Source organism: Aliiruegeria lutimaris, from assembly GCF_900099935.1.
GTDB lineage: Bacteria > Pseudomonadota > Alphaproteobacteria > Rhodobacterales > Rhodobacteraceae > Tropicimonas > Tropicimonas lutimaris.
In genome coordinates this window covers 1-86039 of record NZ_FNEK01000021.1, presented here as the reverse complement: position 1 = coordinate 86039, position 86039 = coordinate 1, and the positions used below count along the sequence as shown (strand labels likewise).

Here is an 86039-nt window from a genome sequence, read left to right as displayed (position 1 = left end):
CCTGCCGGACCGCATTCGCGCCCACGCGATGATCTGCTTCCTGGCACTCATCCTCTACCGCGTCATGCGCATGCGCCTGAAAGCCAAAGGGCAATCCGCCAGTCCCCGAACCGCCCTAGACCTGCTTGCGAGGATCCAGCGGCACACCACGCACATCGGAACCAAAACCTTCACCGGAACCTCAAGGAGCCAGCCCGAACAGCTCAATCTTTTCGAAGCACTCAACATCCCAAAACCCGCCTGAAAGACGCCTGTTGTGGCAATTCCCGCCAGCTCACGTAAACGATATCAATTGCTTATCAGCTTTACTGTCGAACTTGAGATTCCCGACTGGATGGCATCTGCGGGCGTGCCGACACCATCGAGAAAGTAACGTGCCATATCGAGCAGCGCCCAGGCGTTCTCGGTCTGGGCAGCCCGCTGCATGAAGTCAATTGCGGCCTCCGGAAAGCAAGCTCACGGAAGGTTGATCTGCTTCACGCGGATCCAGCGGACTGAGTTCACCCAAGTCTCTCGGATCCGATCGCTGCCGGAGCCTGTTTGGTCCATCCTGTTGAGAAACGAGAGCGGCAATTCTCAGGGGAGGAAAGGGGTAGCCAACGTCAACCGCGCGCTCCCAGATCTTTGCCAAGTCTCCATCTGACACGACATTCGATCGAGGTTCGGAACGGAATGACAGCGGTGGGAGCGGAGAACCATCAACATAGCCGCGATTCACGCACCAATTCATCATGATGCGTAAGGCCACAAAGGCATGTTGTTGTTCCGACGGTGTGTCGGCTAGTTTCTCAACCGAATCCATGACGTCGGCACGGGTGAGCGCGTCGAGGTCTTTGTCAAAGTTGAAGTGGCGATACAGGAGTCGATGATACCCTTGGTGGGTACGTTCCTTGTTGCGTCTCCTGCTGTCGGCCAGGAATTTGTTTCGAGCCGTCTCGAAGGTTACCGGCTCAGGGAGTGGAGCGTCGGAGCTTTCGGCATCCGCCTCTACCTGAACGCGTTTGGCGGCTTTACGCGCATCAGCCAATTTCATCGCCGGGTAGCGACCGATCGTTCGTAGTCGTCGTTTCTCACCAAGCATCACCACAAAGGATTTTGTCCCGCCTTGCGAAACACGCACGCCAAAGCCAGGCAGCGCAGCGTCAAAGTAGGTCTTCTGACCACTTTCTGGGACACGCAGATTTTTTATCCGAATGTCCGTTAGTCTCATCTTAGTCACATAAATCTCGTGAATAGGGGTGTTTCGGTATGTTCCGGTATGGTGAAATTATACCAATAATTTCAATATTTTGAAATAAAATTGTGATGCCACGTTCCGCCCTGAAAACCCTAGAAATTAGAATCATAATCCGCGTGTCGGGGGTTCAAGTCCCTCCTCCGCTACCAAGTATTTCAATCGAAGTCAGTTTTTGTCACCGTCGCCTGAAACCAAGCGATGTGTCCCTCTGACCGAAGATGTCAGAACAGTTCGATCAGACCGGCTGCGCCCTGTCCGCCTCCGACACACATCGAGACAACACCCCAACGCACCGCGCGACGCCGGCCCTCAAGGAGCAGATGCCCTGCCATGCGCGCGCCGGACATGCCGTAGGGATGGCCGATGGCGATTGCGCCGCCGTTGACATTGAGCCGCTCGGTGGGGATCTCAAGCCGATCGCGGCAATAGACGAGTTGGGCGGCGAACGCCTCGTTGATCTCCCAGAGGCCGATATCCTCCATGCCGAGCCCCGTCCGTTCAAGCAGGCGCGGCACCGCCACCACCGGGCCGATCCCCATTTCTTCCGGGGCAACGCCGGCGACCGTGAAGCCGCGCAGCGCGCCCAATGGCTCCAGCCCACGCCGGGCGGCCTCGGCGGACTCCATCACCACCAGTGCCGCCGCGCCATCGGAAAGCTGGCTGGCATTGCCGGCGGTCACGGTCTTGTCCTCGCCCATGACGGGCGCGAGGCGCGCGAGCCCCTCCGCCGTGGTCGCGGCCCGATTGCACTCGTCGGCTTCCAGCCGCACCGCCTCTTCCCGCGTCTCGCCGGTCTTCTTGTCGGTCACCAGTTTCACCGCATCCACCGGCACGATTTCTTCTGAGAAAATACCGGCTGCCTGAGCCCGTGCGGTGCGCAGTTGGCTCTCAAGCGCATAGGCATCCTGCGCCGCGCGGCTCACGCCGTAGCGGTCGGCCACGACCTCGGCGGTCTCCAGCATCGACATGTAGTAGCCGTCGCGCACTGCCGGGTCGTGGTAGCGATGGGCGTTCCAGTGCTTCTCCTGGACGAGCGAAATGCTCTCCAAACCGCCGGCCAACGCAACGTCCACTCCCTCAACACAAACCATATGCCCGGCCACGGCCAGCGCGTTGAGTCCCGAGGCGCATTGCCGGTCGAGCGTGACGCCCGCGACGCTATCGGGCAGGCCGGAGGCCAGCGCGATATGGCGCGCGACATTCACGCCCGTGGAGCCCTGCGTGAGCGCGGAGCCGAAGACGGCATCCTCGATCTCGCCGCCTTCCAGCCCGGCACGGGTCACAGCGGCACGCACCGCGTGCGCGGCAAGGCTCGGCCCTTCGAGATTGTTGAACGCGCCGCGATAGGCCTTGCCGATGGGCGTGCGGGCGGTGGAAACGATAACAGCTTCGCGCATTGGGTCTTCCGATCAGATTTCTTCGGTGCCGCACCAGTCGGCAATTAACAGGGCGGTGGCCTTGGTGACACGGCGCATGCTTTCAAGGTCTACCCGCTCGTTGAAGCCGTGGATCGCCTCCGCGCGCGGGCCGTAGACGAGCGCGGGCGTGTCGGCATAGAGACCGAAGAAGCGCGCATCCGTAGTCGCGGTGATCGCGGCCCGGTCGAGCGCGTCGCCCGTCACCGCGCCATGGGCCGCCTCCAGTGCGCCCACGGCCTGCGCGGCGGCGGCGCTTCCATCGGCGGAGAGCGCATAGCCCTCTGCGTGGAAGCCGTGATAGACGATCTCCGGCAAGGAATTCTTCAGAAACGCGTTTTCGCGCGCCGTATCCATCAGCACGGCCTCGATCTCGACCTTGGCGGCCTCGATGCTCTGGCCGGGAAAGATCGCCATGCGGACGTCGAATACGCACCAGGCGGGCACGGAACTGGTCCAGTCCCCGCCCTGGATCTTGCCGATATTGAGGTTCAGCGCGTGGTCCATATGGGTGTAATCGGCGTGGCGATTGGCGGGCAGGTTCCAGCGTGCCTCCATCGCATGCAGAGCCGAGATCAGCGGGATCGCCGCCTCGATGGCGTTCGAGCCGCTGCCGGCATAGGCGACATGGGTCGGCAGGCCCTTGAGGTGGACCTGAAACCAGATCACGCCGAGCTGCGCGGTGACGAGGCTTTCGGCAAAGGGTTCGGGGATCAGCGCCGCTTCGGCCTTGTAGCCCCGCGCGAGGCAGGCCAGTGCCCCGTTGCCGGTGCATTCCTCCTCGACCACGGACTGGAAGAACACATCCGCCGCCGGGGCCATTCCACAGGCGCGCAGCGCGTCGAGCGCGAAGAGGTTGGAGGCCAGCCCCGCCTTCATGTCCCCCGCGCCGCGTCCGTACATCCAGCCATCGGAGATGCGCGGGGCATAGGGCGGGCTGTTCCACATATCTAGAGGACCCTCCGGCACCACGTCGATATGCCCGTTCAGAATCAGCGACCGGCCCGCACCGGTACGGCTGCTGTGGCTGCCCACAACGTTTACCGCGTCGTCATAGGGACCAAGCACGGGCGAGAAGCCCGGCAGGTGCCGGATCTCGTCCACGTCGATCTGCCAGCGATCGACCGCGTAGTCCCGCGCAGCCAACTCCCCGGCCATGAAGTCCTGGGCGCTCTGTTCCTGCCCACGGGTGGACGGGTGCGACACGAGCTCGGCCAGAAACGCGCATTGCGCGTCGAATGCGGCGTCGACCGCATCAAGCAGGCCGGTTTGCAGGTTCTGGTCCATGCGGGCCTCCTCAGAATGTTGGTGTGTCACCGGCGGGCAGCGCGAGCGGCGCGCCGGTCGCCTCGATGATCTCGGCCGCGCTCACGCCCTCGGCGCGCTCTCGCAGGGCAAAGCCCTCGGGCGTTACGTCGATCACGGCGAGATCGGTGAAGATCCGCGAAACGCAGCCGCGCGCCGTTACCGGCAGCGTGCAGTCCGCCTTGAGCTTGGGATTGCCGGCGCGGTCGGTATGGGTGGTGAGCACGACGACGCGGCGCGCCTTCTGCGCCAGCTCGATCCCACCGCCGGCGCCGGGCGAGAACTTGCCGGGGATCTTCCAGTTGGCCAGATCGCCCGACTGGGACACCTCGAAGGCGCCCAGCATCGTCAGGTCGAGCCGCCCGGAGCGCACCAGCGCAAAGCTGACCGCGCTGTCGAAAAAGGCCGAGCCGGGAACGGTCGAGACATAGGCGCCGCCGGCGTCGATCAGGTTGCGGTCGGCGCGCTCGACCGGCAGCGTCGGACCAATCCCGGACAGCCCGTTCTCGGTATGCAGGCAGACCGGGAAATCGGCATCGAGATAGTTCACCACTTTGGTCGGCAACCCGATCCCGAGATTGACCACCATGCCGGGGGCGATCTCGGCCGCGGCGCGCGCGACCATCCTGTTCCTAGCGTCGGACAACGGCATATTCCTTGCTGAGATCGCCCAGTTCCACCACGCAATCGATAAAAGGTCCCGGGGTGTGAACGTCATCGGCGGCCAGTCCACCGAAAGGCTGCAGGCGCTCCGCCTCGACGATTACCCGCTTTGCCGCCATCGCCATCAGCGGGTTGAAGTTGCGCGCGGTGGCGACGTAGTCGAGATTGCCGAACGGGTCCGCGCTGTTGGCATGGATCAGCGCGACATCGGCCCGCAGCGCGGTTTCCACCACGAAGCGCTTGCCGTCGATCTCGATGCGCTGCTTGTGGGCGGCCAGTTCGGTGTCCGCGGCGATATCAGTCAGGATCGCGGCAAGTCCGGCCCCTCCGGCCCGGATGCGTTCCGCGAGGATGCCCTGGGCGCAGAATTCGACCTCGATCTCCCCGGCATTCATCATCGCGATCGCATGGGCGTTAAGGCCGATATGGGTCGTGATCAGCCGGTCCACCTGGCCGGCCGCGAGCAAGTGATCGACGCCCATGCCCGCTTCGTTGGCGTCGTTCTTGATGAGGGTCAGCCCGCGCTGGCCCTGGCGGACGAGTTCCTGGATCAGTGTGAACGGCGTGCCGGGCACGCCGAAGCCGCCCACCATCACCACCGCCCCGTCGGCAATCCCGGAAACGGCCTCTTCGAGGGTTGTGGTCTTGTCGGGCAGTCTCATGCGACGGCCTCCGATTTGGAGCGGTCGGCAAGGCGGGTGAAGCCGTCGCCGGACAGGAACATCGGCACGTCACTCTCCTGCGCCGTGAAACCGAACCGCGTGTAGAAGGCATCAGCGCCCTCGTTGTGACCATGGCGGGTGAGCGCCAGATACGCCGCCCCCCAGCTCTCGCGGGCATGGGCGGCTACGGCGATCAGCAAGGCCGCGCCGAGCCCGCTGCTGCGCCCTTCGGGCGCGACCCAGAGGTCTTGCACATAGACCCCCGGTTGGCCGCGCGTCGTGGAAAAATGGCGAAAGAACAGCGCGAGCCCCGCCGGTGCGCCGTTCTGCTCGGCGATCAGCGTTTCAAACAGGGGGGCGTCCCCGAAGCCATGCGCCCGGATGGTTTCAGCGGTCGACGAGAAATACGGCCCGTCGCCGGTTTCCTCGGCGAGGCGGAAGAGCATCGCGGCAATGGCCTCGGCATCCGCAATTTTTGCGTGGCGGATCCTCATGCGGCGGTTCCCGTTCCCAGCCCGGTTTCGGACGCGAAGGCGTCCAGGCTTTCGACGAGGATTTCCATGATCTCGTCGATCTGGGCCTCGGAGATGATGAGCGGGGGCGCCACCAGGAAATGATCGCCGGCCACGCCGCCTCGCGTGCGGCGCGAATAGGTGATGAGGCCGTGCTCATAGGCGATTTCGACCAGCCGGCTATGGGCGTTCAAACCGACGGGCAGCGGCTCCATCGTGTCACGGTCGGCAACGAACTCGAAGGCGGTCAGCAGCCCCTTGCCCCGGACATCGCCAATGAAGGGATAGCGTTCCATGAGGCCCTGAAGCCGCCCGATCAGAACCTCGCCCATCGCGGCGGCGTTATCGATCAGGCCCTGCGTCTCGAGTTCCTCGAGAACCGCCAGGCCGGCGGAACAGGCTAGCGGGTTTCCGGCATAGGTGAAACCATGCAGGAAACCGCCGGCATCGAGGATCGGCTCGACAAGGCGCGCGGGCGCGACCGTCGCGCCGAGCGGCACATAGCCCGCGCCGAACCCCTTCGAGAGCGCCACGATGTCGGGCACGATCCCCCAGTGCTCGGCGGCCAGAAACCGTCCCGTGCGCCCCGCGCCCGTCATCACCTCGTCGTAGATCAGCAGGATGCCGAACTCGTCGCAGATCTCGCGGATGCGGCCGTAATAGCTGTCAGGGGCCACCAGCGCGCCGGTCGAGGCGCCGCCGACGGGCTCCATGATGAAGGCGAGGACTGTATCGGGCCCTTCGGCCAGAATCTTTTCGCGCAGCATCTCTGCGTATTTCAGCCCGCGGTCGTGCTCGGTGAGGTTGTCCCGGTCGAGATACGTCGCCGGCGCGGGGATTTTCGGCATGCCGCGCATCATCGGATCGAAGGGGCGCGCGAGCGGATCGTAGCCGGTCAGATCGAGCGCCCCGAGGGTGCAGCCATGATAGGACGGGAAGCGCGATATCACCTTCCAGCGGCTCTGCTGGCCCTGGGTGATCGCGTATTGCCGAGCGAGTTTGACCGCGCTTTCCACGGCTTCCGACCCACCGGAGACGAAGAACACCCGGTCGAGATCGCCGGGCATCATCTGCGCGGTCTTTGTCGCCAGCGCCTCGGAGGCTTCGGTGCGAAAATGCAGCCGGTAGCCGAAGGTGGAGCGGTCCATCTGGGCCTTCATCGCCGCCAGAACGCGTGGGTTGGAGTGCCCGATATTGGAGACCATCGCGCCCGAGGAGCCGTCGATATAGCGCTTGCCGGACTGATCGAAGAGATAGATCCCTTCGCCCCGGTCGAGAAACGGGCGCGGGTTGCGCGATTGGTAAAAGAGGTTTGAGGGCGCGTCGGTCACTTCGCACCTCCCAGATGCTTGCGCAGGAATGCGCGGGTCCGTTCTTCCTTGGGGTTCTTGAAGACCACCTCGGGCGGGCCCTCCTCGACCACGTATCCCTGGTCCATGAACAGTACCCGGTCGCAGACGGAGGCCGCGAAATCCATCTCGTGGGTGACGATGATCATGGTCATGTGCTCCTCGGCGAGCTTTTTCATCACAAGGTTGACCTCCTCGACCAGTTCCGGGTCCAGTGCCGAGGTCGCCTCGTCGAAAAGCATCAGCTTGGGCTTCATCGCCAGCGCACGCGCAATGGCACAGCGCTGCTTCTGCCCGCCCGAGAGCCGCGAGGGGTAATAATCGATCCTGTCCAGCAGGCCGACATGGGCAAGCTGTTCCTCGGCGAGCTTGTTGGCGTCCTCGTTGGAGATCCCCTTGAGCAGCTTCGGCGCCATCGTCACGTTTTCCCGAACCGTCAGGTGCGGGAACAGGTTGAAATGCTGGAACACCATGCCGACATGCTCGCGCATCTGGTTGATGTGCTTCTCATATTGCCGATGCGGTAGCTTCTTGTTGACCTGCACACCGTCGAGCCACACTTCGCCTTCCGTCAATGGGTCGAGATCGTTGATGGCGCGCAGGAGAGTCGACTTGCCAGAGCCGGACGGGCCGATAATGGCTACGATCTGGCCGCGCTCGACATTGAGGCTGATGTCCTTGAGGACCTCGATATAGCCATAATTTTTCCGCGCGTGGCGAATTTCGACAAAATGCTGGGTGTCGGACATGGGAGCCTCGCAGAGGGTTAACGGGAGAGCGCGATGCGGCGCTCGATGCGGCGCAGGACGGCCTCCATCCCGAGATTGATGACGTAGTAGCAGACAGCGGCCACGAGGTAGAATTCGAAGGGCCGATAGGTTCGGCCGATGGCGAGCTGCGCCGAGAGCGTCAGCTCGGTCACGCCGATCACCGAGACCAGCGCGGAATCTTTCAGAAGCGCGATCATGTTGTTGCCGATGGGCGGGATCACGTCGCGCACCGCCTGCGGCACCACGACCTTACGCAACGCCTGGGTCCGCGACAGGCCCAGCGTGCGCGCCGCCTCCATCTGGCCCGTGTCGACGGCGATGATCGCGGTCTGGATCAGCTCGGAGTTGTAGACGGCGAAATGCAGCCCCAGCCCGATGAAACCGGCGACGAAAGCCGGCAGGTCGATACCGATCTGGATCAGGCCGAAATAGATCAGGAAGAGCTGCAACAGCAGCGGCGTTCCCATGAAGAGCCAGGCGAAGAACCGGAAGGGCTGGCGCACGATCCAGGGCGCGTAGAGCGCGATGACCGCGAGCAGGATGCCGCCGACGAAACTCAGGAGCGCCGCGGTGACGGTGATGGCTATGGTCCAGAGCACGCCCAGCAGGATCGTGTCCATCCAGGCCGGGACAACGGAGAAATCAAGCCCCATGGCGGGATCCTTTCTGGCGGATCTTGGTCATTTCGCGGGTCATGTCAGGCGCACCTTCCGGTCGAGATAGGTGATGCCTTTGCCAACGATGTAGATGATGACCATGTAGAGAAGGCCGGAGAGCAGGAACATCTCGAAGGGTTTGTAGGTGGAGCCGATATAACGCTGCGCGGTATAGGTCAGCTCGACCACGGAAATTGCGGCGACCAGCGCCGTGCCCTTGATCAGCGCGTTGATGTTCACCCCGAGCGGGCGGATCATCAGCCGCAGCGCCTGCGGCAGCACCACCTTTCGGAACGCCTGGAAGCGCGACAGCCCGAGCGTGCGGGCGGCCTCGGTCTGGCCCTTGTCGATGGCGATGATGGAGCCGCGCATCGTCTCGGTCATGTAGGCGCCGATATTGACGCCGAGCCCGATCACGCCGGCCTCGAAAGCATCGAGTTGGATGCCGACCTGCGGGCCACCGAAATAGAGCAGGAAAAGCTGGATCAGCGCCGGGGTGCCCCGGAACAGGCTGACATAGGTGGCGCCGATCATGCGCAGGTACCAGTGGCGCGACAGCCGCGCCGCCGCCCCGAGCGAGCCGCAAGCGAGCCCGAGGATCGTCGTCAGGATCGACAGCTGTACCGTCACCCAGGCGGCCTGGAGAAAGTACGGATAAATCCGCCACATCAACTCGAAATCCAGCACCTTGCCCCCTAGTGATGATCTTTGCGCGCGAGGATCGGCAGGGCGCGGATTTCGCGCACCAGTGCCAGCGTCTCCTCGACGGCGGATTTCAGGAATTTCGCCCCGGTTTCGGCGTCGGCCACGGTCGGATCGCCCATCGTACCGTCCGGTGAAACTTCGGACCACCAGCGCATCAGCATCGCCTTGCCGCCACCGCGCGCGAGATCGAGGTTGAAGAAGCGGCTGTCGGGGTTGTGCAGGTTCTGCTCGGCGGCCTTTTCAAGATGCACATGCTCGGGATGGAGATGTGCATACATCGCCGCCTCGAACTCGCCCGCATGGGCGATGCCGCCGATCTCGGACTTGCGGTCTGCGTTGATCCGGTCGGCGCAGAGGTTCCAGTAGGAGGCCGAGACACACAGGATGCCTGTCTCGATCACCGTCTTGCGCGCGGCGAGGTCCAGAACCGGGTGGTTGGAGCCATGCGAATTGAGCAGCAGGATGCGGCGGAAGCCGTGATGGGCGAGCGATTTCGTGATGTCGGTGACGAAGGCGATCAGCGTCTCGGGCTGGATCCAGATGACACCCGGGAAATCCTTGTGATGCTCGTTGAAGCCATAGGCCACGGGCGGCATCACGAAAACCTCGTCGGGGGCCAGTTCGGCCACGCCGTTTGCCACCGCCATGCCGAGCACGGTGTCGGTGTCCAGCGGCATGTGGGGCCCGTGGTCCTCGGTGGCCGACACGTTGAGGATCACGACGCGATCCTTGTCCGCATCGCGCACTTCTTCCCATGTCAGCTTGCCATATTCGGCTGTCATGACGCTCTCATTCGGAAATGTTCTGTGGGGAGGGCCCGCCAGCCGAGGCCGGCGGACCCGCAAGACTCAGCGGATGTCGGCGCCGATCCACTCCATGGCGATCTCGACATAGGTGCCGTCTTCCATCATCGCGTCGAGCGCTTCCTGCATCGCCGCGGCCAGCTCCGGGTTGCCTTCGCGGATCGCGATACCGGCACCGAATGCATCGGTCTCCAGATCCTTGATGATCGCGAATTCCTGACCTTTCTCGGTCATCGCCAGGATCGCGGCAATCGAGTCGTTCACGATCGCGTCGACGCGGCCGTTTTCAAGCTCCAGAAGCAGCTCGGGCAGACCCTTGTAGGTGTTGATGTCATAGCCCTGCTCGGTGGCCCATTCCTCGTGCGTCTCGCCCAGCGTCACGCCGACCTTGGCGTCGCCAAGCTGGCTCACCGAGGTGAACTCGGAGCCGGGCTTGGTGAAGATCGCCCGCTTGGTGGTGTAGTACGGGCCGACGAAATCGACCACCTCGTCACGCTCCGCGGTGATTGTCATCGAGCCGACGATGGCGTCGTACTTGTTGGCCAGAAGGCCGCCGATGATGCCGTCCCACGCGGTGGTGACGATCTCGGCCTCCAGCCCCATGCGCTTGGCGATCTCGGTGCCGATGGCCGGGTCGAAGCCGACGACTTCGTTCTTGTCATTGACGAAGTTGAAGGGCGGGTAGGCGCCGGACATGGCGATCCGGATCACACCCTTTTCCTTCAGCGCCTCAAGCTCGTCGGCAACGGCGGGCGAAATCGCCATGAGGCCGGCGAGGGCAAGGCCGCCAGCGGCGGCAGCGGCTTGCATAAAGGTTCTGCGCTTGGTCATCTGTTTCTCCTGTTGGATCTGAGACAGCCGCTCCCACCGGGGGCAGCCAGTGTTGTCGGGACGGCGGTTCAATCCGCCTTGCGAAAAACGCTTGCACGACCCGTAATATCGAGCAAATAAATAATGCGAATTTCCATCATAGATGAAATCAATAATGAAGCCTTACGAACAGCGTTTCCCCTGGCAGCTCGACTGGAACCTCCTGCGGACTTTCATGGTCATTGTGGAGCAGCGTGGCATCTCGCGCGCGGCCAGCTTTCTGGGCCTCAAACAACCCACGGTCTCCGCCGCGCTCAAACGCCTCGAACAGGCCACGGGGAAGGCGCTGATCGTTCGAAAACCCCATGAATTCAGGGTTACTCGCGCAGGACGGTTGCTCTACGCCGAGTGCTCGTCGATCTTTGGCGCCGTCTCGCAACTGCCATCCCTGCTCGAAGTGGGCGGCGAGGTCCTGCGCGGCCACATCTCCGTCGCCATCGCCACACACGTGATCTCGCCGCATCTCGACAAGGTCCTGCACGGTTTCGCGTGCCAGCACCCGAAGGTCACCTTCTCATTCTCTGTCGCGGAGAGTGATGAAATTCGCGCCCGTATTAGTCAAAATCGCGCCAGTTTTGGAATTTGCCTTCTGCAGGAGATCCCGGCGGAGCTCGAAGCCTCGATTCTCTACCGGGAATTCTTTGGCCTGTTCTGCGGACCGCATCACAGGTTGTTCAACGCCGAAACGATCGCGCTTTCCGATATCGAGGGCGAACCCTCCGTCTCCTTCCAGACCGAGACCGAGGACGGGCCGTTGAACCCTGTCGCCCGGCTTCGTGAACGCGCGAAGATCGAGACGCGTTGGAGTGGCGTCTCGTCGAACTTGCACGAGCTTCGGCGGATGATCGTGGCCGATATCGGCATCGGCGCGCTTCCGCTGCATGTCGCCAATACCGATGTCAAACTCGGGAAGCTGCGCCAGTTGCCGCCCTATGACGGTCTTCCCCTGATCAACATCTACCTGCTTACCAACCCGGTCCGACGGTTATCGCCCCCCGAAGCCGCATTTCTGTCGGCTTGCCGGGAAATGATCAACCAGACGGATATCTCCGAACGAACCTATCGGTGACCGGGGCTCGAACGTTCTCCAGCATTTGGAGCACCGTGCTTCAGTCCCCTTGAGCGCCCGGAATACGCTCGAGATTGCCCTCGATCCAGAGCACGAGGCTGGCGACCTTCTCGGCGGCTTCCTCTCCCAATTCACTCAGGCTGTATTCCACATGAGGGGGTACAACGTCGAAACTGCGCCGGATCACGAACCCGTCCGCCTCCAACGTCTGCAGCGTTTGTGCAAGCATGCGCTCGCTGACGCCGCCGATATGCCGGCGCAGGGCGCTGAAGCGCATCGTCCTGCCCCTCAACGCCATCAGCGCGAGCACGCCCCACCGGCTGGTGACATGGCTCAGGATGCGACGCGACGGGCAGGCCGCCACCATGACATTCGGCACGAGGCGTTCGGCCAAGGCATTCTCGGTGGCGGGCATGGGACTCTCCGGAAAGTTTACACTTACAATTTTGTATGTACTTACTGTTTGTAAGTCTTGCAACTATCTCCGTGGTATCCGAAATCGGCCCGACAGGAGAGCCACCATGAAGATCGCAATCACCGGGGCAACCGGCCAGCTTGGCCGGCTTGCCATCTCCGCGCTCAAGACGCGCGTGCCCGCCACAGACATCGTCGCCCTCGTTCGCAATCCCGATAACGCGCGCGAACTCGGCGTCGAGACCCGCCGGGCCGACTACAAGGACTGGGCGTCGCTGGATGCAGCCCTTCAGGGCATCGATGTTCTTGCCCTGATTTCGTCGAGCGATTTCGACGACCGCGTCGGGCAGCACCGAAACGTGATCGACGCGGCACGGAACGCAGGTGTGTCGCGTATCATCTATACCTCGATCCTCAAGGCCGACACGTCCCCGCTGTTGATCGCTGGCGACCACAAGGCGACCGAACCGCTGCTCACCGGGTCCGGGCTCGCCTACACGATCCTGCGCAACCCGTGGTACACCGAGAACTGGACGGCGGGGCTCGGCGCAGCCATCGCCAACGGCGCGTTGGTCGGGTGTGCCGGCGACGCGCGGGTAAGCCCGGCGACAAGGCAGGACCTGGCCGAAGCGATTGCCGCCGTGGCGACAGAGGCGGGCCATGAAAACAGGGTATACGAACTCGGCTGTGATGCGCCTTTCACCATGGCCGACCTCGCAGCGGAACTGTCGGCCCAGATCGGTAAGCCCATCCCCTACACGGATTTGCCGAAGGACACCTATATCGGCATTCTCGCCGGCATCGGTCTGCCGCCGGGATTTCCCGAAGTGATCGCCGATGCCGATGCCGGCGCCGCAGAGGGCTGGCTGCTGGATGAGAGCAAGGCTCTGTCGGAATTGATCGGGAGGCCGACAACGTCGCTCAGCGCCGCGGTGAAAGACGCTCTTCTCTGACGCAACACATCCGCACCGGGGTCAAGCCTGCGGCTCAAAGCGGGCGCAGGCTGGATCCCGGTCGTGAAGTCCGGCGGAGCTGACGGCCAGATTCGAACGGGTTCCCCCAAAGGCAATGGCGGTCCTGGGCCAACGTCTTCGCTTCGACACTGTCCGGATCCGCGCCTTCGCGGTCGACGGCCCGCTATCAGCAGTGCCGCTGGCCGTAAAACCTCCCGAGTATCCTCCCGGCCCCACCCCCATTGCGGCTCGGAACGAAGACGTTCCGAGAGTCGCGTTCGAATCTCTGAGGCGCAGGTCTGGCCGAATCTGTCCCACCAAATCCGGCTGATTCATCGAAGCGAGATCGAAAATTATTGGTCACGATCTGTATCAACCATCCATTACCTATGCTATTTTCGTGATGTTTGCGTAGCCGAGTACCTTTCAGAGTTGCAAACTGCCTGTTGAGGCACGATATCCGCGGCTACCACTCGAAAGGACAAAATGGACAGCCCGCTCGTCAAGCGAAGAAGGCCTTCGCTGTCTCTCCCCATTCTGCGAACCTCGCGCAGCCACCATCTTGCCGGAAACCTGACTCTCGGCAATTTGATATCGTCGCTGGGGGAGGCGTCGTTTGGATGGGCTATCGTCCTGTTCTCATTCCTGACGCTTCTGCCTTTGCCTCCAGGCTCGTCACTCCTGACCGCCATCCCGCTTCTGGTGACGACGATCCAGATGATGCTTGGCTACCCGTTCGTACGTCTTCCCAAGTTCCTGGCTCGGATGAAACTCGATCAGGACAAGCTCCGAAGGACCGTGTTGCGGCTTCGCCCTGTCACGCGCAGGCTGGAACGCGTGCTGGCCACGCGGCGCACCGCAGTGTTCGCGCCGAGAAAGCAGCGACCAATGGGAGCACTACTCTTTTTGATTGCCTTTGCACTCTTCCTTCCGGTGCCCTTCAGCGGATGGTTTCCTGCCGTCTCGCTTCTGATTGTCGGTGTCGGATTCGTCGAGCGTGACGGCTTGGTAACCATTCTGGGCCTCGTGCTTGGAATCGCTTCAGTTGCCCTTACTGCGGTGCTCCTGCTGTCGATCGCTGCGGGCGCGGAGGCCATGATAGGCTAACCGTTGCGCAACGGACAATTCTGACTGCAGACGGTTTGCGGCTCCGCGATACTGTTGCACAAATCAGCTGATGCTCGGCGTGCTGCTTCCCCGTTCAGCGGGCGCCGGGTGCCGGTCGCACCGAACAGCTAAGAGTCCGCGAGCCTGCGCCGGTTCCACGTGATCGAGACGACCGAAACGCGTTTTGTGCAAGCGCCCCGGCTAACTCAGGACGGTTCGTTTCGGGATTGCGGAGGGACCCCTGAAGTCGATCTCGGGGAGGCTTGCGGAACCGACCGCAAATGGTCGGATCGATCTCTTCGATGACGAGCAAAAGGACGCCGCTTTGAATCGCCACTCCCTTTGCAGGTTCGTTCTTTTGCCCAATTTCGGATCACTGTGTGGGAGACGTCTCCCGCTTCGGCTCTGCGGTTAACATATCGGTTGACCATCAACGGTCTGCACGCTCAAACAGGATTGGAGAGCCAAACAGGCAGATAAGAAGCAGCATTTCCTTGTTTTCAGGGTTTGCAAGAGGAACGCGGGAACTGCATGTCCATAAGCGTAGCGCTGAGCCACAGAACGACGTACGAATACGACCGGCTGGTAAATCTGGCGCCCCATGTGGTGAGGTTGCGCCCGGCGCCGCATAGCCGGACGCCGATCAAGAGCTACAGCCTCAGGATCGAACCGGAAGAGCATTTCCTGAACTGGCAGCAGGATGCCTACGCCAACTGGCATGCGCGGCTGGTATTCCCGAAACCGACCCGGAGGTTCTCGGTAACCGTCGATCTGGTCGCGGACATGGTGGCGATCAATCCGTTCGATTTCTTTCTCGAAGAGGATTGTCAGAAAGTCCCCTTCCAATACACCAACGAACAGCTCAAGGATCTGCGCCCCTACCTGAGAAAGGTCGGGCGGGGAAAGACGTTTCGGGACTTCGCCGACCAGGCGCCTCCGCAAGAGGGCAGCACCAACGACTGGCTGGTTGCGCTCAACGGGTTTCTGGCGAACCGGATCGACTACACGATCCGGATGGAGCCGGGAGTTCAGACACCGATCGTGACCATCCGCAAGGCGCTTGGCTCCTGCCGGGACACCGCATGGTTGATGGTCGCGATGCTACGCGACGCTGGTTATGCCGCGCGGTTCGTGTCGGGATACCTGATCCAGCTGACCGCGGATCAGAAACCCATCGAAGGCCCCGCCGGGCCGGAGAACGACTTCACCGATCTGCACGCCTGGTGCGAGGTTTATCTGCCCGGGGCAGGCTGGGTCGGAATGGACCCGACCTCCGGGCTCTTTGCCGGTGAAGGACATATCCCGCTCGCGGCAACACCCGAGCCCTCCTCCGCCGCCGCGATCACGGGGGCACATGACGAAGCCGAGGTGACCTTCAGTTTCGAGATGTCGGTCGAACGCATCGACGAGCCGCCGCGGGTCACCCGCCCGCTGTCACCAGAGCAATGGGCCGAGATCGACCGGGCGGGACAGGCTGTCGAAGAAAAGATCCAGGCGCAGGATATGCGCCTGACAATGGGCGGCGAGCCGACATTTGTTTCAGCCATGGACCGCGATGGGACAGAATGGACGACGGAAGCTGTCGGCCCGACCAAACAGGTCTATGCCGACAATCTCGTGCGCCGGTTGCGCGACCGCTTTGCGCCGCATGGCGTTCTGCATCACGGTCAGGGAAAATGGTATCCCGGCGAGCCGCTGCCCCGCTGGGCCTATTCGCTGATCTGGCGCGGCGACGGGTTGCCGCTCTGGTCGGATGCCGACCTGCTGGCACGGGAGAATACCGGGCACGCCACGCATGAGACCGCGGCGGAGTTTTCCGACCGGTTATTCGATGCACTTGAGCTGGGTGACGAGGCGTTTGCCCATCCGGTCTACGAGGACCCGATGCATTTCATGGGCAAGGAAGCGATGCTGCCCGAGAATGTCACCGTCGAGGACAACCAGCTCGAGGATCCGCAGGAACGCGCCCGGCTGGTGCGGATGCTCAACAACGGCCTGACCAACCCGGTCAGCTACGTTATCCCGATCCAGTTGGCGCAGGCCAAGGCCAGCGCGCGGCGGCGCTTCCGTTGGGCGTCGGAGCATTGGGGCACGCGGCGCGACAAGCTTTTCCTGCTGCCCGGCGACAGCCCCGCAGGTTACCGGTTGCCGCTGAACACGCTCTATCGAACCGACGAGTTCAAGCAGTATTTCCGCGATACGATGGTGCGTCGCCGCAAGTGGATGCCGCCGCGCAGGAAGCTGCGCCGTGGGGTGGAGGCAGAATACGAGACCGAGGAATACACGGAATATCTCGACACGCCGTTCTTTGGGCCGGGCTATGGTCCCGGTCAGCCGACGGCGCCGACACCGCCGGGATACGTCCTGCCCTCCCAGCCACAGCCTGTGCGCAAGATCCGCCAGAGGCGGCGCGATGCCGCCCCCGGCCCGGCGCAGGAGCATGGCGAGGATGTCTGGCTGCGCGACGTGGAAACTTCCGACGACTGGCTGGAGGGCGAATACAGCTACTGGGTCGAGGGGATGCCGATCCGGACCGCGCTGGCCGTGGAGGTGCGCAATGGCATCCTGCATGTCTTCATGCCGCCCACGGGGTCGTCGGACGAATACCTCGATCTTGTCGAGGCGGTGGAGGAGACGGCGGCGGCGATGAACCTGCCCGTGCGCATCGAGGGCTACGAGCCGCCTCGCGACGGCAATTTCAACGTTATCCGTGTGACGCCGGACCCGGGTGTGATCGAGATCAACATCCATCCCGCCAAGGATTGGCAGTCGCTGAAGGAAATCAACGAGGCGCTGTACGAGGAGGCCCGTCAGTGCGGGCTGGACAGCTTCTCCTTCATGGTTGACGGGCGTCTCTGCGGATCGGGGGGCGGCAACCATATCGTGGTGGGCGGCGCGACACCGGGCGACAGTCCCTTCCTTCGGCGCCCCGACGTGGTCGGCTCGATCATCCGCTACTGGCAGCGGCACCCGTCGCTCTCCTATCTGTTCTCCGGCACCTTCATCGGTCCGACCAGCCAGGCACCGCGCTTCGACGAAGGGTTGGCCGACAAGGTCTACGAGATGGAGATCGCGCTCAGCGAACTCAACCGGATGCAGAATTCGGGTCAGGCTTTCCCGTGGTTGGCCGACCGTATCCTGCGTCACCTGCTGACCGACATGACCGGCAACACGCACCGCGCCGAGATCTGCATCGACAAGATGTTTTCGCCGGACGGTCCCACCGGGCGGCTTGGCCTCGTCGAGTTCCGCGGCTTCGAGATGCCGCCGCACTGGCAGATGAGCATGGCGCAATCGCTGGTCATGCGGGCGCTGCTCGCCTGGTTCTGGGAGAAACCCTATACCGAGCCGCTGGTTCACTGGGGCAAGGAGCTGCACGACAAGTACCTGCTGCCGCATTACTGCCGCAAGGACTTCAACCTGGTCCTCGAGGATCTCAGTGCCGCCCACGGCTTCGTTTTCCGGCCCGACTGGTATGATGCGCAATACGAGATGCGCTTCGGCGAGGTCGGGCACACGAGCGTCGAGGGGCTGAAACTGACCCTGCGCAACGGTATCGAACCCTGGCTGGTGCTCGGCGAAGAGGCCACGGGCGGCGGTACCTCGCGCTATGTCGACAGCTCGCTTGAACGCGTGGAGCTGAAGGTCGAAGGCGATCTGGGTGGTCGATATGTCATTACCTGCAACCAGGTGGAACTCCCGCTCCAGCAGGTTACCCCGGACACGTACATCGCTGGAATCCGGTTCCGCTCCTGGCAGCCGTGGTCTTCCTTGCATCCGACGATTCCGGCCCATGCGCCGCTCGTCTTCGACGTCTATGACCGGATCGCCGGTCGTGCGGTCGGTGGCTTGAAGTACCTCGTTGCCCACGAGGGAGGACGTGCCCACGAAACCCGCCCGATCAACGATCTCGAAGCCGAAGGTCGCCGCCGGGTCCGTTTTCAGGAAGGCCAGCACACGCCGTTCAAATACGAACCGATCCGGCCGCGAAAGAACCTCTGGAACACGGCGACGCTGGATCTGCGTTTCATCTGAGGCGCAGTTCGACAAGGTCGGCGGCGGCGTGAACGGGGCGCCACCATCCGATGCCGTCACTCATGTCCTTGGGGCGCTCCCAATAGATGGCCTGTGATCCTTCGGGATCAATACCTCTGGTGCGGGTGGCCGGTAGCCGAGTGGACCAGTCATCTTGCCTTGCTTGTGTTTTCACCGGCCCGATGTCCATCGCTGCGCCACGTTCTGCAAAAACTCGATATGCTGATTTGAAGGTGGCATCGGCGAGGCGGCACCTTAACGCCGCCAGAAATCACGATGCGGGGCGAGTAGCTCGTCTTCAATCTCGGGAAAGGGGCCGTGTACCTCGATCTGTTTTTGTCCGTGGCTGAGCACGGTGCGCGAGGGCAAGTTCATGGTCGGATTCTCGGCATGGTCGCCCGTCAACTCGAGCAGCTTCTCTTCTTCGTAGCCATAGACGAGGCGTCCGATATTCGCCCAGTAGAGCGCACCGGTGCACATTGCGCAGGGCTCTCCGGTCGAGACCAGCGTGCACCTCCAGAGGAAATCTGGCGCGTATTCGGCTGCGGCACGCCGCGCAAGCTCGGTCTCGGCGTGATGCACCGTATCGATATTGCCTTGGCGCATGAGGATCGTGTCGTCGGGACCGACCAATACGGCGCCGAACGGGTGAGGGCCGTGTTCGGCCGCGCCGAGAGCAACGGCATTGGCCGCCTGAATGTGGGCGATCATCTGGTCGCGGGTCATATCGGGCAAGCTACCTTGTACGGGATGAGGCAAGCGTTTCGCCTTGTCTCGGCAAAATACCATACGAACCCCTCGGTAGGGCAGAATACTGAGGCGAACGCATTCGGAAAGTCGGAAAAACCAGCCGCAGGCGTCTGCAACGTCGGCGATCCAGCCGGGAGACAGCGCGTTTCTGCTATCGATCAACGCGAACTCGGCAAAAACGCGGACCCGCCGGCGTTCCAGAAAATTCAGTTGGAAAGGCCGGCCACGGCATGGTCATGGGCAGTGTGCGGCCGGCGCATGTCAAGGCAGCGGCGCGCCTCAGCCGGGCGCCCCGCCTTCACCAGCGCATTGGCCAGAGCGAACTCCAGGAGGTCCCTTTGAGCGCGGCTGCCGCCGATGCGTTCGTGTTCCGCCATCACCTCCGTCATTCGCCGCACGGCGTCGTCCGGTTTGCCGTCAGCAAGGTCACGGAACGCTTTTGCAAGCGTGCGTACAACCGGACCCGCAGGGCCAGTCGCGCCCTCGATCACTGTTTGCAAGCGGTCCTGCTGAGCGGCCATGGCATGGGCGAGGGCTGAATGGACATCCGCGAACGCCATGCCCGGGGTCGGAAAAACGCGGACCGCGTAGTCGCTGAGCTGCTGCCATCGCGCCTTGGGAACGTCATGGCCGGCCATGGCCACGCGGTATAGGATGGCAACACTGTCGGTCAGGATATTGAGAGGAGGCCCGGGCGGGCGGTTTGGAGAGACATAAGCATCGAAGACCTTCCAGACCCGTTCGATGTTGCCCTGTTCCAGGGCCCACAGCGCGATGTGCCAGCTCATGTGGCAGTGCAGGTAGGCCGTGTCGGGATATCTCGACCAGAAACCGTCGAGATATTCCAGACCGGCCCCGGTCTCTGCGGTCTCATAGTAGAGATGCGCCCGGACATGGGCGCTGTGCGCGCTGTGCGTGTTCAACTCCATAGAGCGCTCGATATTGGCTGCTGCGGGGCCGGTTTGACCGGCTTCCATCTGGGCAAAGGCGTGCTGACACAGAAACCACCAGTCATCGCCGTAATGAGGCTGCAGCATGGTGGTGTAGGCAAGCTGCTCCGCCTCGCGCCCGGGTTGGCCCGAGAAACCGATCAGTCCGAAGACACTGGTGCAGGTCTGCGCCAGGAGGATGTCGCGTGGATGTTCGGCGACATGGGCCCGGATGCGCCCGTAGGCCTCCGCGGCACGCCCTTCGATCAGGTCGCCCAGCATGTCGATCTGCGCGGCCTCCCGATCCGAAACGCCGGACAGTCGTTCCCGTGCGGCTGCGAGTTCAGCTCGCGCCTCCGCGCCACGCCCGCAGACCAAATGCATGCGGGCCAGTCCGATCCTTGGCATGGCGAAAGCGTCGTCCGCGGCGATAGCGGCTCCGAAGGCATCCTCGACCTTGTCGAGCGCGCCGAGATACCGATCCACGCCGTCGACATATGCATCGCGTGCCTTTTGCGAGGTAGTGGTGAGCGGGCTCCCGTAGCGGTCCTCAAGCATGTGTGTCTCCTTCGCCGAAGAAACGATATCACAAGCGTCCCGAACGGACGACTTTCATCTCCTCGGGACAAGGAGGCAGCTTGATGCCGACGCCGGGCGCTTGCCGCAGTTCGCGCGAACGGCCGGGAGGCGCGGAAACGATTTTTGAAACGTCGGGGCCGTTTCCCGGAAACGGACATCAGTGCCAGCGATAGCGGGGCCTCGCCTTCCGGGAATCCTGCCTCGATCGGCCGGGGATTTCTCCGCTTGAGGGGGCACCCATTGCCCCCTGTCTAGCGCGGGTGCAGCCACTTCGGCAGGAAGCTGTAGGCGTTTTCGATCTCGGTTTGCGCGACCGGGTGGCCGATGTCGGCCAGCCGGGCCTGCAGCATCCCGTCGTTGAAGGCGTCCATCGCCTCGGTTGCGCCGCCGATGGGCTGGCCGCCGACGAAGACCTGGGGGATCGTCTGCGCTCCGGTAATCTTGTGAAGCGCCTTGCGAATTCCGGGCGCGGCCTCGCGCCAGTCGTTTCCGTCGAGTTCGACGGCGATATAGTCGACCCCGGCCTCGGTGAAGAGCTTCCGCACAGACCAGGTGAACTCGCACCATTCGAGCGCGAACATCACCACCGGCGCGGACGCGACGAGGCGTTCGACCTCCGCAATGGCGTCCTCGGGGGCTTCCGGTCCCACCGCGATCGGTTGCCGCTCTGCCGCGGTGGTCGGCGCCGCTGGCGGCGCACCAATTCTGAATCGCGGGGTCGAGGCGGCGATCTCCTGCTCTTCGGCGTTCATTGTCTCTGCGATGTCCTCGAAGAGCGGCGTAGAGAGGTATCGCTCCCCCGTATCGGGCAGCATGGCGAGGATCTTCGTTCCCGGTTCCGAGTGCCGTGCAATCTCCAGTGCGGTCGCGAGCGTTGCGCCGCCGGAAATCCCGGTGAAAATACCCTCTTCCCGCGCAAGCCGCCGCGAAGCTTCCATTGCGGCCGCCCCCGAGACGGTTTCGAAAGCGTCGATCGAGCCCGCTTCCTTCGCATCCTCCGCGATCTTCGGAATGAAGTCCGGGCTCCAGCCCTGCATCGGGTGCGGCCGCCAATGCGGCGCGGATTCGGTCGGTGAACCGTCCTCGCGCCGCTTTTGCGTCCAGTTCGAGGCGAGGATTACGGAGTTCTCCGGCTCCACACAATGAATCCGCGTCTTCGGACTCCGCTCGCGCAGGACCCGGGCGACTCCACGAACGGTGCCGCCGGTGCCGAAGCCCGAAACCCAGTGGTCGAGCGTCCCATCGGGGAAATCCGCCAGAATTTCCTCGGCGGTTGTCGCCGAATGGATATCCGGCCCGGCCTCGTTCTCGAACTGCCGCGCCAGGAACCAGCTATGTTTCTCGGCCAGTTCGCGCGCCTTCTCGATCATGCCGGTTCCCTTCTCGGAGGCCGGCGTCAGCACCACGCGTGCGCCAAGAAATCTCATCAGCTTGCGCCGCTCGACCGAAAAGCTCTCGGCCATCGTCACAACCAGAGGATATCCCTTTCGCGCGCACACAAGTGCCAGCCCGATCCCTGTATTTCCGGAGGTCGCTTCCACGACGGTCTGGCCGGGTTTCAGGCTGCCATCGCGCTCTGCTGCCTCGATGATGCCGAGGGCAATCCTGTCCTTGACCGAACCGCCGGGGTTCTGGGCTTCCAGCTTGACGCAGACCTCCACGCCGTCCGGCGCCAAGCGGTCGAGGCGCACGACAGGGGTCTGGCCGATAAGGTCCAAGACAGAATTATAAGGTCCGGGCATGATATCACTCCAAGGGCAGCAGGTTTTCAGGCAGGCGTATCGCAGCGGCATCAGGACAGTCTGGATGCGCGCGCGGGTCGGGCTCGGAACGCGGGTCCTGATTGGGACAGGGCAACGAGCTGCCGAACACTTCCAACCGTGCGGAAAACGGCCAGAAGAATTGCCCCCAAAGCCACTGAAAGCGAACCTTGGAGGCAAGTTTTCGACGTCAATCCATTACCCTGTCACGGGGCGATGTTTTGATTGATCCGGAACAGGTTGTCAGGATCGTATTGCCGCTTGATCTGGACAAGGCGGTCGTAGTTGCCGCCGTAATTGTCTTTCACCCGTCCGCTGTCGTCTTCGTCCATGAAGTTGATATAGCCTCCCGGTTCCGAATAGGGCGCGACCGCCTCCGAGTAGTCACGCACCCACTTGGTATGTGGAGCATCATCGGCAGGATCGTCCGAAGCGGCCAGTACGACCATCGCGAAGTTCGCGTCGCGATGGCCAAAAGCTGTCGCGTCGCTGGCCACGTCCTGGCAGGCGCCGTTGATCGGGTAGAGGTGCATGGTCGAGCTTACTGTCGGTGCGTTGGGCCCATGCTGGACATGGGCGGCAATCGCGTCGTCGGTCAGTTCCTTGACGAAATTGCCTTTCCAGTACTGGCGGATGCCGGTCGGGAACAGCCCGTCAAAGGCCCCATTGATCGCGGGATAGGGGACCGGACCGACATGTTCGGCCTTGACCTCGGCGACGTCGTGGAATGCCTTGAATTGCTTTTCGCCCTCACTGGGATCGCCCGACCAACACGCCACGATCGCAACAAACATGTCGCCGTGGCGGTCTTCTGGAATGAACGGCAGCGGAGGCGCGATCTGGAAGGCCGGGAAACACCCCATCTCTCTTGGCGCGGTCTTTATGTATTCCCTGTAAAACTTGAGGATATTCTCGGTCTCTTCGATTTCGAAGAACATCGGCCCCCAGTAGACATTGTCCACCGGTTGCAACTTGTACTCCAACGAGGTGCAAACACCAAAGTTGCCGCCGCCACCGCGGATCGCCCAGAAGAGATCGGCGTTTTCGTTTTCATTGACGACCAGGCACTTTCCGTCGGCAGTCACGATGTCGGCCGAGATCAGGTTGTCGAGTGAAAGTCCATGTCCCCTCGACAGGTATCCAATCCCGCCACCGAGTGTCAGGCCGGCGATCCCGGTGGTCGAGATCACGCCGCCGGTGGTTGCGAGGCCAAAGGCGTGTGTCGCCGCATTGAAGTCGCCCCATGTCGTTCCGCCCTCGGCACGGACCGTCTGCGAACCGGGGTCGACCCGGACGCCTCGCATTCCGGAGAGGTCCAGAACGACTCCCCCGTCATTCGTTCCGAATCCCGGACCGCTGTGTCCGCCACCACGAACCGACAGGATCATATTGTTATCGCGGGCGAAATTCACTGTCATCATGGCGTCGCCGGCATTCGTGGCACGCACGATCATCGCGGGACGCTTGTCGATCATGCCATTGTGAACCTTGCGTGCTTCTTCGAACTCGGCGTCGTCCGGAACGATCACGTCGCCTCTTACATGGTCGCGCAGTTCACTTGCTGTTTTCGCGCTCATTTGGTGTCCTCCCAAAAGATTATTGAGCCAAGGCCCTTGGGTCGGACGGCAACTTCAAAAAAACTACCGGCAATGTCGTGAGGCAGGTTTAGCGGAGGGCAGATTCACCTCAACTAACACCGACCGAGCCTCAGTCTCGGCGCCAAGTTAACATAATCTGCACGAAAATTCATTTTTGAAAGAGCGGCGCCCTTCACATCATCCGCAGGTCCAGTAGTCCACCACCGAACAGCCGGTCCCGGGAATGTTCCAGATGCCTGCGCATCCGAAGCCGCGCTTCTTCCGGCTTCTGCTGGCGGATGGCTTCGAAAATCCCGAGGTGCTCGTCGAGAACCTGGCTCAGCCCTTCCGTGCCCTCGGTGATAATAGCGTTTCCGTGGAGGGTCATGCCGACATTGATCTGCTCACGCAGGGCGCGCAGCGAGGCTTCGAAATAGTGATTGTTCGAGGCCTTCAATATGCTGAGATGGAAGGAAAAATCGGCGTCTTCCCGATGCTGCAAGGATTCCGTTGCATCGCGCAAAAGGTCCAGCGAGGCCTCGATCTCCGACAGCGAGGCATCATTCCGACGCTCGGCGGCCAACGCGCAAGCCTCGGTTTCGAGGTTGAGCCGGAACTCGTAACAACGTTGGATATCGGCCAGTGTCTCGACTTTCGCATATCCGACCGGCATCGTCTTGTGCGCCCGGACATAGGAGCCGGCGCCCTGCCTCGAATAGATCATGTCTTCCTGTCGCAGCCGCTCCAGCGCTGCCCGCAGGACTGGCCGGGAGACGTCGAATTCCGCTGACAGAGTGGATTCGGGCGGCAGTTTCTGGTTGGTCGGATAGTCGCCGTTGATGATGCGGCTGTAGAGCACATGATAGACGCGATCAGCCAGCGTCGTTCGTTTTTTCGACCGCTCTACATTCATTCCGTGCTCTCCGTTTCGCCATTGACCGTCGTATCTGCCAGAAGTTCGACAAGGAACACTTCACCGTCGTGAACAAGCCCGAATATTGGGGCGCCTCTGGCGGCCTGGAATACGAGGCGGCCTGGGCGCTCGGTGCGGCCAACGGGGTCGGCGACCTGGAGGTGCTGCAATATGCCAACCTGATCTGCAACGAGCAGGGGATGGACCCGATCTCGTTCGGAGCCACCATCGGCGCAGTGATGGAACTCTATGAAATCGGCGTTCTTGACGACGAGACCATCGGACTTGCCGCGCCCTTCGGATCGGCCAAGGCGCTTGCCGAACTCGTGGACATGACCGCGAACGGCGTTGGGTTCGGCAAGGAAATCGGGCTGGGCTCGAAGCGGCTTTGCGAAAAGTACCAGCGCCCGGAACTGTCGATGAGCGTGAAGGGGCAGGAATTCCCCGCCTACGATTCCCGCGCCATCCAAGGCATGGGCCTGACCTATGCCACGTCCAACCGGGGCGCCTGCCACCTGCGGTCCTACACGGTTTCCTCGGAAGTGCTGGGGATCCCGGAGAAGACGGACCCCCTGACGACCGAAGGCAAGCCGGGTCTGGTGATGGCGTTCCAGGATGCGACAGCGGCCTTCGACGCCTCTGGCCTGTGCATCTTCACCAGTTTCGCCTGGACGCTGGCCGATATTCAGCCGCAGATCGACGCCGCTTGCGGAGGCGACTGGTCGCTGGAGAAGCTCAGCGAGGTCGGTGAGCGGATCTGGAACATGGAGAAGGTTTTCAACCTCGAAGCCGGGCTGACCAAGGACGACGACAAGCTGCCCGAGCGCCTGACCACCGAGCCGGCCAAGGAAGGTCCGGCCAAGGGGCTGGTGTCCGGCGTGCCGGAGATGCTGCCGGAGTATTACGAGCTTCGGGGATGGGACGCCGACGGCAAGCCCAAGGCGGAAACGCTCGGGCGTCTCGGTCTCTGACCCGAGCCGCAGGCAGACTTCCAAAAGGACGCGGACGCTCCCCTTTCCTCCGGAAAGGGGAGCGTCCGCCAGATTGGGCTATGAATCCTTTCTGCCCATGGAGCGAGGCATAAGAGGAAATCATGAAACATCTCATCCTCGGGAACGGCCCGGCCGGCGTGGTCGCGGCAGAGACCATCCGCAAGACCGACCCGACCTGTTCGATCACGCTTGTCGGGGCAGAACCCGAGCCTCCCTATTCCCGGATGGCGATCCCCTATCTGCTCGAAGAGAATATCGACGAGTCCGGCACCTATCTGCGCAAGACCGAAGGCCATTTCGAGAAGCTCGGGATCGAGCTGAAGGTTGGGCGCGCCACTGGGGTCGATCCGTCGACCAAGACCGTCCAGTTCGAGGACGGCAGCACCGAGACCTATGACAAGCTTCTTATCGCCACCGGCGCGCGGCCAATCCTGCCGCCGATCCCGGGGGGCGACCTGCCCAACGTCCATACCTGCTGGACGCTGGACGATGCCCGCCACATCGCCGCCCTGACCCAAAAACAGGGGGCTCACGTGGTGCAACTGGGGGCGGGGTTCATCGGCTGCATCATCATGGAAGCCCTGAGCCTGCGCGGCACGGATCTTACGGTCGTCGAGCTCGGAGATCGCATGGTGCCACGCATGATGACCACCGAAGCCGGGGGCATGATCAAGGACTGGGTGCAGAAGAAAGGCATCAACGTCGTCACCAGCACCAAGATCGAGCGCATCGATCTGACCGAAGCGGATACGCCGGAACCGACGGAGGAAAAGTCTTTCCTGAAATCGGTCATCGAGAAGTTGACCGGTCACGAGGACACACCGGAACCGGCCGCCGCGTCTGTCGATGCCGACGAGGACGAACTGACGGTTACCCTGTCCAGTGGCGAGAAGATTGCGTGCCACGCGGTGATCATTTCGGCCGGTGTGCGGCCCAATGTCGAGTTCCTCGAAGGAACCAGCATCGACATCACCGACGGAATCCATACCGACGACCGGATGGAGACATCGGTGCCCGACATCTTTGCCGCGGGCGATGTGGTGGCGGCGCCCGACCTTTTCACTGGCAAGCCGTTCTTCTCTGCCATTCAGCCCAACGCGGTGGACGAAGCACGTGCCGCGGCGCTCAATATGGCCGGTCGGGACGCGCGTATGCACGGCGTCCTTCCGATCAACGTGCTCGACACGCTCGGCCTGATTTCCGGCTCCTTCGGACAATCGGAAGGCGTGGAAGGGGGCGAGAGTGTCGAACTCTCCGACCCGGAACGCCACCGCTACATCTCGCTGCAATTCGATGGCGACGTTCTGATCGGAGCGACGTCTATCGGCCTGACGCAGCATGTGGGCGTAATACGCGGGCTGATCCAAGGGAGGGTGGCCTTGGGAAAATGGAAGGATGTCCTGATGAAGGAACCCCTGCGCCTGTCCGAGGCCTATCTTGCCTGCGCGCAGCAACCGGGCGCATTGGCAGGTTAGGATGCAGGCAAAACTGAAGCTCTTCGCGAGCCTTTCGGACTACCTGCCGTCGGCAGCGCAGGCCAACCAGATCGATATCGACATCGGCGATGGCGAGTCCGTGGCCGCGATCATCGAACGCTTCCACTTGCCGGACAGGCTGGTGCATTTGGTGCTGGTCGACGGCGTTTTCATCAAGCCGGAGGACCGGGCGCAGCGCGATCTCAAGGACGGGGAAGTGCTGGCGATCTGGCCACCGGTCGCCGGGGGATAGGCGTGTCGGATGCGTTGAGCTTTCTGGAACGCGAGGTTTCCTCGACCCTGGCGGAATATGCGCATGGCCTGCGGCTTTCCTTTCCCGAGGGCGTTTCTGGCGGTCCAACCGATTTCGTTGTCACGGACGACCGGGCGCGCCTCGAGATACAGCTTGAGCCGGGCCCCGATCGGGTGATCGCGCTGATGCGCTTGCCGACTCTCACCGCGCGGCTCCGCTTCACCGGCGGAACCCAGGAGGAACGCAAGGCGTTGCTGAAACGCATGGATCTGGCCATGCGCCGCGGGGGAGGTTGACTCAGGAAGTGCCCCATGGATGATCGCCAACTGTTGCGGTACAGCCGCCATATTCTCCTCAAGGACATCGAAATCGAGGGGCAGGAGCGGATTCTCTCCGGCCATGTCCTCGTCATTGGCGCCGGCGGGTTGGGGTCTCCGGTCGCGACCTACCTGGCGGGGGCAGGGGTCGGACAGCTCACCATCTGCGATGGCGATGACGTCGACATGACAAACCTTCAGCGCCAAACTCTGCACCGCGAGGCGCGGATAGGCATGAACAAGGCCGAGTCGAGCCGGATCGCGGTCGCCAGTCTCAACCCGGATTGCCATGTGAACGCGGTTCCGGCGCGCGTCGGGCCGGAGTAGCTTCCGGAGCTTGTCCGCCAGGCGGACGTGGTCGTTGAGGCGAGTGACAATTTCTCGACCCGGCATGCCGTGAACCGGGCGTGCTTCGCGCTGGGCAAACCCTTTGTCAGTGGCGCGGCAATCCGGTTTGCCGGCCAGATGTCCGTTTACGATCCGCGGCAGGAAAGCTCTCCCTGCTACGCGTGCCTGTTTCCGGAAGACAGCCCTGTCTACGAGGATCGCTGTGCGAGCCTCGGTGTGTTCGCGCCGCTCACTGGTACGATCGGTTCCATGCAGGCGGCCGAAGTGCTGCACCTGTTGGTGAGAGGCCGAAGCGCGCTCACCGGGCGGCTCCTGCTCTATGATGCACTCGCGGCCGAGTGGCAGGAAATGGAGCTTCCGCGGCAGCCGGACTGTCCGGTTTGCTCGGCAAGAGAATCCCGGATGGATGGCATCTGAGAGGGAGTGCTCGGCAGGGGGGGCGGACACGCCAAGTCTTTGAGACAGGTGGCTTACGGCAAGACCGTTCGCTCGGGATCGGCGATCAGAAAGGTCAGCTTCGGACCCGAAATTCCCGGCGCTGCGTTCTGAATGCAGGGTACAAAACCGGCTTGCAGGTGTTCGCGCGCAGATTTCCCGTGCCAATCGGCCGCTGACCTTAAGGTCCGAACGGGCAAGCACCGTCGAGGCATCGGGCGCTGGCCAGGGCGGCATCTGGCATCGTGGCTGTGGCGGTTGGTTGCTGATGGAAGGTGTCGAGCCGGAAAAACGGCCCTGGGTTTCAAGCGAATGATCCACGACAGGAAGGACCTTTTGCGCTGCGGCGCGACCCAAACCCCGGAGGGGGATGTCCGACACCATTCCGGCGGCGTCCGGACGGCAAGACGGAGTGAAGCACTACTGAGGTTTCTGACGCCGCCATCCGTCGGCCGTGGCTTGGAGGAGCGGCGTCTGGATCACCCCGTGAACACGGTTCGCGTCTATTCCCCGCTCGACGCACAACGTTTCATTCCAACGCGAGGTCTGCAGCATCGCGGTGCCGATTGCCTCTGGCCGGTGGCCGACCAGTTGCAGCAGGTCGAGCCCGGCCGAAATCGAGGTTCCGGTGCTGATGACGTCATCGATCAGGGCGATCCTCGCTCCCTCGAGCAGCGGCAGCAGGCGGGGGTCGAAATAGAGCCGCTTGACGGTGTCGGGGCTGGTGATCGAGCTGAGCGGCACCGAAAGCTCGTCGCGATACCAGAACTTGCGGGACGTCCCCAAAGGGATGTAGCGCGCATGGCCGAGCCGTTCGGCAACGGCCCGCGCGAGCGACAGGCCAAGCGTGGGCAAGCCCACGACAACGTCGATATCCAGGGGTGAAAGGCGCGCCGCGAGGGAATCGGCAAGTGTTGTTTCGACCGCGAAACCGGCCTGGTTGAGGATCAGCGACGCAATTCCGGTGCCGGTATCCCCCAGGGCGCGGATCGGCAGGAACAGGATGCGCCCGTCCGGCAGTTCGGCGGGAAAGCGGTCTTGCCAGGGGGGAGGGACGGCATCCTCGGGCGGGTGGATTTCCTGCCAGAATTCATGCGGTTCCATCATGTACATCCTGTTCAAACCCGGAAGAGATGGCTACCTATAGCGCCATGATTGATCCAGCGTCCATCGACCTTCCGCGCCTGACCGAAATCCGGCGAGACCTGCATGCCCATCCCGAGCTTGGTTTCGAGGAAACGCGCACTGCGGGGATTGTTGCCGCTTTCTTACGCGATCTAGGGCTGGAGGTTACGGAAGGGATCGCGGGCACCGGCGTGGTCGGGGCGCTGCGTGGTGGCGGGGCAGGGGCCGTGGGGTTGCGCGCCGATATGGACGCGCTGGCCATGCCCGAGACAGGAACGCCGCCCTGGGTCTCCACCGCGTCCGGGAAGATGCATGCCTGCGGGCATGACGGACACACGGTGATGCTGCTCGGCGCGGCGGCGGCACTGGCGGCCGATCCGCCCGAAGGCAACGTGTATTTCATCTTCCAACCGGCTGAGGAAGGGCGTGGCGGCGCGCGGGCGATGGTCGAAGCAGGCCTGTTCGAGCAATTTCCCTGCGACATGGTCTTTGGCCTGCACAACATGCCGGGGCTGGGGGTGGACGAGATGGCCGTTGTGGACGGGCCGCAGCTTGCTTCCTCCGATAGCTGGCGGGTGACGTTGCGCGGGGTCGGAACCCACGGGGCGAAGCCGCATCTGGGGCGCGACCCGGTAACGGCGGCGGGGCATTTCCTTGCGGCGCTGCAGACCATTCCGGGGCGGGTGGTCGATCCGCTGCAACCGGCTGTGGTCAGCGCCTGTTCGGTCGCGGCTGGCGATCCGGAAGCGTTGAACGTGATCCCGGATTTCGTCGAAATCGGTGGCACGGCCCGGGCCTATACCCCGGAAGTACGGGACCAGTTGGAAACCGAGATCGGACGGTTGGCCAAAGGTATCGCGCAGGCCATGGGCGTCGAGGCGGAATACACCTTCATCCGACGCATCCCGCCGGTGGTCAACGATGCGAGCGCCACGGCGGTGGCACTGGCAGCGGCGCAGGCGGTGGCACATGGCGGCGTGCGCGAGGATTTCCCGCCCTCGACCGCGGGGGACGATTTCGCCTTTTTCGGGCAGGAGGTGCCGGGCGCCTATGTCTGGCTTGGCAACGGGCCGGCCGTGGACGGGGCGTTGCACCACAATACCGGCTATGATTTCAACGACGCCGCTATCGCGACGGGCGTTGCCTTCTGGGCCGAGGTGGCGCGGCGGGCGCTGTCAGCCTGAGCTTTCGGACAGGATTGGCGAGGGGCGCAGGATTCCGGCATGGGAATCCGCGATGCCGAGATCGGTCTGGTGCGGGCCGGCATTGCAGGCAAGGGTCGCGCCGACCAGCGCCTTTAATGTCAGGTATGGCGGCTCCCACTCTACGACACGTTCCATCGCGGTCCGAACGGCAGCGAATTCCGCCGCGACCTGCGCCAGTGGCGCATCGGAGACGAGGCCGGCCACCGGCAGGGGCAGCGTGGCGATTGCTTCGCCGTGCTGTGCCACGGCCATACCGCCCCGCGCCGCGATCACCGCGTTGGCGGCGGCGGCCATGTCTTCGGACGTGCTACCGAAGATGGTGAGGTTGTGGCTATCATGGCTGACGCTTGTCGCGAAAGCGCCGTTCCACTGGCCCCAGCCTTGCAGGAACCCGACTTTCGGCGCCGTATCGCCGCCGTGGCGATTGATGACCGCGATCATCGTGGTGCCCTCCGGCGGAACGATCACGCCATCTTTCACCTCTGCCGACACCTCGCCCCACTCGGTGAAGCGGGGGCGGGAGATGGTTGTGAGGCGGACGGTCGGGCCCTCGGCTGGAACGGTGAAGTCGCTGGGTGTGAAGTTCGGGAGGGCGCAGGTGTCGAGGAAGGCGTCGGGGAAACGGGAGGCGGCGCCAGTCTCGCCAAGGGGAGTTCCGTTGCGCAGGACTTGCCGGACGCGGACCGTTTTCAGGTCTTCCAGCAGGATGATGTCGGCACGTTTGCCGGGACCGATCAGGCCGATATCGCGGCGCTCGATGCGGATTGCGGCGTTGAGCGTTGCCGCCTGCAGTGCGCGCATCGGGTCGAGCCCGTGGGCGATTATGCGGCGCAGCATCTCGTCGACGGCACCGGTGTCCAGCAGGTTGTCCGGGAAAACATCATCGGAGCAGAGCGTCACCGTCGGCGGCATCTGCGGCAGGGACTGCAATGCCGCCGCGAACTCCGGCAGCAGGTAGGGGTGCGATCCGCGCAACTCGATTGTCAGCCCGGCGCGAATCTTTTCCAGCAGGTCTTCGGCCGATGTGATCTCGTGATCCGAGCTGATGCCGGTGGCGGCATAGGCCTGAAGCGCTGCGCCGGAAAGGCTGCGGGCATGGCCGCAAACGAGCTTGCCGGAGCTCAACCCGGATTGCACGATGCCGCGCATCCGCTCCGTGCGGGCGGTCACCGCGCGCATGTCCATCACCTCGGCCAGCCCGTGGATGCCGGGTAGCGCCAGCATCCGCTCGATCACCCGCGCGTCGAAATCGGCCCCGGCGGTCTCGTAGCCGGGCGCGGAGGGCACGCAGGAGGGGGCGAGCGGCAGGATGCGGAGCGCGGCGCGGGCGGCGCAGTCCAGCGCATAGTCGACACCGGCCAGCCCCGCGACATTGCCGAATTCATGAGGATCCCAGACGATCGTCGTGACGCCGCGCGGCAGGACGGCGCGGGCATAGGTCTCCGGCGTGACCATGGAGCTTTCGACATGCATATGCGTATCGATCAGCCCGGGCGCGGCGATGAGCCCGGTGGCGTCGATGATCTCCGTGGCATCCTCGCGCTGTCCGGTCGGGTGGACGGAGGCGATGAGCGGTCCGACGAGACCGATATCGGCAGGGCGCAGCTCTCCCGTGACCACATCGGCCAGCGTTGCGCCCCGGATCAACCGGTCGAAAGCGGCATCGCCCCGCGCCGCGGCGACGGCTTGGTCACGCAGCTCGGCATTGTTCAGGTCCTGTGGTTCCGGGGTCATGGATGGTCCTCCAGCGCGGAGAGGCAGAGCGCCTTCACGGCGGCGGCGTCCAGATCCTGCACGATACGGGCGTTGGCACGCTGAGGGGCGCGTTGATCGACGATGGTGCGGCCACGGGTGAGCGCTCCGGCCAGTTCGACGGTGACTTCCGCAGGCGTAGTGGTGAAAAGCTCGGGAGCGGCCAGAAGGGCCACGGCGACCGGATCGTAGAGCGCCATGGCCGGGCGGCCCCGGCTCAACGCGATATCGAGATAGCCGCCTAGCAGGTCGCGCAGCAGCGGCGTGCAGTTGGTGGCTGCAACATCCGCCTCGACAATCTCTACCCTGCGACAGGCCTCGAGATCGACCATCGTGATCGGCACGTTCCGGGCGAGCAGGATGGCAATCGCCTCCGGGTCTGCGGCGGCGTTGAACTCGGCGGAGGCGGTATGATTGCCGCGCCCGATCGCCCCGCCCATCCAGGTGACACGGCCGATCCGGTGGAGAAGGTCCGGGCGGGCAAGTACGAGGATCGCAAGATTGGTGAGCGGGCCGAGGGCGAGTATCTCCGCTTCGGTCTCATCTGCGAGCCAGTCTGCGAGCGCAGGCAAGGCGTCGCCGTGATCGGCCTGCGCCGCTGGCAGTCTTGCGCCACGGGTCGGGATGCCGGTCGATCCAAGCGCGTATTGTGCCGTGGTGACCGTGCCGAGGATGGATCTGTCGGCCCCGGAATGAACCGGCACCCGCCAGCCAAAGGCCTCAGCGGCCCCGGCCGCATTGGCGCGGACCTGCGGCAGGGGGGCATTGCCGAAGCTCAGCGAAATCCCGTCCACGTCCTTCGCGCGCATGGCGAGCAGGATCGCGAAGAGATCGTCGCCCCCCATGTCGGTGTCGATCCAGATGCCCATCAGTCGATCCGCGCCAGTTCCACCGCGCTCTCGCGCGGCAGATCGAAGGCTACTTGCTGACCGATTTCGAAACGGGTCTCGGACACGGGCACATCCGCCTTGATCGTGCCGAAGGCGCTTTCGAGCACGTATTCGCGGCGTTCGCCGGCAAAGGACGCGCCGCGGATCTCGCCCTGATGCGGCCCGTGGCCCAGAACGACCGCTCCCGGCCGCCATGCCAAACCGCCGCCGGTCTCGCCCGGCAGGATAGTCTCGAACCCCATGAAGTCGGCGGCAAAGCCGGAGACCGGCGCGTTGTAGATCTCCTCGGCAGAGCCGATCTGCTCGATCGCCCCGTTGCGCATGAGCACGATCCGGTCGGCCAGCGCCAGCGCCTCGGCCTGGTCATGGGTGACGAAGACCATGGTGATGCCGGTCTCGCGCTGCACGCGCTGCAACTCGGTCCGCATCTCCAGCCGCAGGCGGGCATCGAGGTTCGAAAGCGGCTCGTCCAGCAGCAGCACCTTGGGATGCATGACCAGCGAGCGGGCGAGCGACACGCGCTGCTGCTGTCCGCCGGAGAGGTCGGCAGGCTGCCGGTCAGCGAACTCGGTGAGGCCGACCGTCGCCAGCCCATCCATCACCTTGGTTTTCAGGTCCGGCTCGCGGCGTAGGCGCAGCCCGAAGGCGACATTCTCGAAGACGCTGAGATGCGGGAAAAGCGCGTAGGACTGGAACACGAGGCCAACCTCGCGGCGGCTGGGCGGCATGCGGGTGACATCGCGCCCGTCGATATGAACCGTGCCGCTGCGCGGGGTGAGCAGACCGGCAATGGCGCGCATGGTCGTGGTCTTGCCGCAGCCCGACGGGCCCAGCAGCGCGATCAACTCGCCCTTGTGGATGTCGAGGTTGAGCCGATCCACGGCGACGGTCTTGTCATAGGCGAGCGTCAGATCCTTGAGGGAGACGTAGTCAGACATAGCGGGACAATCCGATAAAGCGTTCGGCGGCAAAAACGATGCCGACCGACATGAAGGCCAGCAGCGCCGAAAGGGCCGCGACCGACGGGTCATAGTTGATTTCCATGTAGGCGATCATGTCGATGGGCAGCGTGCGCAGCCCGGGCCCGGACAGGAAAAGCGACACCGGCACCTGGTTGAAGGAGGTGACGAAGCCGAGGATGAAGGCCGCAAGCACGCCACCGCGAATATTGGGCAGCACGATGCGGCGGAAGGCGCCGAAACGGTTGCATCCGAGCAATAACGCAGCCTCCTCCATGTCCACGCGCAGGTTCTCCATTGAGGCCGAGACGACGCGGACCGCGTAGGGCAGGATCAGTGCGGTATGGGCGAGGAAGAGCGCCGGGCCGATCCCGACACCGAGCGGGATGACGAGATATTGCAGCAGCGCGAGGCCGACGATGATGCCGGGCACGATGATCGGAGACGAGACGATGAGCTTGACCGTCTCGGCGCCGGGAACCCGGTAGCGGGTCATCGCGTAGGCGGCCGGAACGCCGAGCACCAGTGCGGCCAGCGTGCCGAAGATGGCGAGGAATATCGAGACGCCGAAGCTGGCGCGGAAGCTTTCCACCTCGAAGACCTTGATGAACCACTTGAGCGAGAGCCCCTGAGGCGGGAAGGCCAGGTTGTTGCCCGCCGAGAGCGCGGCGGCGATGATGATCAGGAACGGCCCGATCAGGAAGGTGAGTGTCAGGCCGAGGATGATCCACGTGCTAAGGCGGCTGTTCATCGGGATTTCCTCGCTGTGGCGAGCCGCTTGAGCAGCAGGTTGGCAGAGAAGCTCATGACGATCAGGATCATGGCGATGACCGAGGCGGAGACGAAATCGTTGGCCACGGTCACGCGCTGGTAGAGCAGTGTTTCCAGCATGAGCACTTTCGAGCCGCCGAGGATGGCCGGCGTGATATAGGCGGTCATGGATCCGGTGAAGACCAGCGTGCCGCCGATCACCAGCCCTTCGCGTGTGAGTGGCAGGATCACGCGGACGAAAACCTGCAGCCAGTTGGCGCCGAGGATGCGGGCGGCGGGAACGGCGTCGCGCGGCATGTTCTCCATCGCGGAGACCAGCGAGATGATCATCAGCGGCAGGAAGAGTTGCAGCAGGCCGATGAAGACGGCGGTTTCGGTGAAAAGGATCCTTATCGGCGTTTCGGTGATGCCGAGATCGACCAGGATCTTGTTGACGAAGCCGGTGCGCCCGAGGATCACCAGCCAGGCATAGGTGCGCGCGACGGGCGAGATCATCAGCGGCAGCGTGACCAGCCCGAACATGCGTCCGCGCGAGGAGGCCGGCAGGTTGACGATGGCGAAGGCGGCCGCGTAGCCGATCACGGCGGAGACGCCGGCGACGAGCGAGGCCAGTTTCAGCGTGCGGAAAAACACCGTCTGGTTGCGGGGAGAGGCGAAGAATTCGCCATAGGCCGACACCGACCAGCCCGACTCGGTCTGGAAGGCTTCGGAGAGGAGGATGCCGACCGGCAGCAGGAAAAGCGCCGCGGCGAAGATCGCCGCGGGCAGGACCAGGGCCAGACCGATTGCCCGGTTTTCGAACATGGAGTTACTTCATCACCTTGGTGTTCCACTGTTCCAGCCAGCTCTCGCGCTTGTCGAGAATGGTGGCCGGGTCGAGCAGGTCGAGTTGCTCCACGGTCTCGGCGCCGTAGGTCAGGTTGGCGGCAACCTCGTCGGAGACGACGACCTCGGAATTGGCCGGGCTGTCGATCAGCGCATTTGCAAGCGCGGTCTGGATCTCGGTGGAGAGCCAGAAATCCATGAATTGCAGCGCCAGTTCCTCGTTGCCGTTATTGGCGGTCATGACCATCACGTTCATGCCGCCGGTCTGGCCTTCCTTGGGTTCGGCCCAGGCCATCGGCAGCCCGTTATCCTTGAACCGGCCCCAGGCGAAGCGGCCCACCGGGGCGGCCCAGATCTCTTCCTGCTGCATCAGCTGCGCAAGCTGGGAAGACCGGACATAGAAGGTGACGATGTCATCGGCCTTCTCGCCAACGGCCTCGATGGGCGTCGTCAGCGAGCTGTCGGTGTCGCCCATCGCCTTGCCGATCATGTAGAGCGCCGGCGGGCCCTGGTTGGTGGTGACATCGGGCAGCGCCACGTTGCCCGCCAGTTCCGGCGACAGCAGGTCGGCCCAGCTATCTACCGTCACCTTGTCGGAGCGATAGGCGATGGAGGTGGCATAGAACGTGTAGCCGACGCCCATATTGTCGCCGAGCGGGTCCTTGGCGATGTCGTAGAGCTTGTCGTAATTCGACAGCGCGGAAACGTCGATCGGCTGCAGCAGGCCATTGCGGGCGGCGCCGAGCGCGTCATGGGTGGAGAGCACCGCCATGTCGATCACGGGGGCGTCCTTGTTGGCCTCGATCTTGGCCATGCGCTCGATCGAGTTGCCGGTCTCCACGACGATCTCGCAGCCGCAGATCCTCTCGAAGGGGTCGTAGACCAGTTCCTTGAACTCGTCCTGGGAGAAGGAATAGACCGAGATGGTCAGGGTCTTGTCGGCGGCCATTGCCGCGGCCGAGAGCGCCAGCGTCGAAACACCAGCCAGTACCAGGGTCTTCATGTCGTTACGTCTCCTTGTTGGGGGCTTGGTTTTTTGCGGGGTGGAAAGTCTGGTGCCGGGCCCGTGGAGCCGCGCACCACCAACTCCATCGGCACCAGCCGAGCCATCGGCAGGGGGGCGCTTTCGAGTTGAAGCGAAAGGTGCGCAACCGCCTTGGCGGCGATTTCCGGCATGTTCTGTGCGAGCGTCGTCAGGCCCGGCGTGATGCGCGCGGAGAAGCTGAGATCGTCGAAACCGATCACGCTGACATCACCGGGCACCGAGAGTCCGGCGTCTTGTAGCCGCGTGAGGGCCGTCAGCGCATGCAGGTCAGAGGTCGCAATAATGGCGGTGGTACCGCGCCGGGCCAGTTCCGCGAAATCGGGTGTGCCATCCTCCAACCAGAAGGTTTCGGCGTGCGCACCGGCAGCAAGGGCTGCCTGCATCCCGGCAATTCGGTCGGACTGCACCGAGGAACGACGGCTCTGGCCAAGCAGGGCAAACTTCCTGTGCCCGAGATCCAGCAGGTGCTCGACCGCCTGTTGCCCGCCACGCTGGTGGTCGGAACAGACGCAGTTTCCAGGGGTCGAGGCGGAATCGATGACCACGGCCGGCAGGGGGAGGTCGCTGACCTGCGTGCCGCGGCACGGCACGATGATGATCCCGTCGGCGCCGCGCTGGATCATCCGTTGCAATGCCTCGGCCTGGGCGCCGGGATCCGCGTGTGAATCCGCGATCAGGATGCCTTGCCCCGAGCGCTCGGCCGCGGTTTCGATCGCTTGCGCCAGGGCGGGGAAAAGCGGGTTCGAGATGTCCGGAAGCACCAAGCCCAGAACGCCGCTCCGCCCGGTGCGCAAGGCGCGGCCAGGCCCGCCGGGGCGGTATCCGACCTCGCGGATCTTTTCGCTGACGAGCTTGCGGGTTTCATCGGACACGCGGCCCTTGCCCGAGAGCACATTGGAGACGGTCGCCGTGGAAACGCCGAGTGCCTTTGCGATTTCTTTCAGTCTCGGCTGCATGGGGAGAATCGCTGTGTCGCCGTTTGGGGAATGTGAAAAATCGTTTAATCACCGTAAATCCTCCAAACAATGTGTCAACCTCGGGCGGTCCGTATCCAAGCGGTGGAAATCGAAGGAAGCCCAAGGGCGGTAGAATTTTTTATTTTATTTCAGCCTGGTAGGGCCTCGGCCGCAGGCCGCCGCGTTTCGATCCGCCGAGAAATATGTTTGCCGGGCCTCGGGTTTGCGAGGAGATTGGGCAGCTCTACGCAAACCTGCTCAACACGTGGGCATTCAATATTGCGCGTTCCGGTTTGTATGGGGACAGACGGATTCGAACTGGTCGCTACAAGGGCGCAACCGTTCGCCGAGTCGTTGGGGGATCCCTATCCCGCGTTCGTGCAGGCGAAATCCGGAGTGCTTCGAAGGTATTTGAACCGGTCGCGTCCCGCCACAAACAGCGCCCCCTGACAGGGCTATTGCCATTGTGCGACTGGATCAGACCGAGAAGTAGCTCGGGTTCTCTTGCTGGATCCGCCCGATCTCTTCCACGAGGCGTGACAGATGGCGGCGCATCCGTTTTTCACATTCCTCCGGGTTGCTTTCCTCGAGAGCCGTCATGATTCTCAAATGTTCCTCGAGTGTCTGTTCGAGATTGAACGACAAGGACAGAAGGCGCGCGCGGTCGAGATGGGCCTTGTTCTCGCTGATGATCTGCCATGCATAGGAGTGGCCGGAAATCATGCAGATCTCTTGGTGGAAGCCGTCATCCAGGGCGTGAAACCGCGACTTTTCGTCATTGTTCACCGCCGCGACTTGCTGCTCGAGCGTCTCGCGCAACCGCTGCAGGTCCGCCTCCGTCACCTTCCGGCTGGCGGCTTTTATGGTCTCCACTTCCACGGCCGTCCGAACAAACCGGGCCTGCATGACACGTTCGACGGAGATCGGGCTGACGCTAGTGGCGCGCTGCGGCTGAATGTCGACGAACCCCTGCTGCGCCAAGCGATAAAAGGCGTCTCTTACCGGTTGTCGGGAGACCCCAACAGCCCGGGCGACGTCCAGTTCCGACATCCGGGTTCCGGGTGGGAGCGAAAGGTCCACGATCTGCGCGTGGAGTGCCGCATATACCTGATCCGAAACTTTGGGACGCGATACTGGATCAAGCGACATGGGGTTCGGCTTGAAGGGCATTGGCATACACCGCAGTTGACTGGTTTGAGCATCTAGCATATTAGCAGACTAGCGATCAACACTTGTCTGCTAGCGCGGATTCGCAGGGAGCGATTCACCCATGCCCGAACTTGACAAGTACCGACTGTTCCCGACTGAGCCGTCCGTACGAAGCCTTTCCGCAGAGATCTATTCGACCGTGAAAGACCTGCCGATCGTCAGCCCGCACGGGCACACCGATCCGCGGTGGTATGCAGAGAACGCGGCCTTTCCCGATCCCGCGCAGCTGTTCGTGACGCCGGACCACTACGTGTTCCGGATGCTGTTTTCGCAAGGGGTCTCGCTCGACGCCCTGGGCGTGCCGCATGCAGATGGCACCCGGGTCGAGACCGACGGCCGGAAAATCTGGCGCCTCTTCGCCGAGAACTTTCACCTGTTTCGCGGAACGCCCTCGCGGATGTGGCTGGACCATTCCTTCCGAGAGGTCTTTGGCCTGACCGGCAGGTTCGGGCCCGATACCGCGGATGCCTTCTATGACCACATCTCGGATTGCCTGGCGAAGCCGGAATTCCGCCCCCGCGCCCTGTTCGACCGTTTTGGCATCGAGACTATCGCAACAACGGAAAGCCCGCTCGACGATCTGCGCTGGCACAAGATGATCCGCGACAGTGACTGGAACGGCAACGTGGTGACCGCATACCGGCCGGACCCGGTCGTGGATCCCGAGTTCGAGGGCTTTGCGGAGAACATCGAAAAGCTTGGCGCGCTCGCCGGCACCGACGCCACCACCTGGGACGGCTACCTTGAAGCGCACCGCATTCGTCGGGCGTATTTCAAGGAGTTCGGCGCCACCTCCTCGGATCATGGCCACGCAACAGCGCGGACCGAGAATCTCCCCCGATCCGAGGCGGTGGCGCTGTTCGAAAAAGCCCTGAAAGGAACGTGCACGCCCGAGGAGGCCGATGCCTTCCGCGGTCACATGTTGACCGAGATGGCGCGCATGAGTCTTGACGACGGGTTGGTGCTTCAGATTCACCCGGGCTCCCGGCGCAACCATTCCGCACCGATGATGGAACTCTTCGGTCGCGACAAGGGCTTCGATATTCCCGGTCGCACGGATTACGTCGCAGCGCTCAAACCGATGCTCGACGCTGTCGGCACCGAACCGAACCTCACGATCATCCTCTTCACGCTGGACGAGACAACCTATGCCCGCGAGCTTGCGCCGCTGGCCGGTGTCTATCCTGCGCTGCGCCTCGGCCCGGCATGGTGGTTCCATGACAGCGCCGAAGGAATGCGGCGTTTCCGGGAGATGACGACGGAGACCGCCGGTTTCTACAATACGGTCGGTTTCAACGACGACACCCGCGCCTTCTGCTCCATTCCCGCCCGGCACGACGTCGCGCGGCGGGTGGACAGCGCATACCTCGCCACGCTGGTCCGCACCGGGCGGCTGGCCGAGGACGAAGCTTTCGAGGTCGCCCAAGACCTTGCCTACAGGCTTGTCAAACAAGCCTACAAACTCTGAAGAGCAACCCAACGGGAGGAACCCACAATGCTCAAGACTGTAACCGCCGCCCTGCTTGCAAGCGTCGCGATGGCCTCGGCCTCGATCGCCTGCGAAATCACCCTCAAGGCAGCCGACACCCACCCCGATGGTTATCCGACGGTCGAGGGCGTCAAGGCCATGGGCAAGATGCTTGAAGAAAAGACCGATGGTCGGATCTGCGTCGAGATGTTCCACTCCGCCCAGCTTGGCGAAGAGAAGGACACGATCGAACAGACCCAGTTCGGCGTCATCGATCTCAACCGCGTCTCCTTCGGGCCGTTCAACAACATCATCCCCGAAAGCCAGATCCCCTCGCTGCCTTATATCTTCCGCTCGGTTGATCACATGCACAAGGTGATGGACGGCGATATTGGTGCGGAGATCCTCGGTGCCTTCTCCGATCACGACCTGATCGCGCTGACCTCCTACGACGCCGGTTCGCGCAGCTTCTACAACAGCCAGAAACCGATCACTTCGATGGAAGACCTGGCCGGCATGAAGTTCCGCGTCATGCAGTCGGACCTCTTCGTCGACATGGTCGGCGCGCTTGGCGCCAACGCCACGCCGATGCCCTATGGCGAGGTTTACAGCGGCATCCAGACCGGTGTTATCGACGGCGCCGAGAACAACTGGCCGTCCTACGAGTCCTCCGGTCACTTCGAGGTCGCCGGCTACTACACGCTTGACCAGCACCTGATGGTGCCGGAAGTTCTGGTGATGTCGAAAGCCTCCTGGGAGAAACTCTCCGAGGAAGACCAGAAGCTGGTGATGGAAGCCGCCAAGGAATCCACTGCCGTACAGCGCAAGCTCTGGGCTGATCGCGAAGCCGCCTCCGAAGAGAAGGTCCGCGCCGCCGGCAACGAGATCATCACCGATATCGACAAGACGCCGTTCATCGAGGCCATGGCCCCGGTCTACGAGAAATACGTCACCGACGAGAAACTGAAAGATCTCGTGGCCCGCATCCAAGCGGTGGAATGAGATAAAATCGGGCGCGGCGGTCACTTCGACCGCCGCTTCTTCGACTGCAGGAGATTGGTATGCAGGAATTCATGCGTTCTGTGGCGAGAGTCACGAGTATCATCGGTAGCATCGCGCTCTATGTATCCGGAGCCGGGCTGGTCATCATGACCGCGATGATCGCAGCCCAGGTCTTCTGGCGTTATGTCCTCAATGACAGCATCATCTGGACTGAACCCGGCTCCGTCATGGTGATGGGCTGGTTCATCTTCCTTGGCGCCGCCGTCGGCGTGCGCGAAGGCTATCACCTCTCGTTCGACGTGTTCCTGATGGTCTTGCCGATGCGGGTGAAGGTCTGGCTCTACTCGATCTCCGATTGCGTCGTCGTCGCCTTCGGGTTCGGCATGATCTGGTACGGAAGCCAACTTATCGCAAAGACTGCCGGAAACACGATCCCCTCGCTCGGAATCTCGGGCGCTTTCGACTTCCTGCCCCTGGTTGGCGGAGGTTTCTTGTTGATCATCTTCTCTGTCGAACGCCTTGCCCGTCGCGCCGCCGGTATGCCCACCGCGCGCTTCGGCGAAACGATCGACGAGGACGAACTGAATGGCCTCGTGCCAGCTAACCGAATTGAGGAGAAAGGCTGATGGAATACTGGATCCTCTTCGGCACCTTCGTTTTCCTGTTGTTCATCGGAACGCCCATCGCCTTCTGCCTCGGCGTGGCTTCCTTCGCGACCGTGGTCTATCTGGACCTGCCGCCGGTCGTGATCTTCCAGCGCCTGAACTCGGGCGTCTCGGTCTTCGCCCTGATGGCGATCCCCTTCTTCATCTATGCCGGCGAACTGATGGTTCGCGGCGACATCGCCCGAAGGCTCGTGGCGCTCGCAGGCTCGATGGTAGGCCACTTCAAGGGCGGCCTGGGTCAGGTGAACATCCTGACATCCGTCATGTTCGGCGGCATCTCCGGCTCCGCCGCGGCCGATACCTCCGCCATCGGCGGCATCATGATCGGCCAGATGGAAAAGCGTGGATATGATGTCGACTATGCCGTGGCAGTCACCGTCACCTCGTCAATGATCTCGCTGATGCTACCGCCCTCGCACAACCTGATCATCTACTCGATCTCGGCGGGCGGCAAACTCTCCATCGCCGACCTCTTCACCGCCGGCATCATTCCGGGCTTCATCCTCGCCTGCTCGCTGATGGTTGCGGCCTGGATCATGGCCCGCCGCCGCGACTATCCGACCGAACCGTTCGAAGGCTGGAACATGGTTGGACGCCTGTTCATCAACGCCTTGCCCGGCCTGGTCCTCGTGGCGATCATCTTCGGCGGCGTGCGCTCCGGTATCTTCACCGCCTCCGAATCCTCCTGTATCGCCGTTGTCTACGCGCTCTTCGCGACCTTCATCGCCTACCGTACATTGTCGTGGGAGGCCTTCGTCGGCGCCACGATCGGGGCCGTCCGCACGACCGCGATGGTGTTGCTGGTGATCGGCTGCGCGGCGGGCTTCGGCTGGCTGCTTGCCTACCTGAGGATCCCCGCCACACTGGTGGAGTTCATGCAGGGCATCTCCGACAACCCGATCATCGTGCTGCTCCTGATCAACATCACCCTGCTTGTACTCGGCACCTTCATGGACATGTCGCCGCTGATCGTCATCACGACGCCGATCTTCCTGCCGGTCGCCATGGCCTTCGGAGTGGACCCGGTGCATTTCGGTATCATCCTGATCCTGAACCTCGGTATCGGCCTCTGCACGCCACCCGTCGGAACCGTGCTTTTCGTCGGCTGCGCGGTCGGCAAGATCTCGATCTGGCAGGTGATGCGCTCCATCGGCCCCTTCTATGCCGCGGCCGTATTCACCCTGCTGCTCGTAACCTTCATCCCGGCGCTGTCGCTCTGGCTGCCCGCCCTGTTCCGCTGAGGAAGTATCGATGCTTCAAGATTTCCCTGAAATCGATGCCGGAAGCGGCGTGAAACGGCAGGTGCTGTCGGAAGCGCCGGAGCTGATGGTCGTCGCCTTCACCTTTGCCGAGGGCGGCGAAGGCGCGCTGCACAGCCACCCGCATGTGCAATCGACCTATGTCCGCTCCGGCCGGTTTCGGTTTTCCGTCGCCGGAGAGAGCTTCGAAGTCGGACCGGGGGACAGTTTCGTCATTCCCTCGAATGCCGAGCACGGCTGCACCTGCCTGAAGGCAGGCCAGCTCATCGACACCTTCACCCCTCGCCGAGACGACTTTCTCTGATAAGGCCCCCAAAATGCTGACTGTAACCACGCTCTACGCCACCGATCCCGAGACCGCCAAAGGGCTCGACACCGCGGGAATCCGCGACCGGTTCCATGTGGCGGAGATGTTCGCCGAGGGTGAAATCCGCCTGACCTACACCCATTACGACCGCATGATCGTCGGCGGTGCCGTGCCCGCGGGCAAGGAGCTGACGCTTGATGCGGTGGCCGAAACAGGCACCGAGACCTGGCTCGCCCGCCGCGAGGCCGGCATCCTGAATATCGGCGAGACCGGCACTGTCACCGCCGGCGGGGAAAGCTATGAGCTGGCCCGGGGCGACATGCTCTATATCGGCCTCGGAGCGGGCCCGGTGAGTTTCGCCGGTCCGGGCCGGTTCTACATCGTGTCCACGCCCGCGCATAAGGCTTACCCCACCACGCTGATCAAGCCGGAGGATGCCAACGAGGTGAAGCTCGGCTCGGCGGAGACCTCGAACGACCGGACAATCTACCAGTGCATCCACGAAACCGGCGTCCAGTCTTGCCAGCTAGTGATGGGCTATACCAAGCTTCACAGCGGTTCGGTCTGGAACACGATGCCCGCGCATACCCATGACCGTCGGATGGAGGCCTATCTCTATTTCGACGTGGCCGAGGGCCAGCGTGTGTTCCACCTCATGGGCGAGGCACAGGAGACCCGCCATATCGTGATGGCGAGCGAGGAGGCCGTGCTTTCCCCGCCCTGGTCCATTCACTCCGGGGTCGGCACCGGCGCCTATACCTTCTGCTGGGCCATGGCGGGCGACAACATGGCCTTCACCGATATGGACATGCTCGCGGTGGCCGATCTGAAGTGACCATCCCTTCGCGGGCCCGGTAAACCGGGTGATGTCGGAAGAGCAACGAGGCCGGGGTGGAATTCGCCCCGGCCTTTTGCTGTTTAGCCCCTGTCGCAGCGAGCGTGTGGGCGTTGCGCACAATCATCCGATGTTTTCTTCCTTGCGGCCGCGTTGTAGGGATTTCCTACAGGCCAGCAATGGAAGTCCGGCGCATGAGCAACAGCAAGGTGGATCTCGCGATTTCGCTGGTTCAGGAACTGATCCGGTCAGGGGAGCTACGCCCGGGCGACCGGCTTCCGGTCGAAGCGGAACTTGCCGCGCAACTCGGCCTGTCCCGCAACTCACTGCGGGAGGCGGTTCGCGCCATGCAGGCGATGCGGATCCTCGAGGCGCGCCAGGGCGACGGGACCTACATCTCGGATCTGGATCCGGCCCGTATGATCGAGACGCTGCGCTTCGCGGTGGACGTGTCGGGCCCGCAGGCGGTGATCTGGTTTCTCGAGATCCGGCGGATGATCGAGCTGCACATTGCCGGCATCGCCGCCGCAAAGCGGAGCGAAGCCGAGCTGGAGCGTCTGAATGCCTGCCATAGGGAACTGTCCCAAGCGGCCTCTTTCGATGCCATGATGGAAGCGGATACACGGTTTCACGTGATCCTTGCGGAGATTGCCGGAAATCCGATCCTGACATCGCTTCTGGAGCTGGTGTCCGGGCCGACCGTGCGTGCGCGCGTCTGGCGGCAGCAGGATCTCGCCGAGGTCTGCGCGGAACACGCGCAAGTGCTGGCCGGGATCGCCGCCCGCGATGTGGATGCGGCGAAACACGCGATGTGGACCCATATCAGCGGCGTTCTGAATTGGGTCGTGGCGCATCCGGAAGAGCTCGAAACTCCGAAATCTCCGCCTGGAAGCTCCATTTGAGCGATGGCCGCCGCCGGGTCGGGCGGCAGCCATCCCTGATTGGGTCGATCAGTAATCCGACAGGCGATCGAGCGTAAACGGTTCTTCTGTCAGGAATGCATAGGCCTCCGTCGTGGCCGCCACGAGGCCGTCGCTGGCCAGCGACTCGCCCCAAATGGTCGTGTCCGCAAGAAACGCCCGAACCATGCTCTCGACGCCATCGCTGGATTTCAGCGCGCCGATCTCCGCCATCCGTGCGACGACGTCCTCGGCATCCCGCGGAGGCAGGTCCGCATGGACTTTGAACGCCCCTGTGTAGAAGGCAAGCCACGCTGCCAGCGACAGGGTCATGCAGCGCGGCGGTTCTCCCGTCGCGGCCATGTGCGCCTTGAAACGCGGCAGGTTACGGGTGTGGAACTTGGCCAGACCGTTGAGCGAGATATCGTACCACCGATGCAGGATGAAGGGGTTGGCAAAACGGCGGAGCACCTCGTCGCAAAACGCCTTCAACTCTTCCGGCGGCAACGACAGATGCGGCATGATCTCCTGTTCCAGCATGGTCTTCAGGAAAGCGTTCGCGGCCGGGTTGTCCATCGCCTGCTTTACCGACACGGTGCCCGACAGCAACGCCAGCGGGCACAGGCCCGTATGGGCGCCGTTCAGAATGGCGACCTTGCGCTCCTTGTAGCCGGAGGCGTCCGGAACGATGATCGTGCCCTCGTCCTTCTCGGCCATCGGCAGCACCAGTTCGGGCTGGTCATCGCGCTTCTCGATGACGAGGAAATGGAACAGCTCGCCCGTGACCATCAGCGGGTCGTGATATCCGAGTTCTGCCTCCAGCGTTTCCACCTCGTCGCGCGGAAAGCCCGGCACGATACGGTCCACCAGCGTATTGTAGAACGCGTTTTCGGCCTTGAGCCAGGCGATGAACACCTCCGGCAGGCCCCAGTGGGCGGCGTGCTGGTAGACGTATTTTTCCAACGTGTCGCCGTTCTTGTCGATCAGTTCGCAGGGCAGGAAGTGAAAGCCGGGAGCATCCGCGCCGCCGCAGGCTCCATAGCGTTCCATCAGCATGCGCGTGACCTTGGCGGGAAAGCTCGCCGGCGGGGCGTCGTGCGGGCGGCAGGAGGCGTCATAGGAAATGCCGGCCTCTGTCGTGTTGGATATCACCGCGACGAAATCGGGGTTGCGGGCGAGCTTCAGCACCTCGTCCCATTGCTGCACGGCCGAGATCTCGCGGCGAACGGCGGCGATGGCGCGAGCGTCCGAGACGGGTGCGCCGTCGCTGCCAACACCGCGGGAGAGCACGGTGTAGACCCCATCGCTGTCATTCAGCGAGACCGGAATGCCGCCGTCGATCGGGCGCACAACGACGATTCCGTAATCGGTGCCGGCCTCCTCGTTCATGCGGTCGATCTTCCAGTCCATGAAGGCGCGCAGGAAGTTGCCTTCGCCGAATTGAATGATCCGTTCCGTCGGGCGCGGGCGGCCACCGAGATTGCTGGCGTTGATACGTTCCAGTGTCATGTTCTTCATCCTGTCTTTCGGTTCCTTTTGGCGGCGGCGGCTTACATCACCGCGCCGACTTGCCAGGGAACGAGTTCATTGTCGCCGAGCCCGAGGGCTTCGGATTTGGATTTCTCGCCCGAGGCGACGGCAAGGATCATCTCCAGAATCTCCGCGCCCTTGTCGGCAAGGGACACGCCCTGAGAGAGGACATCGCCGCAATTGATATCCATGTCGTCGGGCATCGCGGCAAACAGCGCATCGTTGGTTGCAACCTTGATCGTCGGCGCGGGCTTGGAGCCGTAGGCCGAGCCGCGTCCCGTGGTGAAGACGATCATATGCGCCCCGCCGGCGATCTGGCCGGTTCCGCAGACGGGGTCGTAGCCGGGCGTGTCCATGAAGACGAAGCCGGGCGCCGTCACCTGTTCGGCAAAGCCGTAGACAGCGGTGAGCGGTGTCGCGCCGGCCTTCGCAACCGCGCCGAGGGATTTTTCGAGGATGGTGGTCAGTCCGCCCGCCTTGTTGCCGGGGCTGGGGTTGTTGTCGAGGCTGCCCTTGTGGAGCTCGACGTAATTCTCCCACCAGTGGATCCGGTCGAGCAGCTTCTGCGCCACCTCCGGGCTGGCCGCGCGGCGCAGCAGCAACTGCTCCGCACCGTAAATCTCCGGCGTCTCCGAGAGGATCGCGGTGGCACCGAGGCCGACCAGCAGGTCCGAGGTGACACCGAGCGCCGGGTTGGCCGTGATACCGGAAAACCCGTCCGAGCCCCCGCATTGCAGGGCGATTTTCAGCTCGGAAGCCGGGCAGGGCTCACGCTGGGCCTTGTTCACCTCCGGCAACAGCTCCTGCACCTTGGCCTTGATGGCGTCGATGGTCGCCCGCGTGCCGCCCGTCTCCTGAATGGTCAGGCCGTGGAAGCGGTCGGCCTGATGTTCGTCATAGACATGCTTCATATGAGCGATCTGCATCACCTCGCAGCCGAGGCCTACAAAGATCGCCGCACCGACATTGGGGTGCGTGGCGTGGCCCCAGAGGACACGTTCAAGAAGGTCAAACCCGGTGCCCTTGTTGTTCATCCCGCAGCCGCTGCCGTGGGCGAAGGCCACCACGCCATCCACGTTCTCATAGGCGTCCAGCGCCCCGGAGGCCGCCAGTTCCTGCGCGGCCATCCGGATGACGGAGGCGGAGCAATTCACAGTGGCGCAGAGCGCGATGTAGTTGCGGGTGCCGACCTGCCCGTTGGCACGGCGGTAGCCGAGGAAGCTGCGCGCCTCCAACGCGGGGATGGCCGCCTTTGCCAGGTCCAGGTCGCATCCGATCTGGTAGTCCTGACCGTAGGAGGAGAAGGCAAAGTTGTGGGAGTGCACATGGGTGCCGGCGGCGATGTCTTCGGTCGCCTTGCCGATGATCTGGCCGAATTTCAGGATGAAATCGCCGGCAGAGTGGTCCTGGCGGGCAATCTTGTGCCCGGCCCGGATTGGCGCGCTCAGGGGCTTGCCTATTCCCAGCGGATCGTCGCCTGCCTTCGCGCCGTCGGGCAGAATGGCAATGGTATCCGTATCGTGCAGGACAATCGGGGCTCGCTTGGTCATCTGGCAGCCTTTCTCCCTGTGTTTCCGGCCATTGAGTTGGGTGCAGCAAAGCGGTCCAGCGATCTGATGGCGGATATGCGGGTGCGGGATGTGTGCAACCCAGTCTCCGCCAGCACGATTTGGCTTGGGGCGAAGAGAGGATCGCGGTGATTAAACATCCTATGTATATGTCCTGATCAGGCGCGGATATCAATAATATTTCGCCAACTCTGGATGAAATTCTACTATTCATCCTATCTATGATCCTCTTGAAAACGGCGCCAACCAACGGGAAGGCTGCGACTCACCGAGATCCAATGTAGGTGCAGATTGTTTTGGGAGGGCTGAAGCGAAAGCGGAAACCGAGTGCTGCGCTTTCCCGCCTACGGGCTTCGGTTCCCGGTCAGGCGATCTGGTCTGAGAGCGTTGTGTGGCACAGGCGGCTGATGTCCCGCGCGCGGGTGATCCAGATCTCGTCCCGGTGGCGCGCGATATGCTCGAGCGCGCGGCGCAGCTGACGGAGCCTGTAGGGTTGGCCGACGATATAGGGGTGCAGCGCCACTCCCATCACGAGGGACTGTTCCGCGGATTGTGCGAGCATCTCGTCGAAATTGTCGATGATCATGTCGGCGAAGGCTCCGGCGCCGGCCTTGCGGGCGATGATCGCGGGAATGTCGTTGGCTTCCTGCGGATAGGGGATCGACAGAAGGCGACCCGACCGAACCCGCATCCAGACGGGCTGGTCGTCCATGCACCAGTTGAGCGAGTAGGCATAACCCGCTTCGGCCAGCAGGTCCGGTGTTGTGGCGCTCTCTGCAATCCACGGGCTCAGCCAGCCCTCCGGCGCCGTGCCCGTAGCGGTTCGGATGGTCTCGGTAACCTCGGCGATCAGGCGCCTTTCATCGTCTTCGCAAAGCTCGCTCTGGCGCTCCGAATTGGTTCTCCCATGTCCGGCCACCTCGTCGCCACGGGCCTGAAAGGCGGCCATGAGTTCCGGTGCGTAGTCGCACATCGCGCTGTTGGCGAGGACGGTCGCGGGAAGTTCGAGCGCCTCCAGTTGCGCCAAAAGACGCCAGGCCCCGACACGGTTCCCGTAATCGCGCCACGCATAGTTGAGCACGTCCGGTTGCGGCCCACCCGGCGCCAGTTCGGCGCCGAGCCCTTCTCCAAAGGCGAAATGTTCGAGATTGACGCCGAAATAGACCGCAAGCCGTTTGCCGTCCGGCCAGCAGAAGGGCTGGCGCGCGGTGATCGGCACATAGTCAAATCGGCCATGTCCGGGCAGTTTCACAGTGGCGCCTCGGCCAGGCCGTGACCGGCGAGCAGGATTTCGGCCGAGTCGTTCCAGACCTGCGTCTCCACGATCTTGCCGTCCCGAAGGGTGAAGATGTCGATATAGCAGTTGGTCTCGAAGGGGGTGCCGTCGGGCCACTCTCCGTAGAGGTAACCGGTATTGTAAACCCGGACTTCGCCGGTTTCGGCGTCGAGCGCGGCGTCCGTCCGCAGGAACCGCTTTTTCACCCATTTGTAGCGCTTTGCGTTGAAGGCGGCGCTCTCTGCCGGCGAGGCGAACCTGCGCCCGCCTGTGAATATGAGGGCGAAGTCTTCGGCGACGAACGCCGCCGCACCTTCCGGGTCGGGAACCATCGAAAGTTCGAGATAGCGTTCGACGATGCTCTTGGCCGCCGTGATTTTCTCTTCTGGCATCTGTATATCCATTGTTTTTGAACCTGCTCGCCAATGTCGGGCCGTGGCCGCAAGGCATCCATGAAACTGCGACCGCGGGGCGACCGATGGATGGTAGGGACCGCTGTTGGGGGTGTCCATCGTCGGCGCGCCGAACGGCATCTCGCGGCGGGGGTGGAGGGTCGATCAGCACAATCTTTCCGCATGCAGGAATCGAAACAGGCCTCATTGTCAGCACAGCGATTTTGTCTTGTCCGGTGCGATCAAACGGTGGCGGCTCTGCTAAACGCGGTGTCTCGGCCAGTTCTCATCGAGAGGCGGGGTCAGACCCGCGCTCCCGTCTCCATCTTTTCAAGGAATGCCTCGGCCTCCTGAAGGATCGTCTCCTGGCGTTGCCCGTCCATTCGATCCCATACCCGGTACATCTGCCCCATCCTTGGGTTTGCCGAGAAACGGTCGCGATGGCGGGCGAGGAAGTGCCAGTAAAGCAGGTTGAACGGGCAGGCGCCGTCTCCGAGCTTGGTCTTCACCGAGTAGCGGCAACTGCCGCAGTAATCCGACATCCGGTCGATATAGTTTCCAGAGGAAATATACGGCTTCGAGGCAAGGAGCCCGCCGTCGGCAAATTGGCTCATGCCGAGCGTGTTGGGTGCCTCCACCCATTCAAAGGCGTCAACGTAGACAGCGAGGTACCATTCATGTAGCTGGCCCGGGTCGATCCCGGCGAGCAGCCCGAAATTCCCGGTGACCATCAGGCGCTGGATATGGTGTGCGTAGGCCTCTTCGCGGGTCTGGGACACAGCCTCGCCAAGGCAGGCCATGCCGGTCTCGGCCCCCCAGTAGAGCGCAGGAAGATCGCGGTCATGGCCGAGTGCGTTGCTGTCCATGTAGCCCGGGCCTTCGCGGAAGTAGATCCCGCGAACGTATTCGCGCCAGCCAATAATCTGCCGGATGAAACCCTCGGCCGCATTGAGCGGCGCGCGCCCGGCTTTCCATGCGGCCTCCGCGCGGCGGCAGACATCCAACGGGTCGAGCAGCCCGATATTCAGATAGGCCGAGATCAGGGAATGGTAGAGGAACGGGCGCCCCGCCAGCATCGCATCCTGGTAGTCGCCGAAGGCGGGAAGCGCCGTGTCGATGAAATGCGCGAGAACGGCCTCGGCCTGCGCGGCGTCCGTCGCGAGGCCAAAGGGGCGGAGTTTGCCGAAATTGGCGCCGAACCGGTCTTCAACCAACTCCAGAACTTCCGCAACCGTGGCGTCGGGCTCGAAGCGCAGTGGTTGCGGCAGAAACAGGTCGTCCCGGGCGGGTTTGCGGTTCTCGTGGTCGAAATTCCACTTGCCGCCGGCAGGCTTGTCATCCTCCATCAGGAGGCCGGTCCGGCGGCGCATCTCGCGATAGAAATACTCCATCCGCAACTGCTTGCGCCCTTCGGCCCAATTGTCGAAATCGGCATGGCTGGCAAGAAAGCGGTCGTCCTGCAGTATCTCGAGATCGAGAGGGACCGCTTCCAGCGCCTCGATCAGACGCCATTCGCCCGGCCGGGTGGCAAGGACGTAGGTCGCGCCAGTCTCGGAGGCCCGGCGCAGAAGTTCACCCGGGATCGACCCTGTGTTCTCCGGATCGTCGAGCGCGGAATAGGCTACCTGCCAACCGTCAGCGCTCAGGCGTGCCGCGAATTTGCGCATTGAAGCGAGAATAAGCGCGATCTTCTTGGGGTGGTGGGGCACGTATTCCGCCTCGGCGGTAACCTCGGCCATGACGACAATGTCACGCGCCTTGTCGGCCTTCCGAAGCGCCGCGATGGTCGGGGTCAGTTGGTCTCCAAGAAGGAGAACGAGCCTCACCACGGCACCTCTTCGCCGGCCCAATCGAAGAAACGGCCCGAATGTTCCGGTCCCACGCCGTCGATCACATGCAGGAGGTTCTCCGCGGCGTCCTCAGGGGAAACCTTCCGGTGGCCCGGGTAGCTCTCGGTAAAGGGCGTGGCGACCGTGCCGGGATGCAACGCGATGACCGCCGTATCCCGGTGTCTGCGCCCGATCTCGATGGCTGCGGTGCGCAGGATCTGGTTAGCGGCGGCCTTGGACGCGCGGTAGGAATACCAGCCACCCAAATGATTGTCGCCGATCGAGCCAACGCGGGCGGTGAGCACGGCCACCACAGAGCGACCCTGTCGCGGCAATAGCCGGGGCGCATGGCGAAGAATGTTCGCCGGCCCGATGGCGTTGATGGCAAGCACCTGCGCCATCTGCGCCGGATCAATCTGATCGAGCGACTTCTCCGGGCTCTTGCCGCGCGGCGCCAGAATACCGGTTGCGACGAAAATCAGATCGAAGGGCCCCTCTTGCGCACCGAGCACGCGGTCCACTGAGGCCATATCTGTCACGTCCAACCCCTCCCGGCTGCGCGAAAGCCCTGTTGTCTCCACGCCGCGACCCGCAAGCCTGGCTGCCACGGCGGCGCCGATTCCGCCCGATGCGCCAATGACGAGCGCTCTTTGCATTCTCTATCCTCCGAGTTCCCTTGAAAGACATAGCGCTTCGGGGCGCGAAACAAATCCGGCGGCGTATAACGGGCCAGGTCGCGACGATCAGGGGCGCCAATCGGCCAAATGCGTCCTGCCAGGCAGATTTACCTGACATCACCACCCCGAGGCCGCGCATTTAAGTGTGGCTTGCACGGACCTCTCGGTGGGGCAGACCAGGATCGCCAGAAGAATGCCTTACTTTCTCCCCATTTCTCCGCAAATAAATCGAAAATGAGTTCTTGTTGTGTCACCGGGTGCAACTGCGTTTTCGCGCTGCGTTCGTGTCTTCTTTCGATCTGATTCCACGCGAAACTGGGAAGAATCCGCATGAAAATCGAAAATAAGTTCGAGGTGGCAGACGGTGTTTCCACGGAAACGGAAACCGACCGGCAGATCCCGAAGGCGGCCAATATCGGCATGTTGCGCGATAGTGGCAAAGTGTTCGGACAGATGTCGCAGAACCTGGACGAGATTGACAGCTCGATCGATGTCATCGCCAGTCATGGCGAACGCTCCGTGGCCGTGGCCGCCCGCAAGATGAAGAGCCGGCTGCGCCAGGTGGAGCCGAGCGTGACGATGATCGGCCAGGTGAAGTCGGGCAAGACGACGCTTGTGAACGCCATGATCGGGATGCCCCATCTGCTTCCGGCGGATGTGAACCCCTGGACGTCGGTTGTCACCTCCATCCACCTGCAGAAAGAGCAGACACCTTATTGCGGCAAGGCCGTGTTCCGCTTCTTCGGAGAGGACGAGTGGGATCGGCTGATGAGCCGCGGCGGGCGGTTCGGCGAACTGGCCGGTCGTGCCGGCGCCGATGACGATCTGGAGCGCGTTGCCCGGCAACTGGAAAGCATGCGCGAGAAATCGAAACGCCGGCTCGGCCGCAAGTTTGAGCTGATGATGGGGCAGGAGCACAAGTACAACTCCTTCGACGAGGAGCTTATCGAGCGCTATGTCTGCCTCGGCGACGATTTCGAAACTTCCTATGATCTGTCGCCCTCGCAGGGACGCTTCGCCGACATCACGAAATCCGCCGATCTTTACGTGTATCGGCCGGAATTCCCGATGAACCTGTGCATCCGGGACACGCCCGGGGTGAACGATACCTTCATGATGCGCGAGCAGATCACCATTCAGGCGATCCGCGGCAGCCGCACCTGCGTTGTCGTCCTGTCGGCGCATCAGGCCATGTCCTCGGTCGATCTGGCGCTCGTGCGGTTGATCGCGAATATCCAGTCCCGGAACGTCGTGATCTTCGTGAACCGTATCGACGAACTCACCGATCCGGCGCGTCAGGTCGAGGAAATCCGGGCAAGCATCCGCGAGACGATCCGCGAGCATCGCGGCCCCGAGGATGCCGAGATCGTCTTCGGGAGTGCCTACTGGGCCACCCATGCCCTGTGTGGCACCCTCGACCAGATGGATGCCGCCAGTTCCGCGGCGATGCTTCTTTGGGCCGAGACACAGGATATTGCCTGGCCCGAAGGTGACGAAGGATCCGCCACGGACAGGATGATCTGGGAGTTGTCCGGCGTGCCGCGGCTTCTGGAGGTTCTCTCCGACAGGTTGCACAGGAGCATCGGTCGCGAGGTTGCCGACGGCGTTGCCCGCTCCGCCATCAACCTGGCAAGCAGCCTGGAAGCTTCGCTCGTTCCGACCGCGCGCCCGAGGATCGAATCCAACGTCATTCCTCTCAATCCCAAGTCACTGCCCGGAGAGCTTGAACGGATCGAGAGCCGCGCCATTGCCGAGCTGACCGAAAAGTTCGAGGCCCTTACAGGCGATTTCTATCACCGGCTTGAGCATGCGCATGACGGCTTCACCAAGCGAGCCACCGCTGCCCTGACAGCGCACCTGGAAAAGAACGTCGAGATGACGGCGTGGCACTACGACCCGACGGGCCTGCGCGTTCTCTTCCGTTCCGCTTTTCAGGTCTATGCGAGCCGCGCGCGCAGCACGATCAATGATGTCTTCGAGAACGCCACGGCGGAAGTCCGGGAATTGTATGCCAGGGCCTTCGATTTGGAGGATTCCACGTTTTCGCTCGAACCGCCCGCGATACCGGAATTTCCACCGCCGGTTATCCTCGGAAAGACGATCGCCCTCGATCTGGGTGGCGGTTGGTGGTCCCGCTGGTGGAAACGCCGTCGCGGCTACAAGGCCATCGCGAAGGATTTCTCCAACATGATCCACGAGGAGACGCGTTCGATTCTCGACGGTCTCAAGGAGGATTACGGCGACGCCAATCGCGACGCGGCGGAAAAGATCCTGCGCGAGTTCCTCTCGGTTCAGCACAACGTCCTTGTGGAGCTTTCGACCCGCTCCGACGTCGGCGAGAAGGACATTGCCGAGTTCGGCTTCGGCGAGGAACGGCAGTTGAAGGCAGAGGCCCTCAAGCACGCCAAGAAGACGCTCTCGAAACACGTTGCGCCAGCAGAAATGGAGACCTGCCGATGACACGCCAATCGCAGAAACCGGTGATTGCCCTGATGGGGGAATTCAGCGCCGGCAAAAGCACCTTGGCGAACCTTATTCTCGAAGAGGAAAGGTCGCCTGTGCGGGTCACGGCAACCCAGATGCCGCCGATCTGGTACACATATGGCGACGGCGACCCGATCCGGGTGGATGTCTCCGGGACTCCGATGCCCTTGTCCGAACAGGATCTGCCCGATGTGACGGTCGAGGACACGGCCTATGTGTTGATCCGGTCGCAGGCGGAAGTTCTGCAGCTGATGGACGTGATCGACATGCCGGGGATATCGGATCCGAACCTTTCGCAGGAAAGCTGGCAACGCACGATCGAATTTGCCGACGCGGTGATCTGGTGCAGTCACGCCACGCAAGCCTGGCGCCAGAGCGAGGCGGCGACCTGGAGCAGTCTGCCGGAAACGCTCACCGCGAACGGGCTGCTGCTTCTGACACGCTTCGACAAGCTGCTGACGGAACAAGATCGGCAGCGGGTGCTTGCCCGCGTGCGTGCCGAGACGGACGGTCAGTTCCGCGGGATCTTTCCGATATCCCTGCTCGCGGCGGCGCAGGCCGGCGATGACCGTGACGCCTGGGAGGAAAGCGGCGCGGAACAGTTCCTCCAGACATTGCTCGAAATGGTCTTCGAAATCACGACCGGGGGCGAGACCGAGGAGTCTCCGATCGCCGAGCTTCGCAAAAGCCGTGAAGCCGGGGCGACCGTGGTAGTGGAGCCGGTTGATGAGCCGAAACTGCAATTCGGGGCGCATCCGACAGTCGTGCCCAAGCGGGTGAAAGCAAACAGGGACTCGCAGAGGTCCGCGACGGAGAGATTGCCCGGATCCGTCATGCAGGAGAGGTTCATCTGATGTTCCGGGCGTACCGCAATCCTTAGTCATATTGATCCGGTCGGTTGCCTGTTTCGTGGCCGGCCGGGCAGCAACTCCGAAAGACCTGAAACGAAATGAACTCGCACGCAGCCATCGATCTTGAGTCAATGAGTGATCAGGACCATCTTGCATCGCTGCGACGGGCGCATATCGACATCGACTTCGCGATTCTGATCGACCTGCGGGCCAGCACCGTTCTTTGCGTCAGTTCTCACATCGACCAACCGCAGGAGACGCTGGACGCGTTGTGCCGCGCATCCTCGCTGTTCTTCGGAGAGCGTTTTGGAGACCGTTCCGAGTTCTGCCTCACCACGCCGCTCCGAACAATCGTCGCGCACCGCGTCGGTCCCGCGGGAGAGACCGCGCTGGTCGTGACATTCGAGCCCGGGGTTGCGCTTGGATATGCACGCGAGACGACAACGCGGGCCTGCCATTGTCTCGGAGGTTGAGACAAAAGCACCTGCTTTCTGAAGGGAGAAGGTATTGGACAAGGGTCGGATGCTCCGAAACAAGCTAACGCGGCTTTCCGCGGCGGGTCGTGCCACGGCCGCCGGCCGCCTGACGGCCCTGCAGGGTGCGGATCTCTTTGTCCTGTTTCTCCGCAAGGTCGATGACATCGTGCTGGCGCGCCGGCTTGTGCTGACAGTGCCCGGACGGCCCGAACTTTCCTGTTTTGTCGCCAATCGCGCGGTTGTCGAGTTCGGCATGGCGAATGGGGAGCTTGCAGCGCTGGACGTGCAGGACACCGAGGGGCTGGCGCAGTTCTGCGCGCATTTGCGCCAGTTCTTTGAAGGCCATGCCGAAGTGGCGTTCCGCATCGAAAGGCCACCGCGAGACATGCATGCATTCTCCGGCGGGGTTACGGCCGACTTCCTGGCGAGATCCTGCGGCGAGGTGCTCTACCCGGTGACGGAACGTGACAAGCCACGGGAGGTTGCGCAGTTCCTGGAACATAACCGCCAAAAAATCTCGGCCTGGTGCCGCAGGCAGGGAGACATCGTGGAGAGTGGCGGCAACCCCACCGAATTCGAAAAGATCCAAGGCTTCCTTGACGAAATGAAGGCGGAATTTCTGGGGCACGAGCAAAGGCTTGTCGACGGCCCCGCGAGCGACTTCCTGTTCGTGACATCGGCGGCGGCCACTGGCTCCGACAGCCTGTTTTTCTCGCGGCATGGCGATGTCCAGCTGGCCTTCGCTGCGCCGGAAGAAGCCGTCGCGGCGCTCAGCGCGGACTGGCAGGCGCGCTGTCCGGCTATGGATGGATTGACGGGACTGCGGGCCAATTGACGGCGCTGAAGCGTTCAAGGTGCGCTTGCGTTGACCCTCTGGTCTTCATGGCGTCGGGCGCCTTCCGACGTTTCTGCCGGAACGCCGGGACTCGGTTCGCCCTTGTGCTTTCTCAAGCCGCCAGCAGCGTTTCGAACTCGGTCCGCAGTTGAATAAGGACGCATGCTGCGTCGATCTCAGGCGTGCCGTCTTGCTCCAATTCCAGCAGAAGCACCAGCTCTTCGGCCTCGATCAGCACGTCGGAAAGCGCCTGTATTTCCGGGTCCGTCGCATCGCCTTCGCTATCGAGCAAGACCATCAGTTGGCGGATCATATCGCTGCAACGGGCGGTGAAATCGGCTTCCGCTCCTTCCGTCTGGAGCGAGTCGAGTAATTCACCGGCCTGTTCGCGGATATAGGCACAGGCGCCGCGGATCGCCGTGCGATCTCGCGGGGTACAATCCGGCTGCTCCCCGCCCGGTCCTCCGTTCAAACTCGGTCCATTTTCGAAAGAAACGATCTTGGCGCTGTGAGACGAGGATGAATCCGCCGGCTTCGAAACACTGACCGCCGGGTGCCGGACCTCGTGCTTTTTCAGAAACATAAGTGCCGTTTCGGCATCCGCCCGGCGACCGTCCGAAGCGTGACGCTCAAGTGCGGCCATCAATGGGCCCAGAGCCGAGGCACGCAATTCCGAATCGTCTGCGCTTGCCAAGATTTTGGTAATGGGCACCGAAAGGACATCGAGGAATTCCCCGCCAAGTGTCCGTTTCAATTGTTCCGCGCCACTTCCGGTGGTGTCCTGGGAGAGCACCAGGAAGGCATGGTCCATGAGGCGCTCCGGCACGCCGAGCCAGAACTGCTGCTCCGCCTTGGAAAAACTCCGCGAGCACCAGACGGCCATATCGGCCTTGCTTGCGGCCCAGCGGACCGCGGCGCGCATCTCGGTCGGCGTGCCATTGAGCATGAGGTCGAGAACGGTGAACTGCCGAAGAACCGGCGCATCGCATTGGCGCTGCACGAACACGGCCGTGTCCAGCTCTCCGGGGGCAGGCGTGCCGACCTGGTCATGAACCGATCCGTCAGCCCGTGTGAGCGTCACCCGGCTTTCTGCGCCAAAGACCAGTTCCTGAACCGGTCGAGACCCGCTTTCCGGGATCAGATCGGCCCCGAGCATGGCATTGATCAGCCTCGGCTGACCTGAATTCGCCGGCCCCATGAAGGCGATGCGCAGCGGGGCCTCCAGCCTTTCGAGGTATCGTCTGGCCTGGTTGCAAATGGCCGAAGGGACGCCTTGCGTGTCGATGACGTCCCTTAGCCTCCCGGCGATCCGTTCGGTCGGCGATGCCTCGGTCATCTGACATGCCCCCCGACCAGTTCGACCCAGTTCTTGGGCGGTTCGGGCTGGACCTCCTTGGCCGGAGGACCCGGCCTCCGCAGCGCCGCCACGGCATCGACCGTCTGTTTCTTGCAGCGCAGGGATTGGGTCTGCACGCTCGACAGGTCTCGACACGTTGCCTTCGGGTCGCGCACTTTCAGCACGACGATCGATACGTTGTCCTGATCCGGGTCGCCGAGATGCTCGATCTCCTCCAGGAACCGCGCCGCGATCTCTCCGCTGGTCTTTTCGCGCGACTGCTGAAGGATGGCCCTGATGTGCTGCCCCTCGAGGAACTGCAATCCATCGCTGGCCAGAACGACGATATCGCCGTCTCGCAGGTCCAGTCCGGCCTCCGGACAGTCCACGCGAGCGATTTCAGCGCCGGACACCACAGATGTCAGGCAATTCCTGTCCGGATAATCCTCGGCCAGTTCCTGGGGGATCTGACCGGTTCGGACCATTTCGTCGATCTTTGAGCCAAAGGAATGGTCTTCGTTCAGTTGCTGCAGCTTCTCGTCCCGGAACAGGAACAGCACGGAATCGCCGATGGAGATCCAATGCATGCGGTTGCGCTGTACGCAGGCGGCAACAAGCGTCGCGCCCATGCCGGCGGTGTCGGGATATTGCTCGGTATAGGCGCGCAGGCAATCATTTGCCCCGTTGGCGGCTGCCCGAAGCAGCTCGCAAATGGCGGCATCTGCCACCGAGACGTCGCCCGAGCGCAGTTTGAGTTCGCTGAAGACCTCCGTGATCACGATCTTGCTCGCGACATCGCCCGCGGCGTGGCCGCCCATCCCGTCCGACAGCACGGCGAGGCCCACGCGTCCGCCGACCGGAAAGTCGGCAATGACCGCATCCTCCTGGCAATCCCGCTTGCCAAGGCTCAGGGCCGATGCGGAATCAAGGTGGAGATCACCTTGCCGCAACATTGCGTTCACCGAGTTCGTTTTCCTCGTCCCAATCGAAACCGGGCCCGCAGAGCGCAACGAAGCGCAGGGTCGTTTCGCCGATGCGGAGACTGTCGCCGTTCGTGAAGGGTTCCGTGCTCAGAACGGGCATCCCGTTCAGGCGCACGGGGTTGGTCTTTCCACTGTGACCCACAAAAAAGGCGCGCTGCTCGTCGTCATAGGCAACCACGGCATGGCTGTCGCGCGACACGCTCATGTCGCCGAAATCAAGGCGAACGGCCTGGTCCTCGCCCCGGCCGATTTTCGACACGCCATTGAAAAGCGGGAAGAAGGCGCCACGACCGGGGCCCTTCTCCACGACCATCCAGCCGACAGGAAAGGTCGGCTCGGCATTGGCCGGGACAGTCTTGGCCGAGCGCGCGAAGGGATCGGCGCTGAGTTCGTCCGGCCGTTGGAAACCCAGCAGGCGTGTCCGGACGCGCCCGCTCCGCCGCTGTTGGGTCGGTGCCTCCGGCACGATTGGCGTGACATCGGGTTCGGCGAAGGCGGATGTCTCCGAAAAACCGTCGCCGAAACTATCTTCTTCCTGCTCCGATCCCTCAATGTCCCAGATGTTGACTTTCGCGACCGCGTCCGCCCGGTTCGCCGAGGGCGCTTCCACCGGGGTCGTAACCGTGGCGGTCCCGTCCGGGAGTCCCGTTTCGGAGCGTTCCGTTCCCCTCTCGAGCCGCAGGGGCGACCGAGAGGCGGTGACTGCCGGATCTTCCGCGTCGTCTTCGGCGGGTATCGCTGCCGCCTCGGCGAATTCCTGTGGCTCGAGTGTATCCTCTTCGAAGGTGATCTCCTCGAAGTCTGGCTCCAGCGGGACATTCTCTTGCGAAATCTCGTCGGCCAGAATCCGATCGTGCCTGCCCGTTTCCATTGCGATCGGTTCGCCGTCATCCTCCGGATCGTCCGCCTCTGCCGAGGTGTCGCTGTCATGCATTTCATGCTGGAAAGCCTGGCGTGCAAAGATCACATCCTCATTTTCCTGCCGGGCCGTGAATTCTTCTTTCGTCACTTCATGACCCTCGTGATGGGACACGGAAAGGGGAGATACAGGACGGGACAGCGGATCTTCGTCTGAAGGGGCGCACGCCACTTCGCTTTCCGCGAAAACGTCCTCGGCCTCCGTTTGGCGGTTGGCCGCGAAACGGTCGAAGTTCGAGGGCCGCCGCAGATGCGGCAGCTCCGGTTCCGAGCGCTCTCTCCCGGCATCCCCGACAAAGATCAGATCATTGTCGTCGGTTGCATCGGGGTGTCCTGCATCGACATGGGCGGCCTTCGTCTTCCGTATCAGTTCGTTCAGGAATCTCATCGGTCAAAGTCTCCGGCCAGTTGCACCGCGTGGCTCACGTAGAGCGGCGGAAGGTTCCAGTTGATCGAGAACCCTCGCCGAGGCCGTCGCTTCTGGCCCCGGGACATTTCGGGTTCATCGGTTTGCGGCGCTTGGGCCACGCGTTTTGACGACCTGACGACCACGGGGAGGGACGCTGTGATGGGGCGGGCATATCCATTTTCCGCCTCCAATCCCGGTTCCTGCTCCGGGTTGCCGCGACCTGGGCGAACCTGCGTGGCGGGCAATTTCCGGACCGCCCTCACTTCCAGGAATTTATGCTCCAACAGATTGAAAAGGTCATCGGTTAGCGCCGGTTCGATGTCGTCCTGCGGGATTGATGCCGCCAGCGTCTCGACCGCGTCCGGAACGTCCCACTCCGCTCTGATGCGGTTGCCCGGATTCTTGTGTTTTTTCGCCTCGATTTCCTGTTTCTGCTCTTCGGCCTTTTGCTTCAGGCAGGCGTCCTCGGCCGCCTGGCATTCGAGGGCCCTGTTGGTCTCGATAACGAGTTCCCGCACCAACGCCTCAATCCGGGAATCGAGACGCGCCTTTTCAAGCGCCGCGAGCTGTCGGCTCTGGTCGTCGATGACCAGCAACCAGCTTCGCGCGGACTGGATCCGCTGAGCGGCCACGACTGACAGTGACTGGTCTATCGTCTCGAGCAGGCGCGCGTCGTAGCGGTCATGTTTTCCCTTCAGGGGCACATAGGGGTCCACCCTGCGTTCAATCATTTGCGCAAGCCGGTATTGGCTGGGCGCCGGCGCCTCTCCCGTGATCGCAAAATAGAACGTTGCTCCGAGCGCATAGAGATCGCTCGATGCGGAATGCTCAAGGTCGCGGGCATAGAACTCGTGCGGCGAGTAACCATCCTTGACCGATTGCAGCCGGGTGGAAAGGTTGCTCTTTCGTCCGCTGTCGCGCGCGGAACCGAAGTCGATCAGCACGGGCGTGTTATGCCGGTCGATCAGGATATTGTCCGGCGAGATGTCGCGATGAAGCACGCCCTGCTCGTGGATATAGGAGACCGCACCGAGGACATTCGTCAGCAACTCACGAAGCAGCACCGGGCCAAGCCGCTCCGGTTCGGTCTCGACGATTTCGTGCAGATCCTTCCCCTCCACGAAGTCCAGGGCCATGTAGGCGGTGTTGTTGTCGTCGAAGACCTCGTGCACGCCGACGATATTCGGATGCTGGAGCCGCGCCAGAGCCCGCGCCTCGGCCCGGAACAGGTCCACCAGTCCGCGGTACTCGCCAAGATGGCCCGTCGATCGAACCTCAACGCGGCCGTGCTTGCGATGGCACAGGAAGCTCGGGAAACACTCCTTGATGACGACGATGCGGTCGAGGCTGTTGCGTGCCAGATAGGTCATTCCGAACCCGCCGGAATTCAGGAATTTCTCGATGCGGTACTGCCCGCCAGCGAGCAGGACACCTGCCTCCAGCATGTCCCCCGCCGCTTCCGGTCTGGGCGCCTCTCGCTGCTCATTTTTATACTCGGACATCGGCCAGTCTTTCGTTCGCGACGATGGAATTCAATACGCCCAATGCGGCTGTGCTAATTGTGAAAATTCTCAACAAACTGTGGCTGAATAATGTTCAAATGCTGGAAATCTGTGGCCGAATGATGTCCCGTTTCCGGAGGGGGAACAGCAGGAACTGCCGGTCGTCCCGAACGACGCCTTTGCAAATGCCGCTTCCCGTCAGAAGGGAAAAGATTGTCTTGCACATCAAGTTGATAGCTCAGGCCGGGCTGCGAGCGTTTCGGCAAGGAATGTGGCGACCTGTCTGAAGTGGTCCATTGCAATGTTCAGGCAATGGAGGACCGACAGTGGCGAACAAGCCACACATGCCCGAGGATATAGTCCAGAAGCCAGTTCAGGTTAATTCGCTTGTGGGGCAAGCAACCCCGCAATGAGCATGGCGCCAGCTTGGCAGATTAAGGAGACGTAATCCTGGCGGCGCATGTTGTTGCGCCACCAAGGAGGCCTTTCCACAGGCGCTATCAGCCTACGGGCCCGTATGAGATCGGCGAGGAATAGGCGCGTCCCGTTGTGATCATCAGCACCTCGTAGTGCATCTCAATTCCGAGGCGGACGGCTTCGTAGGCCGTCCAGCGTGGCTTCGTTATCTGGATGACCCGCGCTTAAAGGAAGACTGCCCGCTCGGGATCGAAATCGGGACCCTCCCAAACGCCGATAAGCTTCGGCGCTCCGATCGTGTTTCCTCGTGTGCGGATGCGACCCGGTCCACTTCCCCGCTTCAAGCCAGAGGGCACTGAAAAGACCAGCAAGCCCGGGGGAGGTCATCCTGCACCCTGACCGAGGGAGGTGGACGCCAGTTGCCCCGCTGTTTAACATAAATCCTGACCGGAGCCGGCGGATAGGATCCGGACTCCGGCAAATCCATGGTGAATGGAGCACGAAACATGTCTCATATCCTTCGCCTGTCGATCCCGGTTGCAACTTTCCTGGCGGTGTTCCTGCCGCAGCCTGCCTTGGCATATATCGGGCCGGGGGCCGGTCTGGGTGCGATCGCGGTCGCCGTTGCACTTGCCGTCGGGATCATCCTCTTGATCGCGGGATTCCTGTGGTTCCCAATCAAGCGCATGATCAAACGTGCACGGCACTCCTCCACCAAGGATGAACAGGGAGCGAAATCCGAGAAATCGTGACGAGCGCCGTAGACTGGCCGAAGACGCACTGATTCTTGCCGCCGATGCTATCGTCCATGTTCATCGGGGGGACGTACTGGCGTTGACGTCGCGTGGCGTTTGGATGGTTTTCGTTTCCATCCCGATGGTCTTGGCCTTGTCGCTTTTTCGCCGGAAAGATCGGCCGTCACGCACGCCAATCCGCCTATGTTGACAGCCTTAACCAAGGTGTTAGCAATTAAGTGACGGCGGCGCGGCTGGAGTCCGTTGTCGGGAGGAGCATTTAAGAAATGCGATTGGAACGGTTTGCCTTCCGTAAGATCGAGCTTTGGGTCGTCGGTCTTTTGCTGGTGGTCGCGGGCATCGGGGCCATCACATTCGGGGCAATCGTCTATGACACCACAAAAGGCAAGGCGCGTTTCGGTAGCCTCGGGGAGTCGGCGGTCCTGGTCGCCAAGGCCCCCTGGACAGTGGAGGAGGTGCTGCATGAAGACGAGCGGATGCTGTCGCAATCGCCCAATCGCTTCCCGGGTACCGGTGGCTGGCAGGTCGAAGGCGAAAGCTATCCTGGCGATCTTCCCGGCTATATCCTTATCAGCCGCCATGACGGTGACAAACGTCGACATGTGCTTGAGCTATACGACCTGACAGACCTGTCGGTGGTCCATCGTTGGTGGCCGGATGCCAATGAACTGCTGGCGGATGCGCGACGCGACTGGATCTGGATGGACTACACCGCATGGCGCCGTGCAGCCTGGCGCGCGATCCACCCGCTATTGCTTGAAAACGGCGATCTGATCGTCAAGGACCAGTACGCGCCGCTATTCCGGATATCGGCCTGTGGCGAAAAGGTCTGGATGAAGGACGATATCTATTACCACCACTCGACCGAGCCCGATGGAGAGGGCGGCTTCTGGATCGCCACGGACCCGGCGAAATCGGATATTCCGGGGGTGACGGAATGGTTCGTCGAAGACATGATTACGCAGATGACGACCGACGGCGAGGTGCTGTTCGAGAAATCCATCGTGAAGGCCTATTATGAAAACGGCCTGTTCCACCGGATCTTCGGCGCCGGTTTCCATTACAACAACCCGCTGCATTTGAACGATGCGCAACCGGTTCTCGAAGACGGGCCCTACTGGAAAAAGGGCGATGTCTTCGTCAGCGTCCGCCGTTACTCGACGATCCTTCTCTATCGCCCCTCGACCGACAAGATTGTGTGGATGAAGGAAGGCCCGTGGCTCGACCAGCACGATGTCGATATTGTCGACGATCACACTATAGCGGTTTTCAACAACAACGCCGTAAATACCGGCAGGGGGCGTCGGGTGCGTAATGTCTCGGAAGTGCTGTTCTACGACTTCGAGACGGATACGGTGACCAGCCCGTTTCGCGCCGCGATGGAGAGATACTCGGTCAGGACGGAAACCGAGGGTCTGTTCGATTTACTGCCCACTGGCCACATGATGCTTGAGGAAGAGAATGCCGGGCGGCTCTTGCTGTTCGCGCCGGACGGCGAGCTCGTCGCCAGCTTCATCAACAACAATTCCGAGGGCCTGGGCTTTCACATGGGGTGGAGCCGATACATCCCCGAGGATCTGGGCCAGCGCGCCATTGCCGCGATCAAGACGCATGACTGCAATCCCGACCCCTGAGATCCAGCCGGGGCGTTCAAGCGAATGACATGGAACGCGCCCGTTCGCGGGACGTTCAGGGACAGAGGCGGAAAGAGAGGCATCGCCAACGCGGAGCCTCTTCTCACACGGGCGGCCGATCGGGGGTCAGTCAGACGAAAGGCTTGCGATCTCTTCGGGGGCGCGGCCGGCAAGGATATCGGCGAAGGCCTCGCCCAGCGGCGTTGGGCGCATGTTGTTGTCGACGAGGTTGATCGCCGGCACGGTGCCCCGCCATGGATAGGGGTTCGCCGCGAACCATGCGTGGCGTTCGACGAAGGGCAAGCTTTCCATCATCCGGATCGCCTCATAGGCAAAAGCCGCGTTGGCGTCGTAGCTTGTCCGCGTTGGACGCGACCAGTCGATGACGGCGAATTCGGTGACCCAGATCGGTCGCCGGTATTCCTTGTAAACCGCGGTCAACCAGTTGCGGAACGTATCCACATCGCCATCGGTCGAGTAATAGTGCACCGCCATGAAGTCCACGCGCAGGCCGCGCCTTTCGACCTCGTTCATGAAACGGCGCTGCCACGAGTTTCGGCCAAGGGTGCCCCCGCGGGTCGTCGCCGGGCTGCCGAGTCGCAACCCACGCGCTTCAAGGTGAGGCCAGAGGGCAATTGCCTCGTCCACGCTCATCCCTGCCTGATGCTTGCCTCCACGCCCGTCGGGTTCGTTGAAGCCAAGCAGCGCCTTGGGAGCCAGGCGTGACTCGATCGGTTCGCGCACGTTCCTGGCGCTGTGGATCATGGGCACGAATTCGACCCGACGGCGCTTAGAGCCGTTCTGGTAGATCTCGTCGGCGCGCCAATTGTAGTACCACTCCAGACCGGGTGTCTTCTCGATCCAGCGCAGGGTCGTATAGCTCTTGTTCTCCCAGGCACCGACGCCGGCCTGCTGTGCGCTTGCGGTTTGGACCATGAGGAGAAGCCCGGTCAGGATGAGAAGTTGGCGGAACATGGTCGCGTCAGTTCCGGTAGCAGCGCGAGCGTCGGCCAAAACCTGCGGGGGAACAGATCCAGCTGCCGCGCCCCATCGAAACGACGGGCACTTTGGGCGTCCCGCTTCTGGGCGCCGAAAGCAGGTTGAGATTGGCAGTCCCGGCACGCGTCACCGCAACGCCGGTTTGGGCGGAGGGCGAAACAGCGGTGTCAGAGGCATGCCCTGCGCCCGCAATCAACAGCGTTGCCGAGGCGGTGAGGGCAAGACGCCGGATGCGGCGGAGCGGGAAGGAACCTGTGCGAGACATGGTCAACCTCGTTTCATTTGGCAGACCGTCATTGTCTGCTTGCTTGTGTGCCAACGAGATCACAACAACGCGTCACGGGGCAGGCTGAAATGTGGCGATTAGAAGGTCGGTCCGGTGTGCACCGGCGTCAGTTTTCCTGGCACCTGGAGCGTTGTCCGAATCCCGCAGGAGAACAGACCCAGCTACCCGACCCCATCGTGATTTTCGTCACCATCGGCGTGCCGGCGCTTGGCGCGGCCAACAGGTTCAGAGCGAGATTGGTCGAGTGTGTGGAAACGACTGGTAAGTCTTCCGTGTCGAAGTTGTCGCTTGTTGCGGCCTGGGCGACGGTCGATGTCGCAAGCAAAGCAGCAAGGCCAAGCGCAATTCGATTGGCTCCCGACGGGAGGAAAGCTGTCCCGAATGTCATTGTTGGTTGGAGTCCCTTTTTTTTCTGCTCGATCTCAATGGAGGGGGCGATGTGATTGATCGCCCGACCCCTTATTTTCGACGACTGAGAGGTGCCTGCTCCATCTCATGCCGCTGCGCTCTCATAGCACGCCGGAAGGTTCTTTCCGAGCCGTTGCTGGCACCAGGCGAGTGTTACCCAGCCAAACGCCGGGGAGAGAGCAGGCAAAGCCGCTGATCACGTGGACTCAAGTATTTGTCTGCGGCTGATTTTCCGCGCTGCTACGCGGATGCCGGGGCATCGGCATGTTCCTGCCGATGCCCCGGGCAGCTGTCGGTCATTCGACGATGTTCTGTCCGAACCGCCAGTCCGGAAGGCCATAGCCGTCGGGCCATGGGTAGACTTCCTTCTGGTTGAAATAGACCACGGCGACAAGCTCGCTGAGGCCCTCCAGGCTTTGGCGGACGTCCTCAAGCCACTTGTTCACGTAATCCGCGTCCCCGGAAAAGCCGAGTTCGGCGACCACGATGGGCAGGCCGAATTTGACGGCGCGCTCGTATCGCGGATCAAGGATCTCCCGGAAGCTGCGGTCCGCGCCAAGCTTGTCCTGTTCCCATTTCTGCAGCCCGAAGACGGACAGGCCGATGACATCGACATAGTCCTCGCCGGGGAAGTAGTCCTCGAACGGGTAAAGCGTCTTGTCCGTTTCCAAGCCAAGCGGCGACCACATGAAATCGATGTCGGGCGCAACGGAGCGGCAGACATCGACCATGTGCCGGTAGGCGGCGATATAGGTTTCCGGCTGCCAACCGGCCCAGATGAACTGTCCGGAGTAGTCCTCCATCTCATGGGCCCAGCGGACGGTGACGGCACTTTGGAATCCGCCAAGAATTTCGCAGATCGTGCTCATGTTCGTGTCGAAGGCGCCACTGTTGATACCCGCGATCAGCACCTCGGGCCGGTTGCGTTCATCGCGCGTCCAGGTCCAGGGCTCGATCGTTACCAGGACCGAGCGTCCGCGCTCGGCCGCATAGGCATCGGCCTCCAGCAACGAGGGCAGGTAGACATCCTGCCAGGGCAAGAACAGGTGTTCGATCTGAACGTTGGGGTCATCGCCAAAGGCCCCGTTGGGATCGTAGACACCGAATGGCAGATCGCCCGGCGGTGCCGCAAAGGCACCGGAAGGCCAGAGAAGAGCGCCCGCCATCACGGCCGCCAGCAGTCCTCGCGTCGTTGTCCAGGTCATCTTATTTCTCCTCATCTAGACCCAAAAGCACTTTCCAGGCATTTGGGTTGAACTGGAATTTAACGTTGTCAGTGCCCCCCATTCCGGCGCCCGACACCACGTACTCGTAATGGACGATTTCGGCGTCGACCAAACCGATACTGAGCGCCAGCACGCTTTGCGGCCCGCGATAGACCAGCGCCACGATGGCGAGACTGGCCAGCAGCGGTGCCGAAAGCATCTGCACAGGTTCGGCACGCAGGCCCTGCCAAAGGGGAATGCGGTTTTCGCGAAGGTGGTAAAAGACGATGAAGATGGCGATGATCGTGTAGATCGTGCCATTCAGAAGCGTCAGGAAGTAGAATCCCATCGCCGTTTGCAGGTCGTCGACCAGCAGAACCGGCAGGATGCAGCCAAGCGCCAGGGCGATATAGGGGATGACAACCCGCAACGGCAGCCGGGCCTCGACTGCGCCGCCCTTGGGGGTGATGCGGAAATCGACGAAATCGCCGGTGAGCCTGTCCCGCACGGCCATCACGCACCCCCACAGCACCCAGGGCCATTGCAGAGCCAGGAACAGAGCCTTCTCCCATCCCAGAACCTTGGCGTTGCGCGGGCGCAGAAAACCGTCGGAGCGCAGTGCGTAGGCCATCAGCGTCACCGACACCGCCGGCCAGATCGCGTGGGCCAGGAAGGCGGGGTATGTCACGTCTGCATAACGCATGTCGAACAGGACAGCCGCGATGGGCAGCAGGTAAAGCACCAGCATGAACAGCGCAAATAGCGGATACCACAGCTGGCAGAAGACGAACTGGAACTTCAGCCGCGGAGGAAGTGGCTTGAGGTAACGGGCGGTGTAGCGCAGCAGGATCGACAAAAGGCTGCGCGACCACTGGAATTCCTGCGTGCACAGATCGCCGGTTTGCGCCGGCCCGTCGCCGATGGCAATTGCCTCCAGCGCGTGCACACCGCGCCAGCCGCCCGAGTTCAACAGCATCGTCGTCGAATGGTCCTCGGCCAGTTCAGGGCCGAGCCCGCCCACTTTGCGCAGCGCTCGGGTACGCACGGCGTAGTGCGATCCGATGCACATCGGCGCCAGCACGGCCGCATAGCCTGCCTGGAATATGCCGTGGAAAGCCGCCTCGGTATCCATTCGCGCGCGCGCGGCCCAGCTCTGCGGAGCATTTCGGGCACAGATCGACGGGGCGCTGACATAGCCGACCCTGGGATCGGCAAAGCCGCGCATCATCTCTTCGAGATATGTCGGCTGGGGCACGTGGTCGGCGTCGAGCTGCGAGACGAAGTCGTAGCGGTCATAGCCATAATGGTCATAGAAGAAGGCAAGGTTGCCTTCTTTGCACCGGGTTCGACGCGGCCATTCGCTACGGTGAAAGTCCGGCCGGCCCTTGCGCGTGGATATCTGCACCCCGTGGGCCGCGCACCAATCGATGGTTTCGGGCTGCGGATCCTCGTCGGCCAGCCATGTGTCATGCGGGTAGGTCTGCGCCAGCATCGCCTCCAAGGTCTGACGGACCAGAGGAAACGGCTCGGACGGTGTCTTTGTCGTGATCATCGCAACCCGGACATACCCCGGGGCGGGCGGGTCGCCGGCAGGCACGATCGCGCGGCGAAAGATCAGCACGAAAAACGCCTGCATGAAGACCATCCAGAAAAAAGCGAGTGTCGCGACCTGATAACGTATGCCGTCTGGCGGGATGTGGCTTGGGTCAAGCCACCATTGCCAGAACCAGAGCGTCGCCAATGCCCACAACAGGACAAGGATGTCGTACTTGGCCTTCTTGCGGCCAGTCAGAAGGCGGCGCTGGAAGGGGGAAGAACTTCCGGCGCGGGGGGCGCTCGTTGGTATTTGGCCCGTGGTTTCAGTCATCTTCTGTTGTGCCGATCTTGTGGCCGTAATGCGGTGCCGCGTGGCGTATGATGGTTTCGATGTCGGAGAGCCTCGGGTGGAAGCCGAGCCGCCGCCGGGCTTCGGAGGCATCCGCGATCAGGACCGGCGGATCGCCCGCCCGGCGCGGGGCCTCGACCAGCGGGACCAGAGCTCTGGTGATGCGTTCGACGGCGCCGCAGATTTCGCGCACCGACAGGCCATGGGCAGTTCCAAGGTTCAGCACCAGATTGTCGCCGCCAGTCTCGAGGTGGCGCAGGGCCAGGTAATGCGCCTCTGCCAGGTCGGTCACGTGGATATAGTCGCGTATAGCGGTTCCATCGGGCGTGTCGAAATCGGTGCCGAAGATCCGCAGCGGCGGACCCATCCCGGAGGCCGCCATCAGCGCAAGCGGGATCAGGCGCGTCTCGGGGTCGTGCCGCTCGGCCAATTCACCCTCGGGGTCGGCCCCGGCGGCGTTGAAATAGCGCAGGATGGTGAAGTTCAGGCCGTAGGCGGCAGCCTGGTCGTAAATCATCTGTTCGCCGATCAGCTTGGTCCACCCATAGGGGTTGATCGGATTCTGCGTGAGGGTCTCGTCGATGGGCACCTTGGGTGGGATGCCGTAGGTGGCACAACTCGAGGAGAACACGAGCCGATCGGCGTCGGCGGCCTTCATCGCCGCCAGAACTCCGATCATGCCGCCGACATTGTTGTCGTAATAGCTGTCGGGCGCGCGTATCGAATCCGATACCACCGCGAAAGCCGCGAAATGCAGGACCGTGCGCGCGCCGTATTTGCGAATGACCCCCTTCAACGCAGCCGCATCGCGAACATCGACGCGTTCCAGCGGCCCCCATTTCACCGCATCTGCATGGCCGGTGCTGAGGTTGTCGACTGATACAGGCAGATAGCCCCGCGCCGCGAGATGCTTGCAGCAATGGCTGCCGATGAACCCGGCCCCGCCAAGCACGATGAGAGGAGTAGCGGACATGGCCTTTACTCGGTCGGCTGAGCGTTGCGCCCCAGCTCAGCCGCAAAATAGATGATCGTCTGGCGCAACCCTTCACGCAAAGGAACTTCGGGCGACCAGTCCAAGAGCCGCTGGGCCTTGGAAATATCGGGGCGCCGGAATTCCGGATCGTCCTTTGGCAGATCCCGAAACTCGATGGTCGAATTGCTTTGTGTTTCTTCGAGAACGATCTTTGCCAGTTCGAGGATGGAGAACTCGCCCGGGTTGCCAAGATTGACCGGGTCGAAGATATCTACCTTCGAATGCATCAGCGCGGTCAGACCGGTGATCATGTCGTCCACATAGCAGAACGATCGCGTCTGGTGCCCGTCACCATAGACAGTTAGCCCCCTGCCAGACAGCGCCTGAACGATGAAATTCGATACGACGCGCCCATCCTCCGGATCCATGTTGGGTCCGTAGGTGTTGAAGATACGCGCGACGCGGATATCCACCCCGAGAGAATGGTGAAAATCGTAAAACAGCGTTTCGGCGGCACGTTTGCTTTCATCATAGCAGGCGCGCGGACCCATGGTCTGGACCTTGCCGCAATACTCTTCGGTCTGGGGAATGATCTCCGGGTCGCCGTAAACCTCCGAGGTGGAGGCCTGAAGGATCCGGGCCCCGGCTTTTCGGGCCAGCTTGAGCAGGTTTTCCGAACCGATCACGATCGTATCGAAAGTCGCGATAGGGTCCGCCTGGTATCTGGGCGGTGAGGCCGGCGCAGCCATGTTGATAATGAAATCGATCCTTTCGCCGAGATCCAAAGGATCTGTTATGTCATGGAGAACGAAGCGGAACGTCGTGATGTCCAGCAGGTGTTCGATGTTCCGCATGCGTCCGCTCGACAGGTTGTCGACGCAGATCACGCGCGCACCCCGGTCAAGATAGTGCTTGCACAAATGCGAGCCCAGGAAACCGGCGCCGCCAGCAATGAGGACAGATCTGTTATCCATATCAATTTACCTTGGAGTGCGCCGGACCTTCGGCCCAAAGACGCTTCCTGCAATTTGAACACACAGACACCAAGCCAAAATTCTCTTGGGTCACCCTCCTCCCCGACTTGCCCCGATTCCAGTGCCTGATCGGGAGTATTAACCTTTTTCGCTCATTTTTTCATTGATTTACGACAAGGCATGCAAGCTGGGAGTTTGATATACTCATTGAATAGTTGGTGTCGGATCTTTGGCATCGGGCCAATGGTTTTGCGCCGAAGGCAGCCGGCCATTGAGAGGCAAAGAAATGCTGGATATTCAAGAAAGCCGTCAACACCGAATTCGTGCACCTGGTGGTGTAGACGTCGGTTCCTTAACGGAAGTAAGTGCTTTTCATACGACGAAGCTCATGTTGGCTTCGTTCATCCTCGCTGCTTTGGTCGTTCCCACGGTTGTTCGAAGTGATGGTTTCCCGGGGCCGCCGATCCCGCCGGACGCCGTAGCTCCCGCTCCGGAGGAACTGTTCAGGCTATTTGCAAACCACACCGAGGACTGGGGGCGTGGTTCAGGGAAATTCTGGGCTCCGGACGGAACTTGGCGCGCGGTCAACATTTCGGAGAAAAGTGTTGGATCCGGGACATGGTATGTCACCACCGCCAGCCGCGTCTGCTATGAAGGCAATTGGTATTGGAACCAGGACTTCGATGTCGCTAATTCCGGCTCTCAGAAGACTTGCACGCGGTTTCGGAGGGATGCGAAGGGCATGATGTGGTCTACGACGAAAGGGCTGAACGGGCCGTGGTATCCGTTCTCCTTCGAGTCGTTCGAATACGGCAACCTGATCGCCAGAAGCTACGCGAAAACCGCGGCACCGATCACGCGAGTGCAGCAATAAGACATTGTCCGCTCTGGTGTAAGGCGAATTCGAACTGGCTTTCGCGAGTCGGATTGAATGTGTGAAGTGCTTCAGGCGGATTTACCGCAATGGCATCTGTATCCCGGCTGGGTGCACTTTTCGCGCCATGCTCGGCGCAACTGTTTGGACATGGACTGCCACAAGTCGGGACCAGAACACCTAGAACATGCTGTGCTGATTTTGTGCCGATATGAGGCAAAGTTCTGGCAATTTCCAAAAAGACAAATGAAAACATGGAGCAATGCTGATCGCGCCTGCGCCCGGCAAAAAGCCCTTGTCTCTCTGATGCTGCCTAGATAAACGGGTCGACGGAGACGTGGCCGAGTGGTCGAAGGCGCTCCCCTGCTAAGGGAGTAGGCGGGAAACCGTCTCGAGGGTTCGAATCCCTTCGTCTCCGCCACCCACACCTTTTTTTCGATTTCGCTGGATGGCGCAGAGTGACCTAAGCGCCTATCGGGAATAGAGTTTTCTTCCCTCCAAGGTTTCGCTGGCTTTCATTCATTTCCGCCTGTACGCTTTCGCTGTGTGGTATGAATGGTGGTACGGATGCCTGTGCTCGACGGCAAGCTGACCAAGAAGCTGGTGGAGAATCTGGGGCCGGGGCGTCATGGCGATGGCGCGGGGCTGTATCTGGTGGTGGACCCGTCCGGCGCGCGGCGCTGGATTGTTCGGGTCACGGTCAAGGGCCAGAAGAACGCCAAGGGCGCGCCGCTGCGCACCGATTTCGGGCTGGGCGGGGCCGATGTCGTCACGCTCAACCAAGCGCGGGAGCGGGCGCTGGAATATCGGCGCATGGCGAAGTCAGGCCTGAACCCGCGTTTCAACGCCACGCGCGAGGTGCCGACCTTCGAGGAACTGTCCCGGCAAGTCCATATCGACCGCCTGCCGACCTGGAAGAACCCCAAGCACGGGCAGCAATGGCTGAACACCCTGCGCGACTACGCCTTCCCCAAGATTGGCCGGATGCCGGTGGATTCCATCGGGCAACCGGAGGTGCTGATGTGCCTGTCTCCCATCTGGACGGAGAAGCATGAAACCGCGCGGCGGCTGGCCCAGCGGCTCAAGACGGTGCTGGACGTGGCGCGGTCACGCGGGTTCCGCGATGGGGAGAACCCGGTGACGGCGGTGAAGGAAGCCGGGGTGCTACCCAAGGTGAAGGCCAAGGTGGAACATCACGAGGCGATGCCGTGGCGCGACCTGCCAACCTTCTACGCGGAGTTGGAAGGGCGCAGCGCGACGGCGGCGAAGGCGCTGCAATTCGCCATCCTGACCGCCTGTCGCACGTCCGAGGTGCTGGGCATGACTTGGGATGAAGTGGACACCGACGCGCGGCTCTGGACGATCCCGGCGGCGCGGATGAAGGGCGGGGTGCAGCACCGGGTTCCGCTAACCGACGAAATGCTCCGCATCCTGGAGGCGGTGAAGCCGCTCGCCTCCACCTATGTCTTCGAGGGGCAGAAACGGCACCGGCCCTTGTCCAACATGTCGATGCTGATGCTCCTGCGGCGCATGGGGCGCGGGCAATTCACCGTGCACGGGTTCCGCAGCACCTTCCGCGACTGGGCGGCAGAGGAAGCGGGTGCGCCGCGCGAAGTGGCGGAGGCGGCGCTGGCGCATCAATTCGGGTCTGATGTGGAGCGGGCTTACGCTAGGTCGGATTTGCTTGAGCGGCGGCGGGAACTGATGGTGAGCTGGTGTGCTCTCGTTAGTGGAGTTGATGGGGCCGGAGATGACTGAAAACAGATGGACGAAACCCAACCGACTGTCCAAAGTTGTCGATGTCCAGATTTGGAATGGGACTTTTGGAGAAGGCTTAGGTCCAAGCGCTGAATCGTTCAATGAGAACCTCCCTGAAGAGCAAAGAGTGTCCGATGGCGATGGCTATTGGGTGGTGACAGCACGCTTGCAGACTGGCCTCGATACCACAAGTACATCAAGCATGTTCTACACTAGCCGCGAAGCAGCGGAAGCCGGAAGGGCGGCATGGCTCGCGGAGGCCCAGGCCGCTGATAATACGGAAGAAAGCCTTCCACACACCGAGTTGCTCACAGACGACATGCGCGCGAATCTTGAAAGATTTAATATTCCATCTCGGTTTAAAGACCTGGGAGCGGAAGCCGTATCCCTTCTAATGTCCGCCGGCGACGACGACTACTGGCCAATGGTTTATGAGAGTCTCAAAAATGCGGGGGTCATTGATGAACGCTACAACATCTGTGAACATGTGATCGAATGGTTGGGCGAGGAAAGTGTCATTTGGATGCGGGAGACTTTCGGTGAAAACTGGACCGCTGCTGCTGAGTTCGAATACTGCGTTCATCACTTTCCGAAATCGTCACTTGCCTATTTGGCCGCACAGGTGAGTTTTTTTGAGTTCTGCACTGATGACAAATACACTGTTGGGTACTTTGTGCGCATGTTGGAGGCAATTTACCATGGCACTGAAAGTTTGGCGCAGGCGGCGGCCAACACGCGCAAGAAGGCCGGCGAGGGCGGAAAGAAGTCGTCCTCCGGCAAGCGACTGAAGAATCTGAGTCGTCTAATCGAAGAGATTGAAGCGCTGGAGGACTTGGTTGGGCGGGTTTCAGAGCAAGTCATTTTCGATCAAGCCTATGCAAACGCTGACGCGAAGCTGCCAATGCCCAAGTCAAAGAAGACCAAAGAAGACTATGGCACTTTCATAAGGTCGGAGGAGCCGTTCAAATCTCGTTATTTCAAGGTCTTCCGAAAAAACGCTTAAGCGTTTTCTGGATTTCGCAAATCGCTTAGGCGCGAGAAATCGGCTGGTGACCGCCGCAGAAAAATGCATATTATTCAGAGCCATCGAAGCAAACCCAAGAGGACCTATCGATGGCAGACATCTTCGACTCCGACCGCATCTTCTTCCCCGACGACCCGGAAATGCGCGTGCTGGGCAGCACGGAAAAGCTGGCCCAGTGGCGGCACCGCAACCGTGGCCCGGCCTTCCTCCGCATCGGGCGGCGCATCGGGTATCACGGCTCTGACCTGAACGCCTATCTCAACGCCCAGCGCATCGACCCGAACGGGGAGGCCGCTTAATGAAAAACCCCAACTCCGCACGCGGGGCCGGGGCTTTTCGTGTGACATCAACTGCCACCGTAGCAAGTCCAGTTGATGCCACATGCGGCACCGTTCACGCAAGCCCCGCGCAGGCCCGTTTCTACTGGGACCGTTCGAGCAATTCGATACAGCCGTTGCAGATCCAGATGGGGAGGGTGCGCCATGAATGACCCTTGGTACAGCAACCCGACCCAGGTCTATTTCGCCTGCCGCGCGCTGGCGCTGGGCAAGACGCTCAACCATATGGACGTCATCATGGGCGTTCGGGGCTGGCGTCTCGGGGCCATCGTCCACACGCTGCGGGTCATTTACGGCTGGCCCATCGTGACCGAGTTTTGCGGGCCGGAGCGCATCGGGCACTATCGCCTGAACCCGACCTGCGACCCGACCGAGTTGGACTTCCCGCCATCGGCGCGGCGTTTGGTGGAAGAACTGGCCGCGCTGCGCCAGGATATCCCCGGCACCGGCAATAGCGGCGCGGGATGTGCGCATGGCTAAACGGGGCAGCAAGAAAACGGAGGAGGGGCAATATGCCCCCCTCCCCTACGCGGTGTTGAAAAGCGATGCGTGGCGGCACTTGTCCGGCGCGGCGGTGAAGGTCTTCCTGGAACTTCACACGCGCTTCAACGGCAGCAACAACGGCAAGCTGCGCCTGTCCTATGCAGAGGCAGCGGCGGCGCTGGGCATGGGCAAGGCGACGGTGCAGCGGGCGTTTCAGGATTTGCAGGAGAAGGGCTTCGTCGTGCTGGTGCGCGAGGGCAACTGGTATCACCGGCAGGCCCATGAATGGCGGCTGACGACCAAGCCGGTGCAGGCGGTGAAAGGGCGGCAGTCACCGACGCATGACTGGCGCGGTTGGCGTCCTGAAAATGCAGAACGCGGTTCTGAAACGGAACAGAGAGGCGGTGCTGTGGTGCCATTTCAGAACCCAAGCGGGCGGGATGGTTCCGAAGTGGAACCCGTCAGGGGCGAAAACGGGAGGCGGCACGGTTCTGGAACGGAACACTAATAATGACCACTCCCTGCAAGGGGGAAGGTGATGGAGCAGACAAGCGTCGCGGATTCACCTTGTCGCATATTCCTGGCCGTGGCAGGTTTGCCGACTTTCCGGAAGTTCGCTGCAAACGCGAATGCTCGCCGCTTCACGCCGGGTAATCGAAACGGCGGATGAGAACCGGACATTCGCAACGGTTCATTCTGGAGCAATTTGCGGGTCGACACCGCCATTCGACACGACCCGGAAAATGTCAGTTATCAGGACGACATGAAAAGCTCGAAGGGTCTCTGGGGTCACCTTGTCCGTCATACTTGGCAACCTGCGGATAGGCACAAACGGGCCGTCCTCCGACAGGTTGGGCCTGCTCATCAAGCCAATACGCGGTAATCTGGTCGGGGGCATCACCTTTTTCAGCCCATGCATCAATCTCGGCCAGGAAATTCACCCATGATGGACCGGGACCACCAAAGCAATGTTCGACTCCGGGCATCATGAACAGGCGGATATCATCGCGCGCACTTGGATCATGATCGAGGACGTCTTCGTAGTATCCGACCATCGCCAACCCGGATTGCGCGTTATCCGACCAACCGGAATACAACAGCATCTTCCCGCCACGTTTGCGATACGCCGACAGGTCGGGGTTTGTTGCGTTCAAAGTCTCCGCGGCCGCTGACGCATCCTCTTCGTACGTGCTGAACTCGAAGTTATCATACGTCCAGTCGGGATCGTGATAGACGAAGTTCTGCATTATCCCATTGCCGAAGCTGAAGAAGGCGCTTGGAGAAACCGGTTCCTCGAAACCGCCCGATCCGACGCCTTCCTGGAAGCTGGCGTCGTCGTCCTGGTACTTCATCCCACCCGTCAACCAGCGGCTCCAGCCACCCTCGGCGGTTTCTCCACCGAATGGGAAACCGTAATACAGGCTGTTACCGTCAGCATCCTTCGGGCCGTCGTAGACAACCTTGATTGCAGCGACTTCCTCGGTGCTCAGGCAGTTCTCGGTCTCGCCTGCTTCGCATTGCAGGCTTCCCACGTCGAATGTGCAGGTCCGAGGATCGTTGAGGATGCTGTCCTCAAGCCCATCGAGCGCATCACAGGCCGCCAGATAGGAAGTCTCGACCAACGCTTGTGCTTCCGGCCCAACGACCGCCTGCTCGATATCGTTCGGGTCGGGGTACATTGCCTGATTGATCTGGGTTGCCTGCACCGCGATACCAGTCCAGTCAACGGCATAAGCTCCTGCGGCGACTGCGTCGAAATCTTCGGGATAGCGCAGAGCTGACATAATCGCTTGGCCACCGCCCCGGGAGCACCCCGTGAAGTAACTGCGGGAAATCTCCTGCCCATAATATTCGTTTGTAAGGGCCTTGGCCGTGACCGCAGTTCGATGGACTGCCAAATGTCCGAAATTGACCAGCGCCTCCAAGTCGTTGCGAGCCCAACCGGCGTCTGCCGGGTGACCCTGATGTCCAGTATCGGTACCCACCGTCGCATAGCCAGACTGGAGCGAGCCAAACATGAGAGACGTGTTCATAACCGATCCAACAAACCCGCCTCCACCACCCATGACGAATTTGCCGTTCCAATCTTCTGGTAGCAGAAGCTCGAAATGGATCTTGCCCCCGATAACGCCCTCGACGGAGCAGTGCGAAACGGGTTCCTCGGCGGGCCGTACACCGAGATAGTCGACATCCGGAATCATGGGAAGCGCATCAACGTTACATGCGGACTGGCCCGAAGCGGCTTCAGGTGCCTGCAGCGCCAAAATAGCCAAAGCAAATATCCCGAGTGACCTTGTCATGCCTTCCCTCCGCCGAACTATCGCCCCATTACGCGATTCAACGAGCACGTACAAAGCTGAAACAGATCCTGTCTACCACTGAAAACATCCATCGGGGCAAAGATCCCAGCACAGAGCCCGCGTATGGTCCACTAACGTCGTTCTACGCGTCCTTGCGCAAACGTCCGGAATGGGGATGCCGCCCGAAACCAAAGGTTTCCGCACCTGCAAGTTTTTCAGATCCAGTGAGTGACGGCAATGCGCAGTTACCTGCTCTGGACCCTGCTTGAGACTATGGGTTAGACTTGTGCAAAATTTGATCTTGACCAAACGTCAGTTTCAAACATTCTTATATGAATGGATGATCAAGAACTGTTCAAAGCAAGACGTGAAATCGGCGTTCGACTGAGAAGTCGGCGTAAAGAACTGGCGCTCACGCAGTGTGAACTGGCAGCATTTCTTGGTCACAAAGGTTCACATAGGATCAATCAGATCGAACTCGGACGTCAGCGGCTTTACGCAGAAGAGTTGCCGCGGCTATGCGAAAAGTTGAACTGCACGTACTCAGATATTGTTGGCACTGGAGATAGCGACAGTGAATAACTCCGCCAGACTTTGATCAACAATCTCAGCCCTTAGAACCCAATCTCGTTTACGGCGTGATCCTAAGGATGCGCTGCTTCTGAACAGAATGAATTGGCTGGGGTGTATCTCGAAGGGTCTGCCATCCTGAACGCTTCGCTGAGGACGACAGCGCATTCGCTCAGGTCGGGGAGCAGGGCGACAGAGATGCACTGCTCGAAGCCCACAAGATACCATCCCTCGAAAGGACGGGATAGATTGAAGGACATAACGGCCTTCAAAGCAGCCATTGCCGGGGTGTCTCCAATGGCCGCACTGCGCAGTTCACTGCCGTTCGCGTTGGCGCTGGAGGTCCGGTCGCCGCCGACCAGGATCGAAAGGTTAGTTTGCCGACTGAGCGGTCATTCTCGGCAGTGCAGAGATCCCCGGCGCGGTCGCCTGGTATCCAGCACGGCAATCAAGGAGCGGACGTTCGCCGCGCCACACATCAAGGGCGACTCAGCGGACAAATCGGTCGTTCAGTTTCTTTCGCCGCACAGCAACGTCCCACCCTCAGCGGCCATTCATTGGGCTTTATCGAACGGCCATGATAGAGCAAAACCGGAAGTGCGACCGTCTGCGTGGTCCCACTCCAAGTTTGGGGCGCGCCGAGGATCAACCGGGTTCAGTTGACCTGCTCGAACGCCGGAAAGGTCCAGCTGCCGTCGAGGATTTCCGCGCGGGGCTCATAGAGGCGGATGGAATGGTTCCAGCCGGGCGTGATTGGGATGCAGTTGATCCGGCCATCCTCGCAGCTGCCGAAATGCAGCGTGTAGGAACCGTCATCATTTGGTGTGGCGCTCACATTGTTGTAGCTGTTCACGCCAAGATCGTTCGGTTCCAGGTAGCCATCGGCATTGTAAACGGTGACGGACCAGAACGCATCCACCGGCACGTCCTTGACCGTGACCGCATGCGGGGTCTCACCGTCATTGGCCTCCACGCCGTCGACAACATAGGACGCGGCGGTGCGCGGCAGCCCACCCCACCCCGCAGCGGCACCGACGAGGTGGTCGATCGGGCGGGTCTGCTCCCTCGTGCCAAACGCGTATCTTGCGTCAAAGCCAAGCACAGCGATATCGCTCAGCGCCTTGCGGGCCACGCCGAGGCTTTCCAGATCCCAGTCAGGGGCCTCGAATGGCCCGGAGCCGCCACCGCTCACCTGTATCGCGTCCTGCGCGGCATGAGCCTCTGCGATGTCGTCCGGGTTGCCGACGTCGGCAAAGGTGCGGAACGCCACGAAGGCAAAGCGGGTACCGACCTCATCCTCGGTCAGCGTGTAGGTCCCGGGCTTGGCCTCGGCAAACAGGTAGTGATCCTGATTGATCACGAGCATCGATTGATAGCGCCCGTCCGCGTCGGGCAGGGTGATTTCCGCAGGCTCCGACAGATCCAGCATCAGGCCCGAATACAGCGTGTCCTGGTTCATTCGGATGACGGCCTGATTGTCCGGGGTGATGGGGTCGCGCACATGGGCAAATTTGCCAAAACCTATCCCGTACATCTCCATCTGCGAGCGGATCATGTGATCGGTTTCAGCGCGCACGAAGGTCTCGACCGTGACCTCTTCGGCAAACGCCAGCGTCGGTGCGCAGAGCGCGAGCGTCAGTATCAGTTTCGATTTCATTTCCATTTCCATTTCCATTTCCATCAGTTCGCGGGAACAACGCCGGGGAAGGTCCAGCTTCCATCAATGGCTTCCGGCTCGGGCCGATACATCCGGACGACGTAATTCCACCCCTCCACCAGCGGCAGGCAATTCACGCGATCGTCTTCGCAGCCGCCAAGATGAACCGTCATCGAGCCGTCGTCGTTCTGCGTCCCCATGACCGAGTTCACGTTGTAGGCGTTTCGGTCATTCTTCTCGAAAAAGCCGCGGTCGTTGTAGAGGCTGACTGACCAGAACGCTTCCACAGGCACATCCGCGGGAACGTCGATTTTGTATTCGCCCACGGGCAGCCCCGGATCGGCGCCAACATAGAACGCCTCGCGTGCGGGCAGGCCGCCCCAACCGATGGCGGTGTTGAGCAGGTGGTTTATCGGGTCGACCTCGCCCTTCGGACCAAAGGCGCCCGAGCTGTCGGCCAGGAATGGCAGTAGCGCGTTCAGACCCGCGACCAACGCCTCGTAGCTCTCTTCGTCATAATCCGGCAGGATGAATGGCTGCGACGACGCGGCTTCGATTGTCATCTGATCCTGAAGCGCATGTACGGCAGTTGCATCGTCAGGGTCGGATGCATCCACAAGCGTGCGCATGAAAACAATGACATACGGCGTATCAAAACTCTCTGTGTCGAGTGTGTAGCTGCCCCCGCCGTGGAACACATCGTTGATATAATGGTCCTGATTGACGATCATCGCGGACATGTACCGCTCGCCCACCTCGGGCAGCGTGAGCGTCGCGCCTTCGCTGATATCGACGACCGCCGTGCTGTAGAGCGTGTCGAAATTCATGCGGATCGTCGGCTGGTTGTCCACGTCCCCCGGGTCGCGGAAGTGGAAGAAACGGTTCACGCCACCGGCGAGAGACACGTATTTGGCCAGTTCGATATCGGTCGCGGCGCGGGTGAAATTGCCGATCATCACCGGGATTTCCCGGGCTTCGATCAAGGCATCAAGAGTGTCGCCCGCGAATTGAGCATTGGCGACACTCCCGATGAAGACCCCTCCAACCAATGCGAGTGAGAGTGGCGCAATCCGGCAATAGGTCATTTTCCTCTCCATAAAGCGGTGTTTGGACATGTCGCTTCAAGTCAGTCGAACGCCCGGAAGGTCTCTCTGACGGCGAGATCGACGGCCCCGGCCAGCAACATGCCCGGATCGTCATCGCACGCGTCTTCCAGTTCCTCGACAAACTCGTCCTTGAGGCGCGCACGGTCCTGTTCCTCCGGAACCTCCGCCATGACATCGATCTGGCGATTGAAGAGAGACACCATGGCCATCAGCCGCACGATCTCCGCCACCTGATCCTCGTCATCGCCAAATGTATCGAGAACGCTTCCGCAACTGTGGTGCATATATGGCTGGGCCGAAGCGATAGCCTGGTCCATGATCTCGTCGGCTTGCACCGTGCCGCCGAGGGTGAACAGGCAAACCGCCACGGCAGCGCTGCTTTTGAAACGTTGTGTCATTCTGGGATTCCTTGTCTTTTCCGAGTCCATCACTGGTACGCCTTCAGAAATCTGTCATTTTCTCGCGCCAGCGATCGCACCGACAACAGCGCCGCCGGTCGCTCCCTTGTTGCCACCTACGAGGTAGCCGACGCCTGCACCCACAACCGCGCCCCCCACTGCGTTCTGGAGCTGTTTGTTCGCCACTGCGGGCGAGGACATTGCGAGGCCGAACGCCACTGCCAATGCGAGTGAAACCGTGAGTGCCGTTTGTCTGATGAGCATGTGGAACCTCCATTCCTGTTCGTTGGCGACAGGCGCCAGATGGCGCCGACGTCTGGTGGTAATCCAACGCCTGAAAACGGCAGCGATCGCCGTTTCGAGCGTCTCTTTCTTCCTCGGTCCCGTACCAGCGAACCGGAGTGCGACAGGTGTCCGATCACCCTTTCGGGAACACGAATTGAACCTGCAGGCGAAACCGCCAATCCTCCGGCCCACCTTCGGGGCTCTCCAGCCAGTTGCCGACGCCGAGCTGGAAGTTGACCGGCTTGCCGCCGATGACCGCCAGCTTCGACACCGAGGCGTTCAGCGGCACCGACCAGCTTTCCGTTTGCCAGTCGTAGGTGCTTTCGCTCTGAAGCGAATACGTCCACGCGCCTTCGGTTGAATAGGCCACGAAGGGCTGGACGAAACTGGCATTGGTGGGAGTTTTCGGATCGTTCTCGAGATCCCACAGGTGATTGGCCAGCATGCCGAACGTCCATGGGCCGGTCTGCTGCAACACAATGCCGGTGACGCCAGCGGCCCATGTCTTGCTGGAGACATCGGAATAGGTTGGAAAGCGGACCACCGGACCAACACCCCATGTCAGGTTCGTCTCGGTGGTCCGGGAATACCACGCGCTCGCCAGAACATCGCCGAAGCCGCTCTGGGAGGTGCCGGGGATCACGTCCTCCTGCCAGACATAGGGGATGATCGTGCGCGTGATGATGGTGGCGCCGTTGTCGAGCGCGAAGGGGATGATCGGCTGCAGGTTCAACGTCGTCCGGTTGCCTTCATTCGTCAGACCGAGATTGTCGTCATAGTTCAGCTGGAACGGCACGGAGATGATGGCCGCGAGTGGGTTCGCCAGTTCTTGTGCGAGGTCGGCGGCGTCCTGCGCAATGGTCGCTGCGGGAAGGCACAGGCCGCACATAACAAGTGTCGCACGGCAAGGGGTGGTCTTCATCTGCGGGGCTTCCTTCGAGATCTTTTTTGCGTATGGGGCCATTCCGTCATTTAGCCTTGTCAAAACGTTAGCATTGCATAACCGGACATTTTGCGACAATGTGATCCCATGCATGGTAATCTGGTGAACCTGGTCGAACTCGCTCACGTCGTTGACCTGCTTGATCGGTTCGCGGGACGGTTGATCGTGGACAGGGCGCTTAAATCGGCGGGTCTAGATCGTACGATGCTCGACGGTATGCCCGGTTTCATCCCCTACGCTTCTGAAGCCGTCGCTATCGACTCGGTCGCACGGGCAATTGGCGACCGCCACCTCGGTGCGCGGATCGGGCAGGCCTACGAGTATTCGGCCTATGGCGCGTATGCCCATTTCGTATTGGGCGCGCCCGATCTGGCAACAGCGTTTGATCGCGGGCGGCGGGCCTTGTTGTTTACGCATCCAGGCTCGGCGATCACCCTGCGAGAGACCGAAACGCATCTGGTCGTCGGACGTGATTCCAAGGGCCTGTCGGTGGTCGGGCATCATCACCTTGACGAAGGCGCGCTGTTTGTCATCGGGCACGTTGCTCGCCATTTCCTGGGCTCCGATTGGACGCCGGATTGGGTCGAAGTGCCGGAAACCAATGCCCGCGAACTCGCTGTCCTTGAAGATCTCTTGGGGACCAAGATCCGTGCAGGTGCACTGGTGCCCGGCATCGCCATTCGCCTGACGGACCTCGCGGCGCGCAATCCCGGCCCACCGCAGCCCGAAAGAACCATGTCCCTCGGCGAGTTGGGCCTCCTGATGGACATCGCGCCTGCACAAACCATGGAAGATGCCGTGGTTCAGATGCTGACCATCACATCCGCAAGCGGCCAGACGGATGAGCGCACCATCGCCCGGTTGCTTGCCATCGGACCGAGGTCCCTCCAACGCGCCTTGAAGGACGAGGGAACGACCTTTCGCCAGGTCCGGGCGCGGGTCGTGTCGGATCAGGCACGATCACTCCTATCTGAAACGGACATGTCACTCGCGGAGATTGGCAAGGTGTTGGGATATACGGATCCAAGAAGTTTCCGGCGCGCCTTCAAGGATGCAACAGGGCTTTCCCCGAGCGCTTTCCGGAAAGCTGAACAAGCACGATGAACAATGGGCGGATGTCAGGCTCAACTGTTCCAAAGCACCCGGATTGCGGGCGATTACTGAGATGCTTCTACAGATGGCAAAGTCGGCCACTGCCCCGTCGACTCGAAGCAGACCAGTCGGCAGTAACTTATTAGATCCGCAATTCTGAACGGCAGGTATGTAGCCATCTCGGCCATCGGAGCGTCGCGCACCGAAAGCCTGAAGACCGCCCTTGTCGACCAATGCTGCTCTCGGAAAATGCCGGCATGGGGCTCCCTGCCGCCGTTCTCTGCGTCGAACATGAATGGCTGCTTTCGGTTCAGGGGGTGATGCTGCACCTGCGAAGCGCTCACAGAGCGTGAACGGCATGTGTGGATGGCTCCTGCATTGCAAGAGATTTCTGTGGTCGCGATGGTCTGTCAGTACAGTCGTGTGTCCGGCCTGTTAGTGTGGCGGTTGCCACTGGCCTTGATGAGTTCCGCAAGTAAGGTTCCAATCGGCTTAACGACCTCGAGGGCCATGCCGTTCGACGGAGTGTCCTTACTTTTGGTTGACTTCATTTCGCATCATCACATCAAGCGTCTTGCATCTCT

At 62.0% G+C, this 86039-nt stretch carries 80 protein-coding genes, 1 tRNA gene and 4 pseudogenes; 35 read left to right on the top strand and 50 right to left on the bottom strand.

Translation table 11 applies throughout. The features are described 5' to 3' along the window. Window positions 1-244 (top strand): annotated as a pseudogene (locus BLR85_RS11945) (IS1634 family transposase); the annotation flags it as partial. Window positions 245-430: 186 nt separating this feature from the next. Here the strand turns inward: BLR85_RS11945 and BLR85_RS11940 are convergent. From BLR85_RS11940 to BLR85_RS11885, 12 genes are all read right to left on the bottom strand, one after another. Next, window positions 431-1210 (bottom strand): Arm DNA-binding domain-containing protein, encoded by a 780-nt coding sequence (locus BLR85_RS11940; protein ID WP_093155923.1) that lies wholly within the window; start codon window positions 1208-1210, stop codon window positions 431-433. Between the two features lie 248 nt (window positions 1211-1458). Continuing rightward, window positions 1459-2634 (bottom strand): thiolase family protein, encoded by a 1176-nt coding sequence (locus tag BLR85_RS11935; RefSeq protein ID WP_093155920.1) that lies wholly within the window; start codon window positions 2632-2634, stop codon window positions 1459-1461. A gap of 12 nt (window positions 2635-2646) precedes the next feature. Then, window positions 2647-3939 carry an ArgE/DapE family deacylase gene (locus BLR85_RS11930; RefSeq protein WP_093155917.1) on the bottom strand — a complete coding sequence of 431 codons (1293 nt, stop codon included), beginning with the start codon at window positions 3937-3939 and terminating at the stop codon, window positions 2647-2649. Window positions 3940-3949: 10 nt separating this feature from the next. Next, window positions 3950-4603 carry a 3-oxoacid CoA-transferase subunit B gene (locus BLR85_RS11925; protein ID WP_425284475.1) on the bottom strand — a complete coding sequence of 218 codons (654 nt, stop codon included), beginning with the start codon at window positions 4601-4603 and terminating at the stop codon, window positions 3950-3952. Then, window positions 4590-5282 (bottom strand): CoA transferase subunit A, encoded by a 693-nt coding sequence (locus tag BLR85_RS11920; RefSeq protein WP_093155912.1) that lies wholly within the window; start codon window positions 5280-5282, stop codon window positions 4590-4592. The genes BLR85_RS11925 and BLR85_RS11920 overlap by 14 nt, the downstream gene beginning before the upstream one ends. After that, window positions 5279-5776, bottom strand: a complete 498-nt coding sequence (locus BLR85_RS11915; protein ID WP_093155909.1) for a GNAT family N-acetyltransferase — start codon at window positions 5774-5776, stop codon at window positions 5279-5281. The genes BLR85_RS11920 and BLR85_RS11915 overlap by 4 nt, the downstream gene beginning before the upstream one ends. Next, window positions 5773-7125: an aminotransferase family protein gene (locus BLR85_RS11910; RefSeq protein ID WP_093155906.1), complete on the bottom strand. Its 1353-nt coding sequence runs from the start codon at window positions 7123-7125 to the stop codon at window positions 5773-5775. The genes BLR85_RS11915 and BLR85_RS11910 overlap by 4 nt, the downstream gene beginning before the upstream one ends. Next, a complete protein-coding gene (locus tag BLR85_RS11905) occupies window positions 7122-7892 on the bottom strand; it encodes an amino acid ABC transporter ATP-binding protein (protein ID WP_093155903.1) in 771 nt (256 codons plus the stop codon). Before BLR85_RS11905 ends, BLR85_RS11910 begins: the two co-directional genes overlap by 4 nt. A gap of 17 nt (window positions 7893-7909) precedes the next feature. Next, a complete protein-coding gene (locus BLR85_RS11900) occupies window positions 7910-8566 on the bottom strand; it encodes an amino acid ABC transporter permease (protein ID WP_068315407.1) in 657 nt (218 codons plus the stop codon). A gap of 39 nt (window positions 8567-8605) precedes the next feature. After that, complete coding sequence (locus tag BLR85_RS11895) at window positions 8606-9238, bottom strand: amino acid ABC transporter permease (protein WP_244520705.1); 633 nt, start codon at window positions 9236-9238, stop codon at window positions 8606-8608. A 26-nt stretch (window positions 9239-9264) separates the two neighbouring features. Then, window positions 9265-10056, bottom strand: coding sequence for a creatininase family protein (locus BLR85_RS11890; protein WP_093155900.1), 792 nt, complete (start codon window positions 10054-10056; stop codon window positions 9265-9267). Between the two features lie 66 nt (window positions 10057-10122). Next, entirely contained in the window at window positions 10123-10908 is a 786-nt protein-coding gene (locus tag BLR85_RS11885; protein ID WP_093155897.1) for a transporter substrate-binding domain-containing protein, read from the bottom strand. Window positions 10909-11062: 154 nt separating this feature from the next. Here BLR85_RS11885 and BLR85_RS11880 point away from each other — a divergent pair, with 154 nt between their 5' ends. Continuing rightward, window positions 11063-12016, top strand: a complete 954-nt coding sequence (locus tag BLR85_RS11880) for a LysR family transcriptional regulator (protein ID WP_093155894.1) — start codon at window positions 11063-11065, stop codon at window positions 12014-12016. 40 nt (window positions 12017-12056) lie between these two features. On the opposite strand, the gene BLR85_RS11875 is transcribed toward BLR85_RS11880, so the two are convergent. After that, the gene (locus BLR85_RS11875; RefSeq protein ID WP_093155891.1) at window positions 12057-12431 is read right to left on the bottom strand and encodes a winged helix-turn-helix transcriptional regulator; all 375 of its coding nucleotides are present in this window, start codon (window positions 12429-12431) and stop codon (window positions 12057-12059) included. A 106-nt stretch (window positions 12432-12537) separates the two neighbouring features. On the opposite strand from BLR85_RS11875, the gene BLR85_RS11870 reads away from it, so the two are divergent. The 4 genes and pseudogenes from BLR85_RS11870 (at window position 12538) to BLR85_RS11860 (ending at window position 18525) form a co-directional block, all read left to right on the top strand. After that, entirely contained in the window at window positions 12538-13383 is an 846-nt protein-coding gene (locus tag BLR85_RS11870) for an SDR family oxidoreductase (RefSeq protein WP_093155888.1), read from the top strand. A gap of 486 nt (window positions 13384-13869) precedes the next feature. After that, window positions 13870-14490 (top strand): exopolysaccharide biosynthesis protein, encoded by a 621-nt coding sequence (locus BLR85_RS11865; protein WP_093155885.1) that lies wholly within the window; start codon window positions 13870-13872, stop codon window positions 14488-14490. Then, window positions 14445-14561: pseudogene (locus BLR85_RS30475) on the top strand (hypothetical protein); the annotation flags it as partial. The gene BLR85_RS11865 and the pseudogene BLR85_RS30475, both read left to right, overlap by 46 nt. 460 nt (window positions 14562-15021) lie before the next feature. Further along, window positions 15022-18525, top strand: coding sequence for a transglutaminase family protein (locus BLR85_RS11860; protein ID WP_093155882.1), 3504 nt, complete (start codon window positions 15022-15024; stop codon window positions 18523-18525). A 255-nt stretch (window positions 18526-18780) separates the two neighbouring features. Here the strand turns inward: BLR85_RS11860 and BLR85_RS11855 are convergent, their stop codons facing one another. From BLR85_RS11855 to BLR85_RS11835, 6 genes and pseudogenes are all read right to left on the bottom strand, one after another. Continuing rightward, window positions 18781-19251, bottom strand: coding sequence for a nucleoside deaminase (locus tag BLR85_RS11855; RefSeq protein WP_093155947.1), 471 nt, complete (start codon window positions 19249-19251; stop codon window positions 18781-18783). Between the two features lie 230 nt (window positions 19252-19481). Then, window positions 19482-20762 carry a tetratricopeptide repeat protein gene (locus tag BLR85_RS11850; protein ID WP_093155879.1) on the bottom strand — a complete coding sequence of 427 codons (1281 nt, stop codon included), beginning with the start codon at window positions 20760-20762 and terminating at the stop codon, window positions 19482-19484. A gap of 272 nt (window positions 20763-21034) precedes the next feature. Further along, the gene (locus BLR85_RS29865; protein WP_244520707.1) at window positions 21035-21364 is read right to left on the bottom strand and encodes a glutaredoxin domain-containing protein; all 330 of its coding nucleotides are present in this window, start codon (window positions 21362-21364) and stop codon (window positions 21035-21037) included. A gap of 120 nt (window positions 21365-21484) precedes the next feature. Continuing rightward, window positions 21485-22525: pseudogene (cysK, locus tag BLR85_RS11845) on the bottom strand (cysteine synthase A); the annotation flags it as partial. Between the two features lie 224 nt (window positions 22526-22749). Beyond that, window positions 22750-24120, bottom strand: a complete 1371-nt coding sequence (locus BLR85_RS11840; RefSeq protein WP_093155872.1) for an FAD-binding oxidoreductase — start codon at window positions 24118-24120, stop codon at window positions 22750-22752. Between the two features lie 193 nt (window positions 24121-24313). Continuing rightward, window positions 24314-25033: a FadR/GntR family transcriptional regulator gene (locus tag BLR85_RS11835; RefSeq protein WP_093155868.1), complete on the bottom strand. Its 720-nt coding sequence runs from the start codon at window positions 25031-25033 to the stop codon at window positions 24314-24316. A 68-nt stretch (window positions 25034-25101) separates the two neighbouring features. On the opposite strand from BLR85_RS11835, the gene BLR85_RS11830 reads away from it, so the two are divergent. From BLR85_RS11830 to BLR85_RS29860, 5 genes and pseudogenes are all read left to right on the top strand, one after another. Next, entirely contained in the window at window positions 25102-26004 is a 903-nt protein-coding gene (locus tag BLR85_RS11830) for an aldehyde ferredoxin oxidoreductase C-terminal domain-containing protein (protein ID WP_212635080.1), read from the top strand. A 122-nt stretch (window positions 26005-26126) separates the two neighbouring features. Beyond that, window positions 26127-27500, top strand: a complete 1374-nt coding sequence (locus tag BLR85_RS11825; RefSeq protein WP_093155865.1) for an NAD(P)/FAD-dependent oxidoreductase — start codon at window positions 26127-26129, stop codon at window positions 27498-27500. 1 nt (window position 27501) lies between these two features. Next, window positions 27502-27753: a MoaD/ThiS family protein gene (locus BLR85_RS11820; protein ID WP_093155862.1), complete on the top strand. Its 252-nt coding sequence runs from the start codon at window positions 27502-27504 to the stop codon at window positions 27751-27753. A gap of 2 nt (window positions 27754-27755) precedes the next feature. After that, a complete protein-coding gene (locus tag BLR85_RS11815; RefSeq protein WP_093155858.1) occupies window positions 27756-28049 on the top strand; it encodes a hypothetical protein in 294 nt (97 codons plus the stop codon). A 15-nt stretch (window positions 28050-28064) separates the two neighbouring features. Then, window positions 28065-28835 (top strand): annotated as a pseudogene (locus tag BLR85_RS29860) (HesA/MoeB/ThiF family protein). Window positions 28836-29273: 438 nt separating this feature from the next. Here the strand turns inward: BLR85_RS29860 and BLR85_RS11805 are convergent. Continuing rightward, the gene (locus BLR85_RS11805; RefSeq protein WP_093155944.1) at window positions 29274-29957 is read right to left on the bottom strand and encodes a phosphoribosyltransferase; all 684 of its coding nucleotides are present in this window, start codon (window positions 29955-29957) and stop codon (window positions 29274-29276) included. Window positions 29958-29986: 29 nt separating this feature from the next. On the opposite strand from BLR85_RS11805, the gene BLR85_RS11800 reads away from it, so the two are divergent. Next, on the top strand, window positions 29987-31162 hold the full coding sequence (locus BLR85_RS11800) for an amidohydrolase (RefSeq protein ID WP_244520704.1): 1176 nt from the start codon (window positions 29987-29989) through the stop codon (window positions 31160-31162). On the opposite strand, the gene BLR85_RS11795 is transcribed toward BLR85_RS11800, so the two are convergent. The 8 genes from BLR85_RS11795 to BLR85_RS11760 all read right to left on the bottom strand — a co-directional run bounded on the left by BLR85_RS11795 (window position 31154) and on the right by BLR85_RS11760 (window position 39530). Further along, complete coding sequence (locus BLR85_RS11795; protein WP_093155853.1) at window positions 31154-32917, bottom strand: adenine deaminase; 1764 nt, start codon at window positions 32915-32917, stop codon at window positions 31154-31156. The genes BLR85_RS11800 and BLR85_RS11795 overlap by 9 nt on opposite strands. Beyond that, window positions 32914-33804, bottom strand: coding sequence for a nucleoside hydrolase (locus BLR85_RS11790; protein ID WP_093155850.1), 891 nt, complete (start codon window positions 33802-33804; stop codon window positions 32914-32916). Before BLR85_RS11790 ends, BLR85_RS11795 begins: the two co-directional genes overlap by 4 nt. Further along, the gene (locus BLR85_RS11785) at window positions 33804-34763 is read right to left on the bottom strand and encodes an ABC transporter ATP-binding protein (protein ID WP_093155848.1); all 960 of its coding nucleotides are present in this window, start codon (window positions 34761-34763) and stop codon (window positions 33804-33806) included. The genes BLR85_RS11790 and BLR85_RS11785 overlap by 1 nt, the downstream gene beginning before the upstream one ends. Then, window positions 34756-35535, bottom strand: coding sequence for an ABC transporter permease (locus tag BLR85_RS11780; RefSeq protein WP_093155845.1), 780 nt, complete (start codon window positions 35533-35535; stop codon window positions 34756-34758). Before BLR85_RS11780 ends, BLR85_RS11785 begins: the two co-directional genes overlap by 8 nt. Next, window positions 35532-36359, bottom strand: coding sequence for an ABC transporter permease (locus BLR85_RS11775; protein WP_093155842.1), 828 nt, complete (start codon window positions 36357-36359; stop codon window positions 35532-35534). Before BLR85_RS11775 ends, BLR85_RS11780 begins: the two co-directional genes overlap by 4 nt. A gap of 4 nt (window positions 36360-36363) precedes the next feature. After that, window positions 36364-37383, bottom strand: a complete 1020-nt coding sequence (locus BLR85_RS11770; RefSeq protein ID WP_093155839.1) for an ABC transporter substrate-binding protein — start codon at window positions 37381-37383, stop codon at window positions 36364-36366. Beyond that, complete coding sequence (locus tag BLR85_RS11765; RefSeq protein WP_093155836.1) at window positions 37380-38381, bottom strand: LacI family DNA-binding transcriptional regulator; 1002 nt, start codon at window positions 38379-38381, stop codon at window positions 37380-37382. The genes BLR85_RS11770 and BLR85_RS11765 overlap by 4 nt, the downstream gene beginning before the upstream one ends. 477 nt (window positions 38382-38858) lie before the next feature. Then, window positions 38859-39530, bottom strand: coding sequence for a GntR family transcriptional regulator (locus tag BLR85_RS11760; protein ID WP_244520703.1), 672 nt, complete (start codon window positions 39528-39530; stop codon window positions 38859-38861). Between the two features lie 121 nt (window positions 39531-39651). Here BLR85_RS11760 and uxaC point away from each other — a divergent pair, with 121 nt between their 5' ends. The 7 genes from uxaC (at window position 39652) to BLR85_RS11725 (ending at window position 46028) form a co-directional block, all read left to right on the top strand. Then, on the top strand, window positions 39652-41058 hold the full coding sequence (uxaC, locus tag BLR85_RS11755; RefSeq protein WP_093155830.1) for a glucuronate isomerase: 1407 nt from the start codon (window positions 39652-39654) through the stop codon (window positions 41056-41058). Between the two features lie 27 nt (window positions 41059-41085). Beyond that, window positions 41086-42060: a TRAP transporter substrate-binding protein gene (locus BLR85_RS11750; RefSeq protein ID WP_093155827.1), complete on the top strand. Its 975-nt coding sequence runs from the start codon at window positions 41086-41088 to the stop codon at window positions 42058-42060. A 59-nt stretch (window positions 42061-42119) separates the two neighbouring features. Continuing rightward, window positions 42120-42686, top strand: a complete 567-nt coding sequence (locus tag BLR85_RS11745) for a TRAP transporter small permease (RefSeq protein ID WP_093155824.1) — start codon at window positions 42120-42122, stop codon at window positions 42684-42686. Next, window positions 42686-43966, top strand: coding sequence for a TRAP transporter large permease (locus BLR85_RS11740; RefSeq protein ID WP_093155821.1), 1281 nt, complete (start codon window positions 42686-42688; stop codon window positions 43964-43966). Before BLR85_RS11745 ends, BLR85_RS11740 begins: the two co-directional genes overlap by 1 nt. Window positions 43967-43976: 10 nt before the next feature. After that, window positions 43977-44288, top strand: a complete 312-nt coding sequence (locus BLR85_RS11735; protein ID WP_093155818.1) for a cupin domain-containing protein — start codon at window positions 43977-43979, stop codon at window positions 44286-44288. 13 nt (window positions 44289-44301) lie between these two features. Continuing rightward, window positions 44302-45126, top strand: coding sequence for a 5-dehydro-4-deoxy-D-glucuronate isomerase (kduI, locus tag BLR85_RS11730; RefSeq protein WP_093155816.1), 825 nt, complete (start codon window positions 44302-44304; stop codon window positions 45124-45126). Between the two features lie 194 nt (window positions 45127-45320). Next, window positions 45321-46028: a FadR/GntR family transcriptional regulator gene (locus BLR85_RS11725; RefSeq protein WP_170844547.1), complete on the top strand. Its 708-nt coding sequence runs from the start codon at window positions 45321-45323 to the stop codon at window positions 46026-46028. A 48-nt stretch (window positions 46029-46076) separates the two neighbouring features. Here the strand turns inward: BLR85_RS11725 and BLR85_RS11720 are convergent, their stop codons facing one another. The 6 genes from BLR85_RS11720 to BLR85_RS11695 all read right to left on the bottom strand — a co-directional run bounded on the left by BLR85_RS11720 (window position 46077) and on the right by BLR85_RS11695 (window position 53276). After that, window positions 46077-47534 carry a tagaturonate reductase gene (locus tag BLR85_RS11720; protein ID WP_212635077.1) on the bottom strand — a complete coding sequence of 486 codons (1458 nt, stop codon included), beginning with the start codon at window positions 47532-47534 and terminating at the stop codon, window positions 46077-46079. 41 nt (window positions 47535-47575) lie between these two features. After that, window positions 47576-49105: a UxaA family hydrolase gene (locus BLR85_RS11715; RefSeq protein ID WP_093155810.1), complete on the bottom strand. Its 1530-nt coding sequence runs from the start codon at window positions 49103-49105 to the stop codon at window positions 47576-47578. A 382-nt stretch (window positions 49106-49487) separates the two neighbouring features. Continuing rightward, complete coding sequence (locus BLR85_RS11710; RefSeq protein WP_212635076.1) at window positions 49488-50375, bottom strand: polysaccharide deacetylase family protein; 888 nt, start codon at window positions 50373-50375, stop codon at window positions 49488-49490. Further along, a complete protein-coding gene (locus BLR85_RS29525; protein ID WP_212635075.1) occupies window positions 50372-50791 on the bottom strand; it encodes a nuclear transport factor 2 family protein in 420 nt (139 codons plus the stop codon). The genes BLR85_RS11710 and BLR85_RS29525 overlap by 4 nt, the downstream gene beginning before the upstream one ends. Window positions 50792-51093: 302 nt before the next feature. Beyond that, on the bottom strand, window positions 51094-52620 hold the full coding sequence (locus BLR85_RS11700; protein WP_093155804.1) for a cryptochrome/photolyase family protein: 1527 nt from the start codon (window positions 52618-52620) through the stop codon (window positions 51094-51096). Continuing rightward, window positions 52614-53276 carry an SDR family NAD(P)-dependent oxidoreductase gene (locus BLR85_RS11695; RefSeq protein WP_093155801.1) on the bottom strand — a complete coding sequence of 221 codons (663 nt, stop codon included), beginning with the start codon at window positions 53274-53276 and terminating at the stop codon, window positions 52614-52616. Before BLR85_RS11695 ends, BLR85_RS11700 begins: the two co-directional genes overlap by 7 nt. Window positions 53277-53627: 351 nt before the next feature. Between BLR85_RS11695 and BLR85_RS11690 the strand changes: the two genes are divergently transcribed. The 4 genes from BLR85_RS11690 (at window position 53628) to BLR85_RS11675 (ending at window position 57943) form a co-directional block, all read left to right on the top strand. Further along, window positions 53628-55757, top strand: a complete 2130-nt coding sequence (locus BLR85_RS11690) for a dynamin family protein (RefSeq protein ID WP_093155798.1) — start codon at window positions 53628-53630, stop codon at window positions 55755-55757. After that, window positions 55754-56635 (top strand): P-loop NTPase family protein, encoded by an 882-nt coding sequence (locus tag BLR85_RS11685; protein ID WP_093155795.1) that lies wholly within the window; start codon window positions 55754-55756, stop codon window positions 56633-56635. The genes BLR85_RS11690 and BLR85_RS11685 overlap by 4 nt, the downstream gene beginning before the upstream one ends. 128 nt (window positions 56636-56763) lie before the next feature. After that, on the top strand, window positions 56764-57105 hold the full coding sequence (locus tag BLR85_RS11680; protein WP_139188375.1) for a hypothetical protein: 342 nt from the start codon (window positions 56764-56766) through the stop codon (window positions 57103-57105). A 49-nt stretch (window positions 57106-57154) separates the two neighbouring features. Beyond that, window positions 57155-57943 (top strand): hypothetical protein, encoded by a 789-nt coding sequence (locus BLR85_RS11675; RefSeq protein WP_139188374.1) that lies wholly within the window; start codon window positions 57155-57157, stop codon window positions 57941-57943. A gap of 112 nt (window positions 57944-58055) precedes the next feature. Here BLR85_RS11675 and BLR85_RS11670 read toward each other — a convergent pair whose 3' ends face one another. From BLR85_RS11670 to BLR85_RS30470, 5 genes are all read right to left on the bottom strand, one after another. Further along, window positions 58056-59279 (bottom strand): hypothetical protein, encoded by a 1224-nt coding sequence (locus BLR85_RS11670; RefSeq protein ID WP_093155786.1) that lies wholly within the window; start codon window positions 59277-59279, stop codon window positions 58056-58058. Next, window positions 59276-60232 (bottom strand): PP2C family protein-serine/threonine phosphatase, encoded by a 957-nt coding sequence (locus BLR85_RS11665; protein WP_093155783.1) that lies wholly within the window; start codon window positions 60230-60232, stop codon window positions 59276-59278. Before BLR85_RS11665 ends, BLR85_RS11670 begins: the two co-directional genes overlap by 4 nt. Then, window positions 60216-61568: an FHA domain-containing protein gene (locus BLR85_RS11660; RefSeq protein ID WP_093155779.1), complete on the bottom strand. Its 1353-nt coding sequence runs from the start codon at window positions 61566-61568 to the stop codon at window positions 60216-60218. Before BLR85_RS11660 ends, BLR85_RS11665 begins: the two co-directional genes overlap by 17 nt. After that, window positions 61565-63091 (bottom strand): serine/threonine protein kinase, encoded by a 1527-nt coding sequence (locus tag BLR85_RS11655; protein WP_093155776.1) that lies wholly within the window; start codon window positions 63089-63091, stop codon window positions 61565-61567. The genes BLR85_RS11660 and BLR85_RS11655 overlap by 4 nt, the downstream gene beginning before the upstream one ends. 500 nt (window positions 63092-63591) lie before the next feature. Beyond that, window positions 63592-63723 carry a DUF3604 domain-containing protein gene (locus tag BLR85_RS30470; protein ID WP_212635082.1) on the bottom strand — a complete coding sequence of 44 codons (132 nt, stop codon included), beginning with the start codon at window positions 63721-63723 and terminating at the stop codon, window positions 63592-63594. A 291-nt stretch (window positions 63724-64014) separates the two neighbouring features. Between BLR85_RS30470 and BLR85_RS11650 the strand changes: the two genes are divergently transcribed. Both BLR85_RS11650 and BLR85_RS11645 read left to right on the top strand, forming a co-directional pair. Beyond that, complete coding sequence (locus tag BLR85_RS11650) at window positions 64015-64260, top strand: hypothetical protein (RefSeq protein WP_244520702.1); 246 nt, start codon at window positions 64015-64017, stop codon at window positions 64258-64260. A gap of 269 nt (window positions 64261-64529) precedes the next feature. Next, window positions 64530-65897 carry an arylsulfotransferase family protein gene (locus tag BLR85_RS11645; RefSeq protein WP_093155773.1) on the top strand — a complete coding sequence of 456 codons (1368 nt, stop codon included), beginning with the start codon at window positions 64530-64532 and terminating at the stop codon, window positions 65895-65897. A 126-nt stretch (window positions 65898-66023) separates the two neighbouring features. On the opposite strand, the gene BLR85_RS11640 is transcribed toward BLR85_RS11645, so the two are convergent. The 5 genes from BLR85_RS11640 to BLR85_RS11610 form a co-directional block, all read right to left on the bottom strand. Next, window positions 66024-66872 carry a glycosyl hydrolase gene (locus BLR85_RS11640; protein ID WP_093155770.1) on the bottom strand — a complete coding sequence of 283 codons (849 nt, stop codon included), beginning with the start codon at window positions 66870-66872 and terminating at the stop codon, window positions 66024-66026. A 1014-nt stretch (window positions 66873-67886) separates the two neighbouring features. Continuing rightward, window positions 67887-68756, bottom strand: coding sequence for a glycoside hydrolase family 26 protein (locus tag BLR85_RS11625; RefSeq protein ID WP_093155932.1), 870 nt, complete (start codon window positions 68754-68756; stop codon window positions 67887-67889). Window positions 68757-68796: 40 nt separating this feature from the next. After that, complete coding sequence (locus tag BLR85_RS11620; protein ID WP_093155762.1) at window positions 68797-70662, bottom strand: glycosyltransferase family 2 protein; 1866 nt, start codon at window positions 70660-70662, stop codon at window positions 68797-68799. Then, on the bottom strand, window positions 70655-71653 hold the full coding sequence (gene galE, locus BLR85_RS11615) for a UDP-glucose 4-epimerase GalE (RefSeq protein WP_093155759.1): 999 nt from the start codon (window positions 71651-71653) through the stop codon (window positions 70655-70657). Before galE ends, BLR85_RS11620 begins: the two co-directional genes overlap by 8 nt. Before the next feature lie 5 nt (window positions 71654-71658). Beyond that, entirely contained in the window at window positions 71659-72627 is a 969-nt protein-coding gene (locus tag BLR85_RS11610) for a UDP-glucuronic acid decarboxylase family protein (RefSeq protein WP_093155755.1), read from the bottom strand. A gap of 286 nt (window positions 72628-72913) precedes the next feature. On the opposite strand from BLR85_RS11610, the gene BLR85_RS11605 reads away from it, so the two are divergent. The 7 genes from BLR85_RS11605 (at window position 72914) to BLR85_RS11575 (ending at window position 77612) form a co-directional block, all read left to right on the top strand. Beyond that, entirely contained in the window at window positions 72914-73501 is a 588-nt protein-coding gene (locus BLR85_RS11605; RefSeq protein ID WP_093155752.1) for a DUF995 domain-containing protein, read from the top strand. Window positions 73502-73832: 331 nt separating this feature from the next. Next, a tRNA-Ser gene (locus tag BLR85_RS11600) sits at window positions 73833-73922 on the top strand. Window positions 73923-74068: 146 nt separating this feature from the next. Continuing rightward, window positions 74069-75259 carry a tyrosine-type recombinase/integrase gene (locus BLR85_RS11595; protein ID WP_093155749.1) on the top strand — a complete coding sequence of 397 codons (1191 nt, stop codon included), beginning with the start codon at window positions 74069-74071 and terminating at the stop codon, window positions 75257-75259. Then, the gene (locus BLR85_RS11590) at window positions 75252-76262 is read left to right on the top strand and encodes a hypothetical protein (protein WP_139188373.1); all 1011 of its coding nucleotides are present in this window, start codon (window positions 75252-75254) and stop codon (window positions 76260-76262) included. Before BLR85_RS11595 ends, BLR85_RS11590 begins: the two co-directional genes overlap by 8 nt. 110 nt (window positions 76263-76372) lie before the next feature. Continuing rightward, the gene (locus BLR85_RS11585) at window positions 76373-76582 is read left to right on the top strand and encodes a MerR family transcriptional regulator (RefSeq protein ID WP_093155744.1); all 210 of its coding nucleotides are present in this window, start codon (window positions 76373-76375) and stop codon (window positions 76580-76582) included. Between the two features lie 183 nt (window positions 76583-76765). Further along, a complete protein-coding gene (locus BLR85_RS11580) occupies window positions 76766-77101 on the top strand; it encodes a hypothetical protein (protein WP_093155742.1) in 336 nt (111 codons plus the stop codon). Beyond that, the gene (locus BLR85_RS11575; RefSeq protein WP_093155740.1) at window positions 77094-77612 is read left to right on the top strand and encodes a helix-turn-helix domain-containing protein; all 519 of its coding nucleotides are present in this window, start codon (window positions 77094-77096) and stop codon (window positions 77610-77612) included. The genes BLR85_RS11580 and BLR85_RS11575 overlap by 8 nt, the downstream gene beginning before the upstream one ends. Window positions 77613-77850: 238 nt before the next feature. Here the strand turns inward: BLR85_RS11575 and BLR85_RS11570 are convergent, their stop codons facing one another. Then, window positions 77851-79404, bottom strand: coding sequence for a tannase/feruloyl esterase family alpha/beta hydrolase (locus BLR85_RS11570; RefSeq protein WP_093155737.1), 1554 nt, complete (start codon window positions 79402-79404; stop codon window positions 77851-77853). Window positions 79405-79740: 336 nt separating this feature from the next. Between BLR85_RS11570 and BLR85_RS30465 the strand changes: the two genes are divergently transcribed. Next, window positions 79741-79986: a helix-turn-helix domain-containing protein gene (locus BLR85_RS30465; protein WP_082739308.1), complete on the top strand. Its 246-nt coding sequence runs from the start codon at window positions 79741-79743 to the stop codon at window positions 79984-79986. Between the two features lie 643 nt (window positions 79987-80629). Here BLR85_RS30465 and BLR85_RS11555 read toward each other — a convergent pair. From BLR85_RS11555 to BLR85_RS11535, 5 genes are all read right to left on the bottom strand, one after another. After that, window positions 80630-81631: a DUF1254 domain-containing protein gene (locus tag BLR85_RS11555; RefSeq protein WP_093155928.1), complete on the bottom strand. Its 1002-nt coding sequence runs from the start codon at window positions 81629-81631 to the stop codon at window positions 80630-80632. Between the two features lie 23 nt (window positions 81632-81654). After that, window positions 81655-82716, bottom strand: coding sequence for a DUF1214 domain-containing protein (locus BLR85_RS11550; protein ID WP_212635074.1), 1062 nt, complete (start codon window positions 82714-82716; stop codon window positions 81655-81657). 41 nt (window positions 82717-82757) lie between these two features. Next, window positions 82758-83135: a YmgD family protein gene (locus BLR85_RS11545; protein WP_093155732.1), complete on the bottom strand. Its 378-nt coding sequence runs from the start codon at window positions 83133-83135 to the stop codon at window positions 82758-82760. Between the two features lie 54 nt (window positions 83136-83189). Continuing rightward, window positions 83190-83399: a hypothetical protein gene (locus BLR85_RS11540; protein WP_093155729.1), complete on the bottom strand. Its 210-nt coding sequence runs from the start codon at window positions 83397-83399 to the stop codon at window positions 83190-83192. A gap of 154 nt (window positions 83400-83553) precedes the next feature. Next, window positions 83554-84342: a transporter family protein gene (locus BLR85_RS11535; protein WP_139188371.1), complete on the bottom strand. Its 789-nt coding sequence runs from the start codon at window positions 84340-84342 to the stop codon at window positions 83554-83556. A gap of 108 nt (window positions 84343-84450) precedes the next feature. Between BLR85_RS11535 and BLR85_RS11530 the strand changes: the two genes are divergently transcribed. After that, entirely contained in the window at window positions 84451-85467 is a 1017-nt protein-coding gene (locus tag BLR85_RS11530) for a helix-turn-helix domain-containing protein (protein WP_093155723.1), read from the top strand. A 354-nt stretch (window positions 85468-85821) separates the two neighbouring features. Beyond that, window positions 85822-86039, top strand: a 218-nt coding sequence (locus BLR85_RS29515) for a hypothetical protein (protein ID WP_212635073.1), incomplete at its 3' end; no start/stop codon positions are given.

What these genes read in the sequence shown, in the direction of transcription:
- BLR85_RS11640 (WP_093155770.1), bottom strand. Translation starts at nt 66,872, where the DNA reads ATGTTCCGCCAACTTCTCATCCTGACCGGGCTTCTCCTCATGGTCCAA.
- BLR85_RS11775 (WP_093155842.1), bottom strand. Translation starts at nt 36,359, where the DNA reads ATGTTCGAAAACCGGGCAATCGGTCTGGCCCTGGTCCTGCCCGCGGCG.
- galE (WP_093155759.1), bottom strand. Translation starts at nt 71,653, where the DNA reads ATGTCCGCTACTCCTCTCATCGTGCTTGGCGGGGCCGGGTTCATCGGC.
- BLR85_RS11835 (WP_093155868.1), bottom strand. Translation starts at nt 25,033, where the DNA reads ATGAATGTAGAGCGGTCGAAAAAACGAACGACGCTGGCTGATCGCGTC.
- BLR85_RS11885 (WP_093155897.1), bottom strand. Translation starts at nt 10,908, where the DNA reads ATGACCAAGCGCAGAACCTTTATGCAAGCCGCTGCCGCCGCTGGCGGC.
- BLR85_RS11805 (WP_093155944.1), bottom strand. Translation starts at nt 29,957, where the DNA reads ATGGAACCGCATGAATTCTGGCAGGAAATCCACCCGCCCGAGGATGCC.
- BLR85_RS11795 (WP_093155853.1), bottom strand. Translation starts at nt 32,917, where the DNA reads ATGACCCCGGAACCACAGGACCTGAACAATGCCGAGCTGCGTGACCAA.
- BLR85_RS11655 (WP_093155776.1), bottom strand. Translation starts at nt 63,091, where the DNA reads ATGTCCGAGTATAAAAATGAGCAGCGAGAGGCGCCCAGACCGGAAGCG.
- BLR85_RS11570 (WP_093155737.1), bottom strand. Translation starts at nt 79,404, where the DNA reads ATGACAAGGTCACTCGGGATATTTGCTTTGGCTATTTTGGCGCTGCAG.
- BLR85_RS11690 (WP_093155798.1), top strand. Translation starts at nt 53,628, where the DNA reads ATGAAAATCGAAAATAAGTTCGAGGTGGCAGACGGTGTTTCCACGGAA.
- BLR85_RS11695 (WP_093155801.1), bottom strand. Translation starts at nt 53,276, where the DNA reads ATGCAAAGAGCGCTCGTCATTGGCGCATCGGGCGGAATCGGCGCCGCC.
- BLR85_RS11780 (WP_093155845.1), bottom strand. Translation starts at nt 35,535, where the DNA reads ATGAACAGCCGCCTTAGCACGTGGATCATCCTCGGCCTGACACTCACC.
- BLR85_RS11820 (WP_093155862.1), top strand. Translation starts at nt 27,502, where the DNA reads ATGCAGGCAAAACTGAAGCTCTTCGCGAGCCTTTCGGACTACCTGCCG.
- BLR85_RS11670 (WP_093155786.1), bottom strand. Translation starts at nt 59,279, where the DNA reads ATGACCGAGGCATCGCCGACCGAACGGATCGCCGGGAGGCTAAGGGAC.
- BLR85_RS11550 (WP_212635074.1), bottom strand. Translation starts at nt 82,716, where the DNA reads ATGACCTATTGCCGGATTGCGCCACTCTCACTCGCATTGGTTGGAGGG.
- BLR85_RS11610 (WP_093155755.1), bottom strand. Translation starts at nt 72,627, where the DNA reads ATGGATAACAGATCTGTCCTCATTGCTGGCGGCGCCGGTTTCCTGGGC.
- BLR85_RS11540 (WP_093155729.1), bottom strand. Translation starts at nt 83,399, where the DNA reads ATGCTCATCAGACAAACGGCACTCACGGTTTCACTCGCATTGGCAGTG.
- BLR85_RS11720 (WP_212635077.1), bottom strand. Translation starts at nt 47,534, where the DNA reads ATGACACTGGAACGTATCAACGCCAGCAATCTCGGTGGCCGCCCGCGC.
- BLR85_RS11870 (WP_093155888.1), top strand. Translation starts at nt 12,538, where the DNA reads ATGAAGATCGCAATCACCGGGGCAACCGGCCAGCTTGGCCGGCTTGCC.
- BLR85_RS11750 (WP_093155827.1), top strand. Translation starts at nt 41,086, where the DNA reads ATGCTCAAGACTGTAACCGCCGCCCTGCTTGCAAGCGTCGCGATGGCC.
- BLR85_RS11605 (WP_093155752.1), top strand. Translation starts at nt 72,914, where the DNA reads ATGCTGGATATTCAAGAAAGCCGTCAACACCGAATTCGTGCACCTGGT.
- BLR85_RS11900 (WP_068315407.1), bottom strand. Translation starts at nt 8,566, where the DNA reads ATGGGGCTTGATTTCTCCGTTGTCCCGGCCTGGATGGACACGATCCTG.
- BLR85_RS11715 (WP_093155810.1), bottom strand. Translation starts at nt 49,105, where the DNA reads ATGACCAAGCGAGCCCCGATTGTCCTGCACGATACGGATACCATTGCC.
- BLR85_RS11555 (WP_093155928.1), bottom strand. Translation starts at nt 81,631, where the DNA reads ATGAAATCGAAACTGATACTGACGCTCGCGCTCTGCGCACCGACGCTG.
- BLR85_RS11585 (WP_093155744.1), top strand. Translation starts at nt 76,373, where the DNA reads ATGGCAGACATCTTCGACTCCGACCGCATCTTCTTCCCCGACGACCCG.
- BLR85_RS11850 (WP_093155879.1), bottom strand. Translation starts at nt 20,762, where the DNA reads ATGCTTGAGGACCGCTACGGGAGCCCGCTCACCACTACCTCGCAAAAG.
- BLR85_RS11930 (WP_093155917.1), bottom strand. Translation starts at nt 3,939, where the DNA reads ATGGACCAGAACCTGCAAACCGGCCTGCTTGATGCGGTCGACGCCGCA.
- BLR85_RS11915 (WP_093155909.1), bottom strand. Translation starts at nt 5,776, where the DNA reads ATGAGGATCCGCCACGCAAAAATTGCGGATGCCGAGGCCATTGCCGCG.
- BLR85_RS11680 (WP_139188375.1), top strand. Translation starts at nt 56,764, where the DNA reads ATGAGTGATCAGGACCATCTTGCATCGCTGCGACGGGCGCATATCGAC.
- BLR85_RS11790 (WP_093155850.1), bottom strand. Translation starts at nt 33,804, where the DNA reads ATGGGCATCTGGATCGACACCGACATGGGGGGCGACGATCTCTTCGCG.
- uxaC (WP_093155830.1), top strand. Translation starts at nt 39,652, where the DNA reads ATGCCCGAACTTGACAAGTACCGACTGTTCCCGACTGAGCCGTCCGTA.
- BLR85_RS11530 (WP_093155723.1), top strand. Translation starts at nt 84,451, where the DNA reads ATGCATGGTAATCTGGTGAACCTGGTCGAACTCGCTCACGTCGTTGAC.
- BLR85_RS11785 (WP_093155848.1), bottom strand. Translation starts at nt 34,763, where the DNA reads ATGTCTGACTACGTCTCCCTCAAGGATCTGACGCTCGCCTATGACAAG.
- BLR85_RS11920 (WP_093155912.1), bottom strand. Translation starts at nt 5,282, where the DNA reads ATGAGACTGCCCGACAAGACCACAACCCTCGAAGAGGCCGTTTCCGGG.
- BLR85_RS11650 (WP_244520702.1), top strand. Translation starts at nt 64,015, where the DNA reads ATGTCTCATATCCTTCGCCTGTCGATCCCGGTTGCAACTTTCCTGGCG.
- BLR85_RS11590 (WP_139188373.1), top strand. Translation starts at nt 75,252, where the DNA reads ATGACTGAAAACAGATGGACGAAACCCAACCGACTGTCCAAAGTTGTC.
- BLR85_RS11595 (WP_093155749.1), top strand. Translation starts at nt 74,069, where the DNA reads ATGCCTGTGCTCGACGGCAAGCTGACCAAGAAGCTGGTGGAGAATCTG.
- BLR85_RS11940 (WP_093155923.1), bottom strand. Translation starts at nt 1,210, where the DNA reads ATGAGACTAACGGACATTCGGATAAAAAATCTGCGTGTCCCAGAAAGT.
- BLR85_RS11860 (WP_093155882.1), top strand. Translation starts at nt 15,022, where the DNA reads ATGTCCATAAGCGTAGCGCTGAGCCACAGAACGACGTACGAATACGAC.
- BLR85_RS11825 (WP_093155865.1), top strand. Translation starts at nt 26,127, where the DNA reads ATGAAACATCTCATCCTCGGGAACGGCCCGGCCGGCGTGGTCGCGGCA.
- BLR85_RS11875 (WP_093155891.1), bottom strand. Translation starts at nt 12,431, where the DNA reads ATGCCCGCCACCGAGAATGCCTTGGCCGAACGCCTCGTGCCGAATGTC.
- BLR85_RS11725 (WP_170844547.1), top strand. Translation starts at nt 45,321, where the DNA reads ATGAGCAACAGCAAGGTGGATCTCGCGATTTCGCTGGTTCAGGAACTG.
- BLR85_RS11580 (WP_093155742.1), top strand. Translation starts at nt 76,766, where the DNA reads ATGAATGACCCTTGGTACAGCAACCCGACCCAGGTCTATTTCGCCTGC.
- BLR85_RS11760 (WP_244520703.1), bottom strand. Translation starts at nt 39,530, where the DNA reads ATGTCGCTTGATCCAGTATCGCGTCCCAAAGTTTCGGATCAGGTATAT.
- BLR85_RS11620 (WP_093155762.1), bottom strand. Translation starts at nt 70,662, where the DNA reads ATGACTGAAACCACGGGCCAAATACCAACGAGCGCCCCCCGCGCCGGA.
- BLR85_RS11660 (WP_093155779.1), bottom strand. Translation starts at nt 61,568, where the DNA reads ATGAGATTCCTGAACGAACTGATACGGAAGACGAAGGCCGCCCATGTC.
- kduI (WP_093155816.1), top strand. Translation starts at nt 44,302, where the DNA reads ATGCTGACTGTAACCACGCTCTACGCCACCGATCCCGAGACCGCCAAA.
- BLR85_RS11685 (WP_093155795.1), top strand. Translation starts at nt 55,754, where the DNA reads ATGACACGCCAATCGCAGAAACCGGTGATTGCCCTGATGGGGGAATTC.
- BLR85_RS11575 (WP_093155740.1), top strand. Translation starts at nt 77,094, where the DNA reads ATGGCTAAACGGGGCAGCAAGAAAACGGAGGAGGGGCAATATGCCCCC.
- BLR85_RS11745 (WP_093155824.1), top strand. Translation starts at nt 42,120, where the DNA reads ATGCAGGAATTCATGCGTTCTGTGGCGAGAGTCACGAGTATCATCGGT.
- BLR85_RS11890 (WP_093155900.1), bottom strand. Translation starts at nt 10,056, where the DNA reads ATGACAGCCGAATATGGCAAGCTGACATGGGAAGAAGTGCGCGATGCG.
- BLR85_RS11905 (WP_093155903.1), bottom strand. Translation starts at nt 7,892, where the DNA reads ATGTCCGACACCCAGCATTTTGTCGAAATTCGCCACGCGCGGAAAAAT.
- BLR85_RS11765 (WP_093155836.1), bottom strand. Translation starts at nt 38,381, where the DNA reads ATGCAGCCGAGACTGAAAGAAATCGCAAAGGCACTCGGCGTTTCCACG.
- BLR85_RS11625 (WP_093155932.1), bottom strand. Translation starts at nt 68,756, where the DNA reads ATGGCGGGCGCTCTTCTCTGGCCTTCCGGTGCCTTTGCGGCACCGCCG.
- BLR85_RS29865 (WP_244520707.1), bottom strand. Translation starts at nt 21,364, where the DNA reads ATGTTCGCGCTCGAATGGTGCGAGTTCACCTGGTCTGTGCGGAAGCTC.
- BLR85_RS11770 (WP_093155839.1), bottom strand. Translation starts at nt 37,383, where the DNA reads ATGAAGACCCTGGTACTGGCTGGTGTTTCGACGCTGGCGCTCTCGGCC.
- BLR85_RS11545 (WP_093155732.1), bottom strand. Translation starts at nt 83,135, where the DNA reads ATGACACAACGTTTCAAAAGCAGCGCTGCCGTGGCGGTTTGCCTGTTC.
- BLR85_RS11865 (WP_093155885.1), top strand. Translation starts at nt 13,870, where the DNA reads ATGGACAGCCCGCTCGTCAAGCGAAGAAGGCCTTCGCTGTCTCTCCCC.
- BLR85_RS30465 (WP_082739308.1), top strand. Translation starts at nt 79,741, where the DNA reads ATGGATGATCAAGAACTGTTCAAAGCAAGACGTGAAATCGGCGTTCGA.
- BLR85_RS11895 (WP_244520705.1), bottom strand. Translation starts at nt 9,238, where the DNA reads ATGTGGCGGATTTATCCGTACTTTCTCCAGGCCGCCTGGGTGACGGTA.
- BLR85_RS11665 (WP_093155783.1), bottom strand. Translation starts at nt 60,232, where the DNA reads ATGTTGCGGCAAGGTGATCTCCACCTTGATTCCGCATCGGCCCTGAGC.
- BLR85_RS11645 (WP_093155773.1), top strand. Translation starts at nt 64,530, where the DNA reads ATGCGATTGGAACGGTTTGCCTTCCGTAAGATCGAGCTTTGGGTCGTC.
- BLR85_RS11855 (WP_093155947.1), bottom strand. Translation starts at nt 19,251, where the DNA reads ATGACCCGCGACCAGATGATCGCCCACATTCAGGCGGCCAATGCCGTT.
- BLR85_RS11675 (WP_139188374.1), top strand. Translation starts at nt 57,155, where the DNA reads ATGCTCCGAAACAAGCTAACGCGGCTTTCCGCGGCGGGTCGTGCCACG.
- BLR85_RS11880 (WP_093155894.1), top strand. Translation starts at nt 11,063, where the DNA reads ATGAAGCCTTACGAACAGCGTTTCCCCTGGCAGCTCGACTGGAACCTC.
- BLR85_RS11840 (WP_093155872.1), bottom strand. Translation starts at nt 24,120, where the DNA reads ATGAGCGCGAAAACAGCAAGTGAACTGCGCGACCATGTAAGAGGCGAC.
- BLR85_RS11735 (WP_093155818.1), top strand. Translation starts at nt 43,977, where the DNA reads ATGCTTCAAGATTTCCCTGAAATCGATGCCGGAAGCGGCGTGAAACGG.
- BLR85_RS29525 (WP_212635075.1), bottom strand. Translation starts at nt 50,791, where the DNA reads ATGCCAGAAGAGAAAATCACGGCGGCCAAGAGCATCGTCGAACGCTAT.
- BLR85_RS11800 (WP_244520704.1), top strand. Translation starts at nt 29,987, where the DNA reads ATGGCTACCTATAGCGCCATGATTGATCCAGCGTCCATCGACCTTCCG.
- BLR85_RS11740 (WP_093155821.1), top strand. Translation starts at nt 42,686, where the DNA reads ATGGAATACTGGATCCTCTTCGGCACCTTCGTTTTCCTGTTGTTCATC.
- BLR85_RS11935 (WP_093155920.1), bottom strand. Translation starts at nt 2,634, where the DNA reads ATGCGCGAAGCTGTTATCGTTTCCACCGCCCGCACGCCCATCGGCAAG.
- BLR85_RS11535 (WP_139188371.1), bottom strand. Translation starts at nt 84,342, where the DNA reads ATGAAGACCACCCCTTGCCGTGCGACACTTGTTATGTGCGGCCTGTGC.